This window comes from Xanthomonas sp. NCPPB 3761, from assembly GCF_041475705.2.
Taxonomy (GTDB): domain Bacteria; phylum Pseudomonadota; class Gammaproteobacteria; order Xanthomonadales; family Xanthomonadaceae; genus Xanthomonas; species Xanthomonas phaseoli.
This window is the reverse complement of record NZ_CM191262.1, coordinates 4,506,647-4,621,989: the sequence shown is the minus strand read 5'-3', so window position 1 is coordinate 4,621,989 and position 115,343 is coordinate 4,506,647. Positions and strand designations below refer to the sequence as shown.

The window sequence follows — 115,343 nt, the reverse complement described above, 5'->3', positions numbered from 1 at the left end:
CGGGCCTGCGCTTCGTGCACGGTGGCCACGCCGGCCTGCGCCAGCCCGTCGACGATGGCCAGCGGCGTGCGCTCGATCCGGGTAACGACCTGGCTCATCCATCCATCCTCGTTAAGAGTGCGCCGAGTCTGGCTGGGCAGAGTCAATCGCCTCAAGATTCATTTGAGGTATGCATATTGGTTTTGCTTATAGTTAGAGCATGCAGCCGACCCGGAACCGAATCTGCGTCACCTGTATGCGCTGGTCGTGGTGCACCAGGCCGGTAGCATCAGCGCGGCGGCGCCGCGGGTGAATTTGTCGCAACCGGCGCTGACCCAGGCCGTGGCGCGATTGGAGCAGCAACTGGGCGTGCGCCTGTTCGACCGGCACCCGGGTGGCATGGCGGCCACCGAGGCTGCCGGGTTGCTGGTGCCGCGTATCGAGCGGGTGCTGGCGCATCTGGGCCGGGGGATCGCAGTTGCGCGGCGTGCGCTGCGCCTGCCCGCGCGCCCTGGGCTGGAGCGGCGGGTGTCGCTGGGCCAGCTGCAGGCCTTGGTGGCGGTGGATGTGGCAGGCAGTTACGCGTTGGCGGCGGTGCGCGCCGGCGTTTCGCAGCCGGCGATCTACCGGGCGGTGCAGTCGCTGGCCGATGTGATCGAAGTGCCGCTGACGGTACGCCGCGGCAAGACCATGCAGCCCACGCCGGTGGCGCTGCGGCTGTTGCGGCAGGTGCGGCTGGCGCTGGCCGAGTTGCGTGCCGGGCTGGACGAGGTGGCCGCATTGCGTTCGCAGCACGCCGGGCGCCTTACGTTGGGGGTGATGCCGCTGGCGCGCGCCATCCTGTTGCCGCAGGTATTGGCGCGGTTTGCGCGTGCGCACCCGGGGGCCAGCGTCCAGGTGGTCGAGGGCCCGTACGCCCAATTGCTGGCGCAGCTGCGCGAGGGCGGCCTGGATTTGTTGATCGGTGCGCTGCGCGACCCGTTGCCGGTGCGCGATGTGCTGCAGGAGCCGCTGTTCGACGACGAACCGGTGATCGTGGCGCGTAGCGGCCACCCCTTGGCCGGGCAGGGCTATGCGTTTGCGCAACTGCGCGATTACCCCTGGGTGATCGCTGCCGCCGGCACGCCGGTGCGCGCGCGCTGGGAGCAGCTGTTCGGCGACCACCAGCTGGAGCCGCCGCCGGTGTGCATCGAATGCGGCGCCGAGCTGACCGTGCGCGGCCTGCTGCTGGAAGGCGACTGGTTGACCTTGATGTCGCGCGACCAGTTTCTGTTCGAGCGCCGCGCCGGCCTGCTCGAGGAGATCGGCAGCGCCGGGCCGCTGCTGCGCCGGCAGATCGGCATGACCACGCGCGCCGACTGGTATCCCACCCGGATGCAGTCGGCCTTCGTGCAGACGTTGCGGCAGGTCTGCGCCGAACGCGTGCAGCCGGCCGATGCGCAAGGCGGGCCGTTTCGCTATTGCCCCCCTGTCTGTGCGCCGCCGCCGTTGCGTTTGCGCGCGGCCAAGTCAGAATCGCATTCCTGATGAGAACGGACCACTGATGCTGCCCGATTGGGTCACAGGCACCTGGCTGCTGGCGCTGGACTGGGCGATCCGCCTGGCCGCACTGCTATGGATTCCCGCCCGCACCACGCCGGGTGCGGCGCGCAGCTGGCTGCTGCTGATCGGCTTCGTGCCGGTGGTCGGCCTGCCGCTGTATCTGTTGTTCGGCCACCCGTGGTTGTCGCGGCTGCGGGTGGAGCGGCAAGCCACCGCCTCGCAGGTGATTCGCGAACAACAACTGCCCTTGCATGCGTTGCGCTGGATGCCCCAGGCAGACACCAGCAGTGCCGAAGTGGTGCCGCTGATCGAACGCGAAGGCGATTTCATGCCCACGCTGGGCAACGCGGTGGAATTGCTCGACGATTACGCGCAGTCGTTGCAGGCCCTGATCGCGGCGATCGACGCGGCCGACAAACGTGTGCACCTGCTGTACTACCTGATGTTCGACGATGCGGTGGGCGAGGCGGTGGTAGCGGCGCTGGAACGCGCCAGCGCGCGCGGCGTACGTTGCCGCGTGCTGCTGGATGCGGTGGGCGCCAAGCGCGGCCTGCGCCGCTACCGCAAGCGCCTGCAGGCCGGTGGCGTGCAGGTGCTGGCGGTATTGCCGGGCGGTTTGCGCTGGCGTCGCAGCGGCCGCATGGATCTGCGCAACCATCGCAAGATTGCGGTGCTCGACAACCGGGTGGCGTTTGTCGGTTCGCAGAATCTGGCCGAGGCCGGCTTCATTGATGGCGTGCCCAATCGCGAATTGGTGGCACGCGTGCGCGGGCCGGTGGTCAATCATCTGGAAGCGGTCTTCGCCAGCGACTGGTTCACCGAAACCGGAGAGCGGCTGGACGTGTGGCCCGATGCGCCGGTCTGCGAAGCCAATATCGCCACGCAACTGCTGCCCAGCGGGCCGGCGTACCCGTTCGAAAATGCGCGCGATGCGATCAATGCGGTGATCCATCTGGCGCGGCGCAAGGTGGTGCTGGTCACGCCGTACTTCGTACCCGACGAAGCCTTGTTGAGCGCCTTGCGCATCGCTGCGGTGTCGGGAGTGGATGTGCAGTTGATCCTGTCCGAGCACAACAACCAACGCCTGGCCGCGTGGGCGCAGGAGGCCTATTTCGAAGAGCTGCTGCGTTGCGGGGTGAAGATTGCGCTGTATCGCCCGCACTTTCTGCATGCCAAGCACCTGAGCATGGATGACGACATCGCGCTGGTGGGCTCGATCAACCTGGACATCCGCTCGTTCGCGCTCAACGCCGAGATCGGCATGCTCTGTTACGACACCGGCGTGGTGCAACGGTTGCGTGAGATCGAGCAGGATTACCTCGCCAATGCGCGGCAATTGACGTTGGAACAGTGGCGTCGCCGCCCGGCCTGGCGCCGCAGCCGCGAGGGCATTGCGCGGCTGGCCGATGCGTTGATGTAGGGCGCCTGGGTCAATCCAGGCGCATGACCTGGAAGACGTTGCCCTCCGGGTCGCGGCCGTCGTACAGCTGGTATGCAAAGCCGGGATAACGTTTGAGCTCGCCCACATGCACGCCCGCGTGTTGCAGTTGCGCGCGATGCGCGGGCAGATCGCTGGCGATGGCGAACACCAGCTTGGTGGTCGTGCGTGTCGCATCCGCGACAGGGCCCGGCGCAGGCGTCGATGGCCGCTGTCGGTAGGCGTCGCCCACCCGGTGCAGCGCCAGCTCGATGCCGCCAGCTGCAAGCACCACCCACGCGTCGGCAATCTCCTCGGTGACGGCGAGCGCGAAATGGGTCTGGTAGAACGCCTTGATTGCCGCCACATCGTGGACGTAGAGGATGAGCCTGACCAGGGCGATGGACATGTTGCAGATTCCCAATGGCGCGTGCCGATGCTGACCCGCCAATCGTAAGTGCTTGGCAGGCAGGGCGTGTGGGAGGCGTTGACACACACCGCGCTTGCGATGCCGTGGAAGACAGCCACTACCGGTGACGGCCTGCGGGTGTGGCCGATGCATCGCCTACAATGTCGACATGAATACACTGCGTGATCCCGGCGATGCCGTCATCGCCATCGTCGGCGGTGGCGCGTCCGGTGTGCTGGTTGCGCTGCAGCTGCTGCGCCAGTCCGCAGCGCCATTGCAGATTGTCCTGATCGAGCCGCATGCGGCGCTTGGCGAAGGTGTGGCGTATTCCACCGCGCGCAGCGAACACCTGCTCAATGTGCCGGCCGCGCGCATGAGTGCGCTGCCGCAGCTGCCCCACGACTTTGTCGATTACCTGCGCGCGAACGCCTGTTGCCCCGAACTGGACGATGCACAGTTGCCGCTGCAGTTCGTGGGGCGGCGGCACTATGGCCCGTACTTGCGCGACCGCCTGCAGGCGGCATGCGCGCACAGCCCAGCGACGCTGCGTGTGCACTGCGCACGCGTGCAGGCCCTGCAACCCAATGCCGATGGCGCACTGTTGCAGCTGGACGATGGACAGCTGCTGCAGGCGAGCGTGGTGGTCTTGGCAGTGGGCAATGCGCTGCGACCGCTGCCGCTGCGAGGTACCACCGGGCTGTCGCGCGCGCAGCGTGTCGAAGCCTGGGAGACCGAGGCGGTGGCAGCGCTGCCACCGGACGCGGCCGTGTGCATCGTCGGTTCGGGCTTGAGCATGGCCGATACCGTGGTGACGCTGGCAGCGCAGGCGCATCGGGCAAGCGTGCATGTGGTGTCGCGGCATGGCTTGCTGCCGTTGCCGCAGGCGCACGGCGGCGTGGCGCTGTTCGATCCACAGCCGCTGCTGACAATGCCGCTGCGCGCGCGCATGCGCACACTGCGCCAGCATGCGCGCATCGCCGCCGCGCAGGGCCTGCCATGGCAGAGCGTGATGGAACGCATCCGGCCGTTGAGCCAGGCGTTATGGCAGACGCTGTCGGTTGCCGACCAGCGCCGTTTTCTGCGGCATGTGGTGCGCTACTGGGACGTGCATCGGCATCGCATCGCCGCAACGGTGCATGCGCAGCTGCAGGCGATGCAGGCACGCGGTCAGCTGCAGGTACATCGCGCACGGCTGGATGTGGCCTTCGAGGTGGGCGCTTGCGTGCGCGTGAGTGCCGGAGCCGCCAGCGCCGGACATGCCTTGCAGCTGGATGTGCAGACCCTGGTCAATGCCACGGGGGTGGAAATGCGGGTGCAGGCGATGGGTAACCGGCTGCTGCAGCAATTGCTGGGGCAGGGCATCGCAGTGGCCGGTCCACACGGGATCGGCGTGGACACCGGCCCCGATGGCAGCCTGATCGATGCCGATGGACGGATGCAGCCGCAGTTGCGGGTGATCGGCAGCCTGCGCATCGGCACGCTGTGGGAAAGCCTGGCGGTGCCGGAGTTGCGCGAGCAGGCCGCGGCGATTGCGCGGGATGTGGTGTTGCAGCTGGGACGCTGATAGGCGTGTGGAGATTGGAAATGTAGCTTGGCTGCCGTCTCCGTCAGTGACGCTGGCCTCTTCGATGGGCAAAGGCGACGCATAGCACCGATGAGGGGGCGAGCAAAGCTTCGGATGACCCGCAATGCGTCGGCTGCGCCTCTTGCCCTCACCCCAACCCCTCTCCCGCAGGCGGGAGAGGGGCTCTGCCACGGCGAGCATCCGTCTGCGCTCTTGCAGGCTGGAAAGCAAGCAGCGTCGCGCCTTCTCTGGCGAGCGGCAGAGCAATCAGCGTCGGCCTTCTCTGGCAGGCGGCAGAGCAACCACTATCCTGCCTTCCCCCGCCTGCGGGGGGAAGGTGCCCGAAGGGCGGATGAGAGGCAGCAATCCCAACCGCTTCATCGCAATCTCAGCCGCAGCGACGCCACAACCGGTAAAATGCGCCGGTGGATGTCTCTCATTTGCTCGATCATTTAAACCCCGCCCAGCGCGAGGCCGTTTCCGCGCCGCCGGGGCATTACCTCGTGCTGGCCGGCGCCGGCTCCGGCAAGACGCGCGTGCTGATCCATCGCATCGCCTGGCTCAACGAAGTCCAGGGCGTGCCCAACCACGGCATCTTCGCGGTGACCTTCACCAACAAGGCGGCCGGCGAAATGCGTCACCGCACCGACCTGCAGCTGCGCAATGGCAGCCGCGGGATGTGGATCGGTACATTTCACGGGCTGGCCCATCGCCTGTTGCGTCTGCATTGGCAGGACGCGCGGCTACCGGAAGGTTTCCAGGTCATGGACAGCGACGACCAGTTGCGGCTGGTCAAGCGCGTGGTGCAGGCGCTGGAGCTGGACGAGAGCAAGTATCCGCCCAAGCAACTGAGCTGGTGGATCAACGAGCAGAAGGACGAGGGCCGCCGTCCGCAACATATCCAGCCTGAGCCCAACGACGATTGGACCGAGGTGCGCCGGCAGGTGTATGCGGCCTACCAGGAACGCTGCGACCGCTCCGGGCTGCTGGATTTCGCCGAGTTGCTGCTGCGCGCACACGAGTTGCTGCGCGACACGCCCGCATTGCTGGCGCATTACCGCGCACGCTTCCGCGAGATTCTGGTGGACGAGTTCCAGGACACCAACGCCATCCAGTATGCCTTCGTGCGGGTGCTGGCCGGCGAATCGGGCAACGTGTTCGTGGTGGGCGACGACGACCAGGCCATCTATGGCTGGCGCGGTGCCAAGGTCGAGAATGTCCAGCGTTTCCTGAAGGATTTCCCTGGCGCGCAGACCGTGCGGCTGGAGCAGAACTACCGCTCCAGCGCCAATATCCTGGGCGCTGCCAATGCAGTGATCGCGCACAACCCGGACCGTATCGGCAAACAGTTGTGGACCGATTCCGGCGATGGCGACCCGATCGATCTGTATGCGGCATACAACGAAGTGGACGAAGCGCGCTATGTGGTCGAGCGTGCACGGCAGTGGGTGCGCGACGGCGGCAGTTATGGCGAAGTGGCGGTGCTCTACCGCAGCAACGCGCAATCGCGCGCGCTGGAAGAGGCGCTGATTTCCGAGCAGTTGCCGTACCGTGTGTATGGCGGCATGCGCTTTTTCGAACGTGCCGAAATCAAGGACGCGTTGGCTTACCTGCGCCTGCTGACCAATCGCAGCGACGACGCTGCGTTCGAACGCGCGGTCAACACGCCCACGCGCGGCATTGGCGACCGGACGCTGGATGAGGTGCGCCGGCTGGCACGTGCCAGTGCGCTGTCGTTGTGGGAAGCGGCGATGCTGTGTACGCAGCAGAACACGCTGGCCGCACGCGCACGCAATGCGCTGGCCACCTTCCTCAGCCTGATCGGCCAGCTGCATGCCGAAACCGGGCAGATGGAACTGGCCGAACGCATCGACCATGTGCTGATGCGCTCGGGCCTGCGCGAGCATTGGGCCAAGGAAAGCCGTGGCGGGCTGGATTCGGAATCGCGTACCGAGAACCTGGACGAACTGGTGTCGGTCGCCTCGCGCTTCACCCGCCCCGACGACGAAGACAGCCAGGGCATGACCGAACTGGTCGCCTTCCTGGCCTATGCCTCGCTGGAGGCCGGCGAAGGCCAGGCGCAGGCTGGCGAAGAAGGCGTGCAGCTGATGACGCTGCATTCGGCCAAGGGACTGGAATTTCCGATCGTGTTCCTGGTCGGTCTGGAAGACGGTCTGTTCCCGAGCGCGCGCTCGTTGGAAGAAAGTGGGCGGCTGGAAGAGGAACGGCGTCTGGCGTACGTGGGCATCACCCGCGCGCGGCAAAAGCTGGTGCTGTGCTACGCCGAATCGCGTCGCATCCATGGCCAGGACAACTACAACGTGCCCTCGCGCTTCCTGCGCGAGATTCCGCGCGACCTGCTCAACGAAGTGCGCCCGAAGGTGCAGGTTTCGCGCACCGCATCGCTGGGCGCGGCGCGCGGTGGCCCGGTCCATGGCATCGTGGAGACCGCGCCGATCAAGCTCGGCGCCAACGTCGAACATCCCAAGTTCGGCGGCGGCGTGGTGGTCGATTACGAAGGCGCCGGTGCGCATGCGCGCGTGCAGGTGCAGTTCGACGAGGTCGGCGCCAAGTGGCTGGTGATGGCCTACGCCAATCTGACCGTGGTGTAGTCAGGGGTCGCTCGCCTGCGCGTGCGTGTTCTTTGGCAGGGGAGGGCGTAGTGCGGTGTACTGGGCATGCAGCAAGCGGGGCCGGCCGCTACTGCACCGCATGCGCCAAGCGAGATCGCGTGACCATCTTCGACAGCTGATCGATGGCGGAAGCCTCCCCGCTGTTGCCCCGTCGCGCGCCTACATTTCCCAGCTGAAGCGTGAGTTGATCTGCTTGCCGTTCACGGTCAGTGTCGATTTGTTGGCGAGCACGACCAGGGTAAAGGGCGGCACGCGCGTGTCTTCTCCTGTGTAAATCAGGCGGAGGATTCTGCGTTTGGTATCGAACGTCTTGACCCGGAAATTGCCCCGCAACAACACGCCCTTGCTGTCGCCAGGTGCATTGAAACGAAGACTGGCGATCACTGGTCGGGTGACGTGACCGATTTCGAAGTCTATCCAGTATCCGCCGCCCTCGAACGAAAGTGAGGAGGTTGCGTTGGCAGGTGTGCTGACGCATGCCCACAGCAATAACGCAACGCAGGCAGCTACACATCGTGTCATGACGTCGTCCTTGAAGGTGGTCGTGCCGCAAGGGCACGGTCAGGAGTATCGATGCTTCCGCCGCCCTCAAACGAAAGTGAGGAGGTTGCGTTGGCAGGTGTGCTGACGCATGCCCACAGCAATAACGCAACGCAGGCAGCTACACATCGTGTCATGACGTCGTCCTTGAACGTGGTCGTGCCGCAAGGGCACGGTCAGGAGTATCGATGCTGGCGCCAAGGCATTGCAACGGATGCGGCAAGCAATGGAGTGGCGACACACCTACCTCGCGGGCGAGGCCGATGCTCGACATCTCCATTGGCGGTTTCCACTCCAGTGCTGAATGCGCCAATCGCTTTAGCCAATCGCCAGATCGCAAGGTTCTGTAAGCCACTTCGAGCCGGCAAGCCAAGGCGATTGGTGCATCGCTCGATGCATACCGCGCGATATCCATGCCACCCTGTCGGCAGTTCATTGCATAGGCACGCGGCGGCATGCAGACCGAAAAACAGAAAATGCTGGCTGGCGAACTCTACAACGCCACCGATGCGCAACTGCAGGCCGATCAGGCGGCGGCTGCGGCGTGGATGGCACGCTATAACGCCACTGGCGCGCAGCCAGCCGCACAGCGGCACGCATTGCTGGTCGAGCGGCTTGCCGAGGTGGGTGCCGGTGCGGTGATCCGGCCGCCATTTCATTGCGATTACGGCTACAACATCCATCTGGGCGCGGGCGTGTTCCTCAACTTCAATTGCGTGATTCTGGATATCTGTCAGGTGCATATCGGCGAAGGCACGCAGGTGGGGCCCGCCGTGCAGTTCTACGCTGCCGACCATCCGCGCGATGCGGCCGGACGCGCCAGCGGGCTGGAATTCGGGCGGCCGATCCGCGTCGGGCGCAATGTGTGGATCGGGGGCGGGGCAATCATCCTGCCGGGCGTCAGCATCGGCGACGACGCGGTGATCGGTGCCGGTGCGGTGGTCACGCGCGATGTGCCGGCCGGTGCGACCGCCGTGGGCAATCCGGCACGCGTGCGCGTACCCCGGGGTGCTGCCGATGACGCGCCCACCGACTGAAGGCAACGAAGAAGAATCGTTACAAAAGCGATCGCGCAGCCGTCAGGCGGACACGGCCGGTGCGCAATGCAGCGCACACGCGAACAGGCCAGTTGTGAGCACGCTACTGGCGCGATGGAGATGGTCGCTCGTCAGCCAGGTGAGCCGCTTCAGGCGCGACCGTCCGCCAGGTGCAAGATTGATCTGTATCAAGGTCTGCGTTGCTGAGTGCTGCCAATCTCAAGTCGCCGGCGCCGCTGCCGGTCCATCCGGGAGGTCATCATGTACAAACGAATCCTGATCGCCATCGATGCGTCCGAGCTATCGCATCGCGGTTTGTTCCAAGGCCTGGAGCTGGCCAAGGCAACCGGTGCGAAAGTGGATATCGTCACCGTGTCCGAGCCATGGGCGATGGGCATGTACGACGCAATGGGCTGGAGCGTGGGCTATGAGGCCAGCCCGGAATATCGCACCGAGCGCGAAGCGGCCGCTGAAAAGATCCTGCGTCCGGCGTTGGAGCTGGCCGCCGCTGCCAACATCAAGGCCACGCCGCGGCATGTGCTGGATCGCTTCGCCGCCGAGGGCATCGTGCAGACCGCCAAGGACTGCAACAGCGATCTGATCATCATGACCTCGCACGGCCGCCGCGGCATGCAGCGCATGCTGCTCGGCAGCCAGACGGTGGAAGTGCTGACCCACAGTGCGATTCCGGTCCTGGTGATTCGTTGATGCCGATGCCATTGCCTTGCCGCACCTAGGTGCGGCCCTGGGCGCGATGTGGCGTCCAGGTCATGCATGTCGCGTCCGGGTGCGCTCCTACGCAACTCAGCGTGCTTCGCTCTCCATCGGCTCCGGTTGTGCCGCAAAGCGCGCGGCCGGCCGGGCGAGCCGGCGCAGTGCTTCGGTATGCACCAGCGGAGAGCCGTGCGTGGGTGTGGCCGCGCCGCCGCGGATGGATGCGTATTCGGGCTGGACGTGCTGGCTCAGTTCGCGCATGAAGCGCCACATCGGCATGTAGTGGCCACGCCGTGGCGCAGGAAGATGCGGCGCAGCGCGGCACTGGCGACGCCACTGCATGGGCGGCATGCCGAAGCGCTGCTGAAACGCGCGCTGAAACTGCCGCTCGGATGCAAAGCCCATTTCGTAGAGCAACCAGGTCAGACTGCACTCCGGGTAGGCCTGCAGGTAGCGGTGCGCTGTGCTTAGCCGCTGCTCGCGGATATAGCTGGCCACGCCGCCACGCGACTGAAACAAGCGGTACAGCGATGCACGCGATAACGCGAACGCTTGCTGCAACGACTCGGTGCCCAATTCCGCCTCGCCGATATGCTGCTCGATATAGGCCAGCAGATCGATCATCAGCGGCGCGTGTGCCTCGCCGGCCGGCGGTACGTGCGCAACGATGGCGCTGTAATAACTGCTGCTGCTCATGCGGATGCTGCCTGCGGCCCACTCCCCGGGGCCTGTCCCCTGATCAACCGAGAAAAGCAGCGCCAACCCATCACGCCTCTTTCACAAAGTTGGCGCTGGATCACGCATCCGTTCCCGCCTGCGCACGATCGCGGCGATTGAGACGATTTGTCGGGTGAGCGCACAGGCGCATTTCTATCCTCGCCGCAACGCTGAGAAAGCGTCATCGCACGGCCTGCCGCTTCGTTTCGGGTGGTGCGTGGCGGTCGTGGGCTAGCTCACGGCAGCGGCGTCGCACGCAGGCCGCAGGCATACCGCCGGGCCGGCGACATCCAAGCCACATGGCGGCGCACGTGCCCTGCACGCCGGCGCAACGGGCAAGCTCAATCGGAGATCAGGCATGGCCAGCAGTCAGAAGTTCATTGCCCGCAATCGGGCGCCACGGGTGCAGATCGAATACGACGTGGAGGTCTACGGTGCGCAGAAGAAGGTGCAGATTCCATTCGTGATGGGGGTGATGTCGGATCTGTCCGGCGCCAATGCTGGCGAGCTGCCTTCGCTGGACGAGCGCAAAGCTTTGGAGATCGACGTCGACAACTTCGACAGCCGGCTGCAGTCGATGCGTCCGCGTGCACAATTCAAGGTGCCCAACACGCTCACCGGCGAAGGCGAGCTGGCGGTGGATATCACCTTCGAAAGCATGGACGACTTTTCGCCGGCTGCCATCGCGCGCAAGGTTGCGCCGCTGGCCAAGTTGCTGGAAGCGCGCACGCAGCTGGCCAACCTGGACACCTACATGGATGGCAAGGCCGGTGCAGAGCAGCTGATTGCCAACGCCATCCGCGACCCGGCGTTGCTGCAGTCGCTGGTGTCGGCCGCCAAGCCTGCCTCCGAACCGGAAGGAGCGTAACGCCATGTCCGCGACCGAAGCCGCATTGGCCATCAGTGGCACCGAAACAACCGAGCAGGATGACTTTGCCGCGCTGCTCAACCGCGAGTTTCGCCCCAAGAGCGAACGCGCCAAGGAAGAAGTGGAATCGGCGGTGCGCACGCTCGCCGAGCAGGTGCTCAACCGCAGCGATGTGGTCAGCGAAGACGTGTCGCAGACCATCAAGGCCTACATCGCCGAGATCGATCGCGCCCTTACCGAGCAGCTCAACCAAATCCTGCATCACGCCGATCTGCAGCAGCTCGAAGGTGCTTGGCGCGGCCTGCATTATCTGGTCAACAACACCGAGACCGACCAGCAGCTCAAGATCCGCGTGCTGAACATCAGCAAGAAGGAACTGGGCAAGGTGCTCAAGCGCTACAAGGGCACCGCCTGGGATCAGAGCCCGATCTTCAAGAAGGTCTACGAGCAGGAGTACGGCCAGCTCGGTGGCGAGCCGTATGGATGCCTGGTGGGCGATTACTACTTCGACCAGAGCCCGCCGGATGTGGAACTGCTCAACGGCATTGCGCAGGTGGCCGCCGCCGCACATGCACCGTTCATCGCCGCGGCCGCGCCCAAGTTGATGGGCATGGATAACTGGAGCGAGCTCTCCAACCCGCGCGATCTGGCGAAGATCTTCTCCACGCCCGATTACGCCGCATGGCGCTCGCTGCGCGAATCGGAAGATTCCAAGTACATCGGCCTGGCCATGCCGCGCACGCTTTCGCGCCTGCCGTACGGCGCGGCCACCAGCCCGGTGGAAGAATTCGATTTCGAAGAAGACACCGCCGGCGCCGATTCCAACAAGTACACCTGGCAGAACGCGGCCTATGCGATGGCGGTGAACATCAATCGCTCGTTCAAGCAGTACGGCTGGTGCTCGCGCATTCGCGGTATCGAGTCTGGCGGCGCAGTGGAAGGCTTGCCTACACATACCTTTCCTACCGACGACGGTGGCGTGGACATGAAGTGCCCGACCGAAGTGGCGATCACCGACCGCCGCTCGGCCGAGCTGGACAAGATGGGCCTGATGCCGCTGGTGCATCGCAAGAATTCGGACATGGCCGCCTTCATCAGCGCGCAGTCGCTCAACAAGCCCGACGAATACGACGACCCGGATGCCACCGCCAATGCAGCGTTGGGTGCGCGCCTGCCGTACATGTTCGCGTGCTGCCGCTTTGCGCATTACCTCAAGTGCATCGTGCGCGACAAGATCGGTTCGTTCTCCGATCGCGAACAGATGCAGAGCTGGCTGACGCGCTGGGTGACGCAGTACATCGACGGCGACCCGTCCAACTCCAGCGAAGAAACCAAGGCGCGCAAGCCGCTGGCTGCCGCCGAGGTGGTGGTGGAAGAAGTGGAAGGCGCGCCGGGCTATTACAGCTCCAAGTTCTTCCTCAAGCCGCATTACCAGCTGGAGGGCCTGACCGTGTCGTTGCGGTTGGTCTCGCGCCTTCCCTCGGCCGCCGAGGCCTGATCCGACGCATTCGCGTCACGCACGACGCCACTGCGCGTCGCGCCATCTCGTGTTGTCACTCTCATTGAAGGAGCAGTTCCATGGCGTTCGACATGCATATCAAGTTCGGCAGCGGCAAGGTCAAGATCGAAGGCGCGTCCAACCACAAGAAGCACAAGGGCGAGATCCCGATCCTGGCCTGGTCGTGGGGCGCGAGCAATTCCGGCGACCTGCACACCGGTGGCGGCTCGGCCAGCGGCGGCAAGGCGCATATCCAGGACATCTCCATCACCAAGTACGTGGACGGCTGCTCCAACGTGCTGCTGGATGCAGTGTGCACCGGTGCACGGGTGGAAAACGCCTGGCTGTACGTCACCAACGCCACCGGCGAGCAAAGCGACTTTCTCACCCTGGAATTGAGCGAAGGCGTGCTGATTACCTCGCTGTCGACCGGCGGTTCCGGTGGCGAAGACCGCCTGACCGAAAACGTGACGCTGCACTTCGGCAAGTTCAAGTACGGCTTCCAGCCGCAGGACGACAAGGGTGCCGCCCAGGGTGGCGCGAAGGAATTCACCTACGACATCCAGGGTGTGGCCAAGGCCTGACGCGAGCGCAGGCCACCACAGCGCTTTCGCCACGCAGGTGCGTTTGGCGACCCGGTGCGGCACGCGACATGCGTGTACATCGCTCGCTCTGCGCCGCCCATCGGAAGTTGACGCTGTGACGTTGGCTGCCTCCGATGGCGGCAATGCAATGACTGGCGGTGCCGCGCACGGCACCGCCACCTTCTTCGATAAGGAACCGCGCGATGGATGCCACCGCACAGACCCTGCTTGCCCAAGGCGAGCCGGCGCAGGCGCTGCAGCAGCTGATCCAGCAGGTGCGCCGGCAACCGGCCGATGCAGCGCAGCGCGTGTTCCTGTTTCAGTTGCTGGCCGTACTCGGCCAGTGGTCGCGCGCCGCAGATCAGCTGCGCGCCTGCGCTGAGCTGGATGCCGCCACACAGCCCTTGGCGCAGACGTACCTTGCAGTGCTGCAGGGCGAACAGACGCGCGCCGAGGTATTTGCCGGCGCGCGGTTGCCGCATGTGATCGGTGAGCCGGCCGAATGGTTGGCGATGCATCTACACGCGCTACAACTATCGGCGCAAGGGCATGGCGAACAGGCAGCGGCGTTGCGGGCGCAGGCGTTCGCGTTGGCACCGGCCAGTGCCGGCGTGCTCGATGGCGAACGCTTCCAATGGCTTGCAGATGCCGACACCCGTTTCGGGCCCTGTCTCGAACTCATGCTCGACAGCGGCTACGCATGGGCCCCGCTCAGCCAGATCCAGCAGCTGCGCATGCAGGCGCCGCTGGATCTGCGCGACACCGTGTGGGCGCCGGTGAGCGTGCTGTGGCGCAACGGCGGCCAGGCCTTCGGCTACCTGCCGGTGCGTTACCCCGGCAGCGAGCACCTGGATGCCGGCGAGCTGCAACTGGCGCGCCGCACCGAATGGGCCCACGTCGCACAAGGCGAGATCGGCCTGGGCCAGCGCATGTGGAGCACCGAGTCGCGCGAGATTGCGCTGCTGGATGTGCGCGATGTGCAGTTCGACGCGGACTGATTTCAATGGCCGAACTCACCACCACCGAACGCTTGCAGCCTTCGCTGCTGGACCGGCTCACCGATGCCGCGCCCAGTCAGCGCGAAGAGAGCCGCGAGCAACGCGTGATTTCGGCCACGCGCCTGCGCGAGTGCGTCATCCGCGATCTGTCGTGGTTGCTCAATGCCGTGAACCTGGAAACCAGCCGCCCACTGGAAGCGCACCCACAGGTGCGCAGCTCGGTCCTGAATTACGGCATCCCGGATCTGGCCGGCGTTGCAGTGACCGGCATCGATGCGGCCGCGCTGCAACAGCGCATTCGCCAGGCGATTGTGGCCTTCGAGCCGCGGCTGATTCCCGAGACGCTGCGGGTGAGCGTGCGTGCCGATGCTGCACGCATGGATCGGCGCTCGCTGTTGTTCACCATCGAATCGGAGATGTGGGCGCAGCCGCTGCCACTGAACCTGTATCTGAAGACTGCGCTGGATCTGGAAACCGGCCGGCTCGATGTCGTCGAAGGGCACGGCTGACGTCATGGACCCGCGCCTGCTGCCGTACTACACCCGCGAGTTGCAGCACGTGCGCGACATGGGCGCGGAGTTTGCGCGCGAGTATCCCAAGATCGCCGGCCGGCTCGGCCTGGATGCGTTCGAATGCGCCGACCCGTACGTCGAGCGGCTGCTGGAAGGCTTCGCATTCCTGGCTGCGCGCGTGCAACTCAAGCTGGACGCGCAGTACCCGGTGTTCACCCAGCACTTGCTGGAGATGGTCTACCCACATTATCTGGCGCCGCTGCCTTCGATGGCGGTGGTGCAGTTGCAGCCGGACCTGAAAGACAGCGGGCTGGCAGCAGGTGTGGCCGTGCCGCGACAAAGCGCGTTGCGCAGCCTGATCGGCGCCGGCGAACGTACCACCTGCGACTTCCGTACCGCGCATGCGGTGACCTTGTGGCCATTGCAGCTGGCCGAGGCCAAGTATCTGGAATCGCCAGCCGCATTGGCCGCTGCCGGCATCGCCTTGCCGCCCGGGCGCGTGGTGCGTGCCGGCGTGCGTCTGCGCTTCGAGCTGGTGGGTGGCGCGCAGACGCACGCGCTGGCGCTGGATCGGCTGCCGCTGTTTCTGGCCGGCGCCGATGGCTTGCCCAAGCGGTTGTACGAACAGCTGCATGCCGATACCACTGCGGTGGTGGTGCGTGGCAGCGGTGCCGGCGGTGGCACGCTGGAGATGACGTTGAGCGCCGATGCCGTGCAGATGCGCGGCTTTGCCGACGACGATGCATTGATTCCCTACGACGGCCGCTCGTTCAGTGGTTACCGCTTGCTGCAGGAATATTTCGCCTGTCCGGAGCGCTTTCTGTTCGCAGAACTCACCGGACTGCGCGCGCCATTGCGGCGGTTGCAGGGCAGCAGCTTCGAGGTGGTGGTGTTGCTGCAACGCAGCCTGCCCAGCCTGGCTGCGGCAGTGGGCGCCGAGCATTTCAAATTGTTCTGCACGCCGGCGATCAACCTGTTCCCGCGGCGTGCCGATCGCATCCATCTGCAAGCCGGCCTGCACGAATACCACGTGCTGGCCGACCGCACCCGGCCGATGGATTTCGAGATCCATCACCTGGGCGAGGTGGAAGGCTTCGGCGATCGTCAGGAGCCTGAGCAACGCTTCACCCCGTTCTACGGGGGCGACGCTCGCACCTGGCATGCGCGGCATGGTGCGTTCTACAGCATGCGCCGCGAGCCGCGCATGCTGTCGGCACGTCAGCGCCGTGATGGCGCGCGGTCGAGCTATGTGGGCAGCGAAGTGTTCGTCAGCCTGGTCGATGCCGACGATCAGGCACGCAGCACGCGCCTGCGTCAGCTTGGGCTGCAACTGTGGTGCAGCAACCGGGATCTGCCGTTGCATATGCCGGTAGGCAAGGGCGCCACCGATTTCACCATGGACAGTGGCGTGCCGGTACAGAGCGTGCGTTGCGTGGCCGGGCCAACCAAGCCGCGCCCGGCACTGTCGGATGGGCAGACCGCGTGGCGCCTGCTCAGTCAATTGCAGCTCAATTATCTGTCGCTGTTCGAAGACGGCGCCGACGGCGCCGCTGCGCTACGCGAGATCCTCACCTTGTACTGCGACCCGTTCGATGCATCCGCGCAGCGGCAGATCGAAGGCGTCAAGCAGGTGAGCGGCACACCGATCGTGCGGCGCATCCCGGTGCCTGGCCCGATCACCTTCGGCCGCGGCCTGGAGATCACGCTCACCTGCGAGGATGCCGCCTTCGAAGGCACCGGCGCGTTCCTGCTGGCTTCGGTGCTGCGGCACTTCTTTGCGCGCTATGTGTCGGTGAATTCGTTTGCCGAGACCGTGCTGCGTACCACCGAACGTAATGAGGTGGCCCGATGGCCAGCCCAGCCCGGCACGCGCCCGCGCCTGTAAGCGCCGCGGCTGCCGCGCTGGCACAAGCGCTGCAGACCCGGCCACAGGATTTCACTCCGTTCGCGGCCTTGCGCGCGATCGAGCGCTGCCATCCGCTGCAGCCGCGCCTGGGCGAATCGGCGCGCGCCAGCGACGATGTGCTGCGGCTGCGGCATGCGCCGTCACTGGCTTTCGCGCCACGTGCGCTCGATCGCTACACACCGGCAACGCACGATCAGCCTGCCGCGCTGTACGGTCTATTTCTAGGCCTGTTCGGGCCGAATGCGCCGTTGCCGTTGCACCTGACCGAATACGCCATCGAACGTGCGCAGCAAGCCAAGGACGGCGCCTTCGCCGCGTTTGCCGATGTGTTCCACCACCGCATGCTGAGCCTGTTCTACCGCGCCTGGGCGCAGGCACAGCCCAGCGTGCAGGCCGAGCGGCCGGCGAGCGACCAGTTCCGTGCCTGGCTGGATGCATTGGTTGGTATTGCCAGCCCGCATCTGCGCGACCGCGACGCCTTGCCGGACGATGCACGTCGTTACTACGCCGGCCGTCTTGGCACCGCCACGCGTACACCGGAAGGCTTGCGTGCACTGCTGCAGCAGGTGTTCGAATGGCCGGTGCAGGTGCAGGAATTCATCGCCGAATGGATGCGCCTGCCGGCCGATGCGCACTTGCAACTTGGTTTGGGCCCGCGCAACGCACGGCTGGGCGTGGACAGCGTGGTGGGCGCACACGTGCGCGGTGCCCAGCAACGGGTGCGCATCTGTCTGGGGCCGCTGCCGTGCCTGGTGTTTCAACGCTTCCTTCCGGGCGGCCAGGCGCTCAGGCAGCTCACCGCCGCAGTACGCAGCTATCTGGGCGACGAATTCGGCTGGGACCTGCAGCTGTTGCTCAAGGCCGACGAGGTGCCCACCCCGCAGCTGGCGCGCAATAGCCGGCTGGGCCTGGATACCTGGATCGGCCGCCGCGCCTGGAGCATCGCCGACGCCGACGAGGTGCTGCTGCGCCCATCGGGCTGACGCGCACCGCTCTCCCTTTCGCTCACACGCAACGTACCGACTTCGAAGGACGCATCATGGCCGAGATCTCCCGCAGTGCCCTGTTCGGCAAGCTCAATCCACTCGCCTATCGCGGCATCGAAAGCGCCACCGTCTTCTGCAAGCTGCGCGGCAACCCGTACGTGGAGCTGGTGCACTGGCTGCATCAGTTGCTGCAGCTGCAGGACTCGGACCTGCACCGCATCATCAAGCATTTCCAGCTCAACCCCTCCACGCTGGCGCGCGATGTCACCGCCGCACTGGATGGTCTGCCGCGCGGCTCCACCGCCGTCACCGACCTGTCGGCCAATGTCGAAGAAGCGGTCGAGCGCGGCTGGGTGTATGCCTCACTGAGTTTTGGTGAAGCGCAGGTGCGCACCGGCTATCTGGTGGTCGGCATGCTCAGCGAACGCGGTTTGCGCAACGCGTTGCTGGCGATCTCCAAGGAGTTCGACAAGCTCAAGCCTGCGGTATTGGACGAGCACTTCGCGCAGATCGTCGCCGGCTCGCCGGAAGAGGGCCTGCTGCCCAGCGATGGATTTTCGCTTGGTCAGTCCGCTGCACCGGGCGAGGCCAGCGGTGCCATCGCCCCGGCTGCGATGGGCAAGCAGGAAGCGCTGAAGAAATTCACCACCGACCTCACCGCACAGGCGCGCGAGGGCAAGCTTGATCCGATCATCGGCCGCGACGACGAGATTCGCCAGGTGATCGACATCCTGATGCGCCGCCGCCAGAACAACCCGATCCTGGTCGGCGAGGCCGGCGTCGGCAAGACCGCGGTGGTGGAAGGCTTCGCCCAGCGCATCGCCCGTGGCGACGTGCCGCCGGCGTTGAAGGACGTGCAATTGCGCACGCTCGATGTGGGCCTGTTGCAGGCCGGCGCCAGCATGAAGGGCGAGTTCGAACAGCGCCTGCGCGCGGTCATCGACGAAGTGCAGGCCAGCCCCAAGCCGATCATCCTGTTCGTGGATGAAACCCATACCTTGGTCGGCGCTGGCGGCGCGGCCGGCACCGGCGATGCCGCCAACCTGCTCAAGCCGGCACTGGCACGCGGCACGCTGCGCACCGTGGGCGCGACCACATTCGCCGAATACAAGAAATACATCGAAAAGGATCCCGCGCTGACGCGGCGCTTCCAGGCCGTGCAGGTCGACGAGCCCGACGAGGCTAAGGCGGTGCGCATGATGCGCGGCGTCGCTTCGACGATGGAACAGCATCACCGGGTGCAGATCCTCGACGAAGCGCTGGAAGCGGCGGTCAAGCTCAGCCACCGCTATATCCCCGCGCGTCAGCTGCCGGACAAGTCGGTGAGCCTGCTCGACACCGCCTGCGCGCGCGTTGCGGTCAGCCTGCACGCCACGCCGGCCGAGGTGGACGATAGCCGCCGCCGGATCGAAGCGCTGGACACCGAGCACGCCATCATCGAGCGCGAGCGTGCGATCGGCATCGTGGTGGAGGAGCGTGCTGCCGCATGTGCCAACCTGCTGGAAAGCGAGCACGGCCGCCTGCGTGATCTGGAGCAACGGTGGGGTGCCGAAAAGGCGTTGGTGGACGAGCTGTTGGCGCTACGCGCGCAACTGCGTAGCAGCAATGCGCCGGTGGAAGGCACGGGTAGTGCGTTGGAAGCGGAGGCCGAGGCCTACACCGATGCAGATGCCGATGTCGCACAGGCAGCGTCTGGCGACACTGCCGTGCTCGAAGCGCCACTACGCGTGGATCGCGACACGCTGCTCGCACGCCTGCAGCTGGTGCAAGCGGAACTAGGTGCGCTGCAGGGCGAATCGCCCTTGATCCTGCCCACGGTCGACTACCAGGCGGTGGCCGCCGTGGTCGCCGACTGGACCGGCATCCCGGTCGGGCGCATGGCGCGCAACGAGATCGACACGGTGCTACGCCTGCCCGAACTGCTGGCCAAGCGCGTGATCGGCCAGGACCACGCCATGGAGATGATCGCCAAGCGCATCCAGACCAGCCGCGCCGGCCTGGACAACCCGGACAAACCGATCGGCGTGTTCCTGCTCGCCGGCACCTCCGGCGTCGGCAAGACCGAAACCGCGCTCGCCCTGGCCGAAACCTTGTACGGCGGCGAGCAGAACCTGATCACCACCAATATGAGCGAGTACCAGGAGGCACACACGGTTTCCTCGCTCAAGGGCGCACCGCCAGGCTATGTGGGGTACGGCGAGGGCGGTGTGCTGACCGAAGCGGTGCGACGCAAACCGTACTCGGTCGTGCTGCTGGATGAAGTGGAGAAGGCGCACCCGGACGTGCACGAACTGTTCTTCCAGGTCTTCGACAAGGGCTGGATGGAAGACGGCGAAGGCCGCCGCATCGACTTCCGCAACACCTTGATCATCCTCACCAGCAACGCCGGCACCGACCTCATCGCCAGCCTGTGCAGGGACCCGGAACTGATGCCGGATCCGGAAGGCATGGCCAAGGCGATCCGCAAGCCGTTGTTGAAGGTGTTTCCGCCGGCGCTGCTTGGGCGGTTGGTGGCGATTCCGTATTACCCGCTGAGCAACGCCATGCTCGGGCAGATCGTGCGGTTGCAGTTGAACCGCATCAAGCAGCGGATCGAAGAGCGCTACAGGATTCCGTTCGAGTACGACGAGGCGGTGGTGGAGCTGGTGGTGAGTAGGTGTACGGAGAGCGAGTCGGGCGGGCGGATGATCGATGCGATTTTGACCAATTCGATGTTGCCGGAGATCAGTCGGGTTTTCCTGACGCAGATACGCGAGGGAAACACATTCTCCTCATTCGACATCTGCGTGGACGGGCTCGGTTTCGTATATCGCGCCGATTGGACAAGGCCTCTGGGAAGTTCAGCTGCTGACTGCCAGGCGGTCAGTGCATCGAAGAACTAATCGCGCGCCAACCTGCACGGCTGGCAACTAAATCGAGACCGGAGGAATTCATGAGCGAAGAAGAAGACCTAATACTCGGAAAGAACAGAGGAGAAAAGCGGTTCAACGACTACTGGCCTTCCATAGTTCACGATGACTATTTCGTAGATTATCTGGCGATCGCCAAGTTCCTCAGCGGCGGGCCAACAACTTGCATGTCTGCGTTCGTCACGCTAGAGAAATCGCTGACGCAGAGATGTGGCGCGACGAAATCCGACGGAAACAATGTCGAGCGCATCGTGGAATTCGCCCAATCGATGAAGAAGGCATACAAGCAAGGCGACGAGAACGGTAATCCCCCCACTTCTAGCGGTCGCCAGAAGTGGAGCTAAGCGGCCATCGCCAACTTCATGGCAGGCGTGATGCCGCCGAGCGCCATATTCGGACGCTCGTGGTTGTACGTCCATAGCCAGCGGGTGGCTTTGTCCTGCACCTGGTCGATGGTGTCGAACAGGGTTTGGGCGAGCCAGGCGTAGCGGATGGTGCGGTTGTAGCGTTCAACGTAGGCGTTCTGCTGTGGCTTGCCCGGCTGGATGTGCTCGACCCGGATACCATGCCGCTGCGCCCAGGACAGCAACGCGCCACTGATGTATTCAGGGCCGTTGTCGCAGCGGATCACGGCGGGCTTGCCGCGCCACTCGATGATCTGCTCCAGCGATCGGATCACACGGGCTGACGGCAGCGACAGATCCACCTCGATCCCCAGCCCCTCGCGATTGAAGTCGTCGAGCACATTGAACAGCCGGAAGCTGCGGCCGTCGGCCAACTGGTCGTGCATGAAGTCCATCGACCAGACCTGGTTGATAGCCTCCGGCACCGCCAGAGGCTCGGGCCGCTCACGCACCAGCCGCTTCCTCGGCTTGATCCGCAGGTTCAACTCCAGCTCGCGGTAGATCCGGTAGACCCGCTTGTGATTCCAGCCAAAGCCCTTCACGTTGCGCAGGTACAGGTAGCACAGGCCAAAGCCCCAGTCGCGATGGGCGGTCGTCAGGCGGACCAGCCAGTCGGCGATCCGGGCGTTCTGCTCGCTGGCCTTGGCCTGGTAGCGGAAGCAGGTCTCGCTCACCGCGAAGGCCTGGCAGGCGTGGCGGATGTTCGTACGCCCGCTCGTGACTGCCGATTGGGCCATCTCGCGTCGCTGAGATGGCCTCACCATTTTTTTGCGAGCGCTTCCTTCAGCAGGTCGGTACTGAGCTGCGCCTCGGCGTACATCTTCTTGAGCCGGCGGTTCTCCTCCTCCAGCTCCTTCATGCGCGCGACCATGGACACGTCCATGCCGCCGAACTTGCTGCGCCACTTGTAGAACGTGGCCGAGCTGATGCCGTGCTCGCGGCACAGCTCCGGCACGGGCGCACCGGCCTGGGCCTGCTTGAGCACGGCGATGATCTGGCTGTCGGTAAAGCGGGACTTCTTCATGGAACCTCCTCGAGAAAGGATACGAGAAAATTCCACTTCTGGCGTCTGCTAATGGGCGGGGGGATTACCCTTCCGCTTCAGCCACAGGTTCGACAGCGCAAAGAGCGTCAGCACCTGCGCGGTGTTTTTGACCAGGCCGCGATAGCGCACCTTGGCATAGCCAAACTGGCGCTTGATCACCCGAAACGGATGTTCCACCTTCGCACGCAGGCTGGCCTTGGTGTGCTCCCAGCGCTTGGCCAACTTCAGTTCGCGCTTGTTCTTGATCTGCTTCAGCTTCGAGGGCTTCTCCGCGATCAGGTAGCGTAGCTTGCGCTTGGAGCGTGTGCAGAATTTTGTGTAACCGTGGTTTGGGTTACCGCTGAGGAAGTCGCCCCTCGAACTGGATCGTAAAGCGGTTCAGCGCAGCCTTCCAGTCGCGGATCGGCAGCGTCCATTTCTTGGTGATGTTGCGCAGAGCCAGGTAGAACAGTTTCATCAAGGCTTCGTCGCTGGGGAACGCGCCGCGGTTCTTGGTCAGCTTGCGCAGGCTCATGTTGACCGACTCGATGGCGTTGGTCGTATAGATCACCTTGCGGATCTCCGGTGGGTAGTCGAAGAACGGGATCAGTCGTGACCAATTGCGCCGCCATGACTGGCTGATGGGCGGGTACTGGGCGTCCCACTTGGCCTCGAACTCGGTCAGTGCCTGCTCGGCCTCCTCGACGGTGGCGCAGGCGTAAATGCGCTTGAGATCGGCGGCAACCTCGGCGCGGCGTTTCCACGAGACGTAGTTCAGGCTGTGCCGCACCATGTGCACGATGCACAGCTGCACGGTGGTCTGCGGGAACACCGCCTCGATCGCCTCGGGAAACCCCTTCAGGCCATCGACGCAGGCAATGAAGATGTCCTGCACCCCGCGGTTGCGTAGCTCCGTCACGACTTGCAGCCAAAACTTGGCACCCTCGGCCTGCGCCAGCCATAGGCCCAGCACTTCCTTCTCGCCGCCCATGGTGATGCCGATGGCCAGGTACACCGCCTTGACCCGCACCGCGCCCTCGCGCACTTTGACGTGGATGCAGTCCAGATAGACGATCGGATAGACCGGATCCAGTGGCCGCGCCTGCCACGCCTTGACCTCCTCGACGACCGCATCGGTGACTGAGGAAATCAGACTCGGCGACACCTCGGTGCCGTACATCTCCTCCAGGTGCGACTGGATCTCGCGCACGGTCATGCCGCGCGCGTACAACGACAAGATCTTGTCATCGAAGCCGGCCCAGCGGGTCTGGTGCTTGGGGATCAGCTGTGGCGCGAAGCTGCCGTGGCGATCACGCGGAATCTCGATCGGCAGCTCGCCGAACTCGCCCTTGAGCGTCTTGCGGCTGCGTCCGTTGCGCGTGTTGCCGGCCGCGTTGGCGACCGGCTCATGCTTGTCATGACCGAGGTGTTCGGTCATCTCCGCGTCCAGCGCCCGCTCCACCAACCGCTTGGTCAGCTGCTTGAGCAGGCCGTTCTCGCCGATCAGATCCTCGGGTTTGGTGTAGTTGACCAACAGGCTGCTAAGCAGCTCGTCGGGTACCTCATGTGTGCGTGGGCTCATGGTGTCTCCGGGTTAGGTGGCAGTCTCCTGCCTGTGGCCCGGTTACACAAAATCTAGGACACGCCCTGCGCTTGCCCTTGATCTCATCGCGCTTCTCAAGCCCGGTGTAGCCGCTGTCCCCACACACCGTGTCTTCCTTGCCATGCAGCAGCTTGTGCGCTTGCGTGATGTCCGCCACGTTGGCTGCCGTGCATTCCACGTGGTGCACTAGGCCGGATTCATCATCCACTCCAATGTGCGCCTTCATCCCGAAGAAGTATTGGTTGCCCTTCTTGGTCTGGCGCATCTCCGGATCGCGCTCACCGTCCTTGTTCTTGGTCGAACTGGGCGCAGAGATAATCGTGGCATCCACAATCGTCCCGCCGCGCAGGCTCTGACCCTTGCGCGACAGATGCGCGTTCACCCGATTGAACAGCTTGCGCGCCAAATCGTGCTGCTCCAGCAGATGGCGAAAGTTGAGAATCGTCGTCTCGTCCGGCACCTCATCCAGCCCGCCGATCTTGGCGAAACGGCGCATCGACACCGTGTCGTACAAGGCTTCTTCCGCCGATGGATCGCTCAATGCATACCACTGCTGCAAAAAGTGGATGCGCAGCATCGTCTCCAGCCGATACGGCTGTCGTCCCGGTTGCCCCGACTTCGGATAGTGCGGCTCGATCAGCCCCAGCAGCTCCTTCCACGGCACGACCTGCTCCATCTCGGCCAAAAACACCTCACGCCGCGTCCGCTTGCGCTTGCCGTCGTACTCCGCGTCGCCGAAGGTCAGCTGCATCGAAATCGTCTACTCGGGTCGATGATCGATTGTGGCAGATCAGGACGGATTGTTCAGAGTTTCCTTAGGCGCGGCAGTGCAATTATGCCCTGCGCTTGATGCTCAACGCATTGCGTTGGATGGCGTGAGCCGGGGCACTATAGCGCTTGATTACCCACGAGTTTCCGCTGCGTGAGGCGGTCTACCAGCAAACCCAACGATGGTTGCAGGCTGGCTACTTTGAATTCAAAGGCAACGATTTGCTTTCGATCTTGCAGTCGGCGCAAGATAAGTAGGGGCGGCCCAGTGCGCTGATCCTGCATAGCCGAACGCTGCAGTCCATATGCGTAAGCGGACCACGTGCTGGCTACCGGGTAACGGGATCGAGTTAACTTATCGATCGACAACAGCGACTTGCGGTGCCGACGAGCCGCTCAATGTCCGCAAAAAATATGCGTCGAAGGCCGCTGTGCTTGCGCGTCGGCGGTAGCTGCAATTCTTTTTGCTCCCATCGCCGGATGGAGTTGTCTCCGGCGCAAAAAAAAAGAGTGCATGCGACATTGGTCAGCGAGCACTGTGCGTCCGCTCGGCACTGCCATCGGCAATGTGCCGGTTTTGTGGTGGTCCAAGCGGGTCGGTAACAGGCCGCCAGGCGCGCTTTACCCATCTTCGCCACCGAAGAACAGAACGCGTGCTCCAAGAGACAACGCTTTGCTCCCCGCTATCGGTAAGCTATGCCGTTTAGGAGGGGATAATGAAAAGAAGTTTTGCGATATTGATGTACATGCTGGCATTGCCGGCAGCGGCGCAGTCGGCCTACAAGTGCAGCGATGCAAAGCTGGGGACGGTTTACCAGTCCACGCCGTGCGCCGACGGCGCCGAGCAGAAGCGTTGGACCAAGCAAGCCGCGCCGGCTTCGACGGCAACGGCAACAGCTGCGCAGGCAGGTACGCAAGCGGCGTCCGGCAAAAGCCAGGAATCAAACCTGGGCTTACGCCTGATCAGTTATGAGCGCCAGCCGAGCCCAGAGGCGTGTACGCGCGCTACCATGTGCGCGACAGCGCACGCGCCGATACTACGATGCGTGGCGATCCGGATTTCATGCAGGCTGTCGAGCGAGCGGTCGTGCAGGCCTGCCGCTAGACAGGGCGTTCCAAGCTGAGTGTCTGTAATCAAGGCATGCCAAGGACGATCGATGCAAGAGCGTGAAGGAGCGTCTGCGAGATGGGGCGAATTGCTGCTCGTGGTGACGATTGCGTTCGGGCTGTCGATCTGGTCCAGCGTTTCGGCAGTCGCGCGCGATGCTGTAGAGCCGGTCTTCTCCGACGCGAGCCTGTGGGGCATGGTGTTCTACGAACTGCTCGTTCTGTCGATCTTGTTGCCTGTGCTGTGGTTCCGCGGATGGAGGCCGCAGTCATTGGGGCTGCAGTGGCAGCGGCGCGACTTGGCGGCGGGGCTCGGCTTGCTGGCGGTGTGCCTGTTGGTCACCTATCCACTGACGCTGGTGAGCTGGAGCTTGGGGAGTAACACCAATCCATTCGATGCAATGGTCGTCGGGCGGCTATCGATCACGGCTGTGCTGGCGATCTCGCTGATCAATCCGATCTTCGAAGAAGTGTTCGTGTGCGGTTACGTCATCCGCGCCCTGGAGCCGCGGCATGGGCCGGCGTTCGCGGTGAATGTGAGCGTGGCGATCCGCACCTCGTATCACCTGTATCAGGGTCCGATTGGCGCCATCAGCATCTTGATGCTCGGGCTGATCCTGGGGTGGTGGGTGGCCCGACGCGGGCGACTGTGGCCGGCGATCCTGGCGCATGGCGCGCTGGATCTGCTGGGGTTGATGGTCTACACCTGACTGGCCTGGCGTCGCCGCCATGCCGCACACTTGCCGCTTGGTCGAACAGGACGAGGCAATGGCACGGCGATATGGATGGTGCGGGATACTGGTGTGGCTGGTGGCCTTCGGCGCGATGGCGGTCGGTCCAACGCCCGGGGAATACGGCACCAAGCAAGGTTGGGGCAGCCTGCAGGTCAGCGACAAGGGTGGGGCGCGCCACTTCGAGATTCTCGCGGTGGGCGCCAACGGCCACACGTGTTCGCTGGAGGGCACGCTGCAGGGCGAAAAGGCCGAAGTGAGCGATGCCAGCGACGCGCCGTGCAGGCTGTCGTTCAAGCCGGTGGCAGGTGGCTTCAGCATTGCCGCACTGACGCAGGACAGCTGCCGCGATTACTGCGGCATGCGCGCGAGCTTCGAAGGCGACTATCTTCAGTTGCCGGCCGGCTGCACCTCCGCCGCTAGCAGCCGACGACGTGAAGCGTATCTACGCGATTATCGCGGCAAGCGCTATACCGAAGCGCTCGCCGGTATGCAGGCGTTCGCGAGCGAGTGCGGCGAGTTCCTGAACTGGCTCGATCGCGACCGTTTCGCCAACGACCGCGCGCTCACCCTGCTGCGCCTGAATCGCCCGCAAGAGTGCCTGGCGGCGCTTGATCAGACCATGGCCGGTCGCAGCCGCGACGAGGCCTCGTTCCAAGCGGAGCTGGACAAGAACAGCACGATGCTGCCGCCCAGCGACTGGGATGCGTACCTGCCCATCGCCAGGTCCACCTGGTTCAATCGCAAGCTCTGCGAGGCGGCCAAGCGTTGAATGGGAGATGGCTTGCGTTGATAAGCGTAAGCAGCCGCCTGGGTGCGGCGGCATGCCGATGGGCGTTTGTGCGTGACCGAGATGATGCTAGAATGCTGGCCGTCATTGCGTTCCCAAGTGATTAAAGCCGCGTTACCGCAGGCGACCGCGCGACGGATGCCGACGCAGAAAAATCGTTAGCGTGATCTCCAAACACCAGGGTCAAATGATTTACAGCAGGATGAACTCTGACCGCGTCGTCTTTCTGGGAATCGATGGAATGGCGCTCGGGAGTTGCCGGCTCCCGAGCGCTGTTGCACTCACAGCGACGGGTGCAGGTCGCGGACCGGGCTGACGCTTTCCAGCAGCGCGGCGATATGCAGGATGGTGGATTCCGCCTGCCACTTGCCGACGATCTGTACGTTGATGGGCAGGCCTTCCTTGCTTGTGCCGAATCGCATCGCCACGCCAGGCAGGCCGGCGACGTTGAGCGGCACCGTTGCGCCCTGAAGATAGGTGGCGTCTACGGTCTGGCCGTCGATGGTGAATTCCGCGACGCCGTGCTTGTGGGCGGGGATCGGCAGAACGTGGGTGATGAGGGCGTCGTAGCGGCTGAAGTAGTCGGCATAGCCGTCGCGGATGCGCTCGGCCGCCTGCTCTGCGGCGATGTAGTCGGTGAGCGAGGTGTCGGCGATCGACAGCATCGTCTTGGACATCTTGAACATCAGATCTTCATGGCCTGCAACTGCCTCGGCAAACGCCGGCTTCATCTCCATGACGTGCAACTTGTTGAAGACATCGAGTGCGAAATCGCGTTCCAGCGCCGGGATGCGCACCTCTTCGACAAAGATGCCGATGTCCTTCAGCGCATCGGCCGCCGCGCGCACGGTCGCTTGCACTTCCGGGTCGACCGGGCCGTAGCCGGGGCCGATCATCCAGCCCACCCGCAGCGGTCGGTAGGGTTGGCGGCCGATGCCGGCGTCGAACGGCACGGCACTGCTGGAAAACGCGTCCTTGCCATCGGGACCGGCAAGCTGTGCGAAGGCGAGCGCGATGTCGCGGACCGAGCGGGCCATCGGCCCGACATGCCAGAAGCGGCGAGGCGCACGCGGCCAAATGCCGGTCATCGGAATGCGGCCGTGAGTCGCCTTGATCGAGGTAATGCCGGTCTGCGCTGCCGGGCCACGCACCGAGATGGCCAGATCGGTGCCGAGGCCGATCGGCGACATGCCGGCGGCGATGGCCGCCGATTCACCGCCACTCGATCCACCCGAGGTACGGCTGACATCCCATGGATTGCTGGTCGGGCCGGTGAGCAGATTGTCGCTTTCGATCCAGTACGAGAACTCCGGCAGGTTGGTCTTTGCCAGCAGGATGCCGCCTGCCTTCTTCATGCGTGCCACGCTGGTTGCATCGGTGTCTGGACGGCGCCCCTTGAAAATCGGCGATCCGCGTTGTGTGAGCACACCGGCGGTGTCGATGGAGTCCTTCACCGTAAAGGGCACGCCATGCAGCGGGCCGAGCGCATCGCCTGCAAGCACCGCGGCCTCGGCTGCCTTGGCTGCGCTGAGCGCGCCATCGGCCAGACTGACGATGGCATTGATCTGGGGGTTCACCGCTTCAATGCGGTCCAAGTGCGCTTGCACGACCTCGACCGGGGAGATCTCCTTGGTGCGGATCAGTTCTGCCAGCTTGGTGGCGTCTTGATAAAAAAGTTCGCTGCTCATGGGGTGTCTCTCAAAGGGAAGTTGGATGGCAAACGAGGCCCGGCATCGCCTACCTAACGTTTGTTAGGTAGGCGATGCGCGCTATACTGCCCGCTGTCAACACCTGTCGAGGGCGGACGTGTGAAGAAGCAGGAAAGTACGAATTCCAGCGACAAGATCCTGATGGCGGCGACCAGGATCGCGCAGGCGCATGGCTACAGCGGTTTGAACGTGCGCAGCCTTGCGGACGATGTGGGCATCAAGGCGGCCAGCCTCTATCACCACTTCCCGAGCAAGGCGGACCTCGCCGCCGCCGTCGCCAAACGCTATTGGGAAGATTCGGCCGCCACATTGGACGCCTTGTCAGCGGAAACGAAAGAGCCGATGAAGGCGTTGCGCCGCTATCCGGAGACCTTCCGTCGCTCGCTGGAAAACGGAAATCGCATCTGCCTGTGCAGCTTCATGGCTGCCGAGTACGACGACCTTCCGGACATAGTGAAAGACGAGGTTCAAGCCTTTGCCGAGGTGAACATCGCATGGCTTTCCAGGATGCTGGTTGCGGCAGAGGTTGTGGGTACCAAGGACGCCAAGAAGCGCGCTCGCGCCATCTTTGCCGCAATCGGCGGTGCGCAGTTGATGGCCCGCGGTCGATCCGACATCAAGCTCTTCGATGCGTTGATCGAAAGTTACCAAGCAAGTGGGCTGTTGCCGAAATGAGCGTGGCCCCGTCGCCGTAGGTCATCTGGTGTCGCCTCGGCCTGCAGGCGCCTCTGAGCAAGGGACGCCCGGCGTGATGGATGGACATCGGTTGGATGAAGCAACTGGCGGCCAGCGCGGCCGAGTCGGCACCTTTTGGCTGAGGATCGCGTTGATCTGAGCCAAGCAGCTGGGCTGTACGCGAAAGCATGAGCAAGCGATCACCGGGTCATCCTCGCGTGGTGGCCGATGCGGGCTTGCCATGCGGCGATCCGGCACCCGGTGCAGCGCTTAGATCCCGGCGACCATCACCGAGCACAGCCTCTTGGTGGAGACGGCCTGCCCGACGCGGCAAGGACAGCACGGCGTCTTGCATGCCGTGCTGTCCGCTGGGTCCGCAAGAGCGCAAGCGCCCTGTCAATTCTTCCGGTAAATCACCCCAAGCTTGTCGATGGCGTCGCCGGCGCGGCCGGTGAAGCCGGCGATATGCCAGCCGGTGGGGGCGGTGAGGGTGTAGCGCTCGCTGGTCGGGGTGCCGGCGGCGATGCTGCGGCCCTGGTTGGTGGTCAGGCTCAGCGAGAACAGCCGGGTGCGGCCGTTGTACTGGCCGACCGTGAGGGTCGCCGAGGTCAGTTGTTCGCCGGTCGCCAAGGCCAGGGTGGTGGCGGTTCCGCCGCTGCCGCCGTGGGCCAGGGTGGTGCCGTTGTCCAGGCTGGCGGCCACCGCATCCAGACGCGCGTCACCGCGCAGGGTGACGCTGCGCAGTTGGCGCTGGTGGGCGCCGCCGGCCACGTCGTTGAACGGCACGCCATGCGGTCCGCCGAAACTGTCGCTGGTGCGCACGTCGGTGCCCACCGCCCAACCGAATTGCGCATACAGCGGATAGTGGTCCGACAGCGGCTTGCCGGCGCTGTCGTAGAAGTTGCCTGGATCGAGCTGGTAGCGGTTGGCGGCCAGCGTCAGCTGCGGGGCGGCGCGGTACAGGATCTTGTCGACCACCTCGCAGGGATTGGTCGGCGGGGTGCCGCACAGCAGCGGCGCCGCGCCGGCGGCCGGGGCGTTACCCTTGATCAGTTCCACCCACGGATCGATCAGGTTGTTGCTGGCGATGAGCTCGCGGATGTTGTCTTCGCTGCGGGTGTAGCGGGCGTTGGAGTCCATCATCACCAGCACCGCGTTGCCGGCCGACCAGGTGCCGATGAATTGCGACAACTGGCTGATGTTGGCGCGGCGGGCGGCCAGGTCGGCGGTTTCGGTACCGGCATTGGGGTGGGCGTTGTAGACGTCCAGCAGCACCCCGTTGTCCAGCCGCACCTGCATGTAGCTGAAGCCCTTCGGCGTGAGGCAGTCGGTGCCGTTGCACTTGTCCCACTTGACCCGGGTGAAGTCGTTGAAGGGATAGTTGCTCAGCGTGTTGAGACCGTCGCCGATGGCGGCACCGCCGCTGGTGGGTGTGCGGTACGGGTGGTTGTCGCCGGCGTAGAGCGCAGCGTGGTAGTTGAAGTCTTCCTGCACGTGAACCAGCCCATACGGCGCCAGTTTCGGTGCCAGCAGCGGCGTATTGGTGGCGGGGTTGCTGCTGGAGATGCCCTCCGGCAGGCCGGCGACGTTATAGGTGAGCACGTCGAGGACGCCGACGCTGGATTGCGCGTGGGCGACGCCGGCGCAGGCCAGGGTCAAGCCGATTTCGACACTGAGCAGAGAACGAAGATGCTGGAGCATGGTGACCTCGTGCGGTTGGGGAACAGCGGATGGACGCGACGCGTTGGGCCCAGCGCGCCGCGTAGGGGATCAGTGGTCCATGGCGAGCGGATCGAGGGCGGCCTGGACGAGGTGGGCGAACTGCGGCAGAGGGCAGTCGTAGGCCGGCGTGGCGGTGCTGCAGCCGGGAATGAAGATGGCCGCGCTCGGCGGCGGTGCCTGCAGCATCAGTGGCTGTTGTCCGCGCAGCTGCGTCAGGCTCTGCGCGGTGTAGCGCAGGCGGATGACGCGCTGGCCGTCGGCACGTCGCCAGCGCTCGAACACCAGTGCGCCGCCGGGCACCGTCTGGTCCGCCTGGTAGCCTGGCAATTGCCAATGCAGATCGAACATGCCAGCCAGCAGGGTCAGCGTGCCGTCGTGGCCGGACACCACCACCAGGCGCGCATCGCCGCCGATGGCGTCGGCAGAAGAGGCGGCATCGCGACCTTGCTGCAGCGTCACCAGCAGGCGTGCGGCCAGCGGCGTGCTGGCCAGGCGAGCGACGGTGGGCGTGCGCAGGCGCAGGGCGAATTCGGCCTGGTGCGGGGCGAACACGCGCAGCAGCGTGGCTTCGTCCAGGCCTTGCCAGCCGAGTGCAGCGAAGTCCTGCCCATCGGCCCAGCCCATCAGCAGGCTTTCGGTGATGCCTGAAGCGGCTGCGGCCGGACCATCGATACCGGGAATCGACGGCCCGGCATCGTCCAGCCCGGCCGGCACCGTGGTCAGGCGTAGCTTGCCGGGCGCGGCCTGCGCGGGGCACGGCCGTTGCGCACATTGCAGCAGCAGGTGTTCGAGCGTGTCGAGCGCATCGCTCTGGGTCGCGTTCCAGGCCCGCGCATCGCCACCGATGCGGCCGGCAATGGCCGCCTGCATGCGCGCACGCGCCTGGGGCTGACGCAGCGCAGCGGTGCCATCGAACAACACATCGGAACTGCCGGTCGGCACGTGATGCACGGGGTCGGCGCAGCCGGGCGTCAGTGTGCTGGCCAGCGCCTGCGCCGAGGCAATGGTGCGCTGGGTGCGGTTGGCCCAGTAATAGGCCTGGTTGCAGCCATCGCCGTTCAACAGACCGAGCGCGGTGTAGCGCGCGCGGTAGTAGTCGCCGAACAGGCGTTCCAGCTGCGCGCCGTTGGCGGTGAGGTGACCGGCCGGCACGCCGAAATGCGGCCATGCGTGCAACGAATAGCGACCCAGCCGTTCGGGGCTGGACATCGCCGCACGCACGCCGTGGCGTTTGAGGATCACCACTTTTTCCAGGGTGTCCGGCGTCGCATCGGTGGCGTGGGCAGGGGTGAGCGGCACGAGCGCGAGCCCGAGCAGGGCGGTAGCGCGGCGGCAAAAACGCAGAAGCATCGGCAGATCCATGACGAGTGAAGCGGAGAGGCGAAACAATCGGCGCAGTGCGGTGGCGGCCGTGCGCGAGCGCGACGACCGCCGGCTGCGCATGCAAACGCGCTCAGAAGCGCGCGCGCAGACCCAGCGACCAGGTCCGGCCGTAGTTGGTGTAGCCGCCGAACAGGTGGTCGCCGACGTACTGCCGCTGCACCTGGCCGGTGAGATTGATGGCGTTGACGAACACCGACAGGGTGTCGTTGACCTTCCAGGCGACATTGGCATCCAGGCTGCCGAAGGCATCGCTGTTGAGCGTGGCCACGTTGGCGGTGCCCACCGCGTTGACGATGTTGTCGCTCCAGCTGTAGCTGGCGCGCGCCATCAGCGGGCCCTTCTCGTAGAACAGCACGGCGTTGTAGGTGTTCCTGGCCACGCCTTCCAGGCTGTCGGTGAAGCGGCGCGTGCCGTCGCGGTAGGTCGCCTGGCTGTCGGTAAAGGTGTAGTTGAGCTGCATGCCCAAACCGTCCAGCGGCGCCGGCAGGCCGGTGAACACCTGTTGGTAGGCCAGCTCCACGCCCTTGACGCTGGCCTGGCTGCCGTTGGTCTTGGACGAAAGCAGGTAGGTCTGGCCCTGGTAATCCAGATACGACAGCTGGGTCTGGATGAAACTGGAGATGTCCTTGTAGAACACACCGCCAGTCAGCGCGGAGGTGCCGTCGATGTACCACTCGAAGGTCAGGTCGTACTGCCAGGCTTCGAACGGACGCAGCGCCGGATTGCCACCGCTGGCGGTCAGCACTTCGCCACTGGAATTGAAGGTCAGCTTGGACGACAGGTCGGTGAGATCCGGGCGGGTGATCACCTTGGCCGCGGAGGTCCGCAGCACCATGTCATCGCGCACGTCCCAGGCGGCGTTGAGCGAGGGCAACGCGTTGGTGTAGCTGCGCGCGAAATGCACCGGCTGGGCGGCGCCGTCGAGGTCGGCATGGCCGTCGGTGGTCTGCTCGGTACGCACCAAGCGCACGCCGAGATTGCCGCGTACATCGCGCCCGGCCAGGGTGCCGCCGACGTCGGTCATCGCATACGCCGAGCCGATCCTCTCGCGCACCTCGTAGGAATTCTGCAGGTCGGCGCTGTTGGGCGTGCCGCTCAGGTCGGCGGCTGTGGGCCAGTCGTTCCAGAACGGCGCTTCGATCGGTGCCAGCCACTGCCGTGGCAGCGTGCCCTTGCCGTCGACCAGCATGTCGCTCACCGGCAGCGCGGTGAAATAGCTGCCCGGAAAGCGCACACCGGCGATGCGGTTGAGCAGCAGGTCGGCACGATCATAGGTGCGCGAGCGCTCGCGGTACTTGGCGCCGAACTTGATGTCGCGCAGCCAGCCATCGCCGAGCGTGCGCTTGGCGTCCAGCTGCAGCGCGTCTTCCTTGTCGCGCGCATCGATCTGCCGCCATTCCAGCCGGCGTCCGCTGACGCTGGCCGGGTTGGTCGGATCGAAACCATTGGTGAAGCTCCAGTTCGGCACGTTGTCGTCGTCGGCCTGCGGCATCTCCACGCGCATCGACAGGTTGCTGGCGCTGCGCAGGCGCGTGCGGCGGATCGGGTCGGAGTCGTAGCTATGCGCCTGCGAATGGAATGCCACTGCACCGAGCGTCCACAGATCGCCGTTCCAGGTGCTGGACAGGCGTGCGCTGCGGTTGTCGTCGGTGATGCCGGAGGTTTCGCGCGAGACCTGCACCTGGCCATTGCGATAGTCGAAACCGGTCACCCCGCCGTGGTCCACGCTCAGGTTGCTCATCTTGGACACGCCGTCGAAGCCCACGCCCAGGCTGTATTCGTCGTAGTGCACTGTCTGCTTGGCATACAGCAGGTCCAGATTGGTTTCCCAGGCGGCACTGGGGCGCCATTGCAGCGAGGCGGCCACGCCGGTGCGCTCGCGCTGTTCCAGTTCCAGCGTCGGGCGCAGCCCGGTGGGCAGGTAGGACGCACCCGGCGCACCAGGCACGCCGTTGGGGTAATAATCCCAACTCACTTCGTTGACGCGGTCCTGGCGCAGGCTGCGCTGTGCGTAGGCGCCGGACACCAGCATGCCGAAGGTGCCATCGGCATTGACCCAGTTGAACAGGCCGGACACGCGCGGGTCGTTGGCATGCGTGCGTTGCGCCTGGCTGGACTCCAGCGAGGTGTTGAGCAAGGTCTTGCCCAATTCCAGCGGGCGGAAGGTGCGCACGTTGACGATGCCGCCGATGGCGCCTTCGTCCAGATCGGCGGTGGGACTCTTGATCACGTCCAGGCCGGAGACCAGTTCCGCCGGCAAGGTGTCGTAGCGAAACTGGCGACCGGTCTGGCCGGAGGTGCGCACGTTCTCGTTGACCGCCATGGTCTGGCCGTTGAGCGTGGTCACCTGAAAATTCGGACCCAGGCCGCGTACGCGCACATACACGCCTTCGCCGCGGTCGCGCACGATCGACACGCCCGGCACGCGCTGCAAGGCTTCGGCCACGTTCTGCGCCGGCAGCTTGCCGATGTCTTCGGCGGCGATCACGTCGACCACGCTGTCGGCATAGCGCTTCTCGCGCAGCGCGGCGCTGAGGCTACCGGCATAGCTGCCCAGCACCTGGATGCTATCCAGTTCGCGCACCGGCGCACCGGCGGCGATCGGCGTGCTGCTTGGCGCAGCCGGCACCGTTGCAGCCGGCGCCTGGCTGGTGGCGGTGTCCGGTTCGATGGTCACCGTGGTGGGCGTGAGATAGCGGTAGCGCAGGCCGGTGCCATCGAGCAGTTGTTGCAATGCCTGCTCGGGTGCTGCGCCGTCGGTGGTGCCACGGCTCTGACGCTCGGCGCCGACGCTGGCCGCGTAGACGAATTGCAGACCGGTCTGGCGCGACAGCGTATTGAGCGCGCGTGCCAGCGGTTGTGCGGGAATGGCAGTGACCGCGACGGGTGGCGTCTGGGCGCCGGCAGCACCGGCATGCAGGGCAAGGGCAACGGACAGGAACAGGCAGCGGCGCATCGTCACTCCCAGGTAGAGGGAGAGGGGCGTCGCACATGCGCGTGGGGCGATGCGGCGACTACCCCATCTACGAGGCGCGACAAGCCGAGTCGGGCACCGTGTTTCCATGAATTTTCTGTGACACGTGCAGGGGCGCAGGCGTGCGCGTGCCGTGGAGGGCATGCAGGCCCGTGTTGCCCGGCGAAAAGCAGCTTGGCGGTTCGATCGCCGATTGCGTCGATCGTTGCGTTGCGCGGCGCCATGCAGCGCGATGCGCACGCCTAGATCGCATTGCGTCACTCCGGGTGCCAGCGGTTCGGTGCGCAGATGCGTGAGCGCGAATCTGCGATGGGAACAGGCATGAAAGTGCGACGCCGCGGCGTGCCGACCCACGGCAGGCACACGCCGGGCAATGCGGCGGTGCCTGCAGTGCTGACTTCTGCACGCACGTGAGCGCCAGCGTGTCGGTCGCCTTGGCGGCGGACCTTACCGGTTGGCGGTCGCCGGTGGTGCACGGCTGACGATGTGCAGCGCACTGGCTTGCTGTTCGAGCCGCAGGCCGGGCTGCCGTGCGAGAAACGCGTGCAGGCCGGCGAGATCGTCGCTCCGCAGATTGCCGGTCAGGCGCATCGCGCCGGCGCGCGGATCGTCGATATGCAGCTGGATGCGGTTGAGGCGATTGAAGTCTTCGGCCACGTTGCGCAACGGCTCGTCGCGGAAGACGATGCGTTGCTGCTGCCACGCATGCATGATGGCGACATCTTCATTGCTCAATTGGACCTGGCCGGCGCCATCGATGCGCGCGCTTTGTCCTGCACCCAGGTTGGCCAGCATCGGCTGCGCCGGGCGGTCGGCGCGCCAGACATGCACGCGACCGGCAGACACGTCGATGCGTGCCTGCTGCCCATGCAGCGCAATGTCGAACGCGGTGCCGATGTCTTCCACGCGCAGGTCCAGCGCCCGGACCTGCAACGGACGCCGATCCGGGGCGACATCGAAGCTCGCCTGGCCCTGCAGCAACTGCAGGTGGCGCGACCACGGCGTTATGGTGGCCTGGATGCGCGTGTCTGCATTGAGGAACACCACGCTGCGGTCGGCCAGTTGCACGCGGCGTTGTTCGCCATGTGCCGTCGCATAGGTCGTGGTGCGCGGCCAGGCCCAGCCGCCGAGCACCGTCAGCAGACCGAGCATGGCGGCCAGACCGACATGCCAGTGCGACCGGCGTGCCGCCGACCGCGATCGCGCGGTTCCCCCTGCGGCGACGGGACGCCGCGGCGGCAATGGTAGCGCCACCACGTTGCGCGCCGGCCCGGTATCGCGTTGGCGCTCGGCCTGCAGCAGCGCCTCGACATCCAGCGCCATCGCATCCAACGCCTCGCCGAGCGCACCGGCCACCCGCGTCACCGCCAGGTATTCGCGCACATGCGCCGGCGAGGCGGTCAGCCACTCCATGAAACGCGCCTGCTGGTCGGCATCCAGCGGCTGCATGCGCTGCAGCGCATGCCAGTGTGCCGCTTCCTCGGTCAGGCGGCGCGCCGCCTGCGACGCGACGCTCACCACCACTGCGCTCCCTCGTCGGCCAGCGCCGATCGACAGGCCGACAGGCCGCGCACCACGTATTTCTTGACCATATGCGAGGACACACCCAGGCGTTCGGCGATCTGTCTGTAGCTCAGGCCGTCGCGGTACTGCATCACCAGCACTGCACGCACGCGCTCGGGCAGCCCGGCCAGGACGGTCTGCAGGCGTTGCTGGCGCTGTTGCCGCTGGGCGCTGTCTTCGACATCGTCAACGGCCACCAGCCGTTGCGCGAACTGTTCCATGTCCTCGATACGCAGCGGCGCCTGCTTGCGCCGCGCCGCCTGCTCGCGCGCCAGATTGACCGCCACGGTATAGAGATACGCTTCCGGGTTGGCGATGGTCTGGCCCGGCTGCTGATGTGCACGCAGCAGGCGCAGATAGGTTTCCTGGACCAGGTCTTCGGCGTCCTCGTTTGCTCCGCGGCGCACGAAGAATCCGCGCAGCACCGGGCCATGCTCGGTGAACAGACGTGCCCAGGCGCGCTTTGGATGTGCCGACACCCCAACCTCCGGCCGATTGCAGGGGCGCAGGCTAGCGGCGTCGTATGACGTCGCGGTGACGCGGTTGCTGCCCATGACTTGGCGGCAGGCACGCAGGCGGGCACAGGCCTGTGCTTGCCCACGCCGCCGCTACCCGATACCGCGGCGTCCGGAGGTCGCGCTTTGCCGGGGGGCAGGCTGGGCGTGCCTGCGGCGGACCCGGCTGCCAGCGACACCTCGTCGCCTGCCTGGGCGCCTCCGCGCTGTCGGGGGCGCGGCGATCGGGAATCCAATCGGTTACCGGCTACGCGTTCCGCGTTGGCGCCAATGCGGGATACTGCGTGTCCACGCAGGCGAGATGGGCTTGGATGTCCGAGCTGCCGATCACCGAATTGTTACAGGCCTGGCAGCGCGACGAACCCGGCGCGGGCGACGCATTGGCGCGCCAGGTCTATGACGTGCTGCGCGCCACCGCCATGCGCGAACTGCGTCGCGACGGGCGCGCCGGCCTGCAGGCGACCGAGCTGGTGCACGAGGCGTGGATGCGGCTGGAACAGGGCCAGCAGGGTTTTCGTTCGCGGGCGCATTTCTATTCGGTGGCTGCGCTGCAGATGCGCCACCTGTTGGTGGATCTGGCGCGCCAGCAGGCCAGCGCCAAGCGGTTGGGGCAGGCGGTGACGCTGACCATCAGCCTGTCCGACGGCGCCGCACGGCCGGAGGCATTGATGCTGGTGGCCGATGCCTTCGACAAGCTGGCCCAGGTGGACGAGCGCAAAGCCAAGGCATTCGCGTTGACCGAGCTGGTGGGTTTCAGCGTGGCCGAGGCCGCCGAACAGCTGGAGGTGTCGGTGCCGACGCTGGAGCGCGATCTGCGTTTTGCCAGGGTGTGGCTGGCGGCGCAGCTGTGAGCCTGGCGGCCACCGCGTGGCAACGCCTGGAAGCCTTGTTTCACCGGGCCTGCCAGCTGCCTGCGGCTGAGCGCGAGGCATTTGCGCGCGCGCAGGCCGGCGACGACGCCAGCGTGCGTGACGAACTGCTGGCGATGCTGGCGGTGGAATCGCAGGCCACCTTGCGCGTGCGGGCGCCATTGAAACAGGCCGCCGCCGCATTGCGTGCGCCATTACCGGAACTGCCGGCCGGCACACGCTTCGGTGCGTGGGCGATCGACCGCCTGATCGGCGCTGGCGGCTGGGCCAGGTGTATATGGGCCACCGTGCCGATGGCGCGTACGAGCGCGAGGTGGCGATCAAGCTGGTGGCTGCCGATGCGCTGGATGCGCAGGGCCGTGCACTGTTCGAATTCGAGTGCCGGCTGCTGGCGCAGATGGTGCACCCGGCGATCGCGCAGATACACGACGTGGGCACCGATGCCCACGGCCAGCCGTACCTGGTGATGGAATACCTGCGCGGCGAGCCGATCACCTGGTGGTGCGACGAACACCGCCTGTCGCTGCATGCGCGCGTATTGCTGATGCTGCGTGTCAGCGAGGCAGTCCAGCACGCGCATCAGAAGGGCGTGATCCACCGCGACCTCAAACCCAGCAACGTGCTGGTCAGCGAGATCGACGGGCGGCCGATGCCAGGGGTGATCGACTTCGGCATCGCCGTCGATGCGACCAACCCGGCCATGACCTACGCGCATGATCGCGGCACGCCGGGCTACATGAGCCCGGAGCAGGCACGCGGCGCGCAGGATGTGGACGCACGCAGCGATATCTATGCGCTGGGAGCGATGTTCTACGAATTGAGTTGCGGGCTGGCGCCAGTGGCCGGACGCGACGGGGTGCCGCAGCCGCCGTCGCAGCGGGTGGCAGCAGTGCCGGCCGATGCGCGTGCGCGCATCTGCGCGGCGCGCGCGACCACCTACCAAAAATTACACGAGCAACTGCGCGACGGGCTGGATGCGATCGTGCTGCGCGCCCTGGAACCGCAACCGGGTGCGCGCTACGCATCGGTATCTGCGCTCCTGGACGATCTGCATCGCTGGCTGGACGGTTACCCGCCGCGCGCCCTGCAGGCGAGCCGCTGGCTGCGGCTGCGCAAGTTCACCCAGCGTCATCGCAGCGGCGTCGTCGCCGCCGGCCTGGCTGCGATCGCCGTGGTCGCCGGCCTGGGTGCCACGCTGTGGTCGCTGCAGCAGGCCGCGCGCGATGCGCAACGCGCGCAGGTCACCGGCGATTTCATGAGTTCGGTGTTGTCCAGCGTGGGCCCCGGGGTGGCGCGCGACCTGGACAAGACCCTGATGCTGCGCGTGATGCAGCAGGCCTCGCAGCGTGCGGCGCGCGAGCTGGCCGACCAGCCCGATGCGCGCACCCAGGTGGAACTGACGCTGGGCCGCACGCTCATTGCGCTGGCTAATTTCCCGCAGGCCGTAGAGCATCTGCGCATCGCACAGACCCTGGCGCAGCAGACCGCCGGCGCGGGCAGCCTGCCGGCGTTGAAGGCCGCTTCCATGCTGGGACAGGCGCTCACCGGTGACGGCAAACCCGGCGACGCCGAGCGCGTCTTGCGCCAGGGCATTGCACAGGCAGCACATGGCGATGCGCAACAACAGGCCATGGGCAACGAGCTGCGTGCGTGGTTGGCATGGGCCCTGCGCGAACAGGGCCGCATGCGCGATGCGTTGGCACAGAGCCGGCATGCCTATGTCGCTGCGCTGGCCAATGCCTCCAGCAGCGCGGACCAGCGGATCGACGCCGGCAACAGCTACGCCGCCATGCTGGCCGATAACGGCCAGCTGGTGCCGGCGATCGCCTTGCAGCGCAGCCTGTTGCGCGAGCGCATGGCCATGCGCGGGCCCGAGCATCCACTGGTGGTGTCGATGCGCAACAGCCTGGCAGTGTTCCTGCTGATGCAGCGCGACTTTGCCGGTGCCGAAGCCGAACTCGTCCCGCTGCTGCGGGTCACACGCAGGTTGTATGGCGAGAGCGCCGCCGACACCTTGATGATCGAAGGCAACCTGGCCGGCGCATTGCGGCAGCAGGGCAAGGTGGCCGAAGCCGGGCCGTACTACCGCAGGGCGCTGGAGCGCGCGCGGGCGGCCTTCGGCAACGATGCACCGGCCACCATCGCCTATCGCAGCAACCATGCGTTCTGGCTGCTGGACGACGGCCAGGTGGAAGCATCGCTGGCCGAACAGCGCGCCGCGCTCACCGCATCGGAGCGTGTGCTGGGGCGCGCGCATCCGCAAACGGCCGAGATCCTGCGCGGCATGTCCGAAGCCGAGCGCAGGCTGGGCCAGACCGTGGCCGCGCGCGACCACGCGCAGCAGGCCTTGCAGATTCTTGCCGGCATTTTCGGCAATGCAGACGCGCCACTGCGTGCCGCGCGCCAGACCCTGGCGTTGGCGTTGGCGAAACCGTCGCCCGACACCCGTGAGGCAGAGACCACGACCTCGGTGGCGCAGCGCTGAGACGAATTGTCGGGTGACCGGCGCGGCCTGGCGGGATAGTGCCGTGCATGGCCACTACCCAAGCGTGCCGATGCAACCTGCCGCGCGCCTGACCGATTTGCATGTCTGCCCCATGGTGACCGGGGTGGTGCCGCATGTGGGCGGGCCGATCGTCAGCCCCGGCGCGCCGACGGTATTGATCGGCGGCCTGCCGGCGGCGCGGCTGGGCGACATGGCGGTATGCGTCGGCCCGCCGGACAGCATCGTGGCGGGCGCACCGACCGTGTTGATCGCAGGCCAGCCTGCTGCGCGGCTGGGCGACAGTACCGCGCATGGCGGGGTGATCACCCTGGGCTGCTTCACCGTGCTGATCGGATGAGTGCTGCGGTGGGGCGGGGCGGTGGCAGGCTGCCGCCAGTTGTCCGCCGATCGCGCCCATGCGCAGTTACTCAAGCCTGCCAGCGCCCGCAGCGATTCCAGGCGGTGGCTGCCCCGGCGCGTCAGCACCACGGTCGTGGTGTCGGCTGCTCGTGGCAGGCGTAATGCCGTGCCGTGCCGCTCCGCGCTCAGGTTCGTACCCGCACCACCGGTTGCCGTGTCTTTGGAGAAGCTCATGCAAACTGCGACCCAGTCACACCCCGAGGCACTGCAGCAGGCGATCGCCGCGCACCGTCGTGGCCAGCTCGAACATGCCGCGCAGCTGTATACGCAGCTGCTGGACGATCAGCCCGGACATGCCGACGCGCTGCATTACCAGGGCATCCTGCTGCATCAGCGCGGCAACAGCGCCGCAGCAGTGGCCTCCATCACCCGGGCGTTGACGCTGGCGCCCGCGCAACCGGATGCCTGCAATAACCTGGGCAACGTGCATCGCGAATGCGGCCGCCTGCGCGATGCCGAACACTGCTATCGCCGCGCACTGGCGCTGGCGCCTGCGCATGCCGATGCACTGGCGAATCTGGCAGCGGTGCTGGAAGCGCAGCGGCGCGGCGAAGAAGCCTTCGTCACCTATGCGGCGTTGTTGCACACCTATCCGCAGTCCGCGCATGCGCATTACCTGCTCGGCCTGTTCCTGCGCAATCACGCGCAGGACGCCGAGCATCTGCAGCAATCGGTGCAGTGCCTGCAGCAGGCCTGCACACTGGCACCGGACAACCTGCACGCCCGCGAGGCGCTGGGCACCGGGCTCTACCTGTTGGGCGAGCATGCGCAGGCGCAAGCGGTGTATCGCGACTGGCTCGCGCTTGCGCCGGGCAACGCGGTGGCGACGCATATGCTGGCCGCCTGTGGTGGCGCCGAACCGCCGCCGCGTGCCGGCGATACCTATGTGCGTGAACTGTTCGATGGCTTTGCCGACAGCTTCGACGAACAGTTGCTGCATCACCTGGAGTACCGCGCGCCGCAACGGCTGACCGAGGCATTGGCGGCCTGCCTTGCGCCACCGCATGCAGGCTTGCGCATGCTCGATGCCGGCTGCGGCACCGGGCTGTGTGCGCCGCTGTGGCGCCCGTATGCACGGCAACTGGCGGGCGTGGACCTGTCGCCTGGCATGGTCGCCAAGGCACGCCAACGCGGTGGCTACGATCGGCTGGAGGTGGCCGAACTCACCGCATACCTGCACGCGCAGCACGCGCAATGGGACGTGATCGGTTCGGCCGACACATTGGTGTACTTCGGCGCGCTGCAGCCGGTGCTCGCTGCCGCTGCCGGCGCGCTCACGCCAGGGGGCGTGCTGGGTTTCACGGTCGAAGCGCTGGACGCGCAGGACGACCGGGTCGAACTCGATGCCAGCGGGCGCTATCGGCATAGCCAGGCGCACGTGCGCGCCGCGTTGCATAGCGCCGGTTTGCAGCCGATCGCGTTGGAATTGGACGTGCTGCGCAGCGAACGCGGCCAGCCCGTGCACGGCTGGGTCGTGACCGCGCGCACGCCTGGGCCGGGCTGAGACGAAATGTCGGCTTTGCCGCACGCACGCATGTGAGCATGCGCCTGACGGTTGCCGTGCCTTTCGCCGCCTGCCGTTGCACGCGGGCGCAACGCAGCGCCGTCGGTCAGCGCAACGTGCGTTGCCCCATCACCTGTGGATGCTTCGATGCCGCGCACCATCACGCTGCACTCCGACCTTGGCGAGCGCCTGCTGCTGCACCGCATGCAGGCCAGCGAAGCGTTGGGGCAGCTGTTCGACTACCGCATCGATGCGTTGTGCACCGTGCTGCAGCCCAACCTGCGTGATCTGCTTGGCACGCCAGTGGCGGTGCAACTGGCCGATGGCGAGGGCGAACAGCGCTGGTATCACGGCATGGTGGCCAGTTGCGCGCACAACGGCTACACCGTGGTCGATGCGCTCGATTACGCCGTGCTGGAATTGCAGGTGGTGCCCAGGCCCTGGCTGCTGACCCAACGCCGCGATTGCCGCATCTATCAGGACATGAGCGTGCCGGAGATCGTCACCAGCGTACTGGGCGACATCGGCTACGGCGATGTGCAGCAGCAGCTGAGCGCGCAATACGCCAAGCGCACCTACTGCGTGCAATACCGCGAGGACGATTTCAGCTTCATCAGCCGGCTGCTGGAACTCGAAGGCATCTATTACAGCTTCACCCATACCCGCAGTGCGCATACGTTGGTGCTGGCCGATGCGCTGGGTGCGCATGCAGCGAAAAACGGCGTGGACAGCTTGCCTTACGTGCCGCCGGGAACCGACGACCGGCGCGTGATGCGCTCGGTGGTGAGCCATTGGCGCAGTGCGCGCGGCGTACATTCCAGCCAGCATGGCAGCACCGACTACGACCCGTTGCAGCCGCGGGCATCGCTGGCCGCCGAGGCCGATGCCAGCGGCGAACAGTTGCACACCGTCGACGGGCTGATCGCCTTCGACTACCCAGGTACGCACGCCGTGCAGGCCGACGGTAGCCGCTACGTGCAGGTGCGCACCGAGGCACAGAACGTGCAGCGCGCCAGCCATGCAGCCACCACCAATGCCTGCGGCCTGATGGTCGGTGCGTTGTTTCGCTTGCGCGGGTTTCCGCGTGCTGAAGTCAACCAGGAATATCTGGTGCTGTCGGCGCACACCACGCTGGCTGCGCCCGAACACGGCGGCGGCGAGCCGCCGTTTTCCAGCAGCGTGCAGGTGATGGAAAGCCGGCTGCCGTACCGTAGCCCGCAACGCACCGCAACGCCGACCATTGCCGGCCTGCAGACGGCGGTGGTGACCGGCGACGCCGACGAGGACATTGTGGTGGATGCGCATGGCCGCGTGCAGGTGACCTTCCACTGGGCCACTGCGGCACGCCCGCATGCCGCGCCATCGTGCTGGGTGCGCGTGGCCTCGATGTGGGCCGGCAAGGGCTGGGGCGCAATGAGCCTGCCGCGCGTGGGGCAGGAAGTGGTGGTGAGCTTTCTGGAGGGCGACCCGGACCGCCCGTTGATCGTGGGCAGCGTCTACAACGGCGACCATGCCCCGCCGTTTTCCCTGCCCGACAACAAGACCCAAAGCGGCGTGCGCAGCCGCAGCCTGCTGGGCGGCACCGCCGATTTCAACGAGCTGCGTTTCGAAGACAAGGCCGGCGCGGAAGAGCTCTACCTGCGTGCGCAGCGCGATCTGCGCGAAGAGGTGCAGCACGACCACACCAGCACCATCGACAACGATCGGGTGCTGACGGTCAAGCACGACCGCAGTGCGCGCATCGACAACAACGACAGCGTGGATGTGGGCAAGAAGCTGCTGCTGAAAGCCGGCGAAGAAATCGAATTGGTGACCGGCAACGCGCGGCTGGTGATGAAACAGAACGGCGAGATCGTGTTGAGCGGCATCAAGATCCTGATCGATGCCAGCTCGGAAGCCAAGGTCACCTCCACCGCTATCAAACTGCTGGCCAATGCACAGCTGCAGGCCAAGTCGCCGGCCACCGAGGTGGCTGGCGATGCCACGCTCAAACTGACCTCCGGCGGCATGCTCAGTGCCGAAGCCGGTGCCTCGGCCACGCTCAAGGGCCCGTTGGTCAGCATCAAGGCCGACGCCTTGGTGCAGGTCGGCGGCGGCCTGATCATGATCGGATGAGCGCGCCCACGCTCTCGCTGGCGCAGGCCTGTGCGCAGATGCAGTTGTCTGCGCCTGCCTGCGCGCAGCTGCGTACGCCGATCGCGCCGCAGGCGGCGGTCAGCGCGCTGCTGGCCAGCGGTCATGGCGAAGATGCCATCAAGCTGCTCGCGCGCCTGCTGCCCAAGCGCTACGCGGTGGCCTGGCTGTGCCAATGCGTGCGCGGCGAAAGCCTGGACGAGGAAGACCGTGCCGGCGCGGCACTGGCCGAGAAGTGGGTGCGCGAGCCCAGCGAGGCGCATCGCCGCGCCGCGCAGGCATTTGCGCATACCGGCGGCTATGTCTCCCTGGGTGCGTGGCTGGCGGCGGCAGTGGCCTGGTCCGGCGGCAGCCTGGCGCCGCCGCACCAGGCCACCCCCGTGCCGCCGGCCGACCACCTTACGGCGCGCGCGGTGGCCGCTGCCATCACCTTGCTGGCCGCGCGCGAACCGGCGCAGCTGGAGGCGCGGCGCAGCGACTATGCAGCGCATGCGATGGAGTTGCTGACCAGTGTGGGGGCGCCATGAAGCCGCCTGATCGCCGAAGTAGCGATCCGCGCGCGGTACATCGTGGGCGCGGCATCGGCGCCAACTGCGCGAGACCCAGCTGGTGTTCCAAAGCATGGTTGGATGCGGCGCCCACGCCAGGCTGCCGCACCAGAAGAAGCCTCGGTGCCGAACCGACAGCGCGGGCGCGCACGGCGATCAGCACTTGCGAATGTGCTCCAGCGCAGGCGATGTCCGTCTGCTGCATGCACTCCACCGGCAACGCTAGATGCAGCGTTTTCTGCCGACATGCACGAATGCCAGTCGCACCTACCGATCACCGTTTGCAGGAGTCCATGGCGTGTCCAGTTCGCAGTTGATCCTCACCGTCAGCGGCGCGCAGGCCGCGCAGTTCGGCGCCAGCGCGCAGAAGCGCTTTGCCGGCACCGGCGGCAGCATCGGCCGCTCCGACGAAAGCGATTGGGTCCTGGCCGCGCCCGGCGTTTCGCGTACGCACGCAGTGGTGCGCTTCCTCAACGGGATGTATTTCATCGAAGACCGCAGCACCAACGGCATGTCGCTCAACGGCACTGCGTTGACGCGTGCGGACCCGTCCGCGCTCAGCGATGGTGACCGCCTGCAGCTGGACAGCTTCGAAATCCAGGTACAGGTGCAGGCGCTGGCCACAGCCTCGACGCCAGTGTTCGACCCGCTGCCAGATGCGATGGACGACCGCACCCAGGTGGCGCCGCCGCCGTCGACGCTGCGTGCCCCCTCCGTCACGGCGGGCTTTGACCTGCTGGAGTTCGGCACGCCGCCTGCGGCACGGCATGCAGTGGACGGGTCGTTGGACGATCTGCTGCTGAGCGGCGCGCCCCGCGAGCTGGATCCGTTGCGCCTGCTCGACCCATTGCCTGCGCCGGCGCGCGATGCCAGCCCCAGCGCGTGGAATCAGAGCAACGCCGGCCACGACCATTTCCGTCCACCGGCCAGTGCCGATGCACGCGCCACCTTGCCGGAAAACTGGGACATGACGCTTGGCGATTTTGCGCCGTCCGCGCCATCGCCTGCGTTATCGCCCACGGCCGCGCCGGTGGCCTCGCCATGCACGCCGCCGGCGGCGGTGCCGGTTGCAGCCGCAGCGTCGGCGGCAACAACCGTGCCGCCGGAGCTGGATCGCATCTTCGCCATCGTGGTCGATGGCGTCATGGACGTGCTGCGTGCACGCGCCGAGATCAAGAACACCTTCCGGCTGCCGGTCACGGTGATCCAGCGCTCGGAAAACAATCCGCTCAAGTTCGCCGCCACCGCCGAAGATGCGCTGCAGAAGCTGCTCGCGCCGCCAAGCGCGTCGTTTCTGTCCGGGGTGCCGGCATTCGAAGATGCCTTCGACGATATCCGCTGCCATCAGATGGCGATGCTGGCCGGCATGCGCGCCGCTTTCGACGCCATGCTGTTCCACTTCAGCCCGGACCGCCTGGAGCAGGAAGCCGACGCCGGCGGCAAGCGCCTGGGTTTCGGTGGCAAGGGGCGTTACTGGGAACGCTATCGCGACAACTTCGAGCAGCTGCGCAGCGACCCGGACGAATGCTTCCGTCGCCTGTTCGGCGATGAGTTCGCGCGTGCCTACGAAGCGCAACTGGCGCGCTTGAAATCGGCACGGCGGCCGCCCGCGGGGCGCGGAATCTAGCACGCTTCGCCGAATCGCGTGCCGTCTGCACTGCATGCCGGCAGCGTTGCCGACGCGCTCAGTCAGGCAGGTTCTTGACGAACTCGATGAAGGCGCGCAACGCCGGCGGTGTGAGGGTGCGATTGGGGTAGTACAGGTACGGGCCCTGAAATGGCTGCCACCACGGGCGCAGGATGGGTTCAAGCGCACCTGTGTCGAACTGCGGCTGCAGCCATTGTTCGAACAGATGCAGGATGCCGCTTCCGGCGATGGCCGCCTGGATCGCCAGCTCGATTCCGCCGCCGATCTCCACCAGCAATTGCCCTTGCGGCACGATGGTGACCACTTCGCCGTCGCGCTCGAACTCCCACTCTGCAACGACGCCGCTTGGGAAGCGGCCGCGGATGCAGTCGTGGGCAACGAGTTGCCGCGGGTGGGTGGGGCGTCCGCGCCGGTCCAGGTAGCCCGGCGCGGCCGCCGTGGCGATGCGCTGCACGCGCGGGCCGATCGGGATGGCCACCATGTCCTGCTGCAGCCGTTCGCCATAGCGGATGCCGGCATCGCAGCGTGCGGCGATCACGTCGACAAAACTTTCTTCGGTCAGGATCTCCAGTGTGATGTCCGGGTACGCCGCCATAAACGCCGGCACAATCCTTGGCAGCACCAGGCGCGCGGCACTGACCGGCACGTTCAGCCGCAGCGTGCCGGTCGGCGTATCACGAAAGGCGCTGACCACTTCCCGGGCGTTCTCCAGTTCCTGCAAGGCGGGCGCGATGCGTGCCAACAACGCCTTGCCTGCATCGGTCAGCACGACGCTGCGCGTGGTGCGGTTGAACAGGCGCACGCCAAGCGAGGCCTCCATGCGCTTGATCGCATCGCTATAGGTCGAGGCGCTCACGCCCGCGCTCTTGGCGGCGTCTCGAAACCCTCCTGCGCGCGCCACGCGGACGAAGGCCTCCATGTCTGCGAGGTGACCGCTCATTGTTCGGCAATCCGTACGACCTGTCCGCTTTGTACCCGATTGTCGCACAGGGGGTGCCTGCGTACAGTTCCATTGCGCTGCGGCAGCGACCACGTCGTTGCCCCACGCGCCTCCCGCGTTGCTTCCTGTTTCTTGGAGCCACGCAACAGATCCCGTCGCACTCCCGTCTTGCCCCAACCGCGCAGCGGTGACGCGCCACCTGCCTCCATACCAACAGGATTCCCCATGAATAGCGGCAAGCCCTTGGGCGGCACATTGACCCTGCCCGGCACCACCCTTGGCATCAAGCGGATCGGCTACGGAACCATGCAGTTGCCCGGGCCGCATGTCTGGGGACCGCCGCGCGACAAGGCCTCGGCGTTGTCGGTGCTGCGCGAAGCAATCGCCCTGGGCGCCAACCACATCGACACCGCGCAGTTCTACGGGCCTGGTGTGTCCAACGCACTCATCCGAGAAGCACTGCATCCCTATCGCAGCGATCTGGTCATCGTGACCAAGATCGGTTTCAGCCGCGGCCCCGATGCCTCCTGGAATATCGATGTGTCGCCTGCAAGCCTGAGGCGGCAGGTGCATGACAACCTGCAGAGCCTTGGCCTGGAAACACTGGATGTGGTCAACCTGAGACTGGGCACGGCAATGGACACCGACGAGCGTTCGGTCGCCGAGCCGGTCGCGTGCCTGGCCGAGCTGCAACGCGAGGGCCTCGTACGCCATATCGGCTTGAGCAACGTCACGGCGCGCCAGTTCGAACAAGCGCAAACACTGGCCAACATCGTCTGTGTTCAAAACCAGTACAACCTGGTCAAGCGCGACGATGACGCCTTGATCGAGATGCTCGCGCAACAGGGTGTGGCCTATGTTCCGTTCTTTCCGCTCGGCGGCTTTTCGCCCGTGCAGTCGCAGCTGCTGTCGGGCGTTGCCAGGCAGGTAGGCGCCACGCCCAAGCAGGTTGCACTTGCATGGTCGCTGCAGCGCTCGCCCAACATCCTGGTCATCGCTGGCACATCGTCGGTGCCGCACCTGCGCGAGAACTTCGCATCCGCCGAGCTGAGCCTGTCGGCCGCGCAGGTCGCAACGCTCGATGGCATCGCTGCCGAGGCCGGCGGCGCTCGGTAGGCAGCTTGGCGACACCGCGCCGATGCAGATCGGCTCACCCGTCTCCACGCAATCGCCAGGCGGGTGCCTGCGCACGAGCCAGGCCGAGCAGACGACTGGCGAGGTCGTGTTGTCCGCTCCACGGTGCGCCCGCAGCATCGATATCGCTGGCCTGCTCGCACGCCCGCGTTCCACACCCCAACGCCTGGCCGAAGGACCGCACCGTGATCGGCTGACGGCAGCCGCACGGGCGTTGGCGACTGTCCGACGAAGCACGGCGCCTGAGACGTTTTGACGGGTGAGCAGCTTGGCTGCGCCGCAGAATTGCGCCACCGACACGCATCGGCGGTGCGGGGCTTGCGTCGGCAATGACCGCCGGGCGTACAGCGTGCAACACAGCTCAATGCACCCGACAACGCAGCGCGCAGGCGTTCCTGCAGGCGTGCCTGGCAGGTCGCGCGCGACGCGGTGTGGACGCCTGTGCGCTGCATCGGTGGCCGACCTTTTCTCAGCGAGCGGATCATGCACAACAACAAGGTCGTGTGGAGCGAAGGGCTGTTTCTGCGCCCGCAGCATCTGCAGCAGCAGGAACGCTACCTGGAGCGCTACGTCGACCTGCGTGCCGCGCGGCTGCGGCCGCATGCCTGGGGCGTGAGCGAGCTTGAGTGGGAGACCGATCTGCTGGCGGTCGGCAAGCTGGGCCTGCGCCGTGCGCGTGGCGTGTTCGCCGACGGCACACCCTTCGCAATGCCGGGCGACGACCCGTTGCCGGTTGCGCTGGAGGTCGAGCCCAACTGCCGCGACCAGATCGTCTATCTCACCGTGCCGCTGCGGGTGCCGGCGCAGCCCGAACTCGGGCGCCCGGAATCGCCGGCCGATCAGCTGTTTCGCTACCGCGTGCGCGAGACCGAAAGCAACGATGCCTCCGGTAGCACCAGCGAAGCGGTGTTGATGGAAGTCGGCGGGCTGAGCACGCGGCTGCTGCCGCACTCGCAATCGCTGGAGGGGCTGGACCGCATCGCGGTGGCGCGCATCATCGAGACGCGCGCCGACCGTCAGGTGGTGCTGGACCCGCATTTCATTCCCAGCGCGATGGTGTGCCAGGCCGCGCCGCGCTTGACCATGTTCTTGACCGAGTTGGTTGGGCTGCTGCATCAGCGCGGCGAAGCGCTGGCGTCGCGCGTGACGCTCACCGACCGCGGCGGTGCTGCCGATATTGCGGACTTTCTGCTGTTGCAGCTGGTCAACCGTTGGCAGCCGCAGATGGCGCATTGGGCTGCAGCGCCATTGGCGCATCCGGAAGAACTATTCCGTGCATTGGTGGCGCTGGCCGGTGAGTTGAGCACGTTCACCGCTGCCGGCAAACGCCCGCCTGCATGGCCTGCGTATCGGCACGAATCGCAGCAGGACAGCTTCGAGCCGGTGATCGCCGCCTTGCGCAGCAGTTTGAGCGCAGTGCTCGAACAGACCGCCACGCCGCTCCCGATCCAGGCGCGCAAGTTCGGCGTGTGGGTGGCGATGGTGCCGGACCCGGGCCTGCTCGACAGCGCGGCGTTCGTGCTCGCGGCCAAGGCCGACATGCCCAGCGAAGAGTTGCGCCGGCAATTGCCCGCGCACGCCAAGATCGGGCCGGTGGAGCAGATTCGCGACCTGGTCAATCTGCAGTTGCCCGGCATCGTGGCCACGCCCATGCCGGTGGCGCCGCGACAGATTCCGTATCACGCCGGCTATCTGTATTTCGAGTTCGACAAGAGCGCAGCGTTGTGGCGAACGCTGAAGACCTCCGGCGGTATCGCATTCCACTTCGGCAGCGAATTCGCCGGGCTGGACCTGCAACTGTGGGCGATCCGGAGCTGAGCATGCGCCGACCTGTTGCCGATCTGGCGCCTGCCTACGCCGCACCGCTGCCGGCCGCAGAGGGCACCGGCGTGCCCAGCGAAGACACCGACATCAGCGAATTGCTGGGCCGCAGCGTCAACCCGTTGGTGCAAGCGGCCACGCCGTTGCTGCTGTTGGCGGTGCAACTGCGCCACAGCGCGCAATCGCCCGATGTGGCGCGTTTGCGCGAGCAGGTGATGGCGCAGGTGCGCCGCTTCGAACACCGTGCGCGCGATGGTGGCGCCCCGGTGGAGGCGGTCACCGCCGCGCGCTACGTGTTGTGCGCGCTGCTGGACGAAGCGGTGCTCAACGCACCATGGGGCGAGCGCAGCGGCTGGTCGCAGAAGACCTTGCTGGTGACCTTCCACAGCGAATCGTACGGCGGTGCCAAGTTCTTCCAGATCCTGGAGCGCTTGTGCGCGGATGTGCCGCGGCATCTGGACTTGATCGAGCTGATGTATCTGTGCCTGGCGCTGGGCTTCGTGGGCCGTTACCAGATCGAGGCCGGCGGCATCGCGACGCTGGCGGCCATCCAGGAGGATGTCTATCGCCGCATCCGCGCTGCACGCGGCCCCGCACCGGAGAGCCTGGCACCGCGCTGGCGCGGGGTGGAAGACCGCCGCCGGCTGGGCCGCTACCTGCCGGTGTGGGCGGCGGCGTTGCTGGGCTTGAGCGTGCTGGTGGTGGCGTTCGTCTGGTTGCAGGCGCGCTTGAACAGCCTGTCCGCACCGATCAGTGCGCAAGCCGCGCAATGGGGACTTGCGCCGGCCACACCGCCGGACGCCGCGCCTGTGCCGCCACCGCCGGTGCGACTCAAGCAGTTGCTCTCCGCGCAGGAACGCGCCGGCCTGTTGCGCGTGGACGAACAGGCCGACGGGCAGACGCGGGTGCGCCTGAGCAGCGCGGCGATGTTCGCCTCCGGCGGCGTGGAGGTGGAGCCGCAGCAACGCGGCGTGATCGCGCAGATTGCTGCGGCCATCGAACAATTGCCGGGGCGGGTGATCGTGGTCGGGCACACCGATGACGTACCGGTGCGTTCGCTGCGCTTCCAGGACAACTACGCCTTGTCGGCAGCGCGTGCGCAGGCGCTTGCGCAGGTGTTGCAGGCGCAGCTGAGCACGCCGGGGCGGGTGGAAGCCATTGGCGCTGGCGATTCGCAACCGATCGCACAGCCGGTGCAATTGCCGGCCAACCGCGCGCGCAACCGCCGCGTGGAGATCCTGTTCCAGCCTGGGGAATGACGATGAAGACGCTGTTGTCCAAGCTGAGCGCAACGGTGGTGGTCGGCCTGCTGGCGCTATGCCTGCTGTCGGTGCTGCTGTGGGTGGGTGGGCCGTATGTGGCGCTGGCCGGCTGGAGCCCGCTGAGCAACGTGGCGGCGCGGTTGCTGGCGATCGTGTTGCTGGTGGTGGTGTGGGTGGGCGTGCTGACGCTGCGCCGCTGGCGCAGGCAGGTGCGTGCGGCGACCTTGTCCAGCGCACTGGCGGCGCCCGGCCGCGACGACGACCGCGAGCTGCGCAGCGGGCAGGAACGCGCGCAGCTGCAGGCGCGCTTTCAGCAGGCGATCCAGTTGTTGCGCAAGCGGCGCGGTGGCGCCGATCTGTACGCGTTGCCGTGGTATGCGCTGATCGGCCCGCCCGGTTCGGGCAAGAGCACCTTGCTGCAGTATTCGGGGCTGCAGTTTCCACTGGCCGCGCGCATGGGCGATGCGGCGTTGCGCGGCGTCGGCGGCACCCGCGATTGCGAATGGTGGTTCACCGACGAAGCGGTGTTCCTGGATACGGCCGGGCGCTACACCACCCAGGATTCGGATCAGGCGGTGGACGCGGGTGCGTGGCGCGATTTCCTGCGCCTGCTGCGACGCCATCGCCCGCGTCGCCCGCTCAACGGGGTGCTGGTGACGATGAGCATGTCGGACCTGTTGCTGCTCGACGATGCCGAGCGCGACACGCATATGCAGGCGATCCGCCGCCGCCTGGACGAACTGGCCGAGCAATTGCAGGCCAGCGTGCCGGTGTATCTGATCTTCACCAAGTGCGATCTGATCGGCGGCTTCGGCGAGTTCTTCGACGATCTCACGCCGGCGCAGCGCAACCAGGTGTGGGGCATGACATTTACGCTGGCGCAGACCCTGGACGGGCACGCGGCGCGCAGGTTCGCCGACGAATTCGGCGTGCTGCAGCAGCAGCTGAGTGCGCGCCTGTTCGAGCGCCTGAACCTGGAACGCGACCGCCTGCGGCGTGCGGCGATCCTGTCGTTTCCGCAGCAGGTTGCCGCTCTTGGCGAGCGTGCACGGCAATGTGTCGAAGGCACCTTCGCCGGCAATGCGTACGGCCCGGCACCGCTGCTGCGCGGGGTGTACTTCACCTCCGGCACGCAGGACGGCACCCCGATCGACCGCATGATGGGCGCGGTGGCGCGCACCTTCGGCCTGGAAGAAGCACGCGTGCAGGCACCGGGCGCGCAACGCCGCACCTTCTTCGTCGAGCGGCTGCTGCGCGAGGTGGTGCTGCGCGAATCCGGCCTGGCCAATACCCCGCCCGCCCAGCAGCGCCGCAGGGCGTGGCTGCAGGCCGCCGCGTACGCGGGCGTGGCGTTGCTGACCGGCGCCGTGCTGGCCGGGTTGGGGCTCAGCTACCTGGGCAACCGTGCGTACCTGCAGCAGGTGCGTGCTGCACTGGACGCGCGGCCGGCCGTGCCCGATCCCAATGCCGCCACCCGCATGCCCCGAGTACGTTGCGCGCACCCTGCAGCAAGCGGATGCGACGCAGGCGGTGGTGAAGGTGGCGCAGCAGTATCACGCTGGCGCGCCGTGGGCGTTGCGCATGGGGTTGTTCCAGGGCCAGGCGTTGGGCGAGCAAGTGCAGGCCGGCTATCTGCGTCAGCTCAACGCCACCTTGTTGCCGGCCTTGGCGGTGCGCCTGCGCACCGGTCTGGTCGATAACGCGCAGGCGCCGCAGGCGCTGTACTACACGCTCAAGGGCTATCTGATGCTGGGCCAGCCGCAGCATCTGGACCCGGCGCAACTCAGCGCGCTGGCGGCGATCGAAGCCGAAAAATTATTCCCCCGCGAGCCTGCCTTGCAGCAGGCGCTGGGTGCGCATCTGCAGGCGGTGCTGGAGTCGCCCACGCACGTGCGTGCACTGTCGCTGGACAACCAACGCATCGCCCAGGCGCGTGCCAGCCTGCGCGCCGCCGATCTGTCGACACTGATCTACGGCAACCTGCTGCTGACCCCGCCGGACGGCACGCCGTTGCGGCTGGACAAGGCGCTGGGCCTGCTGGCCGACACCTTCGTGCGCCGCAGTGGCACGGCGTTGTCCACCCCGGTGCCGGCGCTGTACACCCAGCCGGTGTTCGCGGCCTTGCAACGCGAGGGCATCGGCCAGGCGGTGGAACGCTTCGGGCGCGACGATTGGGTATTCGGCGGTACCGCGCTGGATGCATCCGCCAAAGCCACGCTGGTGCGCGAAGTGGGGCAGCGCTACACGGCCGATTACATCCGTTTCTGGGATGCGTTGCTGGCCGATCTGCAACTGCGTCCCTCGGCCGATCTGGCCGGTGCCAGCGCCACTGCCGCCAAGCTGGCCGGGCCCAGTTCGCCACTGCGGCTGCTGCTGGGCGTGGTGGGCGAGCATACCCAGGCAATGGAACGTGCACCGCCGGCAGACCCCGCGCAACGCGCGCTGGCGGCTGCCGCCAGCTCGGCGGGCGCCAAGGCGAATGCCGCCGCGGCCAAACTTCCTGGCGGGGCGGCGATGAGCGCCGCGCTGGCCACGCCGGCCGAGAGTGGCGCAGCTGCGGCGCCGGCAGCGGGTGCGGCGATCAGCGAGCATTTTCTGGCGCTCAACGCCTTGGCCGCCGGTGCCCCGGGCAGCACGCCGCTGGACCATCTGCTCAGCGTGCTCGATCAGCTCGGCAAGCAATTGCTGGTGATCTCCCAGGGCGGCGGCGATGCTGCGGCGGCAAACGCGCAACTGGCATTGGCCCGGCAGGAAATGGCGCAACTGCCGCCGCCGGTGACCGACTGGCTGCAGAGCCTGGCCGGCAGCAGCGCCACCTTGATGACCCAGGGCGCACGCGCCGCGCTGGATGGGCAGGTCAGGCAATCGGTGGGCGAGGTGTGCACGGAATTCGTGCGCGGCCGCTACCCGTTCGATCCGCAGGCGCAGGTGGAGATCCCGCTGCAGAATTTCGGCGAATTGTTCGGCAACGGCGGGCGCCTCGAGACGCTCTACACCGGCACCGTCAAACCGCTGCTGGATACCCAGTCCCCGCAATGGCGCTGGAAGGATGGCCCGGACGCGGTCATCGGCGCGCCCGGTCTGCCGGTGCAACTGCAGCTGGCGCAACGGATCCGGCAGAAATATTTTCGCGGCGGGCCCACGCCGCAGATCGGCTTTACCGTGCTGGCGCCCACGTTGGGCGAAGGCGTGACCCGGCTGACGCTGGATATCGAAGGCCAGCGCTACGACTACCAGCCCGGCGCGGCGCAAAGCATGCCGATGATCTGGCCCGGCCCGGTGCCGGGGCATGTGTCCATCGCCGCGTTCGGCGCCGATGGCGTGGCGCTGGGAACGCTGGACTACCAGGGCGACTGGGCCTTGTTTCGCGCGCTGCAGGCCGGGCACCTGGAAAACCCGTCGGATCTGCGCTTTGTCGCCAGCTTCGCGCTTGGCGGCCACGACGTGCAGGTGCCGCTACGCGCCGGCAACCTGCGCCATCCGTTCCTGGACAGCGACGTCCAGCAGTTCGCGTGCGGCGGATGAGCATGCCGGCAAACGAACCACCCGGCTTCCACGGCAAGTTGCCTGGCGTGGGCGACTTCGTGCAGCGGCGCCTGCCGGCCAGCTTCGTGCAGCCGTGGGATACGCATTTCGCCAACTGCCTGGACACGGTGCGCCAGCAACTCGGGCAGCGCTGGCCCGGCGCGTATCGCAGCAGTGGCCTGCGCGCATTTGCGTTGGGGCCGGGCGTATGCGGTACGCAGGCCTGGGCCGGCCTGCTCGGCCCGGGCGAAGACCGCGTGGGGCGCTGTTTTCCGCTGACCGTGGCGATGCCGTTGCCGCACATGTGCCTGCCGTCGGCGGCATGGTTCGGCGCGGTGGCTGCGTGCCTGGGCCGCAGCTTGCGCGCGCGCACCGATGCCGCCGGATTCGATGCCGCGCTGTGCGCGCTCGGCGTGCCGGGCGCGCCTTCCAGCACGCATGCACCGGCGCCCGGGCAATCGCTGTGGTGGCGGCTGGGCGCGGCCGCGCATTCGATCGACGGGCTGCCCACCGCCCGGATGTATCTGGAGTGGTTGCTGGCCGAGCAGGACATCACCGAGGTGACCCGATGAACGCGCCCTACCAATCGGCCGGGCACACCGAAACCGGCAAGGTGCGCCGGCTCAACGAAGACGCCTTGCTGCTGCGCGAAGACGCCGGCCTGTGGGTGGTGGCCGATGGCCTGGGTGGCCACAGCGCCGGCGATTACGCCAGCCAGTTGCTGGTGCAGCGACTGAGCGCGTTGGTGCGCCCGGCCGACCTGTGCGATTTCCTGGATGCCATCGACGACACCCTGGCGCAGATCAATCGCGAGCTGCTGCAGGTGGCGCGCGAGCGCCGCGTGGACATGATCGCCACCACCGTGGTGGTGTTGGTGCACGACCCGGATTTCATGCTGTGCGGTTGGGTCGGCGACAGCCGCATCTATGCCCAGCAGGGCGGCCCGCTGCGCCAGCTCACCCGCGACCACGTGCACGGCGTGCGCGATGACCTCACCCAGTTCGGCAGCGCACACGCCAGCGCCGCGGCGGCCGGCGTGCTTACGCGCGCGGTGGGTGCGCAAGAGCCGCTGTTCGTCGATTGGGTGCTGACGCCGAGCCTGCCGGGCACGCAGTTTCTGCTGTGCAGCGACGGCATCAACAAGGAAATTCCAGACCCGGAGCTGGATGCCGAATGCCATCGCTTCGGCGATCCACGCGCGCTGCTGGCGCGTCTGTTCGAATTGGCGATGGGGAGGGCGGCACGCGACAACGTCACCGCCGTCGTCGTTCGCCTGCAGGAGTAAGTGCATGCACGAAGACACCGCCACCGTCACCGAACTGGTCACCGCCATGCGCCGCGGCGCGCTCGACCTCGATGCCGTCCTGGCCGCGCTGGGCAAGCGCGCCGCGGTACCGGAGGCCGAATACCGCGCCGGCATGGAAACGCTGTGGACGCTGCAACGCCAGCACCTGCTCGACGATGCCACCGTGACCACGCTGGTGAGCCGGCTGGATGCGTTGCGCGATCGCGCGCCTGCGATTGCGCCATCGGCAACGCAGCAGCCAACACCCACGCCAACCGTGGTCGACGACGATGCCACGGTGGTGATGCCACGGCCCGGCCCGGCGCGCATGCTCGAAGACGACATCACCCGCGTGCAACCGGCCCAGCCCCTGCCCGGCGAGGCGCCCAGCCTCACCAGCCTGGGGCTGGGCGCACCCACCAACCTTGGCACGCAGACCGGCACCGGCACCGGCACCGGCACGGCCGGTACCGCCAGCCTGTCGAGCTGGCAGCACCTGGCCGAAGCCGCCGGCGGCGATCATGCCGGTGTCGGCAGCCTGCTCAAGGGCCGCTTCCAGCTCGAACGCGAACTCGGCCGCGGCGGCATGGGCGTGGTGTATCTGGCGCGCGACGAACGCAAGGTGGAAGCGCGCGACCGCGACCCCTGGCTGGCAGTCAAGGTGCTCAGCGACGAATTCCGCCGCCACCCCGACGCACTGGTCGCCCTCCAGCGCGAAGCGCGCCGCTCGCAGAAACTGGCCCACGACAACATCGTGCGCGTGTACGACTTCGACAAGGACCGCACCCTGGTCTTCATGACCATGGAATACATCGACGGTTGCGACCTGAAAACGCTGATCCGCGAGCAGGCCTGCCACGGCATGCCGCTCAAGCAGGCCTGGCCGCTCATCGACGGCATGGGCCGGGCGCTGATGCGCGCGCACGCGGCCGGCATCGTGCATTCGGATTTCAAGCCCGGCAACGTCATGGTCACCCGCGATGGCGTGGCCAAGGTGTTCGACTTCGGCATCGCGCGCGCCGGCAAACACGCTGCCGATGTCGCCGGCGAACAGACCGTGTTCGATGCGGCCACGCTGGGCGCCTTGACGCCGGCCTATGCCAGCCTGGAAATGATCCGTGGACAGGCGCCCACACCGGCCGACGATCTGTACGCGCTGGGCTGCGTGTGTTTCGAATTGCTGACCGGCAAGCACCCATTCGACAAACTCAGTGCCGAAGTGGCCCTGCGCGAAGGCCGCCGCCCGCCGCCGGTGCCGGGCCTGACCCGTCGCCAGTACGCCACGCTGTGCGCGGCCGTGGCGTTTCCGGCTGCGCAGCGGCTCACGCGTGTGGACCAACTGCTCGACGGCCTGCGCCAGGTGCCGTTGCGCGAGCGTGCGCTGCCGCTGATCGGCTATGGCGCCACCGCGCTGGTGTTGGTCGGCGTGGGCGGGTGGGGCGCATCGCGTTATCTGCATCAGCGCCATCTGGACGAGGTCATCGCACGCTTCGGCGCGCAGGACCGGCAGCAATACCGCGACGAAACCCAGGTCATGCACGCGCTGTCCAGCCTGAGCGCAGACGACCGCCGGCGCGTGCTCATGGACCGCAGCGACCTCATCGAAGATTTCCTGCTGCGCCGGCTGGACGCGCTGTGGAATCCGGCCAACGGCCGCGACGATTACCGCGGCGCGCTGCAGGTGTTCGCCTTGCGCGACCGGCTGCGGCTGTATTCGCCCTCGCTGGATGCGCGTCGCCAGGCCATCGAGCGCGAAAAGAACCAACGCCTCAACGCGCTCGACACCACGCTCAATCGCCAGCTCGATGCCGGGCTGTTGTTCCGCACCCAGCCCGACAACGCGCTGGCCACGCTCGACCAGGTGCGCCGCATCGATCCGGGCAGCAGCCTGCTGCGCCATTCGGCGCTCGAGGTACGGCTGGACGCCGCCATCGCCGAAGCAGTCGCAGCGGGGCAGCTCACCACCGCGCGGACGCAGGTCGAACAGGCGCGCGCCGCGTTCCCGGACTCGTTGCGCCTGCAGTTGCGCAGTGCCGAGGTCGGCGTGGCCGAGCAGCAGGCCAAGCGCACGCCGGTGGCCGCCGCGTTGCGCGATGCGGACAGCGCGCGCAAGGCACTGGCTGCCGATCTGGCCAACCCCAGCACCGATCCGGCCTGGCGCGCGCGCATCGACGCCGAACTGGCTGCACTGCCGGCGGCCGAGCGCAGCAGCCAGGGCAGCGCGCTGGCCGAGGCCATCGGCACGGCGGTTGCCGCACAAAGCGACCCCGCACAGCTGGCGGGCGCGCAGGCGCTGGTGGATTTCGGCCTGGGCCTGGCCCCGCAATCGGCCAGCCTGCTGGCCCAGCGCACGCGCCTGCAGACGCTGGAGCACCAGCTCGAACAAGCGCTGGCACGCGAAAGCGCCGAGTCCGAACTGGCCGCGCGGATCGAATCGCTACACCGCGCCGCCGCCGCCAACGATTTGGGCAAGACCGGCGACGCACTGGCGCGCATTCGCACGCTGCAACCGGGCCATCCGGTGTTGCGCAGCGAAGGCCCGCAACTGCTCTCGCAGGTGTATCGCAACACCGCCGGCGATGCGTTCGCACAAGGGCGTTACACGCAGGCGGCCGACCTGCTGGCGCAAGCGGTGCAGACGCTCGGCCAGCGCGCCGAATTGCGCAGCGCGCAAACCCGTTATGCGGTGGCTGCCGCCGTGATGAGCGCGGGCACGCTGGCGCCCAGCGAACGCCAGCAACTCGCCGCGCGCCTGCAGACGCTCTATCGCACCGACGCCACCGCGCTGGCGCAGCTGGAGGCGCAGATGAAGGCGGCCGGCCAATTGCCGGAAGGCGCGTTGTCGGCCCGTCTGCAACGCGCGCCCGCCGCCGATGCGCCGGCCGACGACAGCGTGCCCCAGGGCAGTGCCCCCGAGAACGCTGCGCCTGCCGCCGGCGCAAGACCGGCGCGCGGCAAATCCGCTGCCAAGCCCGCCGCTGCCGCCGCCACCGCTGCGCGCAACTCCGCCGCTGCGGTGGCAGCGCCCGCCAACGTGGACGATGCCGACAGCCTGCCGCCGCTGCCCACCGGCCCGGATCCCTGTGCCGGCCTGGCCGGGCGTGCTGCAGCGTGCTTCGACACACTCGGGCAGACCCGCGGGCCGATGCTGGTGGTGATCCCGGCCATCGCCGGCGGCAAGCCGTACGCCTTGTCGCGCGGCGAAGTGGCGGTGGCCGATTTCAACCTGTTCTGCCAGGCCACTGGCCGCTGTACCGCCCAGGCCGCCGCCACCCCGGAACTGGCGCGCGCGCCCGTACGCAATATCAGCCTGACCCTGGCGCGCGCCTATCTGCGCTGGCTCACCATCGGCAGCGGCGGCTGGCGTTACCGCCTGCCCAGCGATGCCGAGTGGCTGCACGCCGCGCAGGCGGCCAGCAACTGGCGGCAGGCCGAAGACAGCAATTGCGTGCCGCCCAACGCCAGCGCCGGCGATGCCGCGCGCGCACCGGTGTCGGCGCGCGGACGCGATGCCAATCCCTGGGGCCTGATCAATCTCACCGGCAATGTCTGGGAATGGGTATCGACCGGAACCGGCGTGCAGGCGCGCGGCGGAAGTTTTTCCAGCTACTGGTCCGATTGCACGGTGCAGGCCAGCCGTGCCGACAACGGCTCGGCGCAGCCGGACGTGGGCCTGCGCGTGCTGCGGGAGCTGCCATGAGCGCCGCCCCGCCGTCGCCCGCTGCAACGGCGCATCCGGCCAATGCGCAGCTGCAGGCGCTGGCGCTGGCGCATCAGCAGGGCCAACTCGACCGCGAGCAATACCGCGCGCGCCGTCGGCGCGTACTGGACGCCGCCCGCCAGAGCCAGGGGGTGACCCTGCGCAATGCCTTGCCGAGTTCGCCTGCTGCCCGGCCGGGCCCGCTGTCAGGGCATCCGGTCGCACGCAAGCTGCGCAGTCAGGTGGTAGCGGTCTTCATAATCGTGATGCTCATCGCAATAATCTTGCTAACATTGGATGAATGTACGTCGGGGTTTGATTGGCGTTCAGCAAGGGGCGAGGTCAGACACGCCGATCGCCGTGCAGTCGCCGCCGTGGCGCCTGCATGCGCAGCGGGACACGTCGGCCATGCGCAACAACGGATGGTCTCAGGGGAAATGGACGTATGCGTATGACGTGTCTGGCCGCGGCAGTGTCCGCGTGCCTACTGCTGGCCGCACCTGCGTGGGCGCAGTCGCCGACCGATGCCACCGCTGCTGCGCAGTCGGCCGCGGCGGTGCCGGCCATGAAGGACCGGACCGACGCGGTCACCCTGCAGGTGCGCGGCTTTCGCGTGCGCGATGTGGGCCACTACCCGGAGGCCGGGATCGACCCGGCCCGCATGCAGGCCGTGGCCGACGCTGCCTTTGCCGAGCTGGCCCAGGGCCAGCCGGTGGTGGCGTTGCGCTTCGATCAACTGCAGGCGGTCGCCGATGCCGTCACCCGCGCCTACCGGCAGGCCGGCTTCATCGTCAGCACCGCCTATCTGCCGGCGCAGACGCCCGGGCCCGACCAACTGATCGAGATCCGCGTGCTGGAAGGGCGCATCGGCCAGATCAGCGTGCAGGGCGCCGCACGCTACCGCGGCAACGCCTTGTCGGCACCGCTGCGCCAGCTGCAAGGCCGTCCGCTGCGCAAGCAGGACGTGGACACCGCGCTGTTGTATGCGCGCGATCTGCCGGGCGTGTCGGTGTCCTCGGTGCTGCAGCCGGGGCAGAAGGACGGCGAGACCGACGTGGTGCTGGTCGCCAGCGAGGCCGCCCGCCCGTATGTGATCACCCTGGGCGGCAACAACTACGGCACCGAGCTGACCGGCCGGTATCGCGCCCAGGCCGGCATCACCTGGAATAGCCCGCTCGGCCTGGGCGATGTGTTCGCTGCCAACTACGCCTATTCGCTGGCGCCGCGGCAGAGCCAGATCGGCGCGCTGTCGTATGGCCTGCCGATCGGCAGCGTGTCCGGCCTGAGCGCGGTGATCGGCGCCAGCCGCAGCGAACTGGAAGTGCGCAACGGCGTATTCGCCCGACTTGGCCTGAAGGGGCCGACCTCCATCGTCTACACCGGCGCCGACTGGAAATTCATCAACACCGAAACGCTGCAGCTGCAGGGCTCGGCGCGCTATCTGCGCGAGCAATCCAAGCTCAGCGCGCTGGGCATGCAGTTGTCCGACCAGCAGTTCGATGTCGCCGAGCTGGGCCTGTCGTTGCGGCGCACCGACCTGCGCTGGCGCGGTGTGGATCTGCTGCAGGGCAGCGTGCGTCAATCCTTGCGCGACCGCTCGGTGCCAGTGGACCAGATCAGCCCCGGCCGCGACAGCTATTTCACCATCGCGCGGCTGGCCTACACGCGCCTGCAATACCTCACCCGCACGCAACGGCTGTATTTCAAGTTCAACGGCCAATACAGCGACGACACGCTGACCCCGATGGAGCAGTTCGCTGTTGGTGGGCCGGACAGCGTGCGCGCCTATCCGGTCTCCGATGCCTTGGGCGACCGCGGGTACTACACCGCGCTCGAATACCACATCGATGCTCCCGGGTTTGCCGATGCCGCATCGCCGTTCAATGGCCGGCCCTGGCGCGAACTGCTGGAGCTGGATGTCTTTGCCGACCACGCCCGCGTGTTCGCCGCCAATGGCCGCCTGGCGCCGGCCAGTTTCGATGCCGCCGGCGTGGGCCTGACCTTCCGCTTGCCGCAGTACGCCAATTTCGAATGGCGCATCAGCGCAGCGCTTCCGACCGGTGCGCGCGCTGCCTCCGACGGACGCGACGACGCCCGCCTCTACACGCGTTTCGGCTTCACTTTCTGAGGGATCTGCGCATGCACGCCACCATCCATCCCGCGACCTCGCCGCGCACGCTCCCGTTGCGTCATTGCCCGCTGGCCATTGCGCTGGCCGCTGCCCTGCTGGCCATGCCGGTCAGCGGCCTGGCCCAGGTGGCGGCCAACCAGCTGCCCACCGGCGGCAGCATCGCCGGCGGCACCGGCACCATCAACGCCGCCAACGGCGCGACCCAGGTCGTCAATCAGACCTCCGCGCGCATGGCGCTGACCTGGTCGGCGTTCGACATCGGCTCGGCGGCCACGATGACCTTCCAACAGCCCAGCACCAGTTCGGTGGTGCTCAACCTGGTGCAGGGCGGCAGTCCTACCCAGATCTTCGGCAACCTCACCGCCAACGGGCAGGTGTTCCTGCTCAACAGCAACGGTGTGCTGCTCGGCAGCACCGCCAACATCAATGTCGGCGGGTTGGTGGTCAGTACGCTGGGCACCAGCGTGTCCCAGTTCATGAACGGCAACTACAGCCTGGATGCCGGCGGCACGACCGTGGCGCTGGTCTCCAACAGCGGCACCATCACCGCCACCGCCGGCAACATCACCCTGGCCGGTGCCGATGCGGCCACGCTCACCTTCGAAAGCGGCGGCTTCGGCGTGGTGATCGACAAGCCGCTGCAACTGAGTCTGGGCAGCGAGGCGGTGGACAATTCCGGCACCCTGAGCGCGTCAGGCGGCGCGATCCAGCTGCAGGCGCGCGCGGCGCAAGGCCTCTTCGATCGACTCATCAACAACAGCGGCACAATTCGTGCGTCGTCGCTGTCCAATGGCCCCGACGGCAGCGTGTCGCTCATCGCCTCCGGCGGTGGCAGCTTCGATGTCGCCGGCGGCGGCAGCATCGATGCCGGTACCGGTGCGATCACCTTGAGCACCGGTCGCGGCGTGCAGCAGACCGGCATCTACACCGCCGGCAGCCTGGATGGCTTTATCGGCGGCAGCGCCACTTTCAGCGGGGCCAACAAGATCAGTGGCCTCGGCAACCTGGACGTGGGCGGCAACCTCAGCCTGAGCAACACCGTCGCGTTGTCCCAATCCGGTGCGCTGGCGGTGACGGGCACCAGCCAATTCCTGCAGTCCGGCAGCGCGCTGTCGCTGACCAACGGCAGCAATACCTTCGGTGGCCTGTTCAGCGCCAGTGGCAACGGCATTGCCGTGAACGCGGCGGGCAATCTCTCGATTGGCACGTTGACCCTCGACAGCAACAGTGCACTGTCGTTGAGCGCCGCTGGCGCATTGACCTTGCCGACCACGGCGATCAACACCGGCAGCGCCAATCTCACCCTGTCCAGCGGCGGCGGCCTCAGCACGCGCGCCGCGCTGGCAGGCACGAACGTGGACCTCACCGGTCGCGGCGGCATCGCGCTGGCGCATGACGTGACCGCAAGCGGCACGCTGAAACTGACCTCTACCAACACCGCAATCACCCAGACCGCCGGCAGCGTGGCCGCGACCGGCACCAGCACCATCAATGCCGGAACCGGTCCCATCACCCTGGACGGCGCGAGCAACGACTTCCAGGGCGCGGTGACGCTGACCGGCGGCAACACGCGCATCAGCGACAGCGGCGCGCTGACATTGGGTGCGGTGAACAGCAACGATCTCACCGCCACCAGCAATGGCGCGTTGAACCTGGGCAGCGGCCGGGTGGGCGGTGCGTTGCTCGCCACCAGCAACAACGGCGCGATCACGCAGTCGGGAACCGGCAGCTTGAGCATCGTCGGCACCAGCAACCTCAACGCCGGCACCGGTGCGATCACGCTGGGCAACAGCGGCAACACCTTTGGCGATCTGGTCAGCGCCAGCGGGCGCGGTATCGCGTTGAATGCTGCCGGCAATCTGGCGATCGGCAGCTTGAACCTCGGCAGCAACAGCGCACTGTCGCTGCGTGCCACCGGTGCATTGACGCTGCCGACAACCGCGATCGATACCGGCAGCGCCAATCTCACCCTGTCCAGCGGTGGCAGCCTCACCACGCGCGCCGCGTTGACGGGCACGAACGTGGACCTCACCGGTACCGCCGGCATTGCCCTGGCGCATGACGTGACCGCAAGCGGCACGCTGGCACTGACCACGACCAACAGCGCAATCACCCAGACCGCCGGCAGCGTGGCCGCCACCGGCACCAGCACCGTCAGTGCCGGAACCGGCGTCATCGAACTGGATGAAGCGACCAACGACTTCCAGGGCGCGGTGACGCTGACCGGCGGCGCCACGCGCATCGCCGACACCGGCGCGCTGACGCTGGGTGCGCTGAATACCGGTAACCTCACCGCCACCAGCAACGGTGCGTTGAACCTGGGCAGCGGCAGCGTCCGCGGCACCCTGGATGCAACCAGCGGCAATGGCGCCATCAGTCAGAGTGCCGGCCTGATCGTCGATGGCACCGCCACCCTCAACGCCGGCAGCGGCGCCATTGCGCTGACCGACGGCAATAACGATTTCCGCAGCGACGTGAGCCTGACCGGCACCGGGATCAGCGTGGTCGATCGTGACGACCTGCTCGTCTCCACGATCAGCAACGGCACCAACGGCGGCATCGCCCTGACAGCGGGCGGCGCACTCACGCTGCCTGCCCAGAACCTCAGCACCGGCACCGGCGCGCTCAGCCTGACCGCCAATGGCGGTGCACTGACTACGCTCGGCACCTTGGACGGTGGCAACGTCAGCGTGAGCGCGCGCGATGGCGTGGTGCTCAATCACAACGTCACCGCCAGCGGCCTCTTGGGCTTGACTGCCACCAACGCCGCAATCACGCAGAACGCAGGGGTGCTCGACGTCGGCGGTCTTGCGACAGTCAATGCCGGCACCGGCGCCGTTTCGCTTACGGGCGACAACGACTTCAGGAACGGCATTGCATTGACCGGCCGCACTATCGCAGTGGTCGATGCGAACGATCTGGCCGTGCTCTCGCTCAACAACGCCGGTGCCGGCGCCATTGCGCTCACCGCAGGCAACTCGCTCACGTTGCCCGGCAGCGGATTGACCAGCAGCGACAACCTGACGCTGCGTGCAGACAACGGCACGCTCACATTGGGCGGCAATCTCGTCGGCAATGCGGTCTCGCTGTTCAGCGCCAACGCACTCTCGCTGGCGACCAGTATCGACAGCAGCACCTTGTCGGTGTCCACCCGCAACAGCGCGATCAACCAGACCGCAGGCGCCTTGCGCATCGGCTCGACTTCCAGCTTCAACGCCGGCACCGGTGCGATCGCATTGGGCAGTGCCGGCAATCACTTCGGCGGTGCAGTGAGCCTGGCCGGCAACGGCGTGTCGATCAGCGACAGCGGCGCGCTGACGCTGGGCACGCTGAATACCGGCAACCTCACCGCCACCAGCAATGGTGCGTTGAACCTGGGCAGCGGTCGCGTTGCCGGCACGCTTGCGGCGAGCAGCGGCAATGGCGCCATCGGCCAAACCGGCGGACTCATCGTCGATGCCACCACCACCCTCGATGCCGGCAGCGGCGCCATCGCGCTGATCGACAGCAGCAACGATTTCCAGGGCAGCATGAGCCTGGCCGGCGTCGGCATCGCGGTGCGCGACAGCAACGATCTCACGCTCTCGGCGTTGACCAGCAACAACGGCGGCACGATCGCGCTGACCGCGGGCGGCAATCTGATCCTGCCAGGCACGACGTTGAACAACGGCAGCGGCGACATCAACCTGGTCGCCAACAGCCTGAGCCTGTCTGCCGCATTGCTTGGCGACACCGTGAGCCTGCGCGCCAACAGCGGCTTGAGCTTGGGCCAGAACATCACGGCGCGCACGTTGTCGCTGGCCAGCAGCAATGCCGCAATCACGCAAAGCGGCGGCGCATTGCTGGTCAGCGGCGCCACCACGGTCGATGCGGGCACCGGCGCGATTTCGTTGCTGCAAGCCGGCAATCACTTCACCCGCGTGGACCTGACCGGCAACGGCATCGGCGTGACCGACAGCGGCAACCTCAGCCTTGCCGCATTGACCAGCACCGGCAACGGCGCGGTCGTCGTGACGGCCGGCGGTACCTTGAGCCTGCCGGCACAGGCGCTGACGGTCGGCAACAGCAACCTGACCCTGGCGTCGAACGGCGGCGCACTGAGCACGGCCGCAGACCTGGGTGGCAACGACGTCACGCTGTTCGGACGCGACGGCCTGACGCTCGGCCACACCGTCACCGCCAACACGCTCGCCCTGCGCAGCACCAACGCCGCCATCGTGCAGAACGCCGGCGCACTGGCGGTGGTGGGCGCCAGCACCGTCGATGCCGGTAGCGCCAGCATCGCGCTCAATCGCGGCAGCAACCGCTTTGGCGCCGGCATCAGTCTCACCGGTACCGGCATCACGGTGGCCGATCGCGGCAACCTCACCATCAATGCCTTGAATGCCGGCGCCAACGGCACCATCGCGTTGACCGCCGGCGGTGCACTGAACCTCTCCGCGCAGAACCTGGACACCGGCACCGCCGATCTTGCCTTGATCGCCAATGGCGGCAGCATGAGCACCGGCGGTAACTTGCGCGGCCGCAACGTCGCCCTGTCCGCACGCGACGGCCTCACCATCGGCCACAGCATCACCACCACAGGCGCGCTGTCGCTGAGCAGCAGCAACACCGCGATCACCCAGACCGCCGCGGCACTCGACGTTGGCACCATCACCACCGTCAATGCAGGCAGTGGCAACGTCGCGCTCGATACCGCCGGCAACACCTTCAACGGCGTGGTCAATCTCACCGCAGGCGACGTGCAGATCGCCGGCAACGCGCTCAACTTCGGTACGCTGTCCACCAATGCACTCACCGCCAACAGCAGTGGCGCACTGCATCTCGGCAGCGGCGTGGTGCGCGGCGCGTTGAACGGCACCAGCGGCAATGCAGCGATCACCCAGAGCGGCGGTCTGTCGGTCGGCGGGGCATCCACCTTGAATGCCGGCAGCGGCGACATTGCCTTGACCGATGCCAACAACGACTTCGTCGGCGCGGTTGCGCTCACCGGCAATGCCATCGCCGTGCAGGATCGCAACGACCTCAGCATCGCTGCAGTGCGCAGCGGTGCCAATGCGGCGATTTCGCTGGTCGCGGGCGGCGACTTGAACCTGCCGGCCAGCCAGATCGACGCCGGCACCGGCGCGCTGACGCTGACGGCCAACGGCGGCACCTTGCGCACTGCCGGTGCCTTGCGCGGCGGCACCGTGCAACTGACCGGCGCCAACGGCATTGCGCTGAGCAACACGGTCACGGCAGGCAACGCGCTGCGCTTGAACAGCACCAACGCCGCCATCACCCAGGCCGGCGGCGCATTGCTGGTCGCAGGCGACACCACGGTCGATGCCGGCCGCGGTGCCATTACCCTGGAGGCGGCGGGCAACGACTTCCAGGGCGTGCTCGCCCTGACCGGCGGTGCCAGCAGCGTGCGCGATGCCAATGCCTTGACCCTGGGCACGCTCAACACCGGCAACCTGCAGGTGAGCAACAGCGGTGTGCTGACCCTGGGCGTTGGGCTGGTCAATGGCGATCTGGATGCGGCCAGCAACGGCGGCGCCGTCACCCAGAGCGGCGCCTTGACCGTCACCGGCAGTACTCGCATCAACAGCGGTGGCGCCGCCATCGCATTGACCGATGCCGGCAACGATTTCCAGGCAGCGGTGAGCCTGAGCGGCGGCACGGCCAGCCTGCGCGATCGCAATGCGCTGGTGTTGGGCAACCTGGATGTGGACGCACTGGATGTCGCCAGCGGCGCCGGCCTGGATCTGGGCCAGGGGCGCATCGCCGGCGGCTTGGTCGCCCGCAGCGGCACTGCCGCCGCTGCCGCCGGCGCAAGCAGCCCCCGCTTGCAATCGACAGCGGCGCCGGTGGCGCTGGCGACCGACATCACCCAGCAGGGAGCGTTGACGGTGGTCGGCAGCAGCCTGCTCGATGCCGGCACCGGCGCGATCGTGCTGGATGCGGCCGGCAATGACTTCCAGGGCACGGTGCAGGCGCGCGGCAGCAGCATCGCCATCGTCGATCGCAACGACCTGGCGGCGACTGCGCAAGCCAGCGATGCCCTGCGCCTGCAGGCCGGTGGCCAGCTCACCACCGCTGGCGCGCTCAGCGCCAACACCATCGCCCTGCGCGGCAGCAGCGGCGTCGTACTCGATCACGACGTTGCGGCCGCCAGCCTGGCCTTGAGCAGCGGCGGGGCGATCACCCAGAGCGCTGGCAGCCTGCGCGCCGGGCAGCTCAGCGGCAACGCCGCCGGGGCGGTCGTGCTCACCGGCAGCGGCAACGCCATCGACACGCTCGGCGACTTCAGCGCGCAAGGCCTGGATCTGGTCAGCAACCGCTCGCTGCTGGTCAGCGGCCGCGTCGACGGCGGCCCCTCGCTGCGCCTGCGCAGCGGCGGCGAGCTGCAGCTGGGCGGCCAGCTCAGCGGTGCCGCCAGCTGGTTGCAGGCCGTCGCCGGCATCCGCCAGCGCGCCGGCAGTTCGATCACCGCCGGCCTGCTCAGCGGTGGCGCCGGCGGAGCGGTGGTGCTGGGCGATGCGGCCGGCTTCATCGACAACCGGGTCGTGCGCCTGGGCGATTTCACCGCCAGCAATGGTTTCAGCTTCACCAACGGCGGCGATCTGTTGCTGGTGCTGGCCAATGGCAGCAGCTACAGCGTGGATGCGGGCAACAGCGCGATGTTCCTGTCGGTCCGCGGCAATCTGTTCCAGGACGGCCGCGCGCCGCTGCGCAACGGCACCGGCACCTTTGCCGCCACCGGCCAGATCGGGACGCAGCAGAACCCGATCTATGTGATCGGCACCGGCACCCAGACCGTGGCGGCGATCGGCGCGCCGCCGGCGTATTTCAACGCCACGACGGTCGACGGCAGCCTGCTCGATCTGGCCGGCGGCTCCGGCTTCAATGTGCCGGCCTCGGCGTTTGCCGGCCGTGCGCAGAGTTCGGCCAGCCGCACCGTGGCCTTCGTGGATCTTTCGGCCAGCGGTACCCCGTATCGCGCCTTCGGCCTGGTCCGCCCCGGCCTGCGTCTGCCCGACGACCAGCAGCCGGCCTGCGATGCCGGCGACCCGGATGCCGTCTGCAACCCCGAGTGACCTGCCTGCCGCCGCTTACCGCGGCGGCTTCCCCCGATGGAGGCCGTGCCATGCAAGACGACCGTTCCCTGGAGACCCTGCTGGCGCCGCTCGGCGACGACGCCCCGGCCGGACCGGATCTGGAATACGACCCTGAGTTCCTGCGCCTGGAGCGCGAATCGGCCATCCGCGCCGAGCGCGCGCTGGGCGAGAGCGTCATCGCCGCCGAAGAGCCGGACTGGGACAAGGTGCAGGCGCTGGCGCTGGAGCTGTGCCGGCGTAGCCGCGACCTGCGCGTGGCCGGCAAGCTCGGCGCTGCATGGCTGCGCCTGCGCGGCCTGCCCGGCTGGGCCGCGCAGGCATTGATCCACGGCCTGCTTGAGCGCCACTGGGACAGCGTGCATCCGCAGCTGGATGCCGACGACGACAACGACCCGACCTCGCGCATCAATGCGCTGGTCGGCCTCAGCGACCCGTTGGGTGTGCTCGGCGCGCTGCGCACCACCGCGTTCGTGCAGTCGCCGCGGCTGGGCCGCTTCAGCCTGCGCGATCTGCGCGTGGCCAACGGCAGCATCAAGCTGCCCGACGGCCAGAGCGGCCCCAGCCTGGCCGAAATCGAAGCCTGCTGCCAGGACTGCGCGCCGGAAACGCTGGCCACCTCCGCGCAGGCCATCGCCGAGGCGCTGGTGCAGGCGCGCGCGATCGATGCGCTGCTGAGCGAGCGTGTCGGCACCGCTGCCCCGGACCTACGGCCGCTACTGACCGACCTGCGCGATCTGGAGCGCTTCGTGCTGCCGCATTGGCAGGCGCGGCAGGGCATCTCGGCGCTCACCGAAGACGATGCGCAGGCTGCCGACCAGGGCCACGCCACCGCCACGGCAACCAGCGCCACGCGCCGCAACGACGAGATTGCCGGCCCCGACGATGTGAAGCGGCGGCTGGACGAGATCTGCGCCTATTACGCCCGGCACGAACCGTCCAGCCCGGTGCCGATGCTGCTGCGCCGCGCGCAACGCCTGGTCGGCTGCGATTTCCTGGCGCTGATGAAAGAGCTGGCCCCGGCCGGCATCGACGAATTGCAACGCGTCACCGGCCCGCTGGAAGAAAACTGAGCCGCTGAAAACGCATCGCCAGGCAAACAAACCTGGGCAGCTGGTGTCCGGCCGGGCAGCGCACGCCAGACCGCGGTTGTGCCGGTCAGGCTGGGCACGCTGAGCGGTGCGCCCAGCAATCGTGAGCACGGTTGGGCAGCGCCCAGCCGTGTGAAAGAGCGCCGGGCACGGCTGCATGCCGGCCGCCCATCATCAGCGCCACCGCAAGCGCATCACCGGTTTGCGGCGCGCGCAAGCGTGGATCTTCGCAGGCGCGGCCAAGGCAACGCACCGCAGATCAAAAACGCAACGCCACCGGGCGTCAACGCCCGACGCATGCCCCACGAATCCCGAATCCCAACTCCCCAATCACCAGCTATAGAGCTGCCAATACACCTTGTTGACCTTGTCCTTTTCCGCGTCGGTATGGCCGTCGTGGTCGCGGTCGTACAGGAAGTAGGGCGCCCCGCGCGCTGGCGTCACCCGCACCATCTCCAGCTGGCCGTTGACGCGGTATTCGTCGACCTTGTCGCCATTGCCCATGGTCTTGCTGGTGACATCGGCGCCAGCCGGGATATCGCCACCGGCGCGGTCGCCGCCGCTGGTGGCACAGCCGCCGAGCAACAGTAACGGCAGTAGCAGAAGACGTGCTTTGTTCATTGTCGTTATCCGGATTGATCGCCGGGCAGTATGCGCTGGCGCGGTGTGCCCTGGGCGTGCAGCGTAGAATCGGGCCATGAGCAGATTAGTCCTGATCGACGGGTCCAGTTACCTGTATCGCGCGTTCCACGCGCTTCCGCCGCTGACCAATGCCCAGGGCGAGCCCACCGGCGCCTTGTTCGGCGTGGTCAACATGTTGCGCGCCACCTTGAAGGAGCGCCCCGCCTACATCGCCTTCGTGGTGGATGCGCCCGGTAAAACGTTCCGTGATGACTTGTATGCCGACTACAAGGCCAACCGGCCGTCGATGCCCGACGACCTGCGCGCGCAGGTGCAGCCGATGTGCGACATCGTGCATGCGCTGGGCATCGACATCCTGCGCATCGACGGCGTGGAAGCCGACGATGTGATCGGCACGCTGGCGCTGCAGGGCGCCGCCGATGGCCTGGCCGTCACCATCTCCACCGGCGACAAGGACTTCGCCCAGTTGGTGCGCCCGGGCATCGAACTGGTCAACACCATGAGCGGCAGCCGCATGGATTCGGACGCGGCGGTGATGGCCAAGTTCGGCGTGCGGCCCGATCAGATCGTCGACCTGCTGGCGCTGATGGGCGACACCGTCGACAACGTGCCCGGCGTGGAGAAGTGCGGCCCCAAGACCGCCGCCAAATGGCTGGCCGAATACGACTCGCTCGATGGCGTCATCGCCAATGCCGACAAGATCAAGGGCAAGATCGGCGACAACCTGCGCGCCGCGTTGCCACGCCTGCCGCTCAACCGTGCGCTGGTCACCATCAAGACCGATGTCACCCTGGCCAGCGGCCCGCGCGCGCTGGACCTGCGCGAGCCCAACGCCGAGGCGCTGGCGGTGCTGTACGCCCGCTACGGCTTCACCCAGGCGCTGCGCGAACTCGGTGGTGCGGCCGCCGCCCAGGCCGGCCTGCTGGCCGAACCGGTGGCGCTGGGCGCCGCTGCTGCCACTGCGCGCACCGAGCCGGGCCGCGCGCGCGGTACCGGCTTCGTCTCCGGCCCGGTCAACGCAGCGGTGGATCTGGATCCGTCGCTGTCGGCGCCCGGCCAGTACGAAACCATCCTGACCCAGGACCAGCTCGACAGCTGGATCGCGCGGCTGCGTGCCGCTGGGCAGTTCGCCTTCGATACCGAAACCGACAGCCTGGACCCGCTGCAAGCCGATTTGATCGGCCTGAGCGTGGCGGCCGAGCCCGGCCAGGCGGCGTACCTGCCGTTCGGCCACAACTTCCCCGGCGCGCCGGTTCAACTCGACCGCACCCAGGCGTTGGCGCAACTGGCACCACTGCTCACCGACCCGGCCGTGCGCAAGCTCGGCCAGCACGGCAAGTACGACCTGCACGTGATGCGCCGGCATGGCGTGGCGCTGGCCGGCTATGCCGACGACACCTTGCTTGAGAGCTTCGTGCTCAATTCCGGCAGTGCCCGCCACGACATGGACAGCCTGGCCAAGCGCTATCTCGGCTACGACACCGTCAAGTACGAAGACGTCTGCGGCAAGGGCGCCAAGCAGATCCCGTTCGCGCAGATCAGCCTGGAGGACGCCACCCGCTACGCCGCCGAAGACGCCGACATCACCCTGCGCCTGCATCGCGTGCTCGGCCCCCGGCTGGCCAGCGAACCGGGCCTGGAGCGCGTCTACCGCGACATCGAAATGCCGCTGGTGGACGTGCTGGCCCGCATCGAAGCCAACGGCGTGTGCGTGGACGCGGCCGAACTGCGCCGCCAGAGCGCGGACCTGTCCAAGCGCATGCTCGCCGCCCAGCAGAAGGCCACCGAGCTGGCCGGGCGTAGCTTCAACCTGGATTCGCCCAAGCAGCTGCAGGCCTTGCTGTTCGACGAGCTCAAGCTGCCTGCGGTGGTCAAGACGCCCAAGGGTCAGCCCTCGACCAACGAAGAGGCGCTGGAAGCCATCGCCGACCAGCACGAGCTGCCGCGGGTCATCCTGGAATACCGTGGACTGACCAAGCTGCGCAGCACCTACACCGACAAGCTGCCGGAGATGATCCACCCGCAGTCCGGGCGCGTGCACACCAGCTACCACCAGGCCGGTGCCGCCACCGGGCGGCTGTCCTCCTCGGATCCGAACCTGCAGAACATCCCGATCCGCACCGAAGACGGCCGCCGCATTCGCCGCGCCTTCGTCGCACCGCCCGGACGCAAGCTGATCGCCTGCGACTATTCGCAGATCGAGCTGCGCATCATGGCGCACCTGTCCGGCGACCCCGGGCTGGTGGGTGCGTTCGAGTCCGGCGCCGACGTGCATCGCGCCACGGCCGCCGAAGTATTCGGCCGCACCATCGACACCGTCAGCGCTGACGAACGCCGCGCTGCCAAGGCGATCAACTTCGGCCTGATGTATGGCATGAGCGCCTTTGGCCTGGCCCGCCAGCTCGGTATCGGCCGCGGCGAGGCGCAGGATTACATTGCGCTGTACTTCAGCCGTTACCCGGGCGTGCGCGACTTCATGGAAACCACCCGCCAGCAGGCGCGCGACAAGGGCTATGTGGAAACCGTGTTCGGCCGCAGGTTGTACCTGGATTTCATCAATGCCGGCAGTCAGGGCCAGCGTGCCGGTGCCGAGCGCGCCGCCATCAACGCGCCGATGCAGGGCACCGCTGCGGACATCATCAAGCGCGCGATGGTCAACGTGGATGGCTGGATCGCCGACCACGCGCAACGCGCGAAGATGATTTTGCAGGTGCACGACGAACTGGTGTTCGAAGCCGACGTCGATTTCGTCGACACGCTGCTGAGCGAGGTCACCACGCGCATGGCGGGCGCAGCCGAATTACGCGTGCCGCTGGTGGTCGATTCGGGCGTTGGCGATAATTGGGACCAGGCGCATTGATGCGGTGAATGGTGGATATGCTGAATACGCAGATCAGCAATAATCCGTTCCAAAAATAATGTGAATTCAGCTGAGTTAATGAAATGAATACCCCCTAAATTCTACATTTTTTTAACAGTCGCCTTCACGATCCATCAATGTGGAAAATGTTGTTATATCCCTCGACGGGCGCAACGCCTGTCGGCAGATCTCTCCCATCCCCTGGAGCAGATCTCGGAGCGGAAACTCCTCCCCAAGTTTCCGTTCCCTGGCCCCGCCGACCTACCCCTGGTCTGCGGGGCTTTTTATTTGCGTCCTCCCAATTTGCGTAAGCGTTGCAGCGTGAGTTGCGATGCTGCAGGTGGCTCGGTTGCGCAGGCGCGTGGCGTGTAGTGCACGCGTCAGCGACCCGCTGCAGGCAACACGTTCGCTTGCGCCAGCGCCAATGCATGCCGCGTTGCAGCGTATGTGCCCCGCTTAACTCGCCGGGTGGCGGCTATGCGGATGCATGCTGCGCCAGCGGTCTGGTAGCCACGTTACTCATTCAGGTTTATGGGAGTGCCAAAGCGCGCATTCATCTGTCGGCCTGCCGTCGTTGCGTTGCACACGCTAGCCCTGTACGCGCTTGCCGGGGCACGCTGCAATGCGGGCGATGGTGTGAGTTTGATTCTGCAGAAGAACAACGCGCCTCGCGTCACGCGATCGGCGCCTCTGCTGTGCCGTCACCGGGCGGCATGGCGCACGATGACGCAGTTGATCGAGCCGTCAGCAGGCAAGGCGCTTGCCCGCCACGCGCGCCGTAACGTGTCTGCCAGTGCCACCACCTGCGTGGACGTCCGCCAGGACGCCCAGCCTACGGCGACGTTTCGATCAACCCAGCCAGTCGCGTGGAATCAGGTAATCGGCCAGACCCGCTTCGGCGCTGCCTGGCTCCGGCGTGAAGCCGTACTCCCAGCGTACCCGCGGGGGCAAACTCATCAGGATGCTCTCGGCGCGCCCACCGCTCTGCAGACCAAACAGGGTGCCGCGGTCGTAGACCAGGTTGAATTCCACGTAGCGCCCACGACGGTACAGCTGGAACTCGCGTTCGCGCTCGCCATAGGGTGTGTCCTTGCGACGCTGCACGATTGGGATGTAGGCATCCAGGAAGCCATCGCCCACTGCGCGCTGGTAGGCGAAGTCGCGCTCGAAGTCCTGACCCAGATCGTCGAAGAACAGTCCGCCCACGCCACGCGTTTCGTTGCGGTGGCGCAGAAAAAAATACTCGTCGCACCAACGCTTGTGCGCGGCATAGCGCTCTTGGCCAAACGGCACGCACAGCGCCTGCGCCACGCGGTGCCAGTGGTGTACGTCTTCATCGAAAGGATAGAACGGGGTCAGGTCGAAGCCGCCGCCAAACCAGGCGGCCACCACCGCGCCATCGCGCTCGGCGCGGAAGTAGCGCACGTTCATGTGCGTGGTCGGGATATACGGGTTGTGCGGATGAAACACCAGCGAGACGCCGCATGCACGCCAGGTCGCACCGGCAAGCTCGGGCCGGTGCGCACTGGCCGACGGCGGCAGGCGCGTCCCGGACACGTCCGAAAAACCGATGCCGGCCTGCTCGAACACCGCACCGTCGCGCAGGATGCGGGTCCGGCCACCGCCGCCTTCCTCGCGCTTCCAAACATCCTCGGCAAAGCGTGCCTTGCCATCGGCAGCTTCCACAGCGGCGCAGATCCGGTCCTGCAGGTCGGTCAGATAATCGCGTACACGGTCGAATTCGTTCATGTCCCAATTCTAAGCCGTGCACTGGGCGTGGTGTATCCCGCGCAAGCGCGCCCGTTTGTCGCAGTGCGATGCGGGTGACGGCGTAGCAATCAGTGCAGGGCAACGACCAGTCGTGTCGCTTGGTGCGCAAAATTCCAGCGCGGCAGCCAACAGTCAGCCAACCGTGCGAGGTGTGCTTTCGTTTCGCGACAAGACCACCAGCAAACTGTCTGGTGAGGGCGCCGCTCCCTCGAGGTCTTTGCGCTGGCTGTAGGGTCCTTGCCCGCCCACCATCGCGGGACACGCTGCAAGCACGTCCCTGTAAGCTCCTTGGCGGCATCCATGCCGCCAAGGATCCCGCGACGGTGAGCGGGCAAGGACGCTTCAAGATGGTCGTATGCCAGTGCAAACCACCGGCGACACGTGCGTGTTCTGCAGCGCCGTTTCCGTATGAAGAGCACCTTCATCAACTGCCGACCAATGTGCTGGTGCCGTGTCCTCGCCGCAAGGATGGGTTTACAGCGTGCGCCGCAAGCGATGGGCGCGCGGTGCATTCGACCTGGGCTTGAAGATCGCCAGGCAACCGCACACGCAAGCTCTCAGTTTTTGATGCGCAACTGGCGAGCGAGGCGTATTACCTTGCAAGGCAGCTGATCGGCTGCAGACTGCAGTGTCCTTACCCGCTTCCAAGTCGCTAGAGCGTTATGTACTTTGAGGTGAGTGCGAAGCGTCCTGTGGCGCGCCCAGACAAGGCGTGCTGGCCGCCTGGGCAAGGCGCACAACGCGGTCTCGGCGCGCCACAGGACGCTTCCCGGAGGGTTGGTCGCCAGCGGCACGGAGCGGGCGCCGCGCGGCTTGCCTTGGCGCCAGCCAAGTCGGCGCCACGCAGCGCCCGCTCCGCACCGCTGGCGGCCAACGCATCTCATCTCAAAGTGCATCACACGCTCTAAGGTTGCGAAAACTCCGCGCGGACAGCGGGCGTGCACAATCGCCAGGCCAATGCTGCGTGGACGCAGCCGATCGCCAGCGCACCCAGGCCGGTCAGCACCAGTGCCAGTTGCTGGGTGGCCTGCAAACGCGCCTGCATCTGCGGCCATTCCGGGCTGTGCAGCACATCGGCGGGCAGCAGCATCTGCACACCTTCGAACAACGGCCCGATCAACGCCAGTCCGCCGAAATTGAGCAGGCCGGTCACCAGCAACACCGCCACAAAGCCAAGCCTTGCCCATTCGCGCCGCTGTAGCAGCGCCCAACTCAACCAGCAGAACGCAGCCGAGAGCACCACGCCGGCGACGGATAACGATAGCGCGTGATCGATCAGCCATTGCCAGGAGGGGGGCAGGGTGATGCCTTCGGGCAGCCCTAGCGATGCCGCACCTGGCGTCAGTGCGATCATGGCGATCTGCACCAGATTGGCCAGCACGCTGACCACCCCCAGCAACAGCGAAACCCACGCCAACGGAGTGACGAAGCCACCACGCTGCTGCGCCGATGCTGGCCGGACGGCGCTCATTGCAGCGATGCGATGTGGGCAGCCACCATCGCCTGCCCGGGCGGATCCAGCGCAGGTTGCAGTTGCGCGTACCACTCGGGCACTGCGTCGGCGGGCAGGCATTGGCGCAACAGCGGCGTGCTGCGCTCAAGAAAGGCTTCGAGGAACGGCAGCCCGCGCACGTACAGGAAGTGGCTGTCGGTGATGGACATGCCAGCGTATGCCTCGCGCAGCCATTCCAGGTGCGGCAGCGCGTGCGCCCCGTGGCCGGCGCGGGTGAGCGCGGTAAGGAAGCTGGTACGCGCGGTCGCCGGCGAGGTGGACCGCTCCTGCGCATTGAGGTCGTCGAAGGTCAGCAGCCACTGCTCGCCCTGGACGATCTCGTTGCACATCACCGAGGTGGTTGCCAGCTGAAGTGCGTTGTGTGCGGTGGGCTCCAGCGCGTGCAGCGCCAGCCAGTGCGGGTAGGCTTCGCGATAGCGGTCCAGCGCGCTCAACGACAGCGCGCACAGGCGCTGCGCATCGGCACCAAGGTGGAGCTGCGCCTGCGCAGCGTTGTAGGCACCGGCATGGTCGCCGCGCTGAAACGCGCTCAGCGCCGGCTGCAGCACGGGGTCGATCTCTGCCGCCCCCTCCGACGCGTCTGCGGCAGCGACAGACGCGGCCGTGGGTGCCGTGCGCGGCGTGTCTGCCGCAGTGCTCTTGCGTCCAAACAAACGGTCCCACAGGCCCATCGCGTCTCCCTTCCCCGCGCCCGTGGTGAGTGGAAGCGCCATCATGCCGGCGGCGCACCGGTCATGCGGCGGACCGGTGGGCAGCACGCGTGCAGCGATGGCGACTTGCCGGTCCTGCGCCAAGCTTAGAGCCACTGGCGTGGCAACAGGTGAGTGCGAAGCAACTCAGACGCCGAGGTTGGTGGGCCTGCGCACGTGCTGCGACGTGGATCCTGATCGCAACGCCGTCGCTGCCAATGGCCGGATCGGCAACGCTATGCGCGGTAGGTCAGGGCGGATCGCGACTGCGAGATGGCCTGACCCCGGCATCGACCAGCATGTTGCCGGTGGGGGCGCCCATGAACACCTTGATGCCTGGTGCATCTGCGTGCAATACGTGCAACACCCGAGCCGTGCGCGTGTCGTCCATCTCTATGCGCGGACGGCACGCACAGTCTCGACGGGTTTGGAGCGTGTTATGCACCTTGAGATGAGATGCGTCGGCCGCCAGCGGTGCGGAGCGGGTGCTGCGTGGCGCCGGCTTGGTAGCACCAAGGCAATCTGCGCGGCGCGCGCTCCGTGCCGCTGGCGGCCAATCTTTTGGGGGAGCGTCCTGTGGCGCGCCGACACCGCGTCGCGCGCCTTGCCCAGGCGGCCAGCCTGGGACGCAGCGCAGCGCACGCCTTGCCTCGACGCACCACAGGGCGCTTCGCACTCACCTCGAAGTACAGAACACGCTAAGGCTTCACCTGCTCGTTGAACAGCTTGAGGATGCGCTTGTACTCGTCCAGCCACGAATCGGCGCGCGTAAAGCCGTGGCGTTCCAGCGGGTACGGCGCCACCTGCCAGTTGTCCTTGTGCAGCTCCATCAACTTCTGGGTCATGTCGACCGAGTCCTTGAAGAACACGTTGTCGTCGATCATGCCGTGCGCGATCAGCAGATGGTCGCGCAAGCCCTCGGCGTAGTTGATCGGCGAGGACGTCTTGTAGGCCTCCGGATCGAGCTCGGGCGTGTTGAGGATGTTGGAGGTGTACTCGTGGTTGTACTGCATCCAGTCGCCGACCGGGCGCAGCGCCGCTCCGGCCTTGAACGTGCCAGGGCTGCGGAACAACGCCATGTAGGTCATGAAGCCACCGTACGAGCCGCCATAGATGCCGGCGCGTGCGCGATCGCCCTGCTTGGTGGCCACCAGCCAGTCCAGGCCATCCAGATAATCTTCCAGCTCGGGGTGGCCCATGTTGCGATAGATCGCCGTGCGCCAATCGCGGCCGTAGCCTTCGGAGGCGCGATAGTCCAGGTCCAGCACGATATAGCCCTGCTGCACCAGCAGGTTGTGGAACATCTGCTCGCGGAAATACGGGGTGTAGCGTTCGGAGACATTCTGCAGATATCCGGCGCCATGCACGAACATCACGATCGGATACTGCTTGCCCGGCTCGGGTGTCCTGGGCCCGTAATACTTGCCCCAGACCGTGCCGGCGCCGTGCTTGGACGGGATTTGCACGTACTGCGGCGCAATCCACGGCTGCGCCTTGAAGGCGGGCGTACCGGTGTCGGTGAGCACGGTGGCCTGGCCGCCGGTGGCCGGCACGACGGCCAGTTGGGTCGGTAGATAGCTGCCGGAGTAGCGCACCAGCAACTGCTGGCCGTCGGGCGACAGGCTGAAGCCTTCCACGCCGTTCAACGCAGTGATCTCGGTGAGCTGATCGTTGCGCAGATCGAGCTTGCAGACTTCGTAATCGCCCGGCCATTTCTGGTTGCACAGGAAGAACATGCCGCTGCCATCGGCGCTGGGCACCGGCATCGACACTTCCCACTTGCCGCGCGTGCGCTGGCGCGGTTTGCCGTTGCCGTCCACGGTATACAGCTGCGAATAGCCGGATTCTTCCGACAGCAGCCACAGCGTGCGGTTGTCGGGCAGCCAGCCGAAATCGTTGAAGTCCCAGTTGATCCACGCGCTATCGCTCAAACGGTGACGCGGCTGCAGCCTGGCGTTGTCCAGGTCCACGCTGGCGATCCAGCGGTCCTTGTTGTCCACCGCGCGAATTTCCACCGCCACATTGCGGCCGTCGTCGCTCCAGTGCACGGCCGGCCCGCTGCCGTCGCCATCGCTTTCCACGCGCACTGCGCGGTTGCCCTTGAGCGGGTCGCGCTTGGCGGCCTTGCGCAAGGCCGCCAATGGGTCGGTGGCGATGCCGGGCAGCGGATCGAACGACAGCGATTTGGCCGTGCCCGCGCCGACATCCACCAGCCACAGCGCATGCGCGGCCGGTGCGTTGCGGCCGACACGGGTACGCACTTCCTGGAATTCTTCGTAACCGGATTCGGTCACGTATTTGGGCATCTTGCCGGCCTGGCCTTCGTCGGCGCTTTTGGCCTGTGTGACCACCAGCAGATGGCGGCCGTCCGGCGACAAGGCGCTGTCGACAATTTCCACTTCATCGCCCAGATACACCGGCGCTGCCGCACGCGTGGCATCGGCGCGGCGCCAGGCATCTTCCTGCGTGCGTAGCGCGTCGCGTTGCTCCTTGTCGCGGCGCAAGGTGGCCAGCGTCGCCAGTTGCTGCTCGCGCAGCACATCGGCCTTGGGAGCGGCGTTGGGATCGCGCTCGGCCTTGACCACCGCCACCTGCGCGGTGCCGCCGCTGGCGCGCCAGTGGTACCAGTTGTTGCCCGCGCGCCAGATCGCACCGCCGTCGCTGGCGAACTGCGGACGCGATTCGGTCTCGTTGCTGCGGGTCAGCTGGCTCAGCGCACCTGTGCGCAGGTCGCGCAGGAAGATGTCGCCGTTACGTGCGAACAGCATGCGCTGACGGGTGGCATCGTAACTGGGGTTTGCCGCATCCAGGCCGGCGCGTGCGGTGTCGGCCACACGTTCGGCGGTGCCGCCGCCGATGCTCTGGCGATAGGTGTCGCGCACCGGGCTGCCATCGCGCTTGAGCAGGTATTGCACCTGTTTGCCGTCCCATTGCCACCAGGCCTGGTCCACCGACGGCCCGATCCAGTCCGGGTCGGCCATCGCCTGTTCGATGGTGAGCGGGGCGGCAGACTGCGCATGCGCAGTGGTGGCCAGCAGCAGAAGGGTCAACGGCAACAATCTAGGCATCGGACACGGCTGGACGCAAAGGAGAGCGCGCAAGCCTAGCAGTTCGCCTTCGCAGCGGGCTTGGGCCACAGGTCATGCGTGCGTGGCTGCATGCAGCGCCCGGTCACACCTGCCAGCGCGCGATGAGCGGGCGCGACCATGAGCCAGCGCTGCAGGCACGCAGTTGCAGATGAGGGCGGTGCGCGGCATCAGCGCTGCGCGACACGACCGCGCAACTGAACCCTTCAACTCCACGGCACTGGCAAAGCCACGCGCGCGACTGGCACGCGCGCAGACAAACGCACCGAAAACCACGCATGGAAACGCAGCTGCGCCAGCGGTGCCGCACGAGTGCCCTCCACACCTGCGGCCTGTCGGCGTATCGCAACGCCTGGCGCAACCACGCACTGATGAACACTCGCCGCGTGCAGAGCCGATGATTGCGATGCCGCACGCCGCGCGCGCCGCACACCAAACGGTCCGGCCGCCCACATGCCACGCCGGTAGCGAGCAACTTTGCGCGTCGCAGAGGAAATCCCCTGACTTGCCAGCGGCGCAGGTGGCGGCCAAGCTAGCGCGCTTTTGCGACCGTCGGTTTCCATGTCCAGCCTGCCTGCTCCCGCTATTTCCCATCCGATGGCCGTTGGTGCGCCCGACCGGCCGCTGGCCTGGCGCGCGGGGCGGTCGGTCGATCTGGCAACCTTCATCGCCCACGTGCACGGCCTGGCGCAGCAGCTGCCCGAGGGCAGTCATGCGGTGAATCTGTGCGAAGACCGTTATCGTTTCATGGTGGCGTTCTATGCGTGTGCGCTGCGCGGGCAGGTCTCGCTGCTGCCGTCCTCGCGTGCGCCGGCGGTCGTGGGCGAAGTGCAGGCGCGTTACCCCGATACGTATTGTCTGGGCGACCTGACGCTGGAGCTGGCGCCGCCGCGGTACTGGCAGCTGCCGGCCGAGTTGCCGCAGGCCCAAGGCCCGATCCCGCAGCTGGCCGACGATGCGCTGGTGGCGATCGGTTTCACCTCCGGCAGCACGGGTAGCCCGCAACCCAATCCCAAGACATGGGGCAGTTTCTTGACCAGCACGCGCCAGGACCTGGTCGCGCTGCAAAGTCTGTGGGCGCACACCGGTGCCGTCCCGCACGTGGTCGCCACCGTGCCGCCGCAGCACATGTACGGCATGGAGTTGTCGGTGCTGCTGCCGATGGTGACCACGCTGGCGGTGCACGCAGGGCGCCCGTTCTTTCCGGACGATGTGGCACGTGCACTGGCCGATATTCCCGCGCCGCGTGTCTTGGTGACCACACCGGTGCATCTGCGCGCGTTGGTCGAATCCGGCGTGGCGCTGCCGCCGCTGGCCGGCATCGTGTCGGCCACCGCGCCGCTGGCGCCGGAGATCGCCGCTGCCGCCGAAGCACGTTTCGGCGGTGAGGTGCGCGAGATGTTCGGCTCCACCGAAACCTGCGTGTTCGCCGTACGCCGCACGGCGCTGGAAGCGGCGTGGACACCCTTGCCCGGCGTGCGCCTGGAAACCCAGGTTGCAGGCACGCTGGTGCACGCGCCGCATCTGGCCGCGCCGGTGCTGCTGGCCGACATGATGGACGTGGCCGACGACGGCCGCTTCCAGGTGCGCGGCCGCCAGGCCGACCTGCTGGAAATCGCCGGAAAACGCGCATCGCTGGCCGATCTCACCCGGCGCTTGCTCGCCATTCCCGGTGTCATCGACGGGACCATCGTGCAACTTGCGCCCGAGCCCGGCCAGGCGGTCGGCCGCATCGCCGCGCTGGTGGTCGCCCCCACGCTTGACGAAGCCCAGGTGCTGGCGGCACTCCGCGTCAGCGTGGATCCGGTCTTCCTGCCGCGCCGCCTGCGCAAGGTCGCCGCCTTGCCACGCAACGAAACCGGCAAGCTGCCGCGCGATGTGGTGCTGGGATTGCTCAACGGCTGAGCGTGACCTGCGCGTACGCGCAGCAGCCAGGCCGCATGGGCGTGACATTGTGCGTGGCGATGAATGGCTGCAGACACAGCGGAAAACGCGTTGGCAGGCGTGGTCAACGCAGGCCACACTGCGTTGCCACCTTGATGGTCGGCATCGGCGCAGTCGTGGGAGGCCAACGCGTGGTAGCAGTGGTGTGCCGGCGTTTATGGGCAACCGGCTAGCGCATTCGATGCGAGGGTAGAGATGCGCGGCGCACCAATGCCTGCGTCACCTCAGCCCGTTTCGCGCCATCCGTTGGCGCTGCTCGATCGATCGCCGCAGATGGCCTCCGCGGCAAGCGGCATCACCCATGCACCCCATCGATCTCCACCGCCAGCTCATCGCGGCAGATCACCGCGTGTAGCAGCAGGCGCGGGACCGCGTCGCCGAAGCGCGCATCCAGTGCCTGCGCAACCCGGGGCAGGTCGTCGTGTTCGCGCACATAGACTTTCAGGCGCGTGCCGGCGCCGAACTGCGCGGGTAACGCAGGCGCATGCTGACGCGCGGCGCCGAGCAGCGCATCGAAATTGGCGAAGGTTTCTTCCAGCTGCGCCAGCAATTGGCCGGTATGCATCGAGGCGTGGCCCACCACCGCAGCGGTGCCCGATAGCAGCAGCGGCATGTCGCTGCCGGCCGGCGGCAGCATGGCACGGGCGAAACTGGGCGGCTGCGGGCCGTACTGACGCGGGTAGTGGTAGGCACTGACCTGGCGCGGGTTCTCCAGCGGCGTGCCGGCATTGGCGGCGGCCAGCCAGTAGATCTGGATGATGCGCTCGGCATCGCAACGGCCCACGGCGGTGGCGGCCGGCAACTGCGCGGTGTCGAATGCGCCCAACCCGCGTGCACGGCCCACGCAGAATTGCCGGTAACGTTCCCGATCGCCGCTCCCCAGGGTGATGGCGTCGAGGTAATTCCAGATCCGCAGCAACCGTGGCGTCTGGCCGTTGCTGACGAAGGCGGTGATTTCCGCATATGCCCTGGCGGCGGCTTCTTCGATATCCACATCCTGCTCGTCGATCTCGATCACGCCGAACTGCAGGTGCCCATCGCTGGACCAGGCGATGTTGCCCTCGCGGCCGCTGCTCACCTGCGCATCGGTGCGCCACACTTCCAGCACGCTGGCCTGGTACGGCTGCAGCGGCACGCGCAGATAGCGCGGGTCGTGCAGGCGCGGCGCCGCATCGCCGAAGCCGAACACGGCCAGCACCTGCGGGTCGGCCAGCAGCACGGCAGGGTCGGCCTGGTCGACATAGTCGACCTGCAGCCGGGGATGGCGCACGGCGTGCGTGGTCTGGGCCTGGGAAGCGGTCATTGAGCGTCTCGTTGTTGCGTGTCGCGTTGCAAGGTGTCGCCGTCGAAGCCGAGCTTGGCCTGACGTCGGCGATGGCGCCACGACTGCCAGGCGCGCGGCATCATCGACAAGGTGGTGAGTGCGTACAGGGCGCGAAAGGCGCGCAGGCGGATGCGGACTTTGGGGGCGTCGAACACATCGCCGGCTAGCATCGCCACCACTGCCTGTTCCACCTGCCAGGTGTTTTGCGGGTGCGCGAACAAGGCGCGCATGGTGGGCGAGGTGAAGCGGTAGATGAACCACTTGAATTCATCCACGCCGCGCGTGAGTTCGCGCTGCAGCTCGCGCTGCAGTTTCGCCTCCGAGTGCGGTGCGCGCAGTGCCGCATCCACCATCGCCGCGCCGCGTTCGGCGCTGTGCATGGCCAGGAACACGCCAGAGGAAAACATCGGGTCGACGAAGGTGTAGGCATCGCCCAGCAGCAACCAGCGCGGCCCGGCCATGCGCGTGCATTCGTAGGCGTAATTGCCGGTGGCATGCACCGGTGCCACGCGCTCGGCCCCAAGCATGCGCGCGTCGAGCTCGGCGTTGAGCGCCAGCGTGCGCATCAAGAAGCCCTCGCTGTCGCCCTTGCGGGTCTTCATGTAGTCCGGGTAGCAGACCGCGCCCACGCTCATGATGTCGTCCGGCAGCGGAATCAGCCACATCCAGCCGTGCGCATGCCGGTAGATGCTGATGTTGCCGGCATCCTCGCCCGGGCGTCGTGTCACGCCGCGGAAATGGCTGAACACCGCGGCCGACTGATGCGTTGCATTGGCGCGTTTGAGCTTGAGGCGGTTGCCCAGAAAGGTGTCGCGGCCGCTGGCATCGAGCAGATAGCGCGGGCGGAACTGCTGCACGCCACCATCTGCCGTGCGTGCCTGCAGCACCGGTTGTTCGCCCTCGAACACGACTTGCTCCACGCAGACCTGCTCGCGTGCATCCACCCCCACCGCACGCGCACGCTGGAACAGCACGTGGTCGAATTGCGCACGCGGCACCTGAAAGGCGAAATCGGCCTTGGCATCGAGCGCGTGGGAGAAACGGAACGTGTTGTAGCCGCCGCTGTCGTTGGGAAAATCTGCCCCACGCTTCAGCACGCCGATGGCGCGCACCTCTTCCAGCACGCCCAGGCGCTCCAGAATCGGCATGTTCATCGGCAGCAAGGACTCGCCGATATGAAAGCGCGGGTGCTGCGCCTTCTCGAGCAGGGTCACGGACCAACCGAGCTCGGCAAGTGCGATGGCCGCGGTGCAGCCAGCCGGGCCGCCGCCGACGATCAGGACATCCGGACACTCCGGTCCGGGAGCCGGCCCGGCTGCCGGCATGGCGGTCGGGGTGGGGCGAACAGCGGTGGAAGTCATCCTGGAACGAACCTGCGGCGGGCGAGCGTCAAGCAGTCATGATAGCCTGACCGGCGGCCCGCCCAGCTTGCGGCGCGCCGATTCATCGGTGAAGAACGACCGGCAGCCGGCGCAGGCGCCGGCCAGGCTGTGCGGCAGATGCTCGGATTGGCAGCGGCGGCAACGTACACTACGGCCCGACGCGACGCTCGTGCATGCCGATGGCCGCCCGCGCTGCGCTTGCTTGTTCTCACTCTTGTTGCCCGACCCTGACCTGTGGAAATCCTGGATGTCCTCGCAAACCGCTGCCGAACGTGAACTGGCCGAACTCCTGGTCGAAAGTCTGAACCTGGAGGACGTCCAACCCGCCGACATCGATCCGGAGGCGCCGTTGTTCAATACCGGGCTGGGGCTGGACTCGATCGACGCGCTGGAACTGGCGCTGGCGATCAGCAAGCGCTACGGCTTCCAGCTGCGCTCTGACAACGACGAAAACCGTCGCATCTTCGCGTCGCTGCGCGCACTGTCGGCGCATGTCCAAGCCAACAAGACCGTCTGACCTGCCAACTGCGCCATCCCCCGACGCACCCGCGTGGGTGCTGGGGCTGGGCGTTCTGCTGGCGGTGGCGTATTCGCCGTTGGCGCATTGGGCCAATGCCAGTCATCGACCGGAATTGGCCGTCATCGCCGGTGGTTTGCTGGTGCTGATGGTGTTGATCGAACCGATGGTTGCGCGCCGGCCCTGGGCCTGGGCGTTGGCGCTGCTGCTGCTTGCCGGGCTGGGTGCGCTGTGGCATTCGCCCTATGCGATGTTGGTGCTGGCGGCGCCGCCGGTGGTGTTTACCGGTTGGGTGGCCTGGTTTTTCGGGCGCAGCCTGCGTGCCGGACGCATGCCGCTGATCACGCGCATTGTTGAAGGCCTGTACGGCCAGGCCGGCATGCTGATCACGCCCGAACAACGCCGCTATACGCGCCGCCTCACGCTGGCCTGGGCCGTGCTGCTGTGCGGTCTGACCCTGGCCAATCTGGTGCTGGGTCTGTGCGCCGAGCCCAGCGGCGTGCTCGCGCAGCTGGGGCATGCCTCGCCGCTGCCGATCAGCGACGCGCGCGCCTCGTTGTTCGCCAATCTGCTTGCCTATGGCGTGATTGGCGGCTTCTTCGTTGGGGAATATCTATTGCGTGGTCGCTGGTTTCCACAGCGCCCCTATCGTAATCTGCCAGACTTCTTGCGTCAGATGGCGCGGCTCGGGCCGGATTTCTGGCGCGATCTGCTGCGCTGAGTGCGTGGCCTGGGGCAGCGACGGACGTGCATATTTTCGGGGACAAGACAAAAATGCCGTTGGCAAGGATGCCGTCGCGCCTGGCGTGGGCTGTGTTCAACCTGTTGCAATTGGCGTTCACGCTGGCCTTTACCGCTGGCGGCATCGTCTATGCATTGGTGGAGCTGGCGATCACCCGCGATGCCGACCGCCTGCTGCGCATGGGCAGCTGGATGTGGGCGCCGGTGCTGTTCCGTGGTGCGGGCGCCACCGTCATCGTGGAAGGACGCGAGCGGGTGGATTGGTCCAAGAACTATCTGTTCGTGAGCAACCACCAGTCGATCATCGACATCTGTGCGCTGTTCCATGCCTTGCCGGTGCCGCTGCGCTTTTTGCTCAAGCAGGAAATGCGCAAGGTGCCGTTCGTGAACTGGTATGCGCGCGCCGCCGGCATGCTGTTTCTGGACCGCGACAGTCGCAGGGCAGGGGCATTGGTGCGGCGCCAGGCTGCCGCACTGCTGCGCGAGGGCAAACAGTTGTGTCTGTTTCCCGAAGGCACCCGCAGCCGCACCGGCGCATTATTGCCATTCAAGGCTGGGCTACTGCAGGCCGCTATCGATGCTGGCGTGCAGGTGGTTCCGGTGGCGCTGGATGGCTGTGGCAAGGTCTTGCCGGTCGATGGCCTGTTCAGGGTGAGGCCGGGCATCATCCGCGTGCGGATCGGTGCGCCGATCGCGGTGACCGGGCCGGATGCGCCCGATCGCCAACAATTGACCGAGCAGGCACACAAGGCCGTGGCTGCAATGCTTCAACCCAGGATCTGAGTTCTGCGCTTATGGATTTCGTTGTGCCGCATGATCATCCCTGCCTGCCCGGACATTTCCCGGGCCGTCCCGTGGTGCCTGGCGTGGTCGTGCTCGACCATGTGCTGCAGGCGGTGGAAGCCCTGCATGGTCCGCGCGCGGCCATGCGCCTGCCGCAGGTGAAATTCGTGCAGCCCTTGCTGCCCGGCCAGACCGCCTCGGTCACGCTGGAGGGCGATGGCCCGCGCTGGCGCTTCCGCGTGCAACGCGACGAGGCGTTGCTGGTCAGCGGCGAACTGGTGGCCGAGGCAGCGGCATGAGCAAGCACTGGAAACAGCGTCCGGAAGGTGGCGGGCGCTTTGCGTTGTGGCTGATTCGCGGCATCGCCCGGCACGCCGGACGTGCGGTGGGGCGTGCGCTGCTGTACCCGATCACGCTGTACTTCCTGCTGGTGCGTGGCCCAGAGCGCGCCGCCTCGCGTGCCTATCTGGGGCGGGTGCTGGGCCGCCCGGCCACGCTGCGCGATGTGGCGCGGCACATCCATACCTTCGCCTCGACCATCCTGGACCGGGTGTACATGCTGTGCGGGCAGATGCAGCGCTTCCGCGTGGACATCACCGGCCTGGATCAACTGCACACGCAAATGGATCGCGGCCGCGGCGTGCTGATCTTCGGCTCGCACCTGGGCAGCTTCGATGCGCTGCGCGTGCTGGCTACCGAGCGCCCGGACGTGCAGGTCAAGGTGGTGCTGGACAAGGCGCACAACCGCGCCATGACCGACCTGCTGGGGGCGCTCAACCCGCAGCTGGCCGCCAACATCATCGATGCCGGCATGGACGCGACCTCGATCGTCATGGCGATCAAGGAAGCCACCGATGCCGGTGCGCTGGTGGCGCTGCTGATCGATCGCCCGCGCGAAGGCGACCCGGCGCTGCCGGCGATGTTCCTTGGTCGCAATGCGATGTTCCCGACTTCGCCGTGGCTGATCGCCGCTGCGCTCAAGGTGCCGGTGGTGCTGGCGTTCGGCCTGTATCACGGCGGCAATCACTACGAGCTGGCGTTCGAAACCTTCAGCGAAGGATTGGACGTGCCGCGTCGTCAGCGCGCCCCGGTGCTTGCGGTACTCATGCGCGATTACGCTGCCAGGCTGGAACATTACACCTGCTACGCGCCGTACAACTGGTTCAACTTCTACGATTTCTGGAACACCCACCATGCCGATGTGCCGCACCCTGCCGTGGATGCTGATACTGCTGTTCAGCGCCGCACCGCTATGCGCCGCACCGCCTGAGACGCTGGACGTCGGGCAGGTGCTGCAGCGCCTGGCGCGCCCCGCACCGGTCAGCACCGAATTCGTCGAATTGCGCGGCTCGGCCTTGCTGAAGACGCCATTGCGCGTGGAAGGCCACTACCGCCGCCCGGACGCGCAGACGCTGGTGCGCGAGGTCAGTGCGCCGTACCACGAAACCACCACGCTGACCGGCGACGAAGGCGTGCTGGAACGCGAAGGCAAATCGCCACGCCGTTTCTCGTTGAGCCGCGTGCCCGAGCTGGCCGGCTTGAAGTCCGGCTTCGGCGCGTTGCTGTCCGGCGACCGCGCGCTGCTGGAACAGCACTACAGTGTGAGTGGCCAGGGCCAGCCGCAGGCCTGGCAACTCACGCTGCAGCCCAAGGACGCTGCCGTGGCCAAGCAGGTGCACGCGTTGCGGCTGTACGGACGCAACGACGAACTGCGGTGTATCGAAAGCGTGCCCGCCAAGGGCGACATGCAGCGCACGCTGCTGGGCAGTGCCGCGCGCGCGGCTGCCGGCGTGACCGATGCTGCCGCGCTGACCACGCTCTGCCACGGTTCGGGCGCGTGACCGCGCGCTGGATGGTTGCGCCGGTCGTCTCCAGAAACATCACAGCATTCGCCGCGGAAAAGCGCACATCGCCGATAACGCCCGATGCCGCGCGCGCGGCCGGTGTGCGTTCGGCCGCTGCCGCAGGACATCCATTCCATGGCGCTTGAATTGAACGCAAACCGCCGCATCGGCCTGGCGCTGCTGTGGCTGGCGTTGCTGGCGGTGGCCGGATTCTGGTTGAGCGAGACGCTCAAGGTCACTGGCGATCTGCGCAAGTTCATGCCCGCCCTCAGCAAAAACGACGCGTCGTTGCAGCCCGATGCCGCGCGCGCGGCCGGTGAGCGTTCGGCCGCTGCCGCAGGACATCCATTCCATGGCGCTTGAATTGAACGCAAACCGCCGCATCGGCCTGGCGCTGCTGTGGCTGGCGTTGCTGGCGGTGGCCGGATTCTGGTTGAGCGAAACGCTCAAGGTCACTGGCGATCTGCGCAAGTTCATGCCCGCCCTCAGCAAAAACGACGCGTCGTTGCAGCCCGATGCCGCGCGCGCGGCCGGTGTGCGTTCGGCCGCTGCCGCAGGACATCCATTCCATGGCGCTTGAATTGAACGCAAACCGCCGCATCGGCCTGGCGCTGCTGTGGCTGGCGTTGCTGGCGGTGGCCGGATTCTGGTTGAGCGAAACGCTCAAGGTCACCGGCGATCTGCGCAAGTTCATGCCCGCCCCGCGCACGCCGGCGCAAAAATTGCTGATCGAAGAACTTGGCGAAGGCCCTGGATCGCGGCTGCTGTTGATGGCGTTGTCCAACAACGATCCGGTCACCTTGGCCGAGCAGTCGCAGCAACTGCACCAAGCGCTGTCCGCGCAGCCGGAGCTGTTCGAACTGGTCAGCAATGGCGGCAATGCCGGGTTGGAGGCGATTCCCAAGCGCTTGCTGCCGTACCGCTATCTGCTCAGCGACAGCTTCGACAAGACCCCGCTCGACGCGCCGACGCTGGAAGCGGCGTTGCAGGCGCGCGTGCAGGATCTGGGCTCGCCGGCGGCGGCCATGGTGGAGCCATTGCTGCCGCGCGACCCCACGATGGAAATCCTGCATCTGGCCGAAACCCTGCAGCCGGCAGCGATGCCGCGCACGCGCAATGACGTGTGGTTCGATCGCGCCGGCACGTCGGCACTGTTGATCGTGCAGACCCGCGCGGCAGGCTTCGACCCCACCGGCCAGCAACTGGCCTACGACGCCGTGCAAGCGGCGTTCGCGAAGGTCAGCAAAGGCACCGCCACCCGGCTGACGCTGACCGGGCCGGGCGCATTCGCCGTGGAAATCACCGCGCGCACGCAGGGCGAGGCGCAGTGGATCGGCACGCTGGATACGGTGGGCCTGGTGCTGCTGCTGCTGGTCGCCTACCGCAGCTGGAAGATTCCGGTGCTTGGCGTGCTGCCGCTGGCCAGCGCCGGTCTGGCCGGCCTGGGTGCAGTGGCGCTGCTGTTCGACGGCGTGCATGGCATCACCGTGGCATTCGGCTTCACGCTGATCGGCGTGGTGCAGGATTACCCGATCCACCTGTTCAGTCATCAGCGCCCCGGTCTGGATCCGCGCGAGAACGCACGGCATCTGTGGCCGACGCTGGCCACCGGCGTGGTCTCCACCTGCATCGCCTATGTGACCTTCCTGTTTTCCGGCGTTGACGGGCTGCGGCAACTGGCGGTGTTCACCATCGCCGGTCTTGCCACCGCCGCGGTCACCACGCGCTGGTTGTTGCCGGCCTTGATCGACCCGGCCCCGCGCGACTACGCGGACTCGCGCCTGCTGGCGGTGCTGTGGCGCGGCATTGCGCGCCTGCCTAGGCCGCGCATCAGCCTGGCGGTGATGGCCGTGATCGGCATGGCGGTGATCGTGTTCGCGCCGGGGCAATTCTGGCAGAACGATCTGTCCAAGCTGACCCCGGTGCCGCCCAAGGCCTTGGCGCAGGACACCCATCTGCGTCAGGAACTGGGCGCGCCGGATGTGCGTTACGTGCTGGCGCTGCCGGCAGCCAGCGATGAGGCGGCATTGCAGGCCAGCGAGCAGTTGCGTCCACGGCTGGACGCGCTGGTGCGCGATGGTGCGTTGCTCGGTTACGACATGGCGGCACGCTATCTGCCCAGTGCCAAGACCCAGCGTGCGCGACAGGCCGCATTGCCCGACGCCGCGCAGGCGCGCGCGTTGACCGAGCGTGCCGTGGCCACCACGCCGTTCCGCAGCGATGCGTTTGCGCCGTTCCTGCAGGATCTGGATGCCGCCAAGCGTGCCGCACCGCTGCTGCCGAAGGATCTGAGCGGCTCGCCGCTGGCGACCTCGGTCGGTGGCCTGCTGCTCGGCCGTGGCGATCGCAGCACCGCGCTGGTGTCGTTGACCGGCCTGCGCGATCCGGCGGTGTTGGCGGCCGCCGTGCAAGGCAGCGGCGCGCAATTGCTGGATCTGAAGGACGCCTCCGAATCGTTGGTGGCTGCCTACCGCGGACGCGTGCTCGGTGCGCTGTTCCTTGCCGCATTGCTGCTGGCAGTGGCCGTGGCGATTGCATTGCGCAGCCCGCGCCGCATCGTGCGGGTGCTGCTGCCGATGGCGCTGACCACGGTGCTGATCCTGGCGATCCTGCGCGGCACCGGGGTGGAGCTCAATCTGTTCCATCTGATCGCGCTGATCCTGGCCGCCGGTCTGGGCCTGGATTACGCGCTGTTCTTCGATCACGCCGGCGACGATCACGCCGACCAGCTGCGTACGCTGCATGCGTTGATCGTCTGCAGCCTGATGACGCTGCTGGTGTTTGCGCTGTTGGCCGCTTCCAGTATCCCGGTCTTGCGTGCGATCGGCAGCACGGTGGCGTTGGGCGTGTTGTTCAATTTCATTCTGGCCTTGCTGGTGTCGCGCGAACCGGCGCTGGAACGCACCGCGAACGGAGAGCCGCATGCACGGACGTGACGCAATCGCCGCGCTGATTCCGCACCAGGGCAGCATGTGCCTGTGGGAAGAGGTGATCGAGTGGGATGCGCAGCGCATCGTGCTGCGCAGTCACGCGCACCGCAGCGGTACCCATCCGTTGCGATGCAATGGGCGTTTGCGCGCGCTGCATCTGTGCGAATACGGCGCGCAGGCCATGGCCGTGCATGGCGGGTTGCTGGGGCGCGCATCCGGCAAGCCGGTACGCCCGGGCATGCTGGTCGCACTGCGTAGTGTGGAATTGCACGTGATGTATCTGGACACCTTGCCGGATGCGATCGACTGCCAGGCGCAGGTGTTGATGCAGGGCGAAGACAGCCAGCAATACAGTTTTCGCCTGACCCACGGCGAGCAATTGCTTGCCGAAGGACGCGCCACCGTGATGCTGGGCGCCGCCTGAGGCCTGCGCTCATGGATTGACGGGTGTCTTCGCCGCGATCAGCGCGCTCAGATTGCCGACGCCGGGCAGGCGATGCGCATACAGCCGCGCGATGTCGCCGCCGCTGTGCAGATGCTCGAAATGCTCCAGACCGATCGACAGGAATTCCGCACTGCCATCGTGCGGCGTTTTGATCTCGCCGACTTCGAGTGCCTTCAAGGCGCTGATCCAATGGAAGGACTGGCCAGCGTCTTCGCGATTGAAATAGGCGTACCAGACCGGAATGCGGAACAGCCGCTCGAACGCCACCGCGCGTCTGAGTTCATCCTCATAGGGCAGGCTGTAGCAGGTGTTCTTGTACCTGTTGCGGTTCTTGACGTCGATGGCGATCAAGCCGATCGACTCCAGCAGCAGCAGGAAATCCGGCCGTTTGACCGCTGTGCCGAACAACGGCGCGAAGGTCTCCGGCGCCTGGCAGATGGCCACATAACTGAAGCCATGTAACTGCAGCCACGCGTTCATCGCACCCTCGCCCTGCTTGCCCAGTTCGATCAGGGTCACTGCGCTCATGTGGTGCCGCTCCTTGTCGCCGCGCACGATCGCGCATGTCCAAACGCTAGCAATCCGACGCGATGGCGCTCAAGCGCCCACTGTCCGATGTGCGGCCTAGTCGAGAAAATGCGCCACCGCCGCTTGCTTCGATGCACGTGTCTGTCTGCGCGCAGGCGGGTTGGTCTACGATAACGCTCCTTCCCTGCTCATATGGTTCGTGGCTTATGAACTCAGCTGCACGACGCGCACTGGTTACCGGCGGCAGCGGCGATCTTGGCGGTGCGATCTGCCGGCACCTGGCTGCGCAGGGCCGGCATGTGATCGTGCACGCCAACCGCAACCTGACGCGTGCGGACGAGGTGGTTGCCGCGATCGTGGCCGATGGCGGCAGCGCACAGGCAGTGGCCTTCGATGTGGCCGACGCGCAGGCAAGTGCGGCGGCGCTGGAGCGTTTGCTGGAAGCTGGCCCGATCCAGATCGTGGTCAACAATGCCGGCATCCATGACGACGCGCCGATGGCAGGCATGAATGCCGAGCAGTGGCACCGCGTCATCGACGTGTCGCTGCACGGTTTTTTCAACGTCACCCAGCCCTTGCTGCTGCCGATGGCGCGCACGCGTTGGGGCCGCATCGTCAGCGTGTCGTCGGTGGCGGCCGTGCTGGGCAATCGCGGGCAGACCAACTACGCCGCCGCAAAGGCGGCGTTGCACGGCGCCAGCAAGTCGCTTTCGCGCGAAATGGCCAGCCGCGGCATTGCAGTGAATGTGGTCGCGCCGGGCGTGATCGAAAGCGACATGGTCGGCGACAGTTTTGCGCCGGAGGTGATCAAGCAATTGGTGCCGGCCGGCCGCGTCGGCAAACCCGATGAAGTGGCCGCGCTGGTCGCCTTTCTGTGCTCGGAACTGGCCGGTTACATCAATGGCCAAGTGATTGGCGTCAATGGTGGGATGGGCTGAGGACGACCAACAAAACGAGTGCGCAGTGCCAGTCGGGCGTGGCCTGCTTTGGGGTCGCTATCAGCACACGGCCAGGCTGGCAGTTGAGAGCACCATGTACTCGAAGCTTTGAGTTGCTGCAGGGCCCTTGCCCGCTCACCATCGCGGGACACGCTGCAAGTACGTCCTTGTAAGCTCTTTGGCGGCATCCATGCCGCCAAAGGTCCCGCGACGGTGAGCGGGCAAGGACCAGTTGGGATGGTTGGTGCGCGCAGGTTTCAACAAGCGAGCATCAAACCGCGCGACGCGGTGTCCTCGCTCTTCAACACAACCACCAGCCAATTGTTGGTGCGGTGTCCTTGCCGATTGCGGGACCGTTGGCGGCATGGATGCCGCCAACGGTCCCCCATGGACGGGTTTACGGCGTGTCCCGCGAGCGGTGAGGGCACCGCGCGCTCGACGCCGTGCGTTTGCTGCTGGTTCTTGCTTGCCCATCATGGCGGGACAGGCTGCCACTATGTCCCTGTAGCTCTCCCGTGGTGTCGATGCCGCGTCAGGTCGCGCTGCGGTGGGCCGGCGAGGACCAGTCGAAAGTGTCGGTATGCACGACTGCGAGCAAGGCATGCCGGCTCGGCCGCCGGACTCCTCTTCTCTTCATGATCAGAGCGCGCCTGCGTGAAGCACGTGCCGCTCAAGAACATGCGTTTCTAGGGAAAAGCGCCAGGGTTGGCGCGTTCGACAGCCTCACGCCGCGTCGGCATACCACGGCGCCGTAAGAATCGCCTCGCCGCTGGCATCGGCCGTGAGCGCATCCAGGCCGTGGTCGGGCAGGTCGGGGTAGCGTTGGCGTGCCTGTTGCAGGATCTCGCGCGCCAGCACTGCCATCTGCGCGACATTGCCGTGGATGCGCGCGACAAACGCATCATCGTCGAGCGTGTCGTTCAAGGCGCCATTGAGTTCGTTGAACCAGCCGATCAGGTATTGGTCCAGCAGCCGTCCGCTGCCGGCGGCGATGCCCTGGGCGGTATTGCGCACGCCCCATGCATGCAGCACCTGCTGCATTGCCAGGTTCATGTCGCGCGCGTGCAGGAAGTCGTTCTTCATGCGCGAGAGCAAGCTGAGATGGGCGATGCGCCCGCTGCAGAACAGCGGCGCCAGCAACGACCAGTAGTAGGTGTAATCCCAGATCACCTTGACCGGCATGACCTGCTCGTCGCCGAACAGCGCGTACTGATCCTGATACAGCGTCAGCGTGTTTTCGTAGAACGAGAAATACAGCTGCTGGTACAGCTCCACGTACGGGCTGAGCGACTTGCCGGCGCGGTCGCGGCCGATCAATTCACAGATGTAAGTGTTGGAGATGGCGATGAAGTCGCTGCCTGGCGAATAGAACGGGTCCAGGAACACGCCCGCTTCGCCGGTCAGTGCCCAGCGCTGCGACGAGAACACCTGCTTGCAGCCATACGAGAAGTTGCGCAGGAACAGGAAGTCCTGCAGCCGGTAGTCGGCCTGGTCGAGCGTGGCGGCCACCTGCGGCTGATGCGTGCGCAGCCAGGTCATCGCCTTCTCGTGGGTGTTCATGCTCTCCAGCGGATGCAGGTCTGCATCGCAGACGATGCCCAGCGAATGCGCTCCCGACGACAGTGGAATCAGCCAGAACCAGTAGCCCGGCCCGCACATGTGATTGGTCGAACGCCAGCGGTCCGGCGGCGTGCAGCGTTGCAGCCAGTTGCTGTCCTGCGACCAGCCGTTGGGGTCGATCAGGCCTTCCACGCGCCACCACACTGCATTGGCGTTGTGCTCGTTGTCCTGCGCCAGGCCGAGCTTGCGCTTGAGCAGGCCGGCACGGCCACTGGCATCCACCACCCAGCGTGCAGCCAGCGTGCCTGGCGTGCCGTCGCGTTCGAAGCGCACGGCGTGGTCGGTGTCGTCTTCGGACAGGTCCACGCCCTTGACGCTGCAGCTGTCGATGAAAGCGATGCCCTGCGCGCGTGCACGTTCGCCCAGAAAATTTTCGAAGCGGCCGCGGTCGATCTGCCACGACGGCGTGGGCAGGATCTTGCTCACGCCCAGTTCGGTGCAGCGGTCGATGTCTTCGCGCTTGTCGGAGAAGAAGAACCGGAACCCGAACTTGCGGATCTGCTCGGTTTCCAGATGCTCGCGCAGGCCCAGCACGTCGGCGAAATAATGCGCGCCGATTTCCACCGTGGATTCGCCGACCTTGAACGCGGCCTCGCGGACCGGATGCGCGCGCCGTTCCAGCACGGTGATGGCAAGCTCCGGATCGCGCTGCTTCAGTTGCAGGGCCAGGCTCAGCCCGGCCAGGCCACCTCCGGTGATCACGACATCGGCGCGCTGTGCATTCATGAGGAGTGGTTGCTCTTGGTGACCGCGGGGACAGTAGCAAATTCGCCGTCGGGATCGTCAACGATCACCGGGTTGGCGCGTACGCGGCGATATTCGCGCCACACATGGCCGTATGCCCACACCTGTTTGACCACGTGCGAGGTGATATTCCACAGGTCGCGCACCAGCCGGAAGTGGCTCTTGCGGAAGGTGCCCGGCGAGGTGCCGGCGTAGCGGGTCTCGATCGGCACGGCGACCACGCGTGCGCCAGCCTGGCGTGCGGCCGAAATCAGCAGCTGCGCTTCGAACACGAAGCCCTCGCCGGGCACGTTTGGCAGGGTGAACACCGAGGCCGGATACAGCCGTTGGCCGCTTTGGCTGTCGATCAGGCGGAAGCCGCACCCCCAGGCAATGCCCCAGTCGCCGAAATCGTTGCCGATGCGGCGGATGGTGGGCTGGGTGGCGCGCTTGCGCATGCGCGCACCGATGATCACGCAGCCCGGGTGGCGGTTGGCGGCAGCCAGCAGGCGCGGGAAATCGGCCGCCTTGTGCTGGCCGTCGCCGTCCATGGTCATCACCGCGCGCATGCCAAGCCGCTGTGCTTCGGCAAAGCCACTGCGCAGTGCCGCGCCCTTGCCCATGCGCTGCGGGTGACGGATCAGCGTGACCGGCATGCCGGCGATGCACTCGGCGGTGCCGTCGTCAGAGCCGTCGTCGATCACGATGACGTGCGCGCAATAGGCCAGCGCGTCGGTGACCACTTCGCGGATGCGCAGCGCCTCGTTCAAGGCCGGCACCAGGATGGCGGTGTCCTCCCGGCTCAGCGGTTGCCGGCTCATTGCCGGACCTCCACGCGCAGCACCCGGCCCGGCGCGGCATACAACGCCACGCTGCCGCCATCGCCGGCCAACAGGTCCAGCAGCGGCAGCATCGGCGCCATGGCATTGCCGGCGATGTGGCGCGCCAGCGCGCCGTCGCCGGGCGAGGGCGCGCCGTCGTCCAGATGTGCCTGCAGCTGCGGCTTGCCGGCCTGGCCGGGCGTGCCCAGCACCAGCGCGCTACCCAGCAGCCCCTGGCTGGGGGCGACGCGCCCGAGCGGCCCGACCGAGCGGGCGTCGTAGCTGGCCAGCAGCACGGCCTGCGCGCCGGCAGCGCGTTGCACCAGCGCCTCCAGCAAGCCCTGCGCGAAGCTGCCCAGGCCGGCGCTCATCGCCGTGGCCGGGGTCATCGCACCGGCGCCGATGGTCCAGTAGCCGGCGGCGGCGTTATGCACCGAGTTGTGGAACTTGGTTGGCGAAATCGCCAACGGATCGCTGGCCAGCGTGGTGCACATGTAGTCGGAGATGGCCAGGTCGCCGTAGGTCGAGGTAAAGATCGACGGCAGGCTGGCCGGGTCGCGGCCTGCGGCGCTACAGGCGGCCAACGCAGCGTCCAGCGACACCGCCACCGTGTCCGGCGCACGCCGGCGTTCGTTGGCAGCCAGCAGCTGCGGCGCCGGGCGGGCGGGAGTGTCCTGCAGCGCGCCGCCGCGCGCGAAGGCGCCGGCAGCTTCCCAGCTGGGCAGGCCCTGGGTCCAGAAGCCGATCCCTTCGATGGTCGCGGTCAGCATCAGCGGGCCCGCCCGAACAGCAGCGAACAGTTGTTGCCGCCAAAACCGAAGGAGTTGTTCATGGCGTAGTCGATGCGGGCATGGGCGTTGTCGAAGCGGATTTGCGGGCCACAGGCCGGGTCGGGGATGTCGCTGTTGAGCGTGCCGGGCAGCACGTCGTCGCGCAGCGCGAGCAGGGCGATCACCGATTCGACGATGCCGGCCGCGCCCAGGGTGTGGCCGGTCCAGGCCTTGGTCGAACTGGCGTGCAAGGTGCCGGGGAAGATCGCAGCCACTGCGGCGGCTTCCACGCTGTCGTTGGCCGGCGTGGCGGTGCCGTGCAGGTTCAGATAACCCACTGCGGCCGGCTCCAGACCGGCGCGGTCGAGCGCACCGCGCATCGCCAGCTGTGCGCCCAGCCCTTGTGGGTGCGGCGCCGACATGTGGTGGGCATCGCTGGACTCCCCGTAGCCGTACAGCCACAGCGCGGCATCCGGTGCGGCGGCCGGGCGTTCGAGCAGCGCAAAGCCGCCGGCCTCGCCCAGGCTCAGGCCGACCCGGCGTGCATCGAATGGCTGGCACATCTCCGGCGCCACCACCTGCAGCGAGTTGAAGCCGAACAGCACGCTGCCGCACAAGGTGTCCACACCGCCGACCAGCGCCGCGTCGATCACGCCGGCCTCCATCAGCCGCGCCGCCTGGGCGAACACCTTGGCGCTGGACGAACAGGCCGTGGCCACGGTGGCGCACGGGCCACGCAGGCCGGTGGCGTGCTGCACGAAGTCGCCCAGCGAATGCGGGGTGTGCACGATCGGGCGATTCAGATCCTCGGGGAAGCGCGCGCCGTCGGCGTCGTCGACCAGCCGCGTATAGGCTTCTTCGCTGGCGCCGATGCTGGAGGTGGAGGTGCCGATGATCACCGCCACCCGCTCGGCGCCGTAGCGCTGCGCAGCGGCCTGCACGGCCTGCGCCATCCCGTCCTGCTGCAGGGCCAGCCAGGCCAGGCGGTTGTTGCGGCAATCCCACGCTTGCAGGGAATCGGGCAGTACAACGTCTTCAACGCCATCGACGCGGCCAACCCAGCACGGCAGCAGCGGTTGCGGGCCGAAATCGTTGCGACGCAGGCCGCTGCGTCGGGCGGTCAACGCGGCGGCCTGGGCGGCAAGCCCGGCACCGAGCGCGGTGGTGGAAGTGAACGCGGTGACGGCAACCGGGGCCATCTGGGACGAATGCTGCGCTTGGCTCACGATGGTCTGGCTGTCAAAAAGTGCGGTCAGTATATCGATGGCGCGCGTGGGTCCCGTGGACGGCGCAACTGAACGTCACCGTCATGTGGCTGACGCGGCTGGGATTTTTCGCACAGGCCGCGCTTTCGCCATCGCCGCAATTGCGACACAATCGACGCGACACATCTCTCTTCAGAGCGCGACCACGCGCGCATGCACGCCTACGTCTATAAAAGCCAACGCAAGCAGGACACCTTCGTCTATCTCGCCGCACGTGACGATTTCTCCGGTCTTCCTGCCGCCGTGCAGGCGCAGCTGGCGCCATTTACGTTCGTGCTGGATGTGGCGTTGACGCCCGAGCGCCGGTTGGCGCAGGCCGATGCGGCCACGGTGCGCGAGGCGCTGGGCAAGCACGGCTTCTATCTGCAATTGCCCAAGACCATCGTGCTCGCCGGCGAGTGCGACCATGACTGAGCCTGTGCGTGGCGCACGGATGCGCGCCGCAGCGCTGGCCGGTACGGCTGGCGTGGCGCTCTGCCTGCTCGGCGGCCTTGGCGGCGTGGTTGCTGCGCTGAGCCTGTGGCTGGCGCAGCCGGCGTTCGCGCTGGCGGTGTCGTGGGCGCGTGGGACGCGCGCAGTGCCGGGCCAGCCGCGCGCGATCGCGCAGGCGCTGCCGCCGTTGCTGGCCATCTGGGGCGTGGGCCTGCTGGCACTGGCGGCGCTGATCAGCTGGCCGCTGACCGCCCTGCGCGACAGCGGCAGCCTGGCGGCCGCGCTGGCGCTGAGCGTCGCAGTCAGCGCGGCCTTGCTGGGGCTGTGGCGGACCTGGCCGTTGTGGGGCGAGGTGGAACGCGACGGTGGCGCGCTGGCACCACGCTGGCAGGCGCTGGCCGCGCAGGAATTGCATGCCTGGCGCGGCCTGCTGGCGGCCGCGCTGGTGCTGGCGATGTGCACCCTGGCCGTGGTGCTGGCCTGGCCGGGCTGGTTGTCCGGCGGCCTGCGCTGGGGTCTGGCGGTGGCTGCCGGTGTGCTGCTGCCGGTGGCCCATCTGCTGCTGCAACGCACCGCCGCACCCATGCGCAGCGATGTGCCGCACACGCGCCAGGCCGCCGATTTCTTCTCCGAAGCCGCCGCCGAACCGCGCCCGCTGGAACCGGTGGCCCGGCATCAGCTGGTACCCGAACTCTTCGAGGCCGCGCGCAGTGGCCGGGTGGACCGCGCACTGCAATTGCTCGAGGCCGGTGCCGACCCGCAGGCGCTGCCGCTGCCGGAATGGCGCGATCAGCGCAGCTTGCCGGCGCTGGCGGCGGTGCTGCCGGACCTGCGCCTGCTGCGTGAGTTGATCGTGCGCCGCGTCGACGTCAATCAACCGCATCGCGGCATGACCCCGTTGCTGGCCGCCACCCGCGACAGCTGGCACGGCCGCCCGGATGCGGTGATGACCTTGCTGGCCAATGGCGCCGACCCGCGCGCCAGCGACAACGACGGCAACACCCCCTTGCATCATGCCGTGCGCAGTTCCGACCCGGGCGTGGCCGCGCTGTTGCGCGATGCCGCCGCCGAGCTCGACGCGCTCAACAACGAAGGCCATTCGCCATTGGCGATGGCCTGCCAGGTCGGCAACTGGCGGCTGGCCAAATTCCTGCTGGAACGCGGCGCACAGTCCGAGCCCGAAGGCGGCGCCCCGGTGCTGCTGGCGGCAGCCGGTACCGAAGAAGACGATCCGGCCGGCGTGCAGTTGCTGCTCAAGCACAAGGCGCGTGTGGACGCGCGCGACCGCCAGCGGCGCAGTGCGCTGCACGAAGCCGCACTGGCCGGTCACGGCGACATCGTCGAGGCGCTGTTGTCGGCCGGGGCGAATCTGGAAGCGCGCGATCTGCTGGGCCGCACGCCGTGGCTGGATGCCGCGCGCCAGGCACGCAGCGCCGTGCTCGAACGCCTGGTCGCGCGCAAGGCCGATGTGCTGGCCATCGATGGCGACGGCCGCAACGCCTTGATGCTGGCCTGCGCGGCCGACAACGTCTCGCCGGCGCTGATCCGTCGCCTGCTGGACCTGCAGGTGCCTGCCGACAGCGTGGATGCGCACGGCCGTCGCGCGGTGGATGTGGCCGCCGAGGCCGGACGTTGGGCGATCGTGCAACTGCTCGATCCCGCTTACCCGTTGCCGGCCGCGGTCAGCGACGCGCAGGGCGAGGCGCCTGGTGTTGCCGTGCTGCCCGATCGCCCGCCGCTGGTGCTGTTGCGCGAAGGCCTGCAGCTCGGCCAGCGCGACGGCCTGGTCGCGCTGGCGCGGCTATGCGCCCCGGAAGAACTGGGCGGCCTGTTGCACGACGCACATCTGGCCTTGAACGCCGAGGCGGTCGACTGGCTGCTGCGCCATGGCGCCGACGCCGAGGTGCGCGACGCCTGTGGCGATGTGCCGATGTTTGCGCTGCTCTCGCGCGGCGTGGAGGCGGTACCGGCGTTGCAGGCATTGTTGCGGCATGGCGTCTCGCCGGCTGGCGCAGGTGGCCTGACCCGGTTGCTGAGTGCCTGCGTGCAGCACGATGCGGCATCGCGTGGGCTGGAACAGTTCGCGCTGGAACTGCTCGAACGCGGCGCCGACCCCTTCGCGCCGTCGGCCGCAGGCGATCCGCCGTTGTCGCTGGCGGTGCGGCTGGGCTGGCTGCGCCTGCAGCAGTGGTTGCTGGAACATGGCGTGGACCGCGAAGCGCGCGACAGCCACGGCATGACGGCGCTGCATCTGGCCACCGCGCTGGGCCGCGATGCCTCGCTGAAACTGCTGGTCAAGCAGGGCGCTTCGCCGGAAGCGCGCGCTGCCGACGGGCAGACCCCGCTGGGCGTGGCGCTGTCGATCGGCCGCCGCGATCTGGCCGACTGGCTGGACTGGCGCATCTGGTCGCTGCCGCGCCGCACGCTGCGCGAAGCGGATGTGCCGGCCGCCGCGATGACCGGCGATACCGATGCGGTGCGTCGCCTGATCGATCTCGGCCTCACCGTCGATGCCGTCGACGCGCAAGGCTGCACCGCGCTGCTGCGTGCCGCCGGTGGTGGCCATCTTGGCGTGGTCATGCACCTGCTTGGCCGCGGCGCCGATCCGCAGCGCGCGGCCAACAGCGGCGCCACGCCGTTGTCGGCGGCGGTGAGCATGCGCCAGACCGAGATCGTAGCCGCCTTGCTGCACGCCGGTGCGCAGATCGAGCACCGCCTGCCGGGCGGGGTGACCGTGCTGATGCTGGCCTGCGCACTGGGCCTGCCGGACATCGTGGCGCGCCTGCTCACCGCCGCGGCCGACGTGCACGCCACCGACAATCAGGGGCTGGCGCCGTTGCATTGCGCGGCGTTGTACGGTTTCACCGCGCGCGACAAGAACCGCCTGTTGGCTCTGTTGGACACCTTGCTGCTGGCCGGCGCCGACCCGGACTTCCTGGCCGGTGGCCGGGTCAGCCCGTTGCTGCTGTTGCTGGGCGCGCGTGCCGAGCCGGGCACCTCCTGCGACGAGCAGGTGGTGCTGGCCGGCGTCGAACGCCTGCTCGACGAAGATGTCTCGCTGGATGTGGCCGACCAACGCGGCTTCGGCCCGCTGCATCTGGCTGCACTGCACGGCCTGCCGCTGCTGGTGCAGCGCCTGCTGCGCGCCGGTGCCGATGCCGACCGCCGCGATGCGCTCAACCGCACCCCGCGCGAGATCGCCATCATGCGCGGCTTCATCGACGTGGCCGGCCAGTTCGAACCGGCGCTGCCGGGCGTCTCCTCGATGGCGCGCTTCCTGCGCGAAGGCCGCTGAGCCAGCGCAGCGGGCAACCGCTGCCGGTGCCGTTCTTGTGCAGCCGTAACCGTCTGCACAGCCCCGCCGCCGAGCGCGTCTTCGCCGACTGGCCCGGCGTGCAGGCGCAATCGGCCGGGCTGGCCGCCGATGCGCACGTGCAGGTCACACCGGAGCCGTTGCAGCAGGCAGAGGTGGTGCCGGTGATGGGACGGCGCCATCTGCAGCTGCTGCGCAACGCTTCGCCGCGCATCTGCGCCACTGCCGGGTGATCTGCCTGCAGATGCAAGACGACGATTCGTCTATGGATCCGGCACTGGTACGCCGCCTGAAACACACGGTGCCACCGCTGCTGGGTCTCCCGGCGCAGTCGTAACCTGATCCCGACACGGCCCATGCAAGACTGCGGGTTCTTTCGCCGGAAGGAAGCGCCCAACCAATGAGCGTGCGTATCGAGGACCACGCAATGCTGGGCAACTGCCACAGCGCGGCCCTGGTCGACCACCGCGGCACCATCGGCTGGCTGTGCCTGCCACGCTTCGATTCCGATGCGGTGTTCGCTTCGCTGCTGGGCGACGAACAACACGGGCAATGGGCATTGTCGCCGGCTGCCGACTTCCGCACCGAGCGCGCCTACCAGGACGATAGTCTGGTGCTGTGCACGCGCATGATCACCGACAGCGGCACGGTGGAGCTGATCGACTTCATGGTCGCCAGCGAAAACGGCGAAGTCCATCAGCATCTGGTGCGCATCGTGCGCTGCGTGCAGGGCAGCGTGCCGATGCACATGCGCCTGACCTTCCGCTTCAACTACGGCCGCACGGTGCCATGGGTGACGCGCATCGTCGATGGTATCCGCGCCATCGCCGGCCCCGATCAACTTGCCTTGCGTTCGCCGCAAACGCTGCGCGGCCAGGACATGGGAACCGAAACCGACTTCACCCTGCGCGAAGGGCAAAGCACCTGGTTCCTGCTCAGTCACGGCGCCTCGCACCAGGCCACGCCGCCCTTGATCGACGCCGAACAGGCGCTGCAACGCACTACCGCGTTCTGGCACGGCTGGGCGCGCCGCTGTACCGATGTGGGGCCGTGGACCGAGCAGGTGCGTCGCTCGCTGGTGGTGTTGAAGGGGCTGAGTTATCTGCCCACCGGCGGCATCGTCGCCGCGCCCACTGCCTCGTTGCCGGAGCATCTGGGCGGCACGCGCAACTGGGATTACCGCTATTGCTGGCTGCGCGATTCGGTGTTCACGCTGATCGCGTTGTTGCAGGCCGGGTACCGCGACGAAGCGGCAGCCTTTCGCGATTGGGTCCAACGCACCATTGCCGGTTCGCCGGATCAATTGCAGGCGCTGTACGGCATTGCCGGCGAACGCCGCTTGCAGGAATGGGAAGCGCACTGGCTGCCCGGTTATGAACATTCCGGCCCGGTGCGCATCGGCAATGGCGCGGTGGATCAGTTCCAGCTCGATGTGTATGGCGAGTTGATCGGCGCGTTCCATTACGCCCGCGAAAAGGGCGTGGGCCTGCCGTCCGACGACGACGGTTCGTCTGCATCGCTGCTGGAAAAGATTCTGGAAACCCTGGAAACCCTGTGGCGCGAACCGGATGAAGGCATCTGGGAAATCCGCGATGAGCGCCGCCACTTCGTGCATTCCAAGGTGATGGCATGGCTGGCCTTCGACTGCGGCGCGCGCGACGGCATCACCAATGCAGATGCCGAGAAACGCGCACACTGGGGCCGCATTGCCGAGCAAATCCACGCCGAGGTACTGGAAAAGGGCGTGCACCCGGATGGCCACTTCGTGCAGAGCTATGGTTCGGATCGGCTGGACGCCTCGCTGCTGCTGATTCCCATCGTCGGCTTCCTGCCGCCGGACGATCCACGCATCGCCGCCACTGCCGATGCGATCGCACGCGATCTGACCATCGACGGCCTGGTCGAGCGCTATCGCGCCGACGACAGCGCCGATGGCTTGCCGGCCGGCGAAGGCACCTTCCTGGCCTGCAGTTTCTGGCTGGTGGAAAACTACGCATTGCTCGGCCGCACCGACCAGGCGCGTGCGCTGCTCGAACGCCTGCTCGGGCTGTGCAACGACGTCGGCCTGCTCGCCGAAGAATACGACCCGCGCAGCAAACGCATGCTCGGCAACTTCCCGCAAGGGTATTCCCACGTGGCCCTGGTCAATGCGGCATTGCGCCTGCACGGACGCATGGGCGAAAAGGAAACGCATCCATGAGTGAGCAAGCAACCACACCGCCGTGCATCATCGTGGTGTTCGGCGCACGCGGCGATCTGACCAAGCGCCTGGTCATGCCGGCGCTGTACAACCTGCGCCGTTCCGGTGCGCTGGGCGATGAGTTCGCCATTGTCGGCATGGACCATGGCGACATCAGCGAGCGCGCGTGGCGGACCAACATGGGTCAGTCGATGACGCAGCTGCTCAGCAGTCGCGATGCCGAATTCCAGACCGATCAATTCGACACCGCCACCTGGGACTGGTTGCGCGAGCGCATGCATTACCTGCGCGGCGACTTCACCGATCAGGGCGCCTACCGATCGCTGGGCGGGGTGCTGGACAAGTTGCACAAGCGCTACGGCACGCAGGGCAATGTGCTGTTCTATCTGGCCACCGCCGCGCGCTTCTTCGAGCCGGTATTGCTCAACCTGGGCGAGGCTGGCCTGGTCAGGCAACGCGAAGGCGAAGGCTGGCGCCGGGTGATCGTGGAAAAACCCTTCGGCCACGACCTGCCCAGCGCCCAGCATCTCAATGCCACGGTCGCCAGGGTGCTGCACGAAGATCAGGTGTTCCGCATCGATCATTTCCTGGGCAAGGAAACCGTGCAGAACATTCTCGCGTTCCGCTTCGCCAATGGCTTGTTCGAGCCGGTGTGGAATCGCGACCGCATCGACCACGTGCAGATCACCGCGGCCGAAACCATCGGCGTGGAAGGGCGCGGACGGTTCTACGACCCCACCGGCTGCCTGCGCGACATGGTGCCGAACCATCTGTTCCAGCTGCTGGCGATGATTGCGATGGAACCGCCAGCGGCGTTCACGACCGAGGCGATGCATCGCCGTCGCGCAGAAGTGATCGAGGCGGTGCGCCCGATCAAGCCCGAAGACGTGGTGCGCGGGCAATATGCCTCCGGCGCGGTCAATCGCAATGCGGTGCTGGGCTACCGCGAAGAAGATACCGTGCCCGACGATTCGGACACCGAAACCTACGTGGCGATGAAGCTGCAGGTGGATACCTGGCGCTGGGCCGGCGTGCCGTTCTACCTGCGCACCGGCAAGCGCCTGCGCGAACGCACCACCGAGATCGCGATCCGCTTCAAGCCCGCGCCGCTGGCGCCGTTCCGCAGCACCGAGGTGGGCGGCTACGGCCCCGATTGGCTGGTGCTGCATATCCAGCCGGACGAGGGCATCTCGCTGCAGTTCGACGTCAAGCGCCCGGGCGCGCAGGTGGCACTGGCGCCGGTGCGCATGGACTTTCGTTACCGCGACTGGTTCCCCAAGGAATACACGGTGGGCTACGAGCGCCTGCTGCAGGACTGCATGAACGGCGAGGCCGGCCTGTTCCAGGATGCGGCGATGGTGGAGGGCGCATGGCGCATCGTGCAACCGATCCTGGACGCATGGAAACAGCCGCCCAGCGACTTCCCCAATTACGCCGCAGGCAGCGCCGGCCCCTCGGCCGCCGACGCATTGCTGGCAATGAACGGCGGACACGCCTGGCGCGCACTCACCCCAGGGCGCAAACCCCCGCCGCGTCGTCCGCCGGAAGTGCGTGCTGGTGCTGCGACGCCGGTGAAGAAAGCTGCCAAGAAGACGGCAAGCAGGGTCGGCAAGGCGCCGGCCAAAAAGCTCGCCAGTGCGTCCGCCAGACGCGCATCCGCTGCTACAGCGAAGTCCTCGCAGGATGCAGCCACGTCGTCTGGCGGCGCGGCCAAGAAAACGGTGCGCAAACGCGCAACCAGCAAGGTCGCAAAGGTCGCCGGCAACACCGCGGCAGGCAAGGGCGCAGCGAAGAAGTCGGCCAGCAAGACCGTGGCGCGCACGCCACGCCGCTGATGGAGGCGAGCGGCCGACAGCCTCCGCAACTCCACGTAGGAGCGTGCCTGCGCGCGACACGGGCGATACCGGTCATGCCCGTGTCGCGCGCAGGCACGCTCCTACGAACAGCGCAGCGATTGTGGGTGGTTGGTGGGGGCTCGCCATCCGCATCGGATTATGACTTTGACGCAATCGAACGATCGCGTGCAGGTCGTCTCCGAGGCAACGACGGCGTCGTTACCGCTGACGAACGATGCACCACATCCAGGTAGGAGCGTGCACGCGCGCGATGAGCTTTATCGGTAACGCGCGGTCGCGCGCAGGCACGCTCCTACGAAGGTAATCCCCCCACTTTTAGCGGTCGCCAGAAGTGGAGCTAAGCGGCCATCGCCAACTTCATGGCAGGCGTGATGCCGCCGAGCGCCATATTCGGACGCTCGTGGTTGTACGTCCATAGCCAGCGGGTGGCTTTGTCCTGCACCTGGTCGATGGTGTCGAACAGGGTTTGGGCGAGCCAGGCGTAGCGGATGGTGCGGTTGTAGCGTTCAACGTAGGCGTTCTGCTGTGGCTTGCCCGGCTGGATGTGCTCGACCCGGATACCATGCCGCTGCGCCCAGGACAGCAACGCGCCACTGATGTATTCAGGGCCGTTGTCGCAGCGGATCACGGCGGGCTTGCCGCGCCACTCGATGATCTGCTCCAGCGATCGGATCACATGGGCTGACGGCAGCGACAGATCCACCTCGATCCCCAGCCCCTCGCGATTGAAGTCGTCGAGCACATTGAACAGCCGGAAGCTGCGGCCGTCGGCCAACTGGTCGTGCATGAAGTCCATCGACCAGACCTGGTTGATAGCCTCCGGCACCGCCAGAGGCTCGGGCCGCTCACGCACCAGCCGCTTCCTCGGCTTGATCCGCAGGTTCAACTCCAGCTCGCGGTAGATCCGGTAGACCCGCTTGTGATTCCAGCCAAAGCCCTTCACGTTGCGCAGGTACAGGTAGCACAGGCCAAAGCCCCAGTCGCGATGGGCGGTCGTCAGGCGGATCAGCCAGTCGGCGATCCGGGCGTTCTGCTCGCTGGCCTTGGCCTGGTAGCGGAAGCAGGTCTGGCTCACCGCGAAGGCCTGGCAGGCGTGGCGGATGTTCGTACGCCCGCTCGTGACTGCCGATTGGGCCATCTCGCGTCGCTGAGATGGCCTCACCATTTTTTTGCGAGCGCTTCCTTCAGCAGGTCGGTACTGAGCTGCGCCTCGGCGTACATCTTCTTGAGCCGGCGGTTCTCCTCCTCCAGCTCCTTCATGCGCGCGACCATGGACACGTCCATGCCGCCGAACTTGCTGCGCCACTTGTAGAACGTGGCCGAGCTGATGCCGTGCTCGCGGCACAGCTCCGGCACGGGCGCACCGGCCTGGGCCTGCTTGAGCACGGCGATGATCTGGCTGTCGGTAAAGCGGGACTTCTTCATGGAACCTCCTCGGGAAAGGGGACGAGAAAATTCCACTTCTGGCGTCTGCTAATGGGCGGGGGGATTACCCGAACAGCGCAGCGATTGTGGGTGGTTGGTGGGGGCTCGCCATCCCATCGGCGTATGACTTGGACGCAATCGGCCGCTCGCGTGTAGGTCGTCGCCGAGGCAACGACTGCGTCGTTACCGCTGACGAACGATGCACCACATCCACGTGGGAGGGCGCCCGCGCGCGACGGGGCCCTACGTGCAAACGCCTGTTCGCGCGCAGGCGCGCTCCTACGGAAGGGCTCAGCCGTCCTGCGTGGTGGGTGCCGGTTCCACATCCGCCTTGACGTCGGCTTCGAACAGATTCATCAGGTCGGCACGTGCATCGCGCGAAGTCTGGATCACCTTGGCTTCGTCGTCGTAGACCAAATGCTGGCGGCGCAGCAGGTCTTCGTCGTGCTGGCGGAAGCGTTTGACGTGATCGTGTGCGAGCGCTTCACCGAGGCCGAGCGAGGTGAGGACGCGTTCGCTCAGTTCCAGGCTGGAGGCGAAGACCTCGCGGAACGGTTCTGCGCCCAGGTCCATCAATTTCCAGGCGTGTTGGCGGTTGCGCGCGCGCGCCAGCACGGTGGCTTGCGGGTACAGGCGACGGATCAGTCGCACCGTCTTGATGTTGGTGTCCGGGTCATCCACCGCGATCACGAACACCTTGATGCGCTCGGCACCGGCAGCGCGCAGCAGCTCGGGGCGGGTGGGGTCGCCGTAGTACAGCTGGCTGCCGAAGCGGCGCAGGTCTTCCACCGTGTCGGGGTTGTGTTCCAGCGCCACGAACGGCACATGCCGTGCGGTGAGCAGGCGCGCGACCACCTGGCCGAAGCGGCCCATGCCGGCAACCAGCACCTTGGGCGTCTGCGCATCGATGGTGTCGAACGGGCGATCGGGCTTGGGCGCGCGCGCGCAGCGGCCCGTTGAGGATGCGCTGCATGCCGAGCAGCAACAGCGGGGTCAGTGCCATCGACACGCCCACGATGGCCACCAGCCGGTCGTGATTGGCCGGTTCCAGCAGGCCCACGCGGTCGGCTTCGTTGAACACCACGAAGGCGAATTCGCCGCCCAGCCACAGCACGCTACCCAGCATCAGGCTGCTGCGCAGCGGCAGCTTGGCCACGCTGCCGATACCGACCAGCAGCGAGAACTTCACCACCAGCAATATCGCCACGCCCGCTGCGATCAACCACGGCTCGGTCGCCACGCGGTGGAGATCGATCCCCATGCCTACCGAGATGAAGAACAGGCCCAGCAGCAAGCCTTCGAACGGTTCGATCTGCGATTCCAGTTCGTGGCGGAATTCCGAATCGGCCAGCAACACGCCCGCGATGAAGGCGCCCAGGCTGGCGCTCAATCCGGCCTCCTGCATGATCCAGGCGGTGCCCAGCACCACCAGCAAGGCGCTGGCGGTGAACACTTCCGGCATGCGCGTGCGGGCGACCACGTTGAACAGGTGACGCAACACGAAGCGCCCGCACACGATCACCAGCGCCAGGGCCGCCATCGCCTTGGCCACGTCCTGCCATTGAAGCGTTGCGTTCTTGCTGCCGCCGAGCAGCGGGATGGCCGCCAGCAACGGGATCGCGATCAAATCCTGGAACAGCAAGATGGCAAACGCCAGCCGCCCGTAGTCGCTGCTCAGGGCCTTGCGTTCGGCCAGCAATTGCAGCCCCACCGCCGTGGAGGAGAGCGCCAGCGCCACGCCGACGATCAACGCGCTCTTCCAGCCCAGCTGGGCTGCCATCAACAAGCCGCCCAGGATCACCGCCGTCACCAGCACCTGGGTGGCGCCAGCGCCGAACACCGAATGGCGCATCACCTTCAGGCGCGCCGGCGACAGCTCCAGCCCGATCACGAACAGCAGCATCACCACGCCGATTTCGGCCGCGCCGCTGATGCGTTCGGCATCCTGCACCACACCCACGCCGTCGGGGCCGAGCACCACGCCGGCGACCAGATAGGCCAATACCGCCCCCAGGCCGAAGCGCTTGAACACCGGCACTGCCACGATGGCGGCCAGCATCAGCACCAAGGCCAGTTCCAGACCACCGCTATGCATGCGTACTCTCCGTTGAGGGACGCATTATGCCGCGCAGGTCCGTTGGCCTGCGCGCACGCATGTGCCATCTGCACGGCGGCGATGCGCGGCTGCGCGATACGGCCCGGCACCTGTCCGCGCAGTGGGTGCGGATCAGTCCGGCGCCGCCTGCGCCTGCACCGTCAGTGCGCGGGCGCTGCGTGGCGTGCCAGACATGGTCGACACACCGTACGAGCGATCAGTGACTTTTCAGCAGAAAGCGCCGATCCAGCGGCTGCAGCGGGCGTGCATTGAACGGGTACACGCGTTCGAACGCATTGATCTGTGCCTCCGACACCTGCACCGGCTGGCTGAGCACCACCCAGTCCACCGTTTCGCTGCATGGCGGAGTGGTCAGTGAGCCTTCGTAGCGATAGAAGCTGCGTTGATTGCTCGGCGGAAGAAACGCCTCGGCGCTGACCGTTGCGTTGGCGACCTGACGGGTCTGGTCCTTGTCCTTGGGCATGGCATCGAGCACCCGCTGGAACGCCGGGTTGGCCTTGCCGGTTTCGAAGAAGATCGCCAGCACGCCCAGCGTGCCGTCCGGGCCCTGATGCACCAGGTGTGCTTCCATCGGGAAACGCCGGCCGTTCAACAGGTGCTCGCTGGGGTGATGGAAGTGCAGTTGCAAGGCTTGATACTGCTTGTCGCCGGTCGCCATGGTGCCGCCGTCGTGCAGATCCAGCTGGATGGAATGGCCGGTGTTGCGCACCACCAGCGGCACGGCGCTGTAGCTCAGCAGCAGCGTGCCCAGGTTGGCGTCGATGGCGCCTTTCAGATCGATGGGGCTGTTTTGCTGGCCATTGCCGCACAGCGCATTTTCCTTGGCCAGCTCGGCCCAATGCTCGGCACCTTCCGGACCGGTATAGCCCCATTCGTGCCCGCTGTGCGGCGCGGTCTCGTGCGCCTGCACCGGCGCGCTCTCGGGCAGTGCGGTTTGCGCCATGCCCACCGCGCCCCAGCCGGCGGCGATGCACAGGCACAGCGGGCTGATGCGACGTAACAAGAGCGACCTAGAAGCGGGCATGCACAAAACTCCGGAAGAAAACGCGTTACGTGGGATGCGATGGCCGATGCCATGGCGGAAAGGCAACGCGCCGGGCGTTGCGGGAAGCGGACTGTAGCAATGAACTGTGACGTCCAGCATGGCCCGGCGACAGGCGGTTGTGCGGCGCCATCTCGACGGCCAGCGGCGCCACCGCAGCGGCGCGTCGGCACCTGGCAACCCGCCTGTCCGCCAGGCGTTGGGGTATCGCCGCGCGAGCGTCCCCAGCCTGGCTTCTGCGCTGCGCAACGCCCCGTGCGCCGGCACGCCCCACGTGGTGCCCTGCTGGCGTGTTGACCAAGCGCCGGGCGGGTGCAGGCCTGCGCCGCCGGACTTCGGGAAGCTCACTTAAGCGACCGACACGCAGGGCATTGACCAAGCCGACTCAGGCGCGCAGACTGCGCCGCGCCATCGCCCGGATCACCGGTCGGTACGCACCTTTGGAGCCCTTACCCATGTCCAGCGACAGTCACCCTAGACCCGGGTCGATGACCCAGCTGGCGCGCGCCTGAGGCCCAGGTTCGCCGGCTGTCATCGACGACGGTCGTCACCAGGCGAACACCCATGTACGAGCAAACCCTGCGCCTTGCCGAAGGCGTCGATGCACTGACCGCACCCCTGGCCGAACTCAACACGGCCGATGCGGTGGAATATCTCAACACCCTGGACCGCGACGACGCAGCGCAGGTGCTGGCCGCGTTGCCGTCAGCACGGGCGGTAAAACTGCTCGAACAACCCGAGCTGCGCGATGCCAGCACGCTGGTCGCGTCGCTGCCGGCCGAGCAGGCCGCCTCGCTGCTCGGGCAGATGGCCGACGACCGCGCCACCGACATCTTCCATGGCCTGGATGCCGAGCAGCGCCAGCCGCTGCTGTGGCTGCTCAGTGCCGAGGCGCGGCTGTCGATCCAGGCGCTGATGCGCTACCCGCCCAACACCGCCGGCGCGCTGATGACCACCGAGTTCGTGGCCGTGCCGTCGGACTGGACGGTGGGCCGCACCCTGCAGCACATCCGCGAAGTGGAGCGCAGCCGCGAGACCGTCTACGCGATCTATCTGCTCGACCCGTATACCCGCGTGCTGCAGCAGGTGGTGACCATGCGCCGCCTGATCACCGGCGCGCCGGAGGCACCGATCCTGGAGGTGGCACAGGTCAATCCCCCGGTCACCGTGGACCCGGCACTGGACCAGGAAGAAGTGGCGCGGCTGATCCGTCGCCACGACCTGCTGGCGATCCCGGTGGTGGATGCGCGCGGCCACGTGCTCGGCATCGTCACCGTGGACGATGTGCTCGATGCGCTCATCGCCGAATCCACCGAGGACGTGCACAAGTTCGGCGGCATGGAAGCGCTGGACAAGCCGTACATGCAGATTGGCTTCGGCCAGATGATCAAGAAGCGTGCCGGTTGGCTGAGCGTGCTGTTCCTGGGAGAAATGCTCACCGCCAGCGCGATGCAGCACTTCGAGGACGAGCTGTCCAAGGCGGTGGTGCTGACCTTGTTCATCCCGTTGATCATGAGCTCGGGCGGCAACTCCGGTTCGCAGGCCACCTCGCTGCTGATCCGCTCGCTGGCGCTGCGCGAAATCCGCCTGCGCGATTGGTGGAAAGTGGCGCTGCGCGAACTGCCCACCGGCCTGACCCTGGGCGCGATCCTGGGCGTGCTGGCGATCGTGCGTATCACCATCTGGCAGACCGCCGGCCTGTACGACTACGGCCCGCACTGGCTGATGGTGGCGCTGACCATCGGTGCGGCGCTGATCGGCATCGTCACCTTCGGTTCGCTGTCCGGCTCGATGCTGCCGTTCGTGCTGCAACGCTTCGGCTTCGACCCAGCCAGCGCCTCGGCGCCGTTCGTGGCCACGCTGGTGGACGTCACCGGTCTGGTGATCTATTTCAGCATCGCCGCGCTGATCTTGAGCGGCACGCTGTTGTAGCGGCCTCGCGCCCGGGCAATCACGGATGCATGCATGTGCGCATGTATCCGTCATCCATGCCCTGAAACGCCAGTACGTGTACCGTAGCGCGATGGCATTCGCGTCCCCCGCCCGATGAGTACGTACCACCTGCAACAGGTCTTTCGTCCCAGCACCGTGGCGGTGGTGGGCGGCAGCCCGCGTGATCGCTCGGCCGGGCGGGCGGTGGTGCGCAACCTGCGCGCGGCCGGGTTTCCCGGCCAGATCGGCTGGGTCAGCCCGCGCTACAGCGAGATCGACGGTGTGCGCACGGTGGCGCGGCTGACCGATCTGCCGTGGGTGCCCGACCTGGTGGTGATCACTGCGCCGGCGCGCATCGTGCCGCGCATCGTCTCCATCGCCGCGCGGCGTGGTGTGGCTGCCGCGATCATCCTCACCGCCGGCCTCGGCAGCGGCCCAGGCTCGCCGGCCGCGCGCATGGAAGCGGCCGCGCGCGCCAAGGGCATGCGCATCCTCGGCCCGCACTGCCTGGGCGTGAT

At 66.9% G+C, this 115,343-nt stretch carries 81 protein-coding genes and 6 pseudogenes (2 of these 87 running past the window's edge); 57 read left to right on the top strand and 30 right to left on the bottom strand.

The window, feature by feature from the left end; genetic code table 11:
* Positions 1-98 carry the 5' end (the start) of a 4-carboxy-4-hydroxy-2-oxoadipate aldolase/oxaloacetate decarboxylase gene (locus ACCQ00_RS20140; RefSeq protein ID WP_039571641.1) on the bottom strand. Its footprint begins 568 nt before the window's first position, so the window shows 98 of its 666 coding nt (coding positions 1-98); its start codon is at positions 96-98; its stop codon lies off the left edge, out of view.
* A 124-nt stretch (positions 99-222) separates the two neighbouring features.
* Here ACCQ00_RS20140 and ACCQ00_RS20135 point away from each other — a divergent pair, with 124 nt between their 5' ends.
* Together ACCQ00_RS20135 and cls are read left to right on the top strand one after the other, a co-directional pair.
* The gene (locus ACCQ00_RS20135) at positions 223-1,506 is read left to right on the top strand and encodes a LysR family transcriptional regulator (protein WP_372354150.1); all 1,284 of its coding nucleotides are present in this window, start codon (positions 223-225) and stop codon (positions 1,504-1,506) included.
* A gap of 16 nt (positions 1,507-1,522) precedes the next feature.
* Positions 1,523-2,941, top strand: coding sequence for a cardiolipin synthase (gene cls, locus ACCQ00_RS20130; RefSeq protein WP_022560327.1), 1,419 nt, complete (start codon positions 1,523-1,525; stop codon positions 2,939-2,941).
* Positions 2,942-2,951: 10 nt separating this feature from the next.
* Here the strand turns inward: cls and ACCQ00_RS20125 are convergent, their stop codons facing one another.
* Complete coding sequence (locus ACCQ00_RS20125) at positions 2,952-3,347, bottom strand: VOC family protein (RefSeq protein ID WP_039571645.1); 396 nt, start codon at positions 3,345-3,347, stop codon at positions 2,952-2,954.
* A gap of 169 nt (positions 3,348-3,516) precedes the next feature.
* On the opposite strand from ACCQ00_RS20125, the gene ACCQ00_RS20120 reads away from it, so the two are divergent.
* Positions 3,517-4,911 (top strand): FAD/NAD(P)-binding protein, encoded by a 1,395-nt coding sequence (locus ACCQ00_RS20120; RefSeq protein ID WP_039571648.1) that lies wholly within the window; start codon positions 3,517-3,519, stop codon positions 4,909-4,911.
* 425 nt (positions 4,912-5,336) lie between these two features.
* Positions 5,337-7,523 carry a DNA helicase II gene (gene uvrD, locus ACCQ00_RS20115; RefSeq protein ID WP_039571651.1) on the top strand — a complete coding sequence of 729 codons (2,187 nt, stop codon included), beginning with the start codon at positions 5,337-5,339 and terminating at the stop codon, positions 7,521-7,523.
* Between the two features lie 180 nt (positions 7,524-7,703).
* Here uvrD and ACCQ00_RS20110 read toward each other — a convergent pair whose 3' ends face one another.
* Positions 7,704-7,928 carry a hypothetical protein gene (locus ACCQ00_RS20110; protein ID WP_039571654.1) on the bottom strand — a complete coding sequence of 75 codons (225 nt, stop codon included), beginning with the start codon at positions 7,926-7,928 and terminating at the stop codon, positions 7,704-7,706.
* Between the two features lie 611 nt (positions 7,929-8,539).
* Between ACCQ00_RS20110 and ACCQ00_RS20105 the strand changes: the two genes are divergently transcribed.
* Both ACCQ00_RS20105 and ACCQ00_RS20100 read left to right on the top strand, forming a co-directional pair.
* On the top strand, positions 8,540-9,121 hold the full coding sequence (locus ACCQ00_RS20105) for a sugar O-acetyltransferase (RefSeq protein WP_039583825.1): 582 nt from the start codon (positions 8,540-8,542) through the stop codon (positions 9,119-9,121).
* A 261-nt stretch (positions 9,122-9,382) separates the two neighbouring features.
* Positions 9,383-9,829, top strand: coding sequence for a universal stress protein (locus ACCQ00_RS20100; RefSeq protein WP_007972857.1), 447 nt, complete (start codon positions 9,383-9,385; stop codon positions 9,827-9,829).
* A 96-nt stretch (positions 9,830-9,925) separates the two neighbouring features.
* Here ACCQ00_RS20100 and tagK read toward each other — a convergent pair whose 3' ends face one another.
* Positions 9,926-10,597, bottom strand: coding sequence for a transcriptional regulator TagK (gene tagK, locus ACCQ00_RS20095; protein ID WP_039571658.1), 672 nt, complete (start codon positions 10,595-10,597; stop codon positions 9,926-9,928).
* A gap of 313 nt (positions 10,598-10,910) precedes the next feature.
* Between tagK and tssB the strand changes: the two genes are divergently transcribed.
* The 9 genes from tssB (at position 10,911) to ACCQ00_RS20050 (ending at position 21,157) form a co-directional block, all read left to right on the top strand.
* Entirely contained in the window at positions 10,911-11,420 is a 510-nt protein-coding gene (gene tssB / locus ACCQ00_RS20090) for a type VI secretion system contractile sheath small subunit (RefSeq protein ID WP_008572540.1), read from the top strand.
* Between the two features lie 4 nt (positions 11,421-11,424).
* A complete protein-coding gene (gene tssC / locus ACCQ00_RS20085; protein ID WP_039571661.1) occupies positions 11,425-12,918 on the top strand; it encodes a type VI secretion system contractile sheath large subunit in 1,494 nt (497 codons plus the stop codon).
* 80 nt (positions 12,919-12,998) lie between these two features.
* On the top strand, positions 12,999-13,502 hold the full coding sequence (locus tag ACCQ00_RS20080; RefSeq protein WP_039571664.1) for an Hcp family type VI secretion system effector: 504 nt from the start codon (positions 12,999-13,001) through the stop codon (positions 13,500-13,502).
* A gap of 203 nt (positions 13,503-13,705) precedes the next feature.
* On the top strand, positions 13,706-14,500 hold the full coding sequence (locus tag ACCQ00_RS20075) for a type VI secretion system accessory protein TagJ (RefSeq protein ID WP_039571668.1): 795 nt from the start codon (positions 13,706-13,708) through the stop codon (positions 14,498-14,500).
* A gap of 5 nt (positions 14,501-14,505) precedes the next feature.
* Positions 14,506-15,009 carry a type VI secretion system baseplate subunit TssE gene (gene tssE, locus ACCQ00_RS20070; protein ID WP_039571671.1) on the top strand — a complete coding sequence of 168 codons (504 nt, stop codon included), beginning with the start codon at positions 14,506-14,508 and terminating at the stop codon, positions 15,007-15,009.
* Between the two features lie 4 nt (positions 15,010-15,013).
* The gene (gene tssF / locus ACCQ00_RS20065; RefSeq protein WP_039571681.1) at positions 15,014-16,897 is read left to right on the top strand and encodes a type VI secretion system baseplate subunit TssF; all 1,884 of its coding nucleotides are present in this window, start codon (positions 15,014-15,016) and stop codon (positions 16,895-16,897) included.
* Positions 16,861-17,901, top strand: coding sequence for a type VI secretion system baseplate subunit TssG (gene tssG, locus ACCQ00_RS20060; RefSeq protein WP_039571674.1), 1,041 nt, complete (start codon positions 16,861-16,863; stop codon positions 17,899-17,901). Before tssF ends, tssG begins: the two co-directional genes overlap by 37 nt.
* A 56-nt stretch (positions 17,902-17,957) precedes the next feature.
* On the top strand, positions 17,958-20,786 hold the full coding sequence (gene tssH / locus ACCQ00_RS20055) for a type VI secretion system ATPase TssH (protein WP_372354013.1): 2,829 nt from the start codon (positions 17,958-17,960) through the stop codon (positions 20,784-20,786).
* A 50-nt stretch (positions 20,787-20,836) separates the two neighbouring features.
* A complete protein-coding gene (locus tag ACCQ00_RS20050) occupies positions 20,837-21,157 on the top strand; it encodes a hypothetical protein (RefSeq protein ID WP_039571676.1) in 321 nt (106 codons plus the stop codon).
* On the opposite strand, the gene ACCQ00_RS20045 is transcribed toward ACCQ00_RS20050, so the two are convergent.
* The 4 genes and pseudogenes from ACCQ00_RS20045 to ACCQ00_RS20030 form a co-directional block, all read right to left on the bottom strand.
* A protein-coding gene (locus ACCQ00_RS20045; RefSeq protein WP_087944778.1) for an IS3-like element ISXac2 family transposase occupies positions 21,154-22,241 on the bottom strand; the annotation gives its coding sequence in 2 pieces (ribosomal slippage) (positions 21,154-21,989 and positions 21,989-22,241; 1,089 coding nt in all). The genes ACCQ00_RS20050 and ACCQ00_RS20045 overlap by 4 nt on opposite strands.
* A 48-nt stretch (positions 22,242-22,289) precedes the next feature.
* A pseudogene (locus ACCQ00_RS20040) lies at positions 22,290-22,559 on the bottom strand (transposase); the annotation flags it as partial.
* Positions 22,560-22,596: 37 nt separating this feature from the next.
* Complete coding sequence (locus ACCQ00_RS20035; RefSeq protein WP_011345585.1) at positions 22,597-23,823, bottom strand: IS256-like element ISXax1 family transposase; 1,227 nt, start codon at positions 23,821-23,823, stop codon at positions 22,597-22,599.
* A gap of 70 nt (positions 23,824-23,893) precedes the next feature.
* Positions 23,894-24,595: pseudogene (locus ACCQ00_RS20030) on the bottom strand (IS5-like element ISXfu1 family transposase); the annotation flags it as partial.
* A 733-nt stretch (positions 24,596-25,328) separates the two neighbouring features.
* Here ACCQ00_RS20030 and ACCQ00_RS20025 point away from each other — a divergent pair.
* From ACCQ00_RS20025 to ACCQ00_RS20015, 3 genes are read left to right on the top strand one after another with little or no spacing between them, the layout of a single operon-like run.
* Entirely contained in the window at positions 25,329-25,736 is a 408-nt protein-coding gene (locus tag ACCQ00_RS20025; protein ID WP_308450149.1) for a DUF4124 domain-containing protein, read from the top strand.
* A gap of 33 nt (positions 25,737-25,769) precedes the next feature.
* Positions 25,770-26,429 carry a CPBP family intramembrane glutamic endopeptidase gene (locus tag ACCQ00_RS20020; protein WP_039569546.1) on the top strand — a complete coding sequence of 220 codons (660 nt, stop codon included), beginning with the start codon at positions 25,770-25,772 and terminating at the stop codon, positions 26,427-26,429.
* A gap of 58 nt (positions 26,430-26,487) precedes the next feature.
* A complete protein-coding gene (locus ACCQ00_RS20015) occupies positions 26,488-27,222 on the top strand; it encodes a hypothetical protein (RefSeq protein WP_039569563.1) in 735 nt (244 codons plus the stop codon).
* A gap of 299 nt (positions 27,223-27,521) precedes the next feature.
* Here ACCQ00_RS20015 and ACCQ00_RS20010 read toward each other — a convergent pair whose 3' ends face one another.
* Positions 27,522-28,928 (bottom strand): amidase, encoded by a 1,407-nt coding sequence (locus ACCQ00_RS20010; RefSeq protein WP_039569544.1) that lies wholly within the window; start codon positions 28,926-28,928, stop codon positions 27,522-27,524.
* Positions 28,929-29,048: 120 nt separating this feature from the next.
* Between ACCQ00_RS20010 and ACCQ00_RS20005 the strand changes: the two genes are divergently transcribed.
* The gene (locus tag ACCQ00_RS20005) at positions 29,049-29,624 is read left to right on the top strand and encodes a TetR/AcrR family transcriptional regulator (protein ID WP_201417378.1); all 576 of its coding nucleotides are present in this window, start codon (positions 29,049-29,051) and stop codon (positions 29,622-29,624) included.
* A gap of 396 nt (positions 29,625-30,020) precedes the next feature.
* Here the strand turns inward: ACCQ00_RS20005 and ACCQ00_RS20000 are convergent, their stop codons facing one another.
* The 5 genes from ACCQ00_RS20000 to ACCQ00_RS19980 form a co-directional block, all read right to left on the bottom strand.
* On the bottom strand, positions 30,021-31,325 hold the full coding sequence (locus ACCQ00_RS20000; protein ID WP_039569543.1) for a jacalin-like lectin: 1,305 nt from the start codon (positions 31,323-31,325) through the stop codon (positions 30,021-30,023).
* Between the two features lie 69 nt (positions 31,326-31,394).
* A complete protein-coding gene (locus ACCQ00_RS19995) occupies positions 31,395-32,696 on the bottom strand; it encodes a histidine-type phosphatase (protein WP_039569560.1) in 1,302 nt (433 codons plus the stop codon).
* Positions 32,697-32,799: 103 nt separating this feature from the next.
* Positions 32,800-35,685, bottom strand: a complete 2,886-nt coding sequence (locus tag ACCQ00_RS19990; RefSeq protein WP_039569541.1) for a TonB-dependent receptor — start codon at positions 35,683-35,685, stop codon at positions 32,800-32,802.
* Positions 35,686-36,150: 465 nt separating this feature from the next.
* Complete coding sequence (locus ACCQ00_RS19985) at positions 36,151-37,152, bottom strand: FecR family protein (RefSeq protein ID WP_231692846.1); 1,002 nt, start codon at positions 37,150-37,152, stop codon at positions 36,151-36,153.
* 65 nt (positions 37,153-37,217) lie between these two features.
* A complete protein-coding gene (locus ACCQ00_RS19980) occupies positions 37,218-37,745 on the bottom strand; it encodes an RNA polymerase sigma factor (protein ID WP_039569553.1) in 528 nt (175 codons plus the stop codon).
* Between the two features lie 347 nt (positions 37,746-38,092).
* Here ACCQ00_RS19980 and ecfK point away from each other — a divergent pair, with 347 nt between their 5' ends.
* From ecfK to tagH, 7 genes and pseudogenes are all read left to right on the top strand, one after another.
* The gene (gene ecfK, locus ACCQ00_RS19975) at positions 38,093-38,632 is read left to right on the top strand and encodes an ECF-type sigma factor EcfK (RefSeq protein WP_007967112.1); all 540 of its coding nucleotides are present in this window, start codon (positions 38,093-38,095) and stop codon (positions 38,630-38,632) included.
* A pseudogene (locus tag ACCQ00_RS19970) lies at positions 38,611-41,135 on the top strand (serine/threonine-protein kinase). Before ecfK ends, ACCQ00_RS19970 begins: the two are co-directional and overlap by 22 nt.
* A 43-nt stretch (positions 41,136-41,178) precedes the next feature.
* Positions 41,179-41,493, top strand: a complete 315-nt coding sequence (locus ACCQ00_RS19965; protein ID WP_007967108.1) for a PAAR domain-containing protein — start codon at positions 41,179-41,181, stop codon at positions 41,491-41,493.
* Positions 41,494-41,727: 234 nt separating this feature from the next.
* Positions 41,728-43,059, top strand: coding sequence for a tetratricopeptide repeat protein (locus tag ACCQ00_RS19960; RefSeq protein ID WP_039584059.1), 1,332 nt, complete (start codon positions 41,728-41,730; stop codon positions 43,057-43,059).
* A gap of 147 nt (positions 43,060-43,206) precedes the next feature.
* Positions 43,207-45,174, top strand: coding sequence for a type VI secretion system Vgr family protein (locus ACCQ00_RS19955; protein WP_039569534.1), 1,968 nt, complete (start codon positions 43,207-43,209; stop codon positions 45,172-45,174).
* Entirely contained in the window at positions 45,171-45,719 is a 549-nt protein-coding gene (locus tag ACCQ00_RS19950) for a DUF6931 family protein (RefSeq protein WP_039569533.1), read from the top strand. Before ACCQ00_RS19955 ends, ACCQ00_RS19950 begins: the two co-directional genes overlap by 4 nt.
* Positions 45,720-46,038: 319 nt before the next feature.
* Positions 46,039-47,367, top strand: coding sequence for a type VI secretion system-associated FHA domain protein TagH (tagH, locus tag ACCQ00_RS19945; protein WP_039569551.1), 1,329 nt, complete (start codon positions 46,039-46,041; stop codon positions 47,365-47,367).
* 58 nt (positions 47,368-47,425) lie between these two features.
* Here tagH and ACCQ00_RS19940 read toward each other — a convergent pair whose 3' ends face one another.
* Complete coding sequence (locus ACCQ00_RS19940) at positions 47,426-48,307, bottom strand: LysR family transcriptional regulator (protein WP_017156336.1); 882 nt, start codon at positions 48,305-48,307, stop codon at positions 47,426-47,428.
* Positions 48,308-48,553: 246 nt separating this feature from the next.
* On the opposite strand from ACCQ00_RS19940, the gene ACCQ00_RS19935 reads away from it, so the two are divergent.
* The 11 genes and pseudogenes from ACCQ00_RS19935 (at position 48,554) to tssA (ending at position 71,356) form a co-directional block, all read left to right on the top strand.
* Positions 48,554-49,444 (top strand): aldo/keto reductase family oxidoreductase, encoded by an 891-nt coding sequence (locus ACCQ00_RS19935; RefSeq protein WP_039569531.1) that lies wholly within the window; start codon positions 48,554-48,556, stop codon positions 49,442-49,444.
* Positions 49,445-49,945: 501 nt separating this feature from the next.
* Positions 49,946-51,280 carry a type VI secretion system baseplate subunit TssK gene (gene tssK, locus ACCQ00_RS19930; protein ID WP_039569528.1) on the top strand — a complete coding sequence of 445 codons (1,335 nt, stop codon included), beginning with the start codon at positions 49,946-49,948 and terminating at the stop codon, positions 51,278-51,280.
* Positions 51,262-52,542 carry a type IVB secretion system protein IcmH/DotU gene (gene icmH, locus ACCQ00_RS19925; protein ID WP_022560303.1) on the top strand — a complete coding sequence of 427 codons (1,281 nt, stop codon included), beginning with the start codon at positions 51,262-51,264 and terminating at the stop codon, positions 52,540-52,542. The genes tssK and icmH overlap by 19 nt, the downstream gene beginning before the upstream one ends.
* Positions 52,539-56,070: pseudogene (gene tssM, locus ACCQ00_RS19920) on the top strand (type VI secretion system membrane subunit TssM). Before icmH ends, tssM begins: the two are co-directional and overlap by 4 nt.
* The gene (gene tagF / locus ACCQ00_RS19915) at positions 56,067-56,642 is read left to right on the top strand and encodes a type VI secretion system-associated protein TagF (protein WP_039569526.1); all 576 of its coding nucleotides are present in this window, start codon (positions 56,067-56,069) and stop codon (positions 56,640-56,642) included. Before tssM ends, tagF begins: the two are co-directional and overlap by 4 nt.
* Complete coding sequence (locus ACCQ00_RS19910; protein WP_039569523.1) at positions 56,639-57,355, top strand: PP2C family protein-serine/threonine phosphatase; 717 nt, start codon at positions 56,639-56,641, stop codon at positions 57,353-57,355. Before tagF ends, ACCQ00_RS19910 begins: the two co-directional genes overlap by 4 nt.
* Positions 57,356-57,359: 4 nt before the next feature.
* A complete protein-coding gene (locus tag ACCQ00_RS19905; protein WP_039584058.1) occupies positions 57,360-61,055 on the top strand; it encodes a bifunctional serine/threonine-protein kinase/formylglycine-generating enzyme family protein in 3,696 nt (1,231 codons plus the stop codon).
* A complete protein-coding gene (locus ACCQ00_RS19900) occupies positions 61,052-61,510 on the top strand; it encodes a hypothetical protein (RefSeq protein ID WP_039569519.1) in 459 nt (152 codons plus the stop codon). Before ACCQ00_RS19905 ends, ACCQ00_RS19900 begins: the two co-directional genes overlap by 4 nt.
* A complete protein-coding gene (locus tag ACCQ00_RS19895; RefSeq protein WP_372354149.1) occupies positions 61,507-63,183 on the top strand; it encodes a ShlB/FhaC/HecB family hemolysin secretion/activation protein in 1,677 nt (558 codons plus the stop codon). The genes ACCQ00_RS19900 and ACCQ00_RS19895 overlap by 4 nt, the downstream gene beginning before the upstream one ends.
* A gap of 11 nt (positions 63,184-63,194) precedes the next feature.
* On the top strand, positions 63,195-70,265 hold the full coding sequence (locus ACCQ00_RS19890) for a two-partner secretion domain-containing protein (RefSeq protein WP_372354012.1): 7,071 nt from the start codon (positions 63,195-63,197) through the stop codon (positions 70,263-70,265).
* A 50-nt stretch (positions 70,266-70,315) separates the two neighbouring features.
* Positions 70,316-71,356, top strand: coding sequence for a type VI secretion system protein TssA (tssA, locus tag ACCQ00_RS19885; protein WP_039569517.1), 1,041 nt, complete (start codon positions 70,316-70,318; stop codon positions 71,354-71,356).
* 348 nt (positions 71,357-71,704) lie between these two features.
* Here the strand turns inward: tssA and ACCQ00_RS19880 are convergent, their stop codons facing one another.
* Positions 71,705-71,995, bottom strand: coding sequence for a DUF2782 domain-containing protein (locus ACCQ00_RS19880; protein WP_017156324.1), 291 nt, complete (start codon positions 71,993-71,995; stop codon positions 71,705-71,707).
* A gap of 76 nt (positions 71,996-72,071) precedes the next feature.
* Between ACCQ00_RS19880 and polA the strand changes: the two genes are divergently transcribed.
* Positions 72,072-74,876, top strand: a complete 2,805-nt coding sequence (polA, locus tag ACCQ00_RS19875; RefSeq protein ID WP_039569516.1) for a DNA polymerase I — start codon at positions 72,072-72,074, stop codon at positions 74,874-74,876.
* A gap of 849 nt (positions 74,877-75,725) precedes the next feature.
* Here the strand turns inward: polA and hemF are convergent.
* From hemF to ACCQ00_RS19855, 4 genes are all read right to left on the bottom strand, one after another.
* Positions 75,726-76,625 carry an oxygen-dependent coproporphyrinogen oxidase gene (gene hemF, locus ACCQ00_RS19870; protein ID WP_039569508.1) on the bottom strand — a complete coding sequence of 300 codons (900 nt, stop codon included), beginning with the start codon at positions 76,623-76,625 and terminating at the stop codon, positions 75,726-75,728.
* Between the two features lie 925 nt (positions 76,626-77,550).
* A complete protein-coding gene (locus tag ACCQ00_RS19865; RefSeq protein WP_039569505.1) occupies positions 77,551-78,117 on the bottom strand; it encodes a hypothetical protein in 567 nt (188 codons plus the stop codon).
* Positions 78,114-78,953 carry a hypothetical protein gene (locus tag ACCQ00_RS19860; RefSeq protein WP_180301626.1) on the bottom strand — a complete coding sequence of 280 codons (840 nt, stop codon included), beginning with the start codon at positions 78,951-78,953 and terminating at the stop codon, positions 78,114-78,116. Before ACCQ00_RS19860 ends, ACCQ00_RS19865 begins: the two co-directional genes overlap by 4 nt.
* A gap of 593 nt (positions 78,954-79,546) precedes the next feature.
* Positions 79,547-81,907 carry a S9 family peptidase gene (locus tag ACCQ00_RS19855; RefSeq protein WP_372354148.1) on the bottom strand — a complete coding sequence of 787 codons (2,361 nt, stop codon included), beginning with the start codon at positions 81,905-81,907 and terminating at the stop codon, positions 79,547-79,549.
* Between the two features lie 588 nt (positions 81,908-82,495).
* Here ACCQ00_RS19855 and ACCQ00_RS19850 point away from each other — a divergent pair.
* On the top strand, positions 82,496-83,839 hold the full coding sequence (locus ACCQ00_RS19850) for an AMP-binding protein (protein WP_039569501.1): 1,344 nt from the start codon (positions 82,496-82,498) through the stop codon (positions 83,837-83,839).
* Positions 83,840-84,173: 334 nt separating this feature from the next.
* On the opposite strand, the gene ACCQ00_RS19845 is transcribed toward ACCQ00_RS19850, so the two are convergent.
* On the bottom strand, positions 84,174-85,181 hold the full coding sequence (locus ACCQ00_RS19845) for a chorismate transformation FkbO/Hyg5 family protein (RefSeq protein ID WP_017156317.1): 1,008 nt from the start codon (positions 85,179-85,181) through the stop codon (positions 84,174-84,176).
* On the bottom strand, positions 85,178-86,527 hold the full coding sequence (locus tag ACCQ00_RS19840) for an NAD(P)/FAD-dependent oxidoreductase (protein ID WP_039569499.1): 1,350 nt from the start codon (positions 86,525-86,527) through the stop codon (positions 85,178-85,180). Before ACCQ00_RS19840 ends, ACCQ00_RS19845 begins: the two co-directional genes overlap by 4 nt.
* Positions 86,528-86,831: 304 nt before the next feature.
* Here ACCQ00_RS19840 and xanC point away from each other — a divergent pair, with 304 nt between their 5' ends.
* From xanC to ACCQ00_RS19790, 10 genes are all read left to right on the top strand, one after another.
* The gene (gene xanC / locus ACCQ00_RS19835) at positions 86,832-87,101 is read left to right on the top strand and encodes a xanthomonadin biosynthesis acyl carrier protein XanC (protein WP_005914783.1); all 270 of its coding nucleotides are present in this window, start codon (positions 86,832-86,834) and stop codon (positions 87,099-87,101) included.
* Between the two features lie 37 nt (positions 87,102-87,138).
* Positions 87,139-87,822: a COG4648 family protein gene (locus tag ACCQ00_RS19830; RefSeq protein WP_162292279.1), complete on the top strand. Its 684-nt coding sequence runs from the start codon at positions 87,139-87,141 to the stop codon at positions 87,820-87,822.
* A 53-nt stretch (positions 87,823-87,875) separates the two neighbouring features.
* Entirely contained in the window at positions 87,876-88,625 is a 750-nt protein-coding gene (locus tag ACCQ00_RS19825) for a lysophospholipid acyltransferase family protein (protein WP_039569494.1), read from the top strand.
* Between the two features lie 11 nt (positions 88,626-88,636).
* The gene (locus ACCQ00_RS19820) at positions 88,637-88,924 is read left to right on the top strand and encodes an ApeI family dehydratase (protein ID WP_039569492.1); all 288 of its coding nucleotides are present in this window, start codon (positions 88,637-88,639) and stop codon (positions 88,922-88,924) included.
* Complete coding sequence (locus ACCQ00_RS19815; protein ID WP_017156312.1) at positions 88,921-89,895, top strand: lysophospholipid acyltransferase family protein; 975 nt, start codon at positions 88,921-88,923, stop codon at positions 89,893-89,895. Before ACCQ00_RS19820 ends, ACCQ00_RS19815 begins: the two co-directional genes overlap by 4 nt.
* Complete coding sequence (locus tag ACCQ00_RS19810; RefSeq protein ID WP_039569487.1) at positions 89,819-90,466, top strand: LolA-related protein; 648 nt, start codon at positions 89,819-89,821, stop codon at positions 90,464-90,466. Before ACCQ00_RS19815 ends, ACCQ00_RS19810 begins: the two co-directional genes overlap by 77 nt.
* Positions 90,467-90,550: 84 nt before the next feature.
* Positions 90,551-90,832, top strand: coding sequence for a hypothetical protein (locus ACCQ00_RS19805; RefSeq protein WP_046736131.1), 282 nt, complete (start codon positions 90,551-90,553; stop codon positions 90,830-90,832).
* Entirely contained in the window at positions 90,822-91,049 is a 228-nt protein-coding gene (locus ACCQ00_RS19800; protein ID WP_046833587.1) for a hypothetical protein, read from the top strand. Before ACCQ00_RS19805 ends, ACCQ00_RS19800 begins: the two co-directional genes overlap by 11 nt.
* Positions 91,039-93,405 carry an MMPL family transporter gene (locus ACCQ00_RS19795; RefSeq protein ID WP_046830549.1) on the top strand — a complete coding sequence of 789 codons (2,367 nt, stop codon included), beginning with the start codon at positions 91,039-91,041 and terminating at the stop codon, positions 93,403-93,405. The genes ACCQ00_RS19800 and ACCQ00_RS19795 overlap by 11 nt, the downstream gene beginning before the upstream one ends.
* The gene (locus tag ACCQ00_RS19790) at positions 93,392-93,823 is read left to right on the top strand and encodes a hotdog family protein (protein ID WP_039572107.1); all 432 of its coding nucleotides are present in this window, start codon (positions 93,392-93,394) and stop codon (positions 93,821-93,823) included. The genes ACCQ00_RS19795 and ACCQ00_RS19790 overlap by 14 nt, the downstream gene beginning before the upstream one ends.
* Before the next feature lie 9 nt (positions 93,824-93,832).
* On the opposite strand, the gene ACCQ00_RS19785 is transcribed toward ACCQ00_RS19790, so the two are convergent.
* Positions 93,833-94,372, bottom strand: a complete 540-nt coding sequence (locus ACCQ00_RS19785; RefSeq protein WP_039572111.1) for a hypothetical protein — start codon at positions 94,370-94,372, stop codon at positions 93,833-93,835.
* Positions 94,373-94,578: 206 nt separating this feature from the next.
* Here ACCQ00_RS19785 and fabG point away from each other — a divergent pair, with 206 nt between their 5' ends.
* A complete protein-coding gene (gene fabG / locus ACCQ00_RS19780) occupies positions 94,579-95,310 on the top strand; it encodes a 3-oxoacyl-ACP reductase FabG (RefSeq protein WP_039572113.1) in 732 nt (243 codons plus the stop codon).
* Between the two features lie 723 nt (positions 95,311-96,033).
* Here fabG and ACCQ00_RS19775 read toward each other — a convergent pair.
* The 4 genes from ACCQ00_RS19775 to ACCQ00_RS19760 are packed head-to-tail and all read right to left on the bottom strand — an operon-like array spanning position 96,034 to position 100,443.
* Positions 96,034-97,656 carry an NAD(P)/FAD-dependent oxidoreductase gene (locus tag ACCQ00_RS19775; protein WP_039572115.1) on the bottom strand — a complete coding sequence of 541 codons (1,623 nt, stop codon included), beginning with the start codon at positions 97,654-97,656 and terminating at the stop codon, positions 96,034-96,036.
* Positions 97,653-98,474: a glycosyltransferase family 2 protein gene (locus tag ACCQ00_RS19770; protein ID WP_039572116.1), complete on the bottom strand. Its 822-nt coding sequence runs from the start codon at positions 98,472-98,474 to the stop codon at positions 97,653-97,655. The genes ACCQ00_RS19775 and ACCQ00_RS19770 overlap by 4 nt, the downstream gene beginning before the upstream one ends.
* Entirely contained in the window at positions 98,471-99,244 is a 774-nt protein-coding gene (locus tag ACCQ00_RS19765) for a beta-ketoacyl synthase chain length factor (RefSeq protein WP_039572118.1), read from the bottom strand. Before ACCQ00_RS19765 ends, ACCQ00_RS19770 begins: the two co-directional genes overlap by 4 nt.
* Positions 99,244-100,443: a beta-ketoacyl-[acyl-carrier-protein] synthase family protein gene (locus ACCQ00_RS19760; protein WP_039572120.1), complete on the bottom strand. Its 1,200-nt coding sequence runs from the start codon at positions 100,441-100,443 to the stop codon at positions 99,244-99,246. Before ACCQ00_RS19760 ends, ACCQ00_RS19765 begins: the two co-directional genes overlap by 1 nt.
* A gap of 219 nt (positions 100,444-100,662) precedes the next feature.
* Here ACCQ00_RS19760 and ACCQ00_RS19755 point away from each other — a divergent pair, with 219 nt between their 5' ends.
* The 5 genes and pseudogenes from ACCQ00_RS19755 (at position 100,663) to zwf (ending at position 108,289) form a co-directional block, all read left to right on the top strand.
* On the top strand, positions 100,663-100,923 hold the full coding sequence (locus tag ACCQ00_RS19755) for a YcgL domain-containing protein (RefSeq protein WP_017156303.1): 261 nt from the start codon (positions 100,663-100,665) through the stop codon (positions 100,921-100,923).
* On the top strand, positions 100,916-104,236 hold the full coding sequence (locus tag ACCQ00_RS19750; protein WP_039572122.1) for an ankyrin repeat domain-containing protein: 3,321 nt from the start codon (positions 100,916-100,918) through the stop codon (positions 104,234-104,236). The genes ACCQ00_RS19755 and ACCQ00_RS19750 overlap by 8 nt, the downstream gene beginning before the upstream one ends.
* Before the next feature lie 26 nt (positions 104,237-104,262).
* Positions 104,263-104,591: pseudogene (locus ACCQ00_RS19745) on the top strand (low molecular weight phosphatase family protein).
* A gap of 63 nt (positions 104,592-104,654) precedes the next feature.
* The gene (locus tag ACCQ00_RS19740) at positions 104,655-106,454 is read left to right on the top strand and encodes a glycoside hydrolase family 15 protein (RefSeq protein WP_017158573.1); all 1,800 of its coding nucleotides are present in this window, start codon (positions 104,655-104,657) and stop codon (positions 106,452-106,454) included.
* Positions 106,451-108,289, top strand: a complete 1,839-nt coding sequence (gene zwf, locus ACCQ00_RS19735; protein ID WP_372354011.1) for a glucose-6-phosphate dehydrogenase — start codon at positions 106,451-106,453, stop codon at positions 108,287-108,289. The genes ACCQ00_RS19740 and zwf overlap by 4 nt, the downstream gene beginning before the upstream one ends.
* A 358-nt stretch (positions 108,290-108,647) precedes the next feature.
* Here zwf and ACCQ00_RS19730 read toward each other — a convergent pair.
* The 3 genes and pseudogenes from ACCQ00_RS19730 to ACCQ00_RS19720 form a co-directional block, all read right to left on the bottom strand.
* Positions 108,648-109,735, bottom strand: a protein-coding gene (locus ACCQ00_RS19730) for an IS3 family transposase (protein WP_099770648.1) whose coding sequence is annotated in 2 segments (ribosomal slippage) — positions 108,648-109,483 and positions 109,483-109,735 — 1,089 coding nt in all. Because the reading frame shifts where the segments join, the coding sequence is not laid out codon by codon here.
* Between the two features lie 291 nt (positions 109,736-110,026).
* Positions 110,027-111,830, bottom strand: a pseudogene (locus tag ACCQ00_RS19725) (monovalent cation:proton antiporter-2 (CPA2) family protein).
* Between the two features lie 217 nt (positions 111,831-112,047).
* Positions 112,048-112,875 carry a carbonic anhydrase gene (locus ACCQ00_RS19720; RefSeq protein ID WP_039575223.1) on the bottom strand — a complete coding sequence of 276 codons (828 nt, stop codon included), beginning with the start codon at positions 112,873-112,875 and terminating at the stop codon, positions 112,048-112,050.
* A gap of 582 nt (positions 112,876-113,457) precedes the next feature.
* On the opposite strand from ACCQ00_RS19720, the gene mgtE reads away from it, so the two are divergent.
* Positions 113,458-114,825: a magnesium transporter gene (mgtE, locus tag ACCQ00_RS19715; protein ID WP_039575226.1), complete on the top strand. Its 1,368-nt coding sequence runs from the start codon at positions 113,458-113,460 to the stop codon at positions 114,823-114,825.
* Between the two features lie 114 nt (positions 114,826-114,939).
* A protein-coding gene (locus tag ACCQ00_RS19710; RefSeq protein ID WP_039575228.1) for a bifunctional acetate--CoA ligase family protein/GNAT family N-acetyltransferase crosses the window boundary here: on the top strand, positions 114,940-115,343 show its start. The gene runs 2,305 nt beyond the window's last position; only the first 404 of its 2,709 coding nucleotides appear in the window; its start codon is at positions 114,940-114,942; its stop codon lies off the right edge, out of view.

Excerpts from the sequence above, each read along its gene's own strand:
- ACCQ00_RS19825 (WP_039569494.1), top strand. The coding sequence starts at position 87,876 with ATGCCGTTGGCAAGGATGCCGTCGCGCCTGGCGTGGGCTGTGTTCAAC.
- ACCQ00_RS20100 (WP_007972857.1), top strand. The coding sequence starts at position 9,383 with ATGTACAAACGAATCCTGATCGCCATCGATGCGTCCGAGCTATCGCAT.
- tssG (WP_039571674.1), top strand. The coding sequence starts at position 16,861 with ATGGCCAGCCCAGCCCGGCACGCGCCCGCGCCTGTAAGCGCCGCGGCT.
- ACCQ00_RS19840 (WP_039569499.1), bottom strand. The coding sequence starts at position 86,527 with ATGCCGGCAGCCGGGCCGGCTCCCGGACCGGAGTGTCCGGATGTCCTG.
- ACCQ00_RS19815 (WP_017156312.1), top strand. The coding sequence starts at position 88,921 with ATGAGCAAGCACTGGAAACAGCGTCCGGAAGGTGGCGGGCGCTTTGCG.
- ACCQ00_RS19880 (WP_017156324.1), bottom strand. The coding sequence starts at position 71,995 with ATGAACAAAGCACGTCTTCTGCTACTGCCGTTACTGTTGCTCGGCGGC.
- ACCQ00_RS19890 (WP_372354012.1), top strand. The coding sequence starts at position 63,195 with ATGCACGCCACCATCCATCCCGCGACCTCGCCGCGCACGCTCCCGTTG.
- ACCQ00_RS19985 (WP_231692846.1), bottom strand. The coding sequence starts at position 37,152 with ATGCAGCCGCTGGATGCCGACCAGCAGGCGCGTTTCATGGAGTGGCTG.
- ACCQ00_RS19795 (WP_046830549.1), top strand. The coding sequence starts at position 91,039 with ATGGCGCTTGAATTGAACGCAAACCGCCGCATCGGCCTGGCGCTGCTG.
- ACCQ00_RS19935 (WP_039569531.1), top strand. The coding sequence starts at position 48,554 with ATGAATAGCGGCAAGCCCTTGGGCGGCACATTGACCCTGCCCGGCACC.
- ACCQ00_RS20075 (WP_039571668.1), top strand. The coding sequence starts at position 13,706 with ATGGATGCCACCGCACAGACCCTGCTTGCCCAAGGCGAGCCGGCGCAG.
- tssF (WP_039571681.1), top strand. The coding sequence starts at position 15,014 with ATGGACCCGCGCCTGCTGCCGTACTACACCCGCGAGTTGCAGCACGTG.
- ACCQ00_RS19850 (WP_039569501.1), top strand. The coding sequence starts at position 82,496 with ATGTCCAGCCTGCCTGCTCCCGCTATTTCCCATCCGATGGCCGTTGGT.
- ACCQ00_RS19740 (WP_017158573.1), top strand. The coding sequence starts at position 104,655 with ATGAGCGTGCGTATCGAGGACCACGCAATGCTGGGCAACTGCCACAGC.
- cls (WP_022560327.1), top strand. The coding sequence starts at position 1,523 with ATGCTGCCCGATTGGGTCACAGGCACCTGGCTGCTGGCGCTGGACTGG.
- ACCQ00_RS19900 (WP_039569519.1), top strand. The coding sequence starts at position 61,052 with ATGAGCGCCGCCCCGCCGTCGCCCGCTGCAACGGCGCATCCGGCCAAT.
- ACCQ00_RS19995 (WP_039569560.1), bottom strand. The coding sequence starts at position 32,696 with ATGCTTCTGCGTTTTTGCCGCCGCGCTACCGCCCTGCTCGGGCTCGCG.
- zwf (WP_372354011.1), top strand. The coding sequence starts at position 106,451 with ATGAGTGAGCAAGCAACCACACCGCCGTGCATCATCGTGGTGTTCGGC.
- ACCQ00_RS19775 (WP_039572115.1), bottom strand. The coding sequence starts at position 97,656 with ATGAATGCACAGCGCGCCGATGTCGTGATCACCGGAGGTGGCCTGGCC.
- ACCQ00_RS19950 (WP_039569533.1), top strand. The coding sequence starts at position 45,171 with ATGAGCGCGCCCACGCTCTCGCTGGCGCAGGCCTGTGCGCAGATGCAG.
- ACCQ00_RS19805 (WP_046736131.1), top strand. The coding sequence starts at position 90,551 with ATGCCGCGCGCGCGGCCGGTGTGCGTTCGGCCGCTGCCGCAGGACATC.
- polA (WP_039569516.1), top strand. The coding sequence starts at position 72,072 with ATGAGCAGATTAGTCCTGATCGACGGGTCCAGTTACCTGTATCGCGCG.
- mgtE (WP_039575226.1), top strand. The coding sequence starts at position 113,458 with ATGTACGAGCAAACCCTGCGCCTTGCCGAAGGCGTCGATGCACTGACC.
- ACCQ00_RS20025 (WP_308450149.1), top strand. The coding sequence starts at position 25,329 with ATGAAAAGAAGTTTTGCGATATTGATGTACATGCTGGCATTGCCGGCA.
- ACCQ00_RS19765 (WP_039572118.1), bottom strand. The coding sequence starts at position 99,244 with ATGCTGACCGCGACCATCGAAGGGATCGGCTTCTGGACCCAGGGCCTG.
- ACCQ00_RS19785 (WP_039572111.1), bottom strand. The coding sequence starts at position 94,372 with ATGAGCGCAGTGACCCTGATCGAACTGGGCAAGCAGGGCGAGGGTGCG.
- ACCQ00_RS19770 (WP_039572116.1), bottom strand. The coding sequence starts at position 98,474 with ATGAGCCGGCAACCGCTGAGCCGGGAGGACACCGCCATCCTGGTGCCG.
- ecfK (WP_007967112.1), top strand. The coding sequence starts at position 38,093 with ATGTCCGAGCTGCCGATCACCGAATTGTTACAGGCCTGGCAGCGCGAC.
- ACCQ00_RS19755 (WP_017156303.1), top strand. The coding sequence starts at position 100,663 with ATGCACGCCTACGTCTATAAAAGCCAACGCAAGCAGGACACCTTCGTC.
- ACCQ00_RS19955 (WP_039569534.1), top strand. The coding sequence starts at position 43,207 with ATGCCGCGCACCATCACGCTGCACTCCGACCTTGGCGAGCGCCTGCTG.
- tssA (WP_039569517.1), top strand. The coding sequence starts at position 70,316 with ATGCAAGACGACCGTTCCCTGGAGACCCTGCTGGCGCCGCTCGGCGAC.
- ACCQ00_RS19865 (WP_039569505.1), bottom strand. The coding sequence starts at position 78,117 with ATGAGCGCCGTCCGGCCAGCATCGGCGCAGCAGCGTGGTGGCTTCGTC.
- ACCQ00_RS20125 (WP_039571645.1), bottom strand. The coding sequence starts at position 3,347 with ATGTCCATCGCCCTGGTCAGGCTCATCCTCTACGTCCACGATGTGGCG.
- tssB (WP_008572540.1), top strand. The coding sequence starts at position 10,911 with ATGGCCAGCAGTCAGAAGTTCATTGCCCGCAATCGGGCGCCACGGGTG.
- ACCQ00_RS20120 (WP_039571648.1), top strand. The coding sequence starts at position 3,517 with ATGAATACACTGCGTGATCCCGGCGATGCCGTCATCGCCATCGTCGGC.
- ACCQ00_RS19895 (WP_372354149.1), top strand. The coding sequence starts at position 61,507 with ATGACGTGTCTGGCCGCGGCAGTGTCCGCGTGCCTACTGCTGGCCGCA.
- ACCQ00_RS20105 (WP_039583825.1), top strand. The coding sequence starts at position 8,540 with ATGCAGACCGAAAAACAGAAAATGCTGGCTGGCGAACTCTACAACGCC.
- ACCQ00_RS20015 (WP_039569563.1), top strand. The coding sequence starts at position 26,488 with ATGGCACGGCGATATGGATGGTGCGGGATACTGGTGTGGCTGGTGGCC.
- ACCQ00_RS20035 (WP_011345585.1), bottom strand. The coding sequence starts at position 23,823 with ATGAGCCCACGCACACATGAGGTACCCGACGAGCTGCTTAGCAGCCTG.
- ACCQ00_RS19750 (WP_039572122.1), top strand. The coding sequence starts at position 100,916 with ATGACTGAGCCTGTGCGTGGCGCACGGATGCGCGCCGCAGCGCTGGCC.
- ACCQ00_RS19720 (WP_039575223.1), bottom strand. The coding sequence starts at position 112,875 with ATGCCCGCTTCTAGGTCGCTCTTGTTACGTCGCATCAGCCCGCTGTGC.
- xanC (WP_005914783.1), top strand. The coding sequence starts at position 86,832 with ATGTCCTCGCAAACCGCTGCCGAACGTGAACTGGCCGAACTCCTGGTC.
- ACCQ00_RS20000 (WP_039569543.1), bottom strand. The coding sequence starts at position 31,325 with ATGCTCCAGCATCTTCGTTCTCTGCTCAGTGTCGAAATCGGCTTGACC.
- tagF (WP_039569526.1), top strand. The coding sequence starts at position 56,067 with ATGAGCATGCCGGCAAACGAACCACCCGGCTTCCACGGCAAGTTGCCT.
- ACCQ00_RS19800 (WP_046833587.1), top strand. The coding sequence starts at position 90,822 with ATGGCGCTTGAATTGAACGCAAACCGCCGCATCGGCCTGGCGCTGCTG.
- ACCQ00_RS19905 (WP_039584058.1), top strand. The coding sequence starts at position 57,360 with ATGCACGAAGACACCGCCACCGTCACCGAACTGGTCACCGCCATGCGC.
- ACCQ00_RS20010 (WP_039569544.1), bottom strand. The coding sequence starts at position 28,928 with ATGAGCAGCGAACTTTTTTATCAAGACGCCACCAAGCTGGCAGAACTG.
- ACCQ00_RS20020 (WP_039569546.1), top strand. The coding sequence starts at position 25,770 with ATGCAAGAGCGTGAAGGAGCGTCTGCGAGATGGGGCGAATTGCTGCTC.
- tssC (WP_039571661.1), top strand. The coding sequence starts at position 11,425 with ATGTCCGCGACCGAAGCCGCATTGGCCATCAGTGGCACCGAAACAACC.
- ACCQ00_RS19810 (WP_039569487.1), top strand. The coding sequence starts at position 89,819 with ATGCCGATGTGCCGCACCCTGCCGTGGATGCTGATACTGCTGTTCAGC.
- tssH (WP_372354013.1), top strand. The coding sequence starts at position 17,958 with ATGGCCGAGATCTCCCGCAGTGCCCTGTTCGGCAAGCTCAATCCACTC.
- ACCQ00_RS19845 (WP_017156317.1), bottom strand. The coding sequence starts at position 85,181 with ATGACCGCTTCCCAGGCCCAGACCACGCACGCCGTGCGCCATCCCCGG.
- ACCQ00_RS19940 (WP_017156336.1), bottom strand. The coding sequence starts at position 48,307 with ATGGAGGCCTTCGTCCGCGTGGCGCGCGCAGGAGGGTTTCGAGACGCC.
- ACCQ00_RS19910 (WP_039569523.1), top strand. The coding sequence starts at position 56,639 with ATGAACGCGCCCTACCAATCGGCCGGGCACACCGAAACCGGCAAGGTG.
- ACCQ00_RS20080 (WP_039571664.1), top strand. The coding sequence starts at position 12,999 with ATGGCGTTCGACATGCATATCAAGTTCGGCAGCGGCAAGGTCAAGATC.
- ACCQ00_RS20050 (WP_039571676.1), top strand. The coding sequence starts at position 20,837 with ATGAGCGAAGAAGAAGACCTAATACTCGGAAAGAACAGAGGAGAAAAG.
- tssK (WP_039569528.1), top strand. The coding sequence starts at position 49,946 with ATGCACAACAACAAGGTCGTGTGGAGCGAAGGGCTGTTTCTGCGCCCG.
- ACCQ00_RS19760 (WP_039572120.1), bottom strand. The coding sequence starts at position 100,443 with ATGGCCCCGGTTGCCGTCACCGCGTTCACTTCCACCACCGCGCTCGGT.
- hemF (WP_039569508.1), bottom strand. The coding sequence starts at position 76,625 with ATGAACGAATTCGACCGTGTACGCGATTATCTGACCGACCTGCAGGAC.
- ACCQ00_RS19990 (WP_039569541.1), bottom strand. The coding sequence starts at position 35,685 with ATGCGCCGCTGCCTGTTCCTGTCCGTTGCCCTTGCCCTGCATGCCGGT.
- ACCQ00_RS19790 (WP_039572107.1), top strand. The coding sequence starts at position 93,392 with ATGCACGGACGTGACGCAATCGCCGCGCTGATTCCGCACCAGGGCAGC.
- ACCQ00_RS19960 (WP_039584059.1), top strand. The coding sequence starts at position 41,728 with ATGCAAACTGCGACCCAGTCACACCCCGAGGCACTGCAGCAGGCGATC.
- ACCQ00_RS19820 (WP_039569492.1), top strand. The coding sequence starts at position 88,637 with ATGGATTTCGTTGTGCCGCATGATCATCCCTGCCTGCCCGGACATTTC.
- fabG (WP_039572113.1), top strand. The coding sequence starts at position 94,579 with ATGAACTCAGCTGCACGACGCGCACTGGTTACCGGCGGCAGCGGCGAT.
- tssE (WP_039571671.1), top strand. The coding sequence starts at position 14,506 with ATGGCCGAACTCACCACCACCGAACGCTTGCAGCCTTCGCTGCTGGAC.